This is a genomic window from Gordonia sp. AC31 (assembly GCF_031844505.1).
GTDB classification, from domain to species: Bacteria; Actinomycetota; Actinomycetes; order Mycobacteriales; family Mycobacteriaceae; genus Gordonia; species Gordonia hongkongensis.
Genome location: NZ_JAUZVK010000005.1, coordinates 229,505 through 310,312 on the forward strand (window position 1 = coordinate 229,505; position 80,808 = coordinate 310,312).

Annotated in this window: 72 protein-coding genes and 1 pseudogene (1 of these 73 running past the window's edge); 34 read left to right on the forward strand and 39 right to left on the reverse strand. The window is 68.2% G+C overall.

From position 1 onward, the window contains the following. The 4 genes in view from Q9R39_RS08600 to Q9R39_RS08615 are tightly spaced (at most 11 nt apart) and all read left to right on the forward strand, a layout consistent with a single transcriptional unit that may run on beyond the window. Positions 1–413, forward strand: partial view of an SDR family oxidoreductase gene (locus Q9R39_RS08600; protein WP_058249689.1) — the 3' portion only. The gene continues 415 nt to the left of window position 1, outside the view; only the last 413 of its 828 coding nucleotides appear in the window; its start codon lies beyond the left edge, outside the window; its stop codon occupies positions 411–413. Between the two features lie 11 nt (positions 414–424). Continuing rightward, positions 425–1,903, forward strand: coding sequence for a pyruvate, phosphate dikinase (locus Q9R39_RS08605; protein ID WP_058249688.1), 1,479 nt, complete (start codon positions 425–427; stop codon positions 1,901–1,903). Further along, a complete protein-coding gene (locus Q9R39_RS08610) occupies positions 1,903–2,616 on the forward strand; it encodes a TetR/AcrR family transcriptional regulator (RefSeq protein WP_058249687.1) in 714 nt (237 codons plus the stop codon). The genes Q9R39_RS08605 and Q9R39_RS08610 overlap by 1 nt, the downstream gene beginning before the upstream one ends. Further along, complete coding sequence (locus Q9R39_RS08615) at positions 2,613–3,647, forward strand: ferredoxin--NADP reductase (RefSeq protein ID WP_058249686.1); 1,035 nt, start codon at positions 2,613–2,615, stop codon at positions 3,645–3,647. The genes Q9R39_RS08610 and Q9R39_RS08615 overlap by 4 nt, the downstream gene beginning before the upstream one ends. Here Q9R39_RS08615 and Q9R39_RS08620 read toward each other — a convergent pair whose 3' ends face one another. Next, the gene (locus Q9R39_RS08620) at positions 3,648–4,061 is read right to left on the reverse strand and encodes a cupin domain-containing protein (protein ID WP_058249941.1); all 414 of its coding nucleotides are present in this window, start codon (positions 4,059–4,061) and stop codon (positions 3,648–3,650) included. It abuts the gene before it with no gap. 38 nt (positions 4,062–4,099) lie between these two features. Continuing rightward, the gene (locus Q9R39_RS08625) at positions 4,100–5,119 is read right to left on the reverse strand and encodes a zinc-dependent alcohol dehydrogenase family protein (protein ID WP_311277336.1); all 1,020 of its coding nucleotides are present in this window, start codon (positions 5,117–5,119) and stop codon (positions 4,100–4,102) included. A 171-nt stretch (positions 5,120–5,290) separates the two neighbouring features. Here Q9R39_RS08625 and Q9R39_RS08630 point away from each other — a divergent pair, with 171 nt between their 5' ends. The 7 genes from Q9R39_RS08630 (at position 5,291) to Q9R39_RS08660 (ending at position 10,617) form a co-directional block, all read left to right on the forward strand. After that, entirely contained in the window at positions 5,291–6,157 is an 867-nt protein-coding gene (locus tag Q9R39_RS08630; RefSeq protein WP_159371534.1) for a helix-turn-helix transcriptional regulator, read from the forward strand. Between the two features lie 130 nt (positions 6,158–6,287). Then, positions 6,288–6,698 carry a globin domain-containing protein gene (locus tag Q9R39_RS08635; RefSeq protein WP_083229368.1) on the forward strand — a complete coding sequence of 137 codons (411 nt, stop codon included), beginning with the start codon at positions 6,288–6,290 and terminating at the stop codon, positions 6,696–6,698. A 109-nt stretch (positions 6,699–6,807) separates the two neighbouring features. Continuing rightward, complete coding sequence (locus Q9R39_RS08640; RefSeq protein WP_068970802.1) at positions 6,808–7,977, forward strand: LLM class flavin-dependent oxidoreductase; 1,170 nt, start codon at positions 6,808–6,810, stop codon at positions 7,975–7,977. Between the two features lies 1 nt (position 7,978). Further along, complete coding sequence (locus Q9R39_RS08645; RefSeq protein ID WP_058249682.1) at positions 7,979–8,392, forward strand: SRPBCC family protein; 414 nt, start codon at positions 7,979–7,981, stop codon at positions 8,390–8,392. 69 nt (positions 8,393–8,461) lie between these two features. Further along, positions 8,462–8,998 carry a flavin reductase family protein gene (locus tag Q9R39_RS08650; RefSeq protein ID WP_083229367.1) on the forward strand — a complete coding sequence of 179 codons (537 nt, stop codon included), beginning with the start codon at positions 8,462–8,464 and terminating at the stop codon, positions 8,996–8,998. Then, on the forward strand, positions 8,995–10,251 hold the full coding sequence (ribB, locus tag Q9R39_RS08655) for a 3,4-dihydroxy-2-butanone-4-phosphate synthase (RefSeq protein WP_068970801.1): 1,257 nt from the start codon (positions 8,995–8,997) through the stop codon (positions 10,249–10,251). The genes Q9R39_RS08650 and ribB overlap by 4 nt, the downstream gene beginning before the upstream one ends. Further along, positions 10,252–10,617 carry a hypothetical protein gene (locus Q9R39_RS08660; protein ID WP_068970800.1) on the forward strand — a complete coding sequence of 122 codons (366 nt, stop codon included), beginning with the start codon at positions 10,252–10,254 and terminating at the stop codon, positions 10,615–10,617. A 32-nt stretch (positions 10,618–10,649) separates the two neighbouring features. Here Q9R39_RS08660 and Q9R39_RS08665 read toward each other — a convergent pair whose 3' ends face one another. Next, on the reverse strand, positions 10,650–11,468 hold the full coding sequence (locus Q9R39_RS08665) for a LuxR C-terminal-related transcriptional regulator (protein ID WP_223258898.1): 819 nt from the start codon (positions 11,466–11,468) through the stop codon (positions 10,650–10,652). 77 nt (positions 11,469–11,545) lie between these two features. Here Q9R39_RS08665 and Q9R39_RS08670 point away from each other — a divergent pair, with 77 nt between their 5' ends. Further along, on the forward strand, positions 11,546–13,147 hold the full coding sequence (locus tag Q9R39_RS08670; RefSeq protein WP_068970799.1) for a fatty acyl-CoA synthetase: 1,602 nt from the start codon (positions 11,546–11,548) through the stop codon (positions 13,145–13,147). A 21-nt stretch (positions 13,148–13,168) separates the two neighbouring features. Here the strand turns inward: Q9R39_RS08670 and Q9R39_RS08675 are convergent, their stop codons facing one another. Genes Q9R39_RS08675 through Q9R39_RS08685 form a run of 3 tightly spaced genes read right to left on the reverse strand, consistent with a single transcriptional unit; the run spans position 13,169 to position 17,661 of the window. Next, the gene (locus tag Q9R39_RS08675; protein WP_311277337.1) at positions 13,169–15,541 is read right to left on the reverse strand and encodes a PEP/pyruvate-binding domain-containing protein; all 2,373 of its coding nucleotides are present in this window, start codon (positions 15,539–15,541) and stop codon (positions 13,169–13,171) included. Continuing rightward, on the reverse strand, positions 15,538–16,536 hold the full coding sequence (locus tag Q9R39_RS08680; RefSeq protein WP_311277338.1) for a TIGR03617 family F420-dependent LLM class oxidoreductase: 999 nt from the start codon (positions 16,534–16,536) through the stop codon (positions 15,538–15,540). Before Q9R39_RS08680 ends, Q9R39_RS08675 begins: the two co-directional genes overlap by 4 nt. 9 nt (positions 16,537–16,545) lie before the next feature. Continuing rightward, positions 16,546–17,661: a hypothetical protein gene (locus Q9R39_RS08685; RefSeq protein WP_311277339.1), complete on the reverse strand. Its 1,116-nt coding sequence runs from the start codon at positions 17,659–17,661 to the stop codon at positions 16,546–16,548. Positions 17,662–17,712: 51 nt separating this feature from the next. Here Q9R39_RS08685 and Q9R39_RS08690 point away from each other — a divergent pair, with 51 nt between their 5' ends. Then, positions 17,713–18,312, forward strand: a complete 600-nt coding sequence (locus Q9R39_RS08690) for a TetR-like C-terminal domain-containing protein (RefSeq protein WP_311277340.1) — start codon at positions 17,713–17,715, stop codon at positions 18,310–18,312. Here Q9R39_RS08690 and Q9R39_RS08695 read toward each other — a convergent pair. Then, on the reverse strand, positions 18,287–19,240 hold the full coding sequence (locus tag Q9R39_RS08695) for a proline dehydrogenase family protein (protein ID WP_083229366.1): 954 nt from the start codon (positions 19,238–19,240) through the stop codon (positions 18,287–18,289). The two genes, Q9R39_RS08690 and Q9R39_RS08695, sit on opposite strands and share 26 nt — an antisense overlap. An 81-nt stretch (positions 19,241–19,321) precedes the next feature. Here Q9R39_RS08695 and Q9R39_RS08700 point away from each other — a divergent pair, with 81 nt between their 5' ends. Continuing rightward, a complete protein-coding gene (locus tag Q9R39_RS08700; protein ID WP_223258897.1) occupies positions 19,322–20,113 on the forward strand; it encodes a glycoside hydrolase family 16 protein in 792 nt (263 codons plus the stop codon). Between the two features lie 17 nt (positions 20,114–20,130). Here the strand turns inward: Q9R39_RS08700 and Q9R39_RS08705 are convergent, their stop codons facing one another. Both Q9R39_RS08705 and Q9R39_RS08710 read right to left on the reverse strand, forming a co-directional pair. Then, on the reverse strand, positions 20,131–21,042 hold the full coding sequence (locus Q9R39_RS08705) for a LysR family transcriptional regulator (protein ID WP_065632460.1): 912 nt from the start codon (positions 21,040–21,042) through the stop codon (positions 20,131–20,133). Between the two features lie 353 nt (positions 21,043–21,395). Beyond that, complete coding sequence (locus tag Q9R39_RS08710; protein ID WP_223258896.1) at positions 21,396–21,578, reverse strand: hypothetical protein; 183 nt, start codon at positions 21,576–21,578, stop codon at positions 21,396–21,398. On the opposite strand from Q9R39_RS08710, the gene Q9R39_RS08715 reads away from it, so the two are divergent. Continuing rightward, positions 21,564–22,700, forward strand: a complete 1,137-nt coding sequence (locus tag Q9R39_RS08715; protein WP_223258895.1) for a diguanylate cyclase — start codon at positions 21,564–21,566, stop codon at positions 22,698–22,700. The two genes, Q9R39_RS08710 and Q9R39_RS08715, sit on opposite strands and share 15 nt — an antisense overlap. Here Q9R39_RS08715 and Q9R39_RS08720 read toward each other — a convergent pair. Next, positions 22,648–24,012, reverse strand: a complete 1,365-nt coding sequence (locus tag Q9R39_RS08720) for an FAD-binding oxidoreductase (protein ID WP_068970794.1) — start codon at positions 24,010–24,012, stop codon at positions 22,648–22,650. The two genes, Q9R39_RS08715 and Q9R39_RS08720, sit on opposite strands and share 53 nt — an antisense overlap. Before the next feature lie 85 nt (positions 24,013–24,097). Between Q9R39_RS08720 and Q9R39_RS08725 the strand changes: the two genes are divergently transcribed. Together Q9R39_RS08725 and Q9R39_RS08730 are read left to right on the forward strand one after the other, a co-directional pair. Continuing rightward, a complete protein-coding gene (locus Q9R39_RS08725) occupies positions 24,098–24,523 on the forward strand; it encodes a nitroreductase/quinone reductase family protein (protein WP_068970840.1) in 426 nt (141 codons plus the stop codon). Positions 24,524–24,570: 47 nt separating this feature from the next. Further along, positions 24,571–25,521, forward strand: a complete 951-nt coding sequence (locus tag Q9R39_RS08730; RefSeq protein ID WP_068970793.1) for a serine/threonine-protein kinase — start codon at positions 24,571–24,573, stop codon at positions 25,519–25,521. 4 nt (positions 25,522–25,525) lie between these two features. Here Q9R39_RS08730 and Q9R39_RS08735 read toward each other — a convergent pair whose 3' ends face one another. Then, on the reverse strand, positions 25,526–26,659 hold the full coding sequence (locus Q9R39_RS08735; RefSeq protein WP_068970792.1) for an amidohydrolase: 1,134 nt from the start codon (positions 26,657–26,659) through the stop codon (positions 25,526–25,528). Between the two features lie 123 nt (positions 26,660–26,782). On the opposite strand from Q9R39_RS08735, the pseudogene Q9R39_RS08740 reads away from it, so the two are divergent. Further along, positions 26,783–27,946 (forward strand): annotated as a pseudogene (locus Q9R39_RS08740) (FAD-binding oxidoreductase); the annotation flags it as partial. A gap of 38 nt (positions 27,947–27,984) precedes the next feature. Here the strand turns inward: Q9R39_RS08740 and Q9R39_RS08745 are convergent. The 7 genes from Q9R39_RS08745 to dnaK form a co-directional block, all read right to left on the reverse strand. Further along, positions 27,985–29,061 carry a hypothetical protein gene (locus Q9R39_RS08745; protein WP_068970791.1) on the reverse strand — a complete coding sequence of 359 codons (1,077 nt, stop codon included), beginning with the start codon at positions 29,059–29,061 and terminating at the stop codon, positions 27,985–27,987. A 99-nt stretch (positions 29,062–29,160) separates the two neighbouring features. Next, complete coding sequence (locus Q9R39_RS08750) at positions 29,161–30,267, reverse strand: hypothetical protein (RefSeq protein ID WP_159371535.1); 1,107 nt, start codon at positions 30,265–30,267, stop codon at positions 29,161–29,163. Positions 30,268–30,285: 18 nt separating this feature from the next. Beyond that, positions 30,286–30,753 (reverse strand): SRPBCC family protein, encoded by a 468-nt coding sequence (locus Q9R39_RS08755; RefSeq protein WP_058249667.1) that lies wholly within the window; start codon positions 30,751–30,753, stop codon positions 30,286–30,288. Between the two features lie 44 nt (positions 30,754–30,797). Further along, on the reverse strand, positions 30,798–31,196 hold the full coding sequence (locus Q9R39_RS08760) for a heat shock protein transcriptional repressor HspR (RefSeq protein WP_058249934.1): 399 nt from the start codon (positions 31,194–31,196) through the stop codon (positions 30,798–30,800). 3 nt (positions 31,197–31,199) lie between these two features. Further along, positions 31,200–32,402, reverse strand: a complete 1,203-nt coding sequence (gene dnaJ / locus Q9R39_RS08765; RefSeq protein ID WP_058249666.1) for a molecular chaperone DnaJ — start codon at positions 32,400–32,402, stop codon at positions 31,200–31,202. A 210-nt stretch (positions 32,403–32,612) separates the two neighbouring features. Then, complete coding sequence (gene grpE / locus Q9R39_RS08770; protein WP_137809514.1) at positions 32,613–33,245, reverse strand: nucleotide exchange factor GrpE; 633 nt, start codon at positions 33,243–33,245, stop codon at positions 32,613–32,615. Continuing rightward, positions 33,242–35,086 carry a molecular chaperone DnaK gene (dnaK, locus tag Q9R39_RS08775; protein ID WP_137809515.1) on the reverse strand — a complete coding sequence of 615 codons (1,845 nt, stop codon included), beginning with the start codon at positions 35,084–35,086 and terminating at the stop codon, positions 33,242–33,244. Before dnaK ends, grpE begins: the two co-directional genes overlap by 4 nt. Before the next feature lie 469 nt (positions 35,087–35,555). Here dnaK and Q9R39_RS08780 point away from each other — a divergent pair, with 469 nt between their 5' ends. Together Q9R39_RS08780 and Q9R39_RS08785 are read left to right on the forward strand one after the other, a co-directional pair. Then, a complete protein-coding gene (locus tag Q9R39_RS08780; RefSeq protein ID WP_058249663.1) occupies positions 35,556–36,374 on the forward strand; it encodes a DUF1353 domain-containing protein in 819 nt (272 codons plus the stop codon). Between the two features lie 101 nt (positions 36,375–36,475). Further along, positions 36,476–38,266 carry an HNH endonuclease signature motif containing protein gene (locus Q9R39_RS08785; protein ID WP_165629526.1) on the forward strand — a complete coding sequence of 597 codons (1,791 nt, stop codon included), beginning with the start codon at positions 36,476–36,478 and terminating at the stop codon, positions 38,264–38,266. Positions 38,267–38,347: 81 nt separating this feature from the next. Here the strand turns inward: Q9R39_RS08785 and lon are convergent, their stop codons facing one another. Together lon and Q9R39_RS08795 are read right to left on the reverse strand one after the other, a co-directional pair. Next, complete coding sequence (lon, locus tag Q9R39_RS08790; RefSeq protein ID WP_165629525.1) at positions 38,348–40,690, reverse strand: endopeptidase La; 2,343 nt, start codon at positions 40,688–40,690, stop codon at positions 38,348–38,350. A 148-nt stretch (positions 40,691–40,838) separates the two neighbouring features. Then, positions 40,839–41,021, reverse strand: coding sequence for a hypothetical protein (locus Q9R39_RS08795; RefSeq protein WP_058249659.1), 183 nt, complete (start codon positions 41,019–41,021; stop codon positions 40,839–40,841). A gap of 196 nt (positions 41,022–41,217) precedes the next feature. Between Q9R39_RS08795 and Q9R39_RS08800 the strand changes: the two genes are divergently transcribed. Further along, positions 41,218–41,637, forward strand: coding sequence for a MauE/DoxX family redox-associated membrane protein (locus Q9R39_RS08800; RefSeq protein ID WP_058249658.1), 420 nt, complete (start codon positions 41,218–41,220; stop codon positions 41,635–41,637). Here Q9R39_RS08800 and Q9R39_RS08805 read toward each other — a convergent pair. Genes Q9R39_RS08805 through Q9R39_RS08815 form a run of 3 tightly spaced genes read right to left on the reverse strand, consistent with a single transcriptional unit; the run spans position 41,634 to position 44,205 of the window. Next, positions 41,634–43,106, reverse strand: coding sequence for a DHA2 family efflux MFS transporter permease subunit (locus tag Q9R39_RS08805; RefSeq protein ID WP_068971025.1), 1,473 nt, complete (start codon positions 43,104–43,106; stop codon positions 41,634–41,636). The two genes, Q9R39_RS08800 and Q9R39_RS08805, sit on opposite strands and share 4 nt — an antisense overlap. Next, positions 43,103–43,621 carry an alpha/beta fold hydrolase gene (locus Q9R39_RS08810; protein ID WP_068971026.1) on the reverse strand — a complete coding sequence of 173 codons (519 nt, stop codon included), beginning with the start codon at positions 43,619–43,621 and terminating at the stop codon, positions 43,103–43,105. Before Q9R39_RS08810 ends, Q9R39_RS08805 begins: the two co-directional genes overlap by 4 nt. Then, a complete protein-coding gene (locus Q9R39_RS08815) occupies positions 43,618–44,205 on the reverse strand; it encodes a TetR/AcrR family transcriptional regulator (protein WP_238994950.1) in 588 nt (195 codons plus the stop codon). The genes Q9R39_RS08810 and Q9R39_RS08815 overlap by 4 nt, the downstream gene beginning before the upstream one ends. A gap of 98 nt (positions 44,206–44,303) precedes the next feature. Here Q9R39_RS08815 and Q9R39_RS08820 point away from each other — a divergent pair, with 98 nt between their 5' ends. Then, complete coding sequence (locus tag Q9R39_RS08820) at positions 44,304–45,209, forward strand: chlorophyllase (RefSeq protein ID WP_159371538.1); 906 nt, start codon at positions 44,304–44,306, stop codon at positions 45,207–45,209. 27 nt (positions 45,210–45,236) lie between these two features. On the opposite strand, the gene Q9R39_RS08825 is transcribed toward Q9R39_RS08820, so the two are convergent. Further along, positions 45,237–45,638: an SRPBCC family protein gene (locus Q9R39_RS08825; RefSeq protein ID WP_159371539.1), complete on the reverse strand. Its 402-nt coding sequence runs from the start codon at positions 45,636–45,638 to the stop codon at positions 45,237–45,239. A gap of 61 nt (positions 45,639–45,699) precedes the next feature. Then, positions 45,700–46,425 (reverse strand): GAF and ANTAR domain-containing protein, encoded by a 726-nt coding sequence (locus tag Q9R39_RS08830; RefSeq protein ID WP_159371540.1) that lies wholly within the window; start codon positions 46,423–46,425, stop codon positions 45,700–45,702. A gap of 161 nt (positions 46,426–46,586) precedes the next feature. Here Q9R39_RS08830 and Q9R39_RS08835 point away from each other — a divergent pair, with 161 nt between their 5' ends. Beyond that, positions 46,587–47,321, forward strand: a complete 735-nt coding sequence (locus Q9R39_RS08835; protein ID WP_238994951.1) for a cutinase family protein — start codon at positions 46,587–46,589, stop codon at positions 47,319–47,321. Between the two features lie 7 nt (positions 47,322–47,328). Here the strand turns inward: Q9R39_RS08835 and Q9R39_RS08840 are convergent, their stop codons facing one another. Both Q9R39_RS08840 and Q9R39_RS08845 read right to left on the reverse strand, forming a co-directional pair. After that, the gene (locus Q9R39_RS08840) at positions 47,329–47,610 is read right to left on the reverse strand and encodes a hypothetical protein (RefSeq protein ID WP_065632445.1); all 282 of its coding nucleotides are present in this window, start codon (positions 47,608–47,610) and stop codon (positions 47,329–47,331) included. A 416-nt stretch (positions 47,611–48,026) separates the two neighbouring features. Continuing rightward, positions 48,027–48,701, reverse strand: coding sequence for a TetR/AcrR family transcriptional regulator (locus tag Q9R39_RS08845; RefSeq protein WP_311277341.1), 675 nt, complete (start codon positions 48,699–48,701; stop codon positions 48,027–48,029). Positions 48,702–48,978: 277 nt separating this feature from the next. Here Q9R39_RS08845 and Q9R39_RS08850 point away from each other — a divergent pair, with 277 nt between their 5' ends. The 3 genes from Q9R39_RS08850 (at position 48,979) to Q9R39_RS08860 (ending at position 52,279) form a co-directional block, all read left to right on the forward strand. Next, positions 48,979–50,004 (forward strand): alpha/beta hydrolase, encoded by a 1,026-nt coding sequence (locus Q9R39_RS08850; RefSeq protein ID WP_311277342.1) that lies wholly within the window; start codon positions 48,979–48,981, stop codon positions 50,002–50,004. Between the two features lie 64 nt (positions 50,005–50,068). Next, positions 50,069–51,166: a Rieske 2Fe-2S domain-containing protein gene (locus tag Q9R39_RS08855; protein WP_211539798.1), complete on the forward strand. Its 1,098-nt coding sequence runs from the start codon at positions 50,069–50,071 to the stop codon at positions 51,164–51,166. A gap of 27 nt (positions 51,167–51,193) precedes the next feature. Further along, entirely contained in the window at positions 51,194–52,279 is a 1,086-nt protein-coding gene (locus Q9R39_RS08860) for a dihydrodipicolinate reductase (protein WP_311277343.1), read from the forward strand. Between the two features lie 7 nt (positions 52,280–52,286). Here the strand turns inward: Q9R39_RS08860 and Q9R39_RS08865 are convergent, their stop codons facing one another. The 3 genes from Q9R39_RS08865 to Q9R39_RS08875 all read right to left on the reverse strand — a co-directional run bounded on the left by Q9R39_RS08865 (position 52,287) and on the right by Q9R39_RS08875 (position 55,336). Continuing rightward, complete coding sequence (locus Q9R39_RS08865; RefSeq protein WP_211539795.1) at positions 52,287–53,219, reverse strand: oxidoreductase; 933 nt, start codon at positions 53,217–53,219, stop codon at positions 52,287–52,289. A gap of 70 nt (positions 53,220–53,289) precedes the next feature. Continuing rightward, complete coding sequence (locus Q9R39_RS08870) at positions 53,290–54,648, reverse strand: styrene monooxygenase/indole monooxygenase family protein (RefSeq protein ID WP_211539793.1); 1,359 nt, start codon at positions 54,646–54,648, stop codon at positions 53,290–53,292. Positions 54,649–54,775: 127 nt separating this feature from the next. After that, positions 54,776–55,336, reverse strand: coding sequence for a dihydrofolate reductase family protein (locus Q9R39_RS08875; RefSeq protein WP_078114005.1), 561 nt, complete (start codon positions 55,334–55,336; stop codon positions 54,776–54,778). A 138-nt stretch (positions 55,337–55,474) separates the two neighbouring features. Here Q9R39_RS08875 and Q9R39_RS08880 point away from each other — a divergent pair, with 138 nt between their 5' ends. After that, positions 55,475–57,706: an acyltransferase family protein gene (locus Q9R39_RS08880; RefSeq protein ID WP_159371545.1), complete on the forward strand. Its 2,232-nt coding sequence runs from the start codon at positions 55,475–55,477 to the stop codon at positions 57,704–57,706. A 17-nt stretch (positions 57,707–57,723) separates the two neighbouring features. On the opposite strand, the gene Q9R39_RS08885 is transcribed toward Q9R39_RS08880, so the two are convergent. From Q9R39_RS08885 to Q9R39_RS08900, 4 genes are all read right to left on the reverse strand, one after another. Then, positions 57,724–58,800 carry an ABC transporter ATP-binding protein gene (locus Q9R39_RS08885; RefSeq protein WP_159371546.1) on the reverse strand — a complete coding sequence of 359 codons (1,077 nt, stop codon included), beginning with the start codon at positions 58,798–58,800 and terminating at the stop codon, positions 57,724–57,726. Further along, positions 58,797–60,395 carry an iron ABC transporter permease gene (locus Q9R39_RS08890; protein ID WP_226514175.1) on the reverse strand — a complete coding sequence of 533 codons (1,599 nt, stop codon included), beginning with the start codon at positions 60,393–60,395 and terminating at the stop codon, positions 58,797–58,799. Before Q9R39_RS08890 ends, Q9R39_RS08885 begins: the two co-directional genes overlap by 4 nt. Then, a complete protein-coding gene (locus Q9R39_RS08895) occupies positions 60,349–61,320 on the reverse strand; it encodes an extracellular solute-binding protein (protein ID WP_058249930.1) in 972 nt (323 codons plus the stop codon). Before Q9R39_RS08895 ends, Q9R39_RS08890 begins: the two co-directional genes overlap by 47 nt. A gap of 189 nt (positions 61,321–61,509) precedes the next feature. Continuing rightward, the gene (locus Q9R39_RS08900; protein WP_058249929.1) at positions 61,510–62,025 is read right to left on the reverse strand and encodes a vancomycin high temperature exclusion protein; all 516 of its coding nucleotides are present in this window, start codon (positions 62,023–62,025) and stop codon (positions 61,510–61,512) included. A 214-nt stretch (positions 62,026–62,239) separates the two neighbouring features. Here Q9R39_RS08900 and Q9R39_RS08905 point away from each other — a divergent pair, with 214 nt between their 5' ends. From Q9R39_RS08905 to Q9R39_RS08930, 6 genes are all read left to right on the forward strand, one after another. Further along, positions 62,240–63,613 carry a wax ester/triacylglycerol synthase family O-acyltransferase gene (locus tag Q9R39_RS08905; protein WP_058249642.1) on the forward strand — a complete coding sequence of 458 codons (1,374 nt, stop codon included), beginning with the start codon at positions 62,240–62,242 and terminating at the stop codon, positions 63,611–63,613. Positions 63,614–63,842: 229 nt separating this feature from the next. Then, entirely contained in the window at positions 63,843–67,520 is a 3,678-nt protein-coding gene (locus Q9R39_RS08910; RefSeq protein WP_058249641.1) for a (Fe-S)-binding protein, read from the forward strand. A gap of 134 nt (positions 67,521–67,654) precedes the next feature. After that, positions 67,655–68,908, forward strand: coding sequence for a pyridoxal phosphate-dependent aminotransferase (locus tag Q9R39_RS08915; protein ID WP_004022424.1), 1,254 nt, complete (start codon positions 67,655–67,657; stop codon positions 68,906–68,908). Positions 68,909–69,049: 141 nt separating this feature from the next. Beyond that, complete coding sequence (locus tag Q9R39_RS08920) at positions 69,050–70,831, forward strand: SDR family oxidoreductase (RefSeq protein ID WP_078114009.1); 1,782 nt, start codon at positions 69,050–69,052, stop codon at positions 70,829–70,831. 5 nt (positions 70,832–70,836) lie between these two features. Next, entirely contained in the window at positions 70,837–71,739 is a 903-nt protein-coding gene (locus tag Q9R39_RS08925; protein WP_058249928.1) for a metal-dependent hydrolase, read from the forward strand. A gap of 22 nt (positions 71,740–71,761) precedes the next feature. Beyond that, positions 71,762–72,886 carry a PDR/VanB family oxidoreductase gene (locus tag Q9R39_RS08930; RefSeq protein WP_311277344.1) on the forward strand — a complete coding sequence of 375 codons (1,125 nt, stop codon included), beginning with the start codon at positions 71,762–71,764 and terminating at the stop codon, positions 72,884–72,886. Here the strand turns inward: Q9R39_RS08930 and Q9R39_RS08935 are convergent. After that, positions 72,848–74,488, reverse strand: a complete 1,641-nt coding sequence (locus tag Q9R39_RS08935) for a DHA2 family efflux MFS transporter permease subunit (RefSeq protein ID WP_311277345.1) — start codon at positions 74,486–74,488, stop codon at positions 72,848–72,850. The two genes, Q9R39_RS08930 and Q9R39_RS08935, sit on opposite strands and share 39 nt — an antisense overlap. A 115-nt stretch (positions 74,489–74,603) precedes the next feature. On the opposite strand from Q9R39_RS08935, the gene Q9R39_RS08940 reads away from it, so the two are divergent. Continuing rightward, positions 74,604–75,194 carry a TetR/AcrR family transcriptional regulator gene (locus Q9R39_RS08940; RefSeq protein WP_311277346.1) on the forward strand — a complete coding sequence of 197 codons (591 nt, stop codon included), beginning with the start codon at positions 74,604–74,606 and terminating at the stop codon, positions 75,192–75,194. Between the two features lie 34 nt (positions 75,195–75,228). On the opposite strand, the gene Q9R39_RS08945 is transcribed toward Q9R39_RS08940, so the two are convergent. The 4 genes from Q9R39_RS08945 to Q9R39_RS08960 form a co-directional block, all read right to left on the reverse strand. After that, on the reverse strand, positions 75,229–76,773 hold the full coding sequence (locus Q9R39_RS08945; RefSeq protein WP_311277347.1) for a hypothetical protein: 1,545 nt from the start codon (positions 76,771–76,773) through the stop codon (positions 75,229–75,231). A gap of 94 nt (positions 76,774–76,867) precedes the next feature. Further along, complete coding sequence (locus tag Q9R39_RS08950) at positions 76,868–78,304, reverse strand: UDP-glucose/GDP-mannose dehydrogenase family protein (protein WP_311277348.1); 1,437 nt, start codon at positions 78,302–78,304, stop codon at positions 76,868–76,870. A 132-nt stretch (positions 78,305–78,436) separates the two neighbouring features. Beyond that, positions 78,437–79,009 (reverse strand): dCTP deaminase, encoded by a 573-nt coding sequence (gene dcd, locus Q9R39_RS08955; RefSeq protein WP_058249633.1) that lies wholly within the window; start codon positions 79,007–79,009, stop codon positions 78,437–78,439. Between the two features lie 21 nt (positions 79,010–79,030). Then, positions 79,031–80,530: a DUF222 domain-containing protein gene (locus tag Q9R39_RS08960; RefSeq protein ID WP_311277349.1), complete on the reverse strand. Its 1,500-nt coding sequence runs from the start codon at positions 80,528–80,530 to the stop codon at positions 79,031–79,033. Positions 80,531–80,808: the final 278 nt, after the last annotated feature.

Consider the following 80,808-nt stretch of genomic DNA (forward strand, 5'->3'; position numbering starts at 1 on the left):
TACGGGATCGAGAAGAACTGCGCGCCTGGCTGTCCCGGGTGCAGATCGACGGCCCCGCGGCCTACGACACCTCCAAGCGCGCGGTCGTCGACTGGACGGTCGCACTGTCGGCGTCGTTGCAGTCCCGAGGGATTCGGGCACTGTCGGTCAGTCCCGGCCCGACCGACACCCCAATCCTGTCGGATTTCGAACAGTCGATGGGCGCGGAGGCCATCGCGCGATCGGCGTCGATGGTCGGCCGTCACGGCACGGCGGCCGAGTCGGCGTCGGTGATTGACTTCCTGCTCAGCCCGGATGCCGCCTGGGTCAACGGCATCGACGTGCCCGTCGAGGGCGGTCTCACCGCACTGCGCGCCGCAGCCATCCCCCTTCCCCTCTCTCGACCCCGCGCCCGGGTCGACATCGCCGAGTGAAAGGCCCACTGATGACCACACCCGCTGTCCTCGCACTGGACGGAACCGCGCCGGCCGATCGAGAGCTGCTCGGCGGCAAGGCCTACAGCGTGAACCGCATGCGGTCGCTGGGATTGCCGGTCCCGCCGGCCTTCGCCATCACCACGCCCGTCTGCGCCCAGTTCACCGAAGGAGGCGGTCAGCTTCCCATTCACGTCTGGGAGGGGGTACTCGGCCAGCTCCGCGTCTTGGAGCAGCAGACCGGAAAGCTATTCGGCGCCGGTCCGTTTCCGTTGCTCGTATCGGTGCGCTCGGGCGCTGCCCAGAGCATGCCCGGCATGATGGACACCGTGCTCAACCTCGGTCTCACCCGCGAGCTGACCGCCCAGCTCGCCGAGGCGACCGGCGACCCCGACTGGGCGCTCGACACCTGGGAGCGGTTCTGCGCCGGGTACGGCGAGATCGTGCTCGGCGACGCCACCGCGGCACCACCCGCCGATCCGTATGACCAGCTGCGCGAGGCGATCGGTGCCGTGTTCGGTTCGTGGAGCAACGAACGCGTCGCCGCCTACCGGCGTCACCACGGACTGGGTGAGGGTGGCGGCACCGCGGTGACCGTCCAGGCCATGGTGTTCGGCAACCGTGACGATCAGTCCGGGACCGGCGTGGTGTTCAGCCGCGACCCGGCCACCGGCGCACCCGAGCTGTTCGGCGAATGGCTCGCCCGGGCACAGGGCGAGGACGTCGTCTCCGGCGAGCGGACACCCGAGAGCATCGACTCCTTCCGGACCCACTCGCCCCACCTGCACGCCGAACTCGCCACCATCGCGAAAACGCTCGAGAACGAACACCGCGATCTCGTCGACATCGAGTTCACGGTCGAGAGCGGCACGTTGTACATGCTGCAGTGCCGCTCGGGAAAGCGCTCCGCGCGTGCCGCGGTCCGCATCGCCGTCGACCTCGTCCGCGAGGGACTCATCAGCCGGGACGACGCCATCGGGCGTATCAGCGCCGAGCAGGCGAAGTCGTTGTCGCAGAACAACTCGGCGGACATCTCCGCCGACGTGCTCGCCACCGGCACGGGCGCCGGGCCCGGCGCCGCGGTCGGTGTCGTGTACACCGACACCGACGACGCGTGTGCCGCCGCGACCCGCGGCGAGCGCGTCGTCCTCGTCCGTCCCTCCACGTCGCCGGCCGATGTGCCCGCGATGTTCGACTCCGTGGCGGTAGTCACCGAGGTCGGCGGCACCACGTCGCACGCAGCCCTGGTCTGCCGCGAGATCGGAGTGCCGTGCGTGGTCGGGTGCGGCACCGGGCTGACCGGCACCCTCGCCGGGCAGACTGTCACCGTCGACGGGTCGACCGGAAAGATCTACGCCGGTAACGCTCTCGGTGCCGAGCAGTCCGTCGACGAGCACGTCGAGGAGCTGCTGTCGTATCTGCCCGAGGCGCTCCCGGCCGAGCATCCACTGGCCCAGCTGATGACCGCACGATCTCTGCAGGGGGCCTGATGAGCACCGACACCGGACCGGACGCACACACGCACGACGGGATCGACGCGGCCTACTCGGCGGCCGGTTTGCTCGACCACACCGCGGCCCCGGCCAAACGGGCGAACAAGCGCGGTGAGCAGACGCGCGACAAACTGGTCAAGGCAGCCACCGAGTGCTTCACCGAGTACGGATACACCCGCACCCGGATCTCCGACATCACGCACCGCGCCGAGATCTCCCAGGGCAACTTCTATCGTCATTTCGTCAGCCTCGACGACATCTTCCTCGCCGCGCTCCGACCGTCCCTGCTGGAACTGGCGAACGCACGACTGCGTCCCGATCGCGCCCAGGGCGAATTGCAGTCGCTGATCGAGGTCAACACCACCTATCTGCAGGCCTATGCCCGCAGCCGACACATGCTGCGACTGCTCCGTGAGGCGGCGGCGGCCAGCGAGAACCGGGGATTCCAGCAGCTCTGGCTCAATCTGCGGGGCGACTTCGTGCGGCGCACCGAACGCTGGCTCGACCGGCTCGTCGCCAACGGCACCATCGAGGCCTGCGACACCGAGCTGCTCGCCGAGACCCTGGGTTGCGCCACCGAACAGATGGCCTACATCCACGTCGGCCTGCCGGCCAGCACACCGCGACGCGAACGCCTCGAGGCACTCGGCACCGCGCTCGGCGAACTCTGGTACCGCGTTCTCCCGCTCACCTCCAGGACCACGGCATGACCCGCTCCGTCACCTCGACCGTCGAGCGCACCCTCGGGGTCGACGTGACCGTCACCGCGGTGCGCGACGAGACGTCGGAGGCACGCACGATCGTGCTGGACTTCCCCGCGGGCACCGACTATCGGCCCGGACAGTTCGTCACCGTGCGCATCCCGAGCGAGCGCACCGGCTCCGTTGCGCGCAGCTATTCGCTGTCGACCGCGCCGGGGGTGGACGCCGCCCCGGCGATCACCGTCAAGCGAACCCGAGACGGCTATGGATCGAACTGGTTGTGCGACAACGCCGAACCCGGCCTGACCCTGCACGTCATCCCGCCATCGGGGGTTTTCACGCCGCACTCCTGGGCGCACCCGTTGTACCTGTTCGCGGCCGGCAGCGGCGTGACGCCGGTGATGTCGATCCTGCGCTCGGCCCTCGAATCCCACGACACGACGGTGACCCTGTTCTACGCCAACCGCGACCGCGAGTCGACGATCTTCGCCGAGGCGATCGACGGGCTGGCCGAGCGTCATCCCGGGCGGTTGAGGGTGCATCACTGGCTGGAGGCCGACCGGGGGTTACCCACCACGGACGCGATCGGCGACGTGGTCGCCGGCGTCGGTGACTGCGAGGCCTTCATCTGCGGTCCGGCGCCGTTCATGGACCTCGTCGAGCACACCCTCGGCGAGCGTGGACTGCAGCACGAGGCGATTCATGTCGAGAGGTACGTGTCGTTGACCGGCGACCCGTTCACCCTCACGACACACGACGACGAGCCCGACGCCCACGAGGTCACCGTGCACATCGACGGTGACGTCCGCGCGGTCCGCTGCGGTTCGGACACCGTGCTGCTCGACGCACTGCTCGCCGCCGACGTCGACGCGCCGTACTCCTGCCGGGAAGGTGACTGCGGGTCGTGTGTGGCCCGCCTGACCGCAGGCGACGTCGACCACGGCAACGGCATCGCGTTGGAACCCGAGGACATCGACGAGGGCTACCTGCTGACGTGTCAGGCGACCCCGAAGGGCCCGGTCGTCATCGAGTTCGACTGATCAGATCCCGAGATCCGGCGCCTGCGAGCACTCCTCGTCGGTGACCGGTTGCAGCCACTGCACGACATCGTGGTCGTCGTCGCCCTCGTTGATCGCGAGGTGGACCATCAGGCGGGTGGGGGCGGCTCCGTGCCAGTGCTCCTCGTCGGCTTCGAAGAGGACGCGATCGCCGGGGCGGATGACCTCGATGGGGCCACCGCGCCGCTGGCACAGGCCGATTCCCTCGGTGACGAAGACCGTCTGGCTGAGCGGGTGCCGGTGCCAGTGCGTCCGCGCCCCCGGCATGAAATGGACGAGGCTTGCCGACACCCGGGACGGCGGTGGCGAGGCGGCCGCCGCATCGATGTAGACGTCGCCGGTGAACCAGTCTGCGGGTCCTTTGACGGTGCCGATGGAACTGCGAGTGATCTTCATGCTGAACACCTTTCGTTTGCCGTGGGTACCGACCGAGGTCAGACGGTGAGCAGTACCTTGGTCGCGCGGCGCTCGTCCATGGCGCGGTATCCCTCGGCGGCGTCGTCGAGCGGGAGGGTGAGGTCGAAGACCTTGCCGGGATCGATCTCTCGTTTCCAGATCAGGTCGATCAGGTCGGGGAGGAAGCGTCGGACCGGGGCGGGCCCGCCGTGCAGGTGGACGCCGGAGAAGAACAGCTCCAGGCCGGGGAGTTCGACGTCGTGCGAGACACCGACGTAGCCCACATGGCCACCGGGCCGGGTCGACCGGATGGCCTGCATCATCGACTCCTGCGTGCCGACGGCTTCGATGACCGAATGCGCGCCGAGACCGTCGGTGAGTTCCTTGATCCGCGCCACGCCCTCGTCGCCACGTTCGGCCACGATGTCGGTCGCCCCGAAGTCGCGCGCGAGCGCCTGGCGGTCCGCGTGGCGACTCATCGCGATGATGCGGTCCGCGCCCAACTGCTTCGCGGCCAGCACACCGAGCAGCCCGACCGCGCCGTCGCCGACGACGGCCACGGTCTTACCCGGACCCACCTCAGCCGCCACGGCACCGAACCAACCGGTTCCCAGGACGTCGGACGCGGCCAGCAGCGACGGGATGAGGTCGGCATCCGGCTGGCCGGGAGTCGCGACGAGCGTGCCGTCGGCGTGCGGAATCCGGGCGTATTCGGCCTGCGTACCGAGGGCGCCCATCGGCTCGGCGTGCACACACCGGGACTGGTAGCCGGCACGGCAGATCTCGCACGTGTTGTCCGAGGCGAAGAACGAACCCACCACGAAGTCGCCCACCCTGATCGACGACACCTGGTCGCCGACCTCGGTGACGGTGCCGACGTACTCGTGGCCCATCGGCGCGTGATCGACGTCTTCGATGCCGCGGTACGGCCACAGATCCGACCCGCAGACGCAGGTCGCGGCGACCTTGATGATCGCGTCGGTCGGTTCCTGGATGGTCGGGTTCTCGCGATCGTCCACCCGGATGGTGCCGGGGGCATCCATGATCACTCCGCGCATGTGTTCTCCTCGTCAGTCGGTTCCGCCACCTGCTCGCCTCACGAGGCGAGCACGACGGCAGATGCGGTCACCCATCAAGGCAACCGCATATATCGCATACGCGACAGTTCCTACCGGGAGGTGTACTGACAGGGCACCCCTGGAGGCCGCCGCCCGTCCTACGCTGGGCGTATGGACAACCGTGCCGAGGTTCGCGAGTTCCTCATGTCGCGCCGCGCGAAGATCACGCCCGAGACCGCAGGGCTCCCGGCCGGCGGTAATCGCCGCGTGCCCGGTCTCCGACGCAGCGAGGTCGCGACCCTCGCCGGGGTGAGCGTCGAGTATTACTCCCGCCTGGAACGGGGCACGATCGCCGGCGCGTCGTCGTCGGTCCTCGAATCGCTCGCCAGGGCATTGCAACTCGACGACACCGAGCGCGCCCACCTTCTCGACCTCGCCCGGGCCGCCGACGGGATACCCGCCTCCGGACGCACGAGGCGTCGTTCGGGGAAGGCCACGGCCTCGCGCCACAGCCTGACCTGGGCACTCGACGCCATCACCGACGCCGTCGCCTTCGTGCGCGACTCACATCAGGACCTGCTGGCCACCAACGCCCTCGGTCGCGCCTTCTACTCGCCGGTCATCGGCGACGGCGGGCGCACGCCGAATCTGGCCCGTTTCCAGTTCCTCGACCCGGCCAGTCGTGACTTCTACCCGGACTGGGACCTGTTCGCCGAGATGTGCGTCGCCATCATGCGGGCCGAGGCGGGACGCGATCCGCACGACAAGGCGCTCCAGGATCTTGTGGGTGAATTGTCCACGCGCAGCGACACTTTCCGCACCCTCTGGGCCGCGCACAACGTCCGGACACACGGCACCGGGACGAAACGCTTCCACCACCCGGTGGTCGGCGAACTGACCCTGGCCTACGAGGAACTCGCCGTCACCGCCGATCCCGGGACGATCCTGATGATCTACGCCGCCGAGCCCGGCTCCCCCAGCGCGGAACGCCTTCGATTGCTCGCTTCCTACGCGGCCAGCGAGGTCGCCGGCCTCTGAGTCACGTCAGCCTGATCTGTGCCGGTCCGGCCATTCCGCTGTGCGAGGGCCTACGTCGTGCTAGATGTGACAGAGATACAAGAAATGTTTCATTGCTACATCGCACGATTCCGACGAGGTGCAGCCCCCCGTGTTGAACCCAGAGGTATTGCAGGACAGCCTTTCCCTGGTCATTGACGACGAACAGAAGTTGATGCGCGACTTCTACGACCGATTGTTCGCCGAACATCCGGAGGTCCGGCTGATGTTCGGCGCCGACCTCCGACCACAGGCCACGATGCTGCAGCAGGCCATAGCCGCGGTCCTCGACCACCTCGACGACGCCGAGTGGCTCGGCCGCACACTCGGCGCGCTGGGACGCCGGCACAACGACCTCGGCGTGACGCCCGAGATGTACGACTGGGTGGCCGGTGCGCTCATCGCGACGATGGCCGAGCGCGGCGGCGCGGAGTGGACCGACGAGATGACCGCCGCCTGGACCGACGCTCTCGGTGCGGTCGCCGGCCTGATGCTCGACGCGTATCCGGCCGTCGCCGACTGAACCGGGGCGGCCGGTCGCCGCCACCGAATGTCTACTTTTGCGGACTTATCTCGCTGTGTCCTGAGTCATAGCTTCTGATGTGTACCTCCCACGTCACACAGGAGTTCCGATGACCAGACTGAAGTTCGGCACGTTCCTCGCCCCGATCCACGAACCGGGACAGAACCCGACGCTGCTGCTGCAGCGGGATCTCGAATTCGTCCAGTACCTCGAGCAATTGGGATACGACGAGGCGTGGTTCGGCGAGCATCATTCCGCGGGCGCCGAGATCTACGCGTCGCCCGAGATCATGATCGCGGCCGCAGGAGAACGCACCAGCCGCATCAAACTCGGCACGGGCGTCACCTCGGTCTCGTACCACAACCCGCTTTGGGCGGCCGAGCGCATGATCATGCTCGATCACCTGACCCGCGGCCGCGCCCTGTTCGGCCTCGGGCCCGGATCGCTCCCGACCGACGCCGCGATGCTCGGCCTCTCCCAGATCGACACCCGGGAGTTGCTCGCGGAGAACACCGACATCATCATGCGCCTCCTCCGCGGCGAGACGGTGACGGCCAAGACCCGCACCCACGAACTGTTCGACGCGAAGATCCAGATGGCCCCCTATTCGGATCCGCTGTTCGACGTCGTGGTCGCCGCGATCGCGTCGCCGACCGGTGCGCGACTCGCCGGCAAGTACGGCATCGGCCTGCTGTCGATCGCGGCCACGCTGACCGCCGACGGTTTCAGTGCACTGCAACATCATTGGGGCCTGCTCGAGGAGTTCGCCGCCCAGTCAGGACGCAGCGACGAGGTGGACCGATCGACCTGGCGTCTGGTCGGGCCCTTCCACATCGCGGAGACCAAGGAGCAGGCCTACCAGGACGTCGAGCACGGCATCGAGTACTGGTTCAACTACCTCCAGCACGTGGCGGCCTTCCCGCAGATGGACGTCCGCGGCACCAACAAGCACGAGATGATCGACTTCATCAACACCTCCGGCATCGGCGTCATCGGCACCGCCGACGAGGCACGTGCACAGGTCCAGCGCCTGATCGACCAGTCCGGCGGTTTCGGCACGCTGCTGATCCAGGGTCACGACTGGGCGAACCCGCAGGCCACCCGACGTTCCTACGAATTGTTCGCCCAGGACGTCATGCCGTATTTCCAGGGGCAGGCGCAACCGATGATCGACGCCGCGGCGCGCGCCCAGGCGGTCCGCGAAGGACAAGCGGCCGAACACGTCAAGGCCGTCGAGCACATGACCAAGAAGTACGAAGCCGAACTGGGACGGGTGTGACATGGCGAGCATCGAAGTGACCAAGGACTTCCCGCTGTCCGCCGGGGACGTGTGGTCGTGGATCGGTGACACCGGCGGTGTGGCGGCGTGGATTCCGGCCATCGACGCATCACGGATGGACGGCGACGTCCGTCACGTGGTCTTCACCGACGGCGCACCGGCGCGCGAGCGCATCGTCGCCTTCGACGAGGAGGCGCGCACGTACTCCTACGAGTACATCGACGGCCCGCTCCCGCTCGAGCACTACCGCTCGACCATCTCGGTCACGGCAGTCGGCGACGACACCTGCTCGGTTCACTGGTCAGCGAAGTTCGGCGCCGAATCCGCAACGGTGGAAACCGAACTCGCCACCGCGATCGAAGGTATCTACGCGGCCGCCCTCGACGAGTTGGCCACCAAGGCCGTCCCGGCCTGATCCCGGTTGCCCGGCGGGTGCGTGCGTCCTTGACCCCGCACCCGCCGCGGCCGCATCGGAAGGACTTCCATGAACACCAGTCACATCGCCGACGACGTCGCGTCCGTGCACGCCGATGACCACGCGTCGGTCCGCGACCGATTTCGTGAAGTGCTCGCGCACTTCGGTTCCGGCGTCGTGGTCATCACGTCGGCCGGCCCGGACGGTTCGCCCGTGGGCATGACCGTCGGCTCCTTCACCTCGATCTCGATGGAGCCGCCGCTGGTCGGCTTCTTCGCCGGCATCACCTCGACGACGCTGCCGTCGGTCGTGGCGAACGGCTCCTTCTGCGCCAACGTGCTGTCCGAGGATCAGCATGTCCTGGCGCGCACCTTCGCCCGGAGCGGCGCCGACAAGTTCGCGGGCGTGGAATGGACCCCGTCCGGCAACGGCTCCCCCCGGCTGGCGGGTGCGCATGCGTGGATCGAGTGCACCATCGACGAGCACCGCCCGATCGGCGATCACGAGCTCGTCGTGGGACGGGTCGACGCCCTCGGCGTTCCCGCCGCCAGCGAACCGTTGATCTTCCATCGCTCGCTGTTCCACGGGTTGCGGGCACACCGATGAGCCACGAGGACCGGGTGCCCACGGACAGCACCGCCGCCGTCGAACGGTGTCTCGACCAGCTCCGCCTCGGGCGTCCGGTCATCGTCGTCGACGACGCCGACCGCGAGAACGAGGCCGATCTCGTGATGCCGGCACAATTCGCCGACGTCGACGACATCGCCTTCTTCCTCGAGTGCACCTCAAGCTTCCTGTGCGTCGCGATGACCGCGGATCGTGTTGCCGCATTGGAACTGCCCCCGATGGTCGACGACCCGACCGACCCCCTCGGCACCGCGTTCACCGTCAGCGTCGATGCCGCGGTCGGTGTCACGACCGGGATCAGCGCGGCCGACCGGGCCCGGACCATCCGCGCCCTTGCCGACCGCGAGGTCGGTCCGGCAGACCTCACCCGGCCGGGCCACGTGATGCCACTGCGTGCCAGGCCGGGCGGGGTCCTGGAGCGTCGCGGACACACCGAGGCAGCCGTGGACCTCTGCGCCGCAGCCGGTCTCGAACCTGCCGGTCTCATCTGCGAACTCGTCAGCCCCGACCGGCGCGCGATGCTCGGCGGGGCAGACGTCCGGGATTTCGCCGCGCGTCACGGACTCGAGGTGGTCTCCATCGCCGATCTGGTGGCCCACCGCCGCGCAGGCCGCTCGGTGGAACGGGGCGCGACCTGCGCGCTGCCGACCGATCACGGCGTCTTCGAGGCCACCGTGTACCGATCATCGAGTGGCGCGGAACATCTCGCACTCGTGTACGGCGATCCCGCGCAGGGCGAACCGCTCGTCCGGGTCCACAGCGAATGCCTCACCGGAGACACGCTCGGCTCGCGCCGATGCGACTGTGGCGCGCAGCTGCGAGCCGCACTCCAGCACGTCGCGGACGCTGGAGCCGGGGTCGTGGTGTACGTCGGCGGACACGAGGGACGCGGGATCGGTCTGGCGGCCAAGATCGCCGCCTACCGACTCCAGGACCTCGACGGCGTCGACACCGTCGACGCGAACCTGCGTCTCGGTCAACCCGTCGACAACCGGGACTACCGGGACGCGGCGGTGGTGCTGGCAGATCTCGGCATCCGACGAGTCCGGTTGCTGACCAATAACCCGGCCAAGGTCGACGGGCTGGCCTCCCACGGCATCGAGGTCGTCGAGACCGTCGGACTCGAGATCGAGGCCACCGCGGACAACGCCGGATACCTCGCCTCCAAGCGTGATCGGCTCGGCCACCGGTTGACGCCGTCCGTGGCAGCGACATCGACGGCGGTGGTCTGAATGTCCGACGACAAGAGCACGGAGAGAGCCGGATTCGGCTCACTGTTCGAGCGGGTGACGGTGATGCACGCGACCGACCGGTGGGCCGGCGTCGCCGGTGACGTCGAAGCCGTGCTGGGAGCACCCAGGTTCTCCGACGGGTCCGCCTGGGCGGCCTGGGATGCGCTGAGCGTCTCCGACGAGACGGACGGGCCGGTCTGGTCACTCCTCGCGCGGACCGCCGATCTGGCAGCCACGATCGACGTCGCGCGGTCGCTGGGCTGGCATGTCGGCGAGAAGTCGGTGGGAGGTCACGAGACGCGCGTGCCCCTGCGTTCACCGAACGGGCTGACCGTCATCGCGTACACCCCGACGCCTGCGTCGTGACCGCTCCGGGCCTCACCGCAGCGCCGGGCCGCTCAGCGAGCCCGCCGGCGCGAACGCAGCACCGCGGTCGCGAGCTCGGCCCGGTTGCGCAACCCAGCGGCGTCGAAGATGCGGCTCACGTACTTCTTCACAGACAGCTCCGACAGCGACAGGCGCTGGGCGATCTCGGCGTTGCTCAGGCCGTCGCTGACGAGTTCGGCGACCTCGAGCTGTCGCGGCGTGAGTGCTGCCAGCGGATCGACGGGCTCGTGCGCCGCGGACACCGTCGTGGATCGAGCCCGCAGCTGCCGCGCGAGGATGCGCATCGCGAGCAGGTCCGATTCGTCCCACTTCCGGACGCGGTCGAACATGCCGACGAGGGCCTCACCGTCGGAGAGCGGCAGGTGCAGGGCCGACGCGGTCTCCATGTCATTGGGGTGCAGATAGTCCACGACATAGGAGCGCTGCGGGACCGGCAGGCGCGACAGTTCTTCGAGGGTCGCGAATCCCTCGGCCGTGAGGACCCGCCGAGCGCGCGGCAGCGCGAAGATGTCCTTGTCGCGCCATCGTTCGCGGTAGTCCCGCAACAGCGGGGCCGCGGCGCCGGTCAGCAGCGGTGCCGGGTCGTCGAAGATCTCGCTGTAGGTGCGGCCGTGGAAGAACGTCACGTCACGAACCCCGAAGTACGTGGAGATGGCCTCGACCAGGCCCTCTTTGAAGTCCTGACCGCCGGCCGCGTGTTCGCACTGCTCGAGCACCGCCAGGACCCCGAGCATCTGCCGACGCGACAGCAGGTCCTGCCATCCCCCGCGAGGCGACACCGGATCGGCGCCGGGCCTGCGTCGGGCGCCCGGCTCAGAACTACCGCGCATAGCTACGAACAGTACCCATCGACCCGTGACCAGCGGTCCGGGTCGCCCAATCCCACCGGATCGAGAGGCACCCGCCCATGACGACGACTCCTCCCCTCGGCAACGACCTGATCGGCCCGGCGCGGTCGCACTCGCTCGGCGACATCCCGCGCAGGTCGGCCGCTCGGACGCCCGACAAGCCGGCCGTCATCCACCGTGACACCCGCCTGACCTTCCGGGAGTTCGACGACGCGGTCGACCGGGTCGCCGCCGCGTTGCACGCCGCCGGCCTGCGGCAGGGGCAGACCCTCGGCATCCTGTCGCACAACTGCTGGCAATTTCCCGTGGTCATCTTCGCCGCCGCGCGAATCGGGGTCATCTCGGTCCCGATCAACTTCATGCTCACCGCGGCGGAGATCGCGTACATCCTCGACGATTGCGGCGCGTCCGGCCTGGTCGTCGAAGACGCGCTCGTGCCCACCGCCGACGAGGCGATTGCCGCATCGACCGCACCGGTGACCGTGCGTCGGTCGATCCCGCTCGGTCCCGACAGTTTCGGTTCCCGATGGCCGTCCGTCGACGACTGGGTACGCGAACCGGCCGGGCCGCTGCCCGCTGTCCGCGTCGCCGACGACGACGTCATCCGCATCATGTACACCTCCGGCACCGAATCCCGACCGAAGGGCGCGATGCACACGAGCCGGACGCTCATGTGGCAGTACATGAGTTGCGTTGTCGCGGGCGGGATGAGCGACGACGACATCGAGGTGCACTCGCTTCCGCTCTACCACTGCGCGCAACTGGACAACTTCCTCATCACCGACATCATGCTGGGCGCGACCAGCATCATCCTCGATCGCCCGGACACCGCGACGCTTCTCCGCACTGTGGCGCAGGAGGGTGCGACCAAACTCTTCTGCCCGCCGACGGTGTGGATCTCGTTGCTGAGTTCCCCCGACTTCGACCCGGATGCGCTGTCGTCGCTGCGGAAGGGCTACTACGGGGCCTCCGCGCTCCCCGTCGAGGTGCTGGGCGAACTGACCGCAGCCCTCCCCGGCCTTCGTCTCCGGAACTTCTACGGCCAGACCGAGATGGGCTCGCTCGCCACGGTTCTGGCGCCCGACGATCAGGCCACGCGCGGCGGGTCCGCCGGCCGCCCCGCACTGAACGTCGAGACCCGGATCGTCGACTCCGACGGCCGGACCGTCCCTGCGGGCACCGTCGGCGAGATCGTGCATCGCAGCCCGCAGGTGACCGTCGGCTACCTCAACCTGCCCGAGAAGACGGCCGAGTCGTTCCGCGGGGGCTGGTTCCACAGCGGCGATCTCGGCTACTTCGACGGCGACGGATACCTGTGGGTGGTCGATCGGCAGAAGGACATGATCAAGACCGGCGGCGAGAACGTGTCGAGCCGCGAGGTCGAGGAAGTGTTGTTCGAACACCCTGCCGTGCAGGAAGCGGCGGTCATCGGCGTTCCGCATCCCTACTGGGTGGAAGCCGTTGCGGCGGTGGTGGTACCGGCCCCCGGGTACACGATCGACACGGGGTCGATCACACAGCATTGCCGAGACCGGCTCGCGCCGTACAAGATCCCGAAGATCGTGATCGCGAGCGAGTCCCTGCCCAAGAACCCCAGCGGCAAGATCCTCAAGCGCGACCTCCGTGACCACTACGCCGACATCGCCTCGGGTGAGGGCTGAACCCGCTGGTTCTCAACCGGTTCAGCTCGCCTCGAGTCGTTCGACGATCCCGCGATCTCCATCGACCCGCACGCGGTCTCCCGTCCGCAACACCTGGGTGCCCACCAGGGTGTTCACGACGCACGGCAGTCCGTACTCGCGGGCGACCACCGCGCCGTGCGAGACCGAACTGCCGATGTCGGTGACCAGCGCACCGATGACGGTGAAGTACGGCGTCCAGCCGACGTCGGTGACGGGTGCCACGAGGATCTCGCCGCGCTGGACATCACGCGCCTCCACGATCGACTTCGCCACGCGCACCACGCCTTCCACGGTTCCCCGGCCCGCCGGTCGACCCACGATCCGGCCATCACCGACATTCCGCTCGGGAGCCACGACGCGCGGGGACGGGCGTCCGACCCACACATCGTCGAACTCGAGCCGATCCTGATACGACAACGCTTCTCGACGCTTCGTCGCGCTCTCGACGAGGTCGGTGATGTCGCCGGCGCCGACGACCCGGTGCAGCTCCGCACGGTCGAAGAAGAAGACGAGATCGGCGTCGGGAAGCCGTCCGGTCTCGGCCAGCACCTCGCCGAGGTGCCGGTACCCTCGCTTGAGCCGATGGGCCATCAGCGCCATCCGCGACTTCGTCTCCTCGCGTCCTCGCGCACCCCCCTGCGCCAGTCGGGCCAGGACTCGGATCGACCGAGCGGGGTGCAGGTCGGCGGGCGCAGGGTCGGGTCGCGCGACGGTCCGGGTCCCGACCGACCGCAGCATCACCTGCATCATCGCCCCCAGACCACCGGGGTCGTCGGCCCAGGACGGGTCGCGCATACACAGTTCGCGGTACCCGCGGTGACCGTGCCGCTCGAGGAATCTCCGCAGGGCCGAGCCGGCACTTCCGTCGGACGACTGCAACGTCGTGACCGCATCGTCGGGCGGTGCATCGAGGAACGCGTCGGCGACCGCGGAATCGGCGGCGATCGTCCGTACGACGGCATCGAGTTCGGCGAGCATCAGTGCGCTCTCCACCTCCGAGGCGCCGGCCATGAGCCGGGCGGCCTCGGCCTTGCCGTCGTCCTCGGTGCGGCCGTCCTTCTCCGCGCGCCGGACCAGCACGCTCTCGAGCACATTCGCCGCGACGGCAGCGCGTGAGGACGACCGCACATGGATGAGGGTGACGTCGCAGTACTGGGCGACCCCGGCTTCCAGCTCCTGCCATACGATCCGGGGGTCGCGGCTCGTCGGCACCGCGAACCCGGCGATCTCACCGGGCAGTCGACGGATGGCGGGACCGACCGACAGCGCATGCGAGGTCAGCCGGACGGTGTTCCCGAGCTTGCGCCGGAACGGTTGTGGCGGCCTGGGTTCGAGTTCGTCGATGACCCGCCCGCAGATCGAGGTCGAGAACTGTTCCAGCGAGTTCCCGAAGATGCCGGAACTCAGTGCCGTGCCCTCGGTCAGGTTCAGGAACATGTGCCCGTAGAAGTAACCCACCTGCAGCCAGGGTTTCTCGTATCTCTCCTGTGCCCGGGCGACCACCTGCACCATCTGCATCGCGTAGTCGATCGCGAACCCGGAGACCGATGCGGTCAGCGGGCAGAACGCGCCCGGCATCATCTCGCCGACGTTGCATCGTGTGTACACATGGTCGGCGCCGGCCACCGGCGAGTCCATCTCGTTCAGGTCACCGGGCAGCGTGGTGATCGGCCGAGCCTGCAACCACCAGATTCCACCGGATTTGTCGATGGCCCATTCGAGGTCCATCGGCCGGCCCCACTCCTGCTCGGCCCGGCGGGCGCCGGACTGGATCGCCGCGATCTCGACTGGCGACAGAACCGGCGCCGCGACAGTTTCGTTGACCACCGCGGTTCCGTCGGCATCGAGCACGACGTGATCGGGAGCAACCGTCCCGTCAACGAGCGCCTCGCCGAGTCCGGAAACGACGTCGATCACCGTCAGGTCCCGCCGACCTGAGACCGGGTCCGCGGTGAACACAACTCCCGCGGCGCGCGCATCGACCATCCGCTGGACCACCACATTCATGGTGGCCGAGGCATTCCCGCTGTACGACGACGCGCGGAGCGAGTGCACCGAGTCGGCACAGGCGCGCACCGCGTCGACGAAGCGGTCGACGGTGTCGACCCCCAGCACGGTGTCGTACTGACCGGCGAAGGACTGGTCGTCCCCGTCCTCCCCCACGGCCGAGGACCGGACCGCGACCGGTGTCCATCCGGCGGCGGCCATCTCGTCGAATCGTGCTGTCGCAGCGTCGGACACCCCCGACACGCCGGCGATGACGTACCCGGGCGGCACCGGGAGACCCAGGCGCCGCAGACGTGCGAGTCCGGCCGCCTTGCCGCCGTACCGGTCGTCAGCGATCTCCTCGAATTCGACCGTTTGCGAACTCATCTCGCATCACCACTCAGGGAGTGGACGATCTCGGCCAGCGGTTCCACACCGATGGGTCCCGGTTGATAGAGGCAGATGCGGTCCGACACACCGTCGACGCGGTCGCGGATGTGTGCGGCGATCTCGGCCGGAGTGCCGCAGGCGGCGATGGTGTGGAGGATCTCGTCGTCGATGAGTCCGGCCATCTCCTGCCAGCGTCCCTGTTTGGACATCGTGTTGAGTTCCGGCTGCAGGTCGCCCCATCCGTGCGCGTCGAGCACGGGCCGGTATGCGGGAGTGGAACCGTAGAACGCCAACAGCATTCGCGTCGAGGCATGGTCGTCGTCGCCCGTGCCGACCGAGACGATGATCTCGGGCACCACCTCGAAGTCGTCCTCGCTCCGACCGGCCGCCGCGAGACCGGCGCGGACCGCGGGCAGGGTCGTGCCGTGCAGGAACCGCTTCGACCCGAACGGCATCACCAGCAGACCGTCGGCGACCTCGGCGGTGGCACGGGTGAGCCGAGGGCCCAACGCGCCCAGGTAGATCGGCGGCGGCCCGTACGGATTCGGGCCGGGTACGAAGGTCGGCGTCATCAGGGTGTGCCGGTGATACTCGCCCCGGAAGTCCAGACGTTCACCGTCGTTCCACGTCGCGAAGATGGCCCGCAGGGCGCCGACCATCTCCTTCATCCGCTCGACGGGACGGTCGAACTCGGCGCCGTACCGCTTCTCGATCTGGGCGCGCACCTGGGTACCCAGTCCGAGAATGAACCGTCCCTCGCTGAGCAGCTGCAGGTCGTTAGCCTGATGAGCCAGTTGAATCGGGTTGCGCGGGAGCGCGATCGCCACATTCGACATGATGTCGAGCCCGTCGACCGCTGTCGCGAGCGCGAGCGGCGTGCACACGTCGTGCGGACCTTCGAAGGTGAACACCCCCGACGCGCCGGCCTCCTGCAACGCCCGCGCGCGATCGACCGCTCCGACCGGATCGAACAACGCCGTCATGATCTTCATGTCGATGTCCTAGCCGATCACATCGGTCCAGTCGGAGAATCCCGACGGGTGATGAGGACCGATGACGCCGTGTTCGAACAGACCGGCACCATGCCGGACGGTGCCGTCCGGTTCGGTACAGACGGCCGACCCGACGTGGTCGATCAGACTGAAGGGCGCCCGCGCCATCACCTCCGGGTCGGTGAGGTCGAAGCTGACGCGTTCGGCGAACGGTCCGTCTTTCCATGTGCCGTGTCCCCACGACGAGTCGCCGCCGTACCCCGATCCGAACGCGATGGGAGCGAACAGTTTCGACTCGACATCGAGGACCACCCGGTCACCGGCACGGGTCAGGAACTCGACGTGCGCGCCCCGGGGGATCCGTGTGTCCGGCGTGTAGTCGATGGCGACGCGCACACCGTCGAGTTGCTCGACGCGACCGTCCCGCCAGCGCCGCGTGCAGTCGTAGAGACTGCGATGACCGTCGGGATCCTCTTGCAGGATCAGGAACAACTGGAAGTCGTCGAAGGCCAACGGCAGGTACAGCCACCACATACCGCGGAAGGCGGTGTCGGGCCGGCCCGCGGGTTCGGGCTCACCGACGGGGCGGATGCCCCACGACCGGTCCCGGCTCGCCACGCTGGTGTCGTGCTCGACCGTCAACCGCTCCCCGTCGACATCGATCCATCCCTGCCAGCTGCCCACTTGCGCAAACCGACACGCCTGCAGGGTGACCCGCCGTTCGGTGAGCATGTCGTGCGGCTTCTCCAGCGCCGCGGGGAAGAGACCGCGCCAGGTCAGGTCGGCGGAGATCCCCTCGGTCTCGGCCAGCGTCAGATGTAGTTCCTGCAACGGCTCCAGCACATCCAGGCGGTAGCCGTTGACGTTCTGCCGCAGGCGGTCGTCGTCGATGGCGTCGCTGAGGTGCACCGCGGTCTGGGTGTCACCGCGGCGGACGACGAAGTAGGCGTCCTTCACCCCGAGCCGGGGGTAGTAGCCGATGCCGGTCAGCGCCATGAACCGGCCCTCGCGGTCGAGGACGTTGAAGTACGAACGGTCGTAGAAGTTCCGATCGGAGGTCGCCGGCCAGGTGATCGGCGCCGGTGCCTGATGGATCGGATATTCGTCGAGTGGACTGAGTTCCACGGACCCTCCCATAAATACGATGCAGACCGTATTGCAACTATGCTGGGACTCATGACAGCAGATGGCCGGAGGGAACACAAGAGGTCGAACCCTGCGTCGCCCGGACGGCCCCGCGACGGGCGGATCGATGCCGCGATCATCGCGGCCACCCGCGAACTCATCCTCGAGACGGGCTACCCGGCGCTGTCCCTCTCGGCGATCGCGGCCCGCGCGGGCACCACCACCGCGGCCATCTACCGGCGCTGGTCCGGCAAGGCCCAACTCGTCCACGAAGCGGTGCTGGCGGCCGAAACCCTGGAACCGCCAACGGGTTCGGGTGACGCCCGACAGGACATCCGGACCCTTGTCGAGATCGTGCGTGCCATGTTCAACCGACCCGAGGTGCGCGTGGCGCTTCCGGGTCTCATCGCCGACACCGTGGCCTCACCCGAGCTGCACAGTCAGATGATCGCCCGGCTCGCCGGCGACCTCACCGCCTTCGAATCCCGCTTCGGCCAGGAACGCCGTGACGACGACCGGCTGCCGATGCTCGCGGAGGTCGTCGCGGGCACCGCGATCTTCCGCATCCTCATCCGCAGCGACGCCGCGCTCGACGATGCCTGGGTCGAGGAGATGGTCGAGCTGATCACCGAGCGGTGGCCGGCGGGCTGACCGTCCCCCGCCCCAGGTCGACGATGGCCTGGAACACCCGGGTCGGGTCTTCGGCGATGCGGTTGAGCACGTACAACCACCATTCCGAGCCGAAGATGCAGTATTCGCGCGTGGCCACCCCGTTCGCCGCCAACCGATCGAGGAGGTCGGTTCCGAGACCCATCAGCATCTCGACCTCGAGGGCGTCGGCGGCGCCGACCGAGTCGAGGACGCGCGTCAGCAGCACCTCGTCGTGGGTCGCGAGTGTGAGGGAGCCGCCGCCGTCGACGATGCGCCGCGCAAGCCGTCCGTAGCGCTCCGCCAATTCCGGGTCCTCTCGCGACAGCGCGGTCGAATCCGATTCGTAGAACGCGCCTTTGACGAGCCGGATGCGGCCACCGATCGCGAGGAGGCGTTCGACGTCGCCCTCCGAGCGATGGAGCCGTGCTTGAAGTGTGATGCCCACATTGTCGAATCGCTGTGACAGCCAGTCGTAGACCTCGAGAACCTGGTCGGCCCGGTCCGATCCCTCGGCCGAGATCATGAAAACCGAGTCCACCGCGGCACACGCTTGCGCCAGGCGGGAAGCGTTGTCGCGCACCAGTTCCTCCGAGACGAGGAGGCCGATGTGCGACAGATCGCCGGAGACCGTCGACGGCAGCCCGGTCCGGCCGATGTGTTCGGCGACGGACACGAACACGTCCGTGGCCGCGGCCGCTTCGGCGGCATCGCGAACGCTCTCGCCCGTGTACTCGATGCTCACCCGGTGCCCGCGTTCCACGGCGCGCGCGCCGGCGCGGATCGCGGACTCGACATCTTCTCCCGCGGTGTAGCGGTCGGCGACTCGCCGCGCACAGTCGGCGAGCGCGGGGTCGGCCATGACCCGGGACTTCAGCTCTTCGTCGAGCGCCCATCGCCGGAGAGTGTCGGCCGCAGTTGTCGTCTCCAAGTCATCCCACCTCTGATCACGCCCGTACTGACCAGCACACACTACGCGTGTGGCCCTCGAAAGTCGTTGTACCGTAATCCCATGGACCGACACGCCGCGGATCTGATGGGCCTGACGACGACCCTGCACGACGACTTCACCGGCGACGGTTTCGACCCCCGGACGTGGATCGCCGCGTATCTGCCGCACTGGTCGACACCCGAGAACTCCGCCGCCCGGTGGAGCACATCGGAGGGACGCTCACGGCTGTGCATCGACGACGACCAGCCCGCCTGGCGGCCGTCCGAGTCGGGGATGCGGGTCTCGAGCCTGCAGACCGGGCATCGCGCCGGTCCGATCGGCAGCCCGGTCGGTCAGCACGCCCACCGCGACGGATTGACCGTCACCACCGATCGCGCCTCGGAGATCCGCTTCGCCCAAGCCCACGGCCGGTTCGAGGTGACCATGCGCGCGATCCGCGATCCGGCGTCGATGGTGGCGTTCTGGCTTCTCGGCACCGAGGAGCGACCCGACGAGTCCGGCGAGATCTGCGTCGCCGAGATCTTCGGCCCGCGGCCCGGCGAGCCCTGGACGGTCGGGGTGGGCGTCCATCCGCACCGTGACCCTCGGATTGTCGACGATTTCTCGGTCATCGAGATCCCGCACGATCTCGCCGACCTGCACGAGTACGCCGTCGACTGGGAACCGGGACGGCTCGTGTTCAGCGTCGACGGGCACCCGGTCAAGACGGTCGACCAGTCGATCGACTACCCGGTGCAGTTGATGCTGAGCGTCTTCGACTTCCCGGACCGCGCCGTCCCCGACTCGACGATCGGGTACCCGCGGATCTTCGACGTGGCCGCGGTGCAGGTCAGCAGACGAGACGGCGCCTGAGGCCTGCGGCCGGAACCTCAGAGCGAGTTCTCGGCCGCGGCGAGTATCTGTCGCCGAAGGGTCGACGAGGTGTTGGGCAACCACATCGCGCGGACGGGTGCGAACGGCGGATCGGTGAACTCGACGATCCGGATGCGGTTGACGTAGATCCAGCCGGGTTCATTGGTGACGAATGCGCACGCGTCGGGGTGTGCGATCACCGCCGTGTGCGGGGGCGTCCCCAGCAGCGTCGACAGGATGATCTTCGGTTCGAACCCGGCACGCCGACACATGCCGACGAGGATGTCGGTGTACTCGTACTCGTGCTCGGGACCCCAGACGACGATCTCGTAGCCGGCGAGGTCGGCCATGTCGACCCGGTCGTGCGCGGCCAGCGGGTGATCGGCACGCACCGCCAGACGCAGTTCGTGTTGTGTCGCGATCGTGGTGGCCATGTCCGGCGGGGCCGCCACGCCTCGTCCGAGAGCCATGTCGATGGCTCCCGACAGCAACTCGTCGCGAATGAGTTCGGCGAAGACCGGCCGTACCGTGATCGGCACCGACGAATCGGCGAGCACCACCGGCTCGATGATCCGGAAGACCTCGGAGGAGGCGAGGTCCGGGGCGTGACCGATCACGAACGGCGCAGGCGAGCCGGCGTCCACCCGTCGTACCTGCGTCGCGAGCTGCTCGCCGCCGGCCAGCAACGGCACCGCACCACGGTAGAGCGCCTCACCGGCGGGCGTCGGCGTGAGGCTTCGGCGCGACCGCGAGAAGAGCTCCACCCCCAGGTGTCGCTCGAGTTCGCGGATCGCCGAGGAGAGCGCTTGCTGGCTGATGAACAGGTCATCCGCGGCGACACGAAGGCTGGGCGCCTCCATCACGACGACGAACATCCGCAGTCGTCGGAGGTCGATATCACGTAGTCCGGGCTCCCCGGGACCATTCATCAACCATCTCCTGTCAGTTATCCCGATTGATGTGATTGTAGGTTGACCATCGAGCCAATATGCTGAATTCCGCGAGGCCAGGTTCGCGCCGGCCACATCGCATTCGGACTACCTGCTGGGGTCCCTCCCGCGGAGGGGACGGGAGGACCCCAGCAGGAGGCGGCTGATCGGGCCCGATCGGCACGACCGTCTCAGCGCGCATCAGATCGACGGCAATTCTGCCGATTCTTCCATCTTTCGCTCCGTTGGGTCATATCGCGGATTTCGAGAAGAAACGATCTTTAATCGTCCTCTAAACTCCGTAACGTGTGTTCGACGATTCGTCGTCGCGACATGCATGCGCGTCACGCGCATCACGAGTGAAAGAGGATGCGGCCATCGAGCACCGACAACGCGGAGACCAGGATGAACGGCCCGCCGCTCGTTTCCGGGCTCTTCGCCACGGACCGGCCACCGGTGAGATATCCGGCCATCATCACCTTTTCTACGACAACGCCGATCACGTCCTCAAACAGGTCCGGATGCGCGAATGGCATGTCCGCGTCACCATCGCCGTACTGGTCGCGGTGTGCGGGGCGCTCGGCACGATCGCCCTCTTCACGCCGAGTGGCACACAGGGATCCGTCCCGCGCTCGATCGCCCTCGGCATCGTCGTCGCCACCACGATCCCGATGGCTCTCGTGGTCAGCCGGGTCCACCTCGGCGTGATCTGGTGGACCAAACAGTCGTCGATCAGGGGGTTCAACACCCTGTTCGTCCTGTGGGCCGACGCTGTGCTGACCGTCGCGATCCTGGCGATCTCCGACATCATCCTGGCCCAGTTCTGCGCCGTGATCTTCGCCGTCATCGGGTCATATGTGGCGCATTTCGTCCGGTCCCCGGTCGCGTACGCCCACATGATCTACTCGAGCATCGCGGTCTGCGCGATGGGCCTCGTGTCATGGGCAGATGGCACTCCGGTGTTGAACGTCCTGTTCACCACACTCGCATTGTTGGTCGTCACCAATGGCACCACGGCCCTTCATCGCAGTTACACATCTGATTTCCAGCGATCGCTGAAACATCAGCTCATCATGGCGAATACCGATTCGCTCACCGGATTGCTGAATCGTCGCGGCTTCATCTACGCGACGACGACAATGCTCCGTCGCAGCCCCGCCCACCCGTTCGCCTTGGTCACCGCGGATGTCGACCGGTTCAAGGCCATCAACGACGAACACGGTCACGCGATGGGTGATGACGTCCTGGAGCGGGTCGCGGCGATTCTGCAAGGGGCCACGGACGAGAAGGCCATCGCCGCGCGACTCGGCGGTGACGAGTTCGCGATCGCGACGCTCGCCGACGAGACCTCGGTGCGCGCGCTCGCCGAACGCATCCGCGCGCGGCCCATCACGATCCCCGGTGGTGCGACCGCGACGATGAGCCTGGGCATCGCCGTGGGTGTCACACCGGGCGGCCACATGTCCGCCGACGACGCCGACGCCTTCGTCCGGCACGAGTTCGACGTCGCCGACGACGCGCTTTTCGCCGCCAAGGCCGCAGGCCGCAACACCTACGTGGTGGCGGGGCGCATCGCCGCCCCCCGGCCCACCGGAGGACGCCCGGCTACAACAGCACGCCCGGGTTCAGCAGACCGTCGGGGTCGAGAGCCTGCTTGATCCGAGCCGTCAGTTCCATGACGTCGGGCCCCACCTGGTCGGGCAGCCAGCCCTTCTTCAGCCGTCCCACCCCGTGCTCGCCGGTGATGGTGCCGCCCAACTCGATCGCGAGGTCCATGATCTGACCGAAGGCGACCTGGGCGCGTTTCGCCTCGTCCACGTCGGCGGGGTCGAAGACGATCAGCGGGTGCGTGTTGCCGTCGCCGGCGTGGGCGATCACCGAGATCATCACCCGGTTCCCGGCCGCGATCTCGGCGACACCGTCGATGAGGTCGGGCAACGAGGGCAGCGGTACGCCGACGTCCTCGAGCAGCAACGATCCGAGCTTCTCCACCGCCGGGATCGCCGCGCGGCGGGCCGCGGTGAACGCCTCGCCCTCGACGGGGTCGTCGGTCGCGAAGACCTCGCCGGCGCCGTTCGTCTCGAACGCCTTCCGGATGAACTCGACCTCGGCCGCGCCGGCCGCACCCGGGGCGTCGGACTGGGCGACGAGGAGCGCCCCGGCCTCCCGGTCGAGGCCCATCCGCAACAGGTCCTCGACGGCGTTGATCGCGACCGAGTCCATGAACTCGAGCATCGCGGGACGCATGTCCCCGGTGACCGCCAGCACCGCCCGGCTGGCGTCGTGCACCGAACCGAACACACCGACGACGGTGCTCGCGGGGCCCTGGGGTGGCAACAGCCGCAGGGTGACCTCGGTGATGATCCCGAGCAGCCCCTCGCTGCCCACGAACAGCTTGGTCAGCGGCAGGCCCGCGGAGTCCTTGAGCTGTTTGCCGCCGACGCGTACCGCCCGGCCGTCGGCGAGCACGACCTCGAGGCCCAGGACGTAGTCCGTGGTGACGCCGTACTTGACGCAGCACAGTCCACCCGCGTTGGTGGCGACATTCCCGCCGATCGAGCAGATCTCGAACGACGACGGGTCCGGCGGATACCACAGCCCCGACGCGGCGGCCGCGGCCTTCACCTCCGAGTTGAACAGTCCGGGTTGGACGACGGCGGTGCGCGTCGCCGGGTCGACGTCGATGTCCCGCATCTTCTCGGTGGACAGCATGATCGCGCCGTCGACCGCCGTCGACCCGCCCGACAGACTGGTACCTGCACCCCGCGTGATGACCGGGACACCGTTGGCGGCACACCAGCGAACGGTGTCCTGCACTTCGGCGGTGGTGGTCGGCCGAACCAGTGCGAGCGGGGTGCCGGCCGTCGGATCGGCGGCACGGTCCTGCCGGTAGCCGGCCAGGATGTCGGCGTCGGTGACCACCATGCCGTCGGGGAGGGAAGCGGCCAGCGAACTCGGGTCGACACTCATCTGTTCAGAGTATTCGCAGACCGAACGACCACGGTTTCAGATTGATACATGGCCGGAAACGCCGGGCACCGCGACAATGAGCGACGTGAACGATTTCAACGCGACCGTCATCAACGAGTTCCGCTCCAACAACGGGCATGTGGACACCGCCGGCTTCGGCAAGAACCTCGTGCTCCTGCACACGCTGGGCGCCAAGTCCGGCGAGCCGCGGATCAGTCCCCTGTTCGCCCTGCCCGACGCCGACAGCTGGCTGGTCATCGGCTCGTACGCCGGTTCGCCGAAGGCCCCGGCGTGGGTGCACAACCTACGGGCCCATCCCGAATCGGTCGCCGTGGAGGCGCCGGCGGAGAACGGCGTCGAACGGCTCGACACCGCGGTGACCGAAGTCGAGGGTGACGACTGGGAACCCGCGTGGCAGAAGTTCATCTCGGCATCCGAGCAGTTCCTGAAGTACACCGAGACCGCGCAGGGCCGGCGGTTCCCGATCTTCCGGCTGACACCGGCTCGCTGACCCGGCGGTTACCGCCGTCGGCCCTCGAACGCCACTACCCTGGCAGGGTGTTCGAGGTTGGCGAGAGCGTGGCCGGCTTCACCATCGACGACTTCCTCGGTGGCGGGGCGAGCGCAGATGTGTTCCGGGTCCATCGCGCCGGCGATGACGGGGGCCCGTCGTGCGATGAGCCGCTGGCCCTGAAGGTCCTGCACCCGAACGCGTCCGACCACGCGCGGGTCCGGGAGCGCTTCGAGCGGGAATTCGGGATCGCGTCGCTGCTCGATCATCCGCACATCGTGCGCATGATCGAGCACGGCGAGATCGCCTCACCGCGCGGGTCGCTCGGGCCGCGGCACCTGCCGTCGATGTGGCTGACCATGCAGTACATCGGCGGCCCCGCGGCGACCGCACTCGTCCCCGAGCGCGGCGACGAGCCGGACATGGACACCATCCTGCGGGTGGCGATGCAGATCGCCGATGCGCTGGATCATGCGCATTCGCAGGACATCCTGCATCGCGACGTCAAACCCGCGAACATCCTCCTCTCCCGCACCCCGCGATCTGTGGGTACACCCCTCGACGCCTACCTCTCGGACTTCGGGATCGCCCAGTTCCTCGACGACACCCGTCCACTCGCGCGCAACGGTCGTGTGCAGGGTTCCATCGGCTACGCCTCGCCCGAACTACTGCAGGCCCAGAAGCTCACCCCCGCAACCGATTTCTACGCATTCGCGTGCACGCTCGTCGAACTCATCACGGGCACACCACCGTATCCGCGGAACACCGCTTTCGCGATCACCTATGCCCACCTCAACGACGACCCGCCGAAACTCACCCGACGCCGCCCCTGGCTGCCATCGGCGATGAACTCGATCTTCGCCAAGGCGCTGGCGAAGTCACCGGAGGACCGGTATCCCTCGTGCACCGCCCTCGTCGAGATCCTGACCAGGCTCATGCGGGACGTGCCCGTGCCGGAGTCGCCGCAACGTTCGACGTGGTGGCCCCGCGGCCGGTGAGCGGTCAACCCGCCGCGTCATCGATCGCATAGACACGAACAGCGGTGTCGCGGAAGATCTTCCGCAGAGCCTCCGAACCCCACTGGGACACACAGTCGACGAGCGCGCCGACCAGCACGTCGACCGCGGCGTTGGGCCGATCGATCGGATAGTTGGACCCGAACATGATGCGGTCCGACCCGAAATGGGTGACGATGTGCTCGACGAAGGGACCGATCATCTCGGCGAGCGTGGCCTGACCGCCGATGTTGCCCCACCGTTCGTGACCGTAACCCAGTATCGGCATCGCCAGACCCGACAGTTTGACGACGACGTTGCGGTGGTTCGCCAGGGTCGTCATCCGTTCTCGCCACAATCGCCAGATGTCCGCGCGCGCTGCGGCTGTCGCGCCGGTGCGGACACCGACGGGACCGAAGACCCCTGCCGGGATGCCGAAGTGGTCGAGGACGATCGTCGTGTCGGGGTACTCCCGGGCCAGCAGGATCACGTCGTAGAGCTGATGGGAGTACACCGACGCCTCGAAGACCAGATCGCGGCTCGCGAGTTCGGCGAACCCCTCGAGGAACGCCGTCGAGGACAGCAGGTTGTCGGTGTCCCCGCCATCGCGGACGCGCGGATCGGGATGTCGGGACGCGACGATGCGGATGCCGCGGAACCGCGGCGAGGCCGCGAACTGTTCGTCGAGCATGGTCGCGAACGTGCGGGTCCGCGGATCGCCGTGCGAGATGACGGCGCCGAGGCGGGGGGTACCGGCCTGGCCGAACGGCAGGCTCTCGAGATATCGGGTCTCCTCGACGGCGGTGCTGTCCACCGGTGGCTCCGCGGCGTCGGCGACCTCGCGGCGCCAATGCGACTCGACGTGCACCACCGTGTCGATCGGTACCCCCACCACGGTCGGCACCAGCGCCGCATCGGTGGCGTACTGACGCGGCTCGTAGGCCCGGGCCACGGTGCGCGGGGTCAGGATGTACTCGCGGTCGGCGCGCGAGACCACGAGCGGAAACACCCGGTCGCCCAAGGTGGGGACGAACCCGTACAGCCGCGACGCCCGCGTGGCCGCCCACGGGGTACGCCGCGGGTTCCAGTGCTGCACATGGGCATCAACGATGCCCGTGAGGACCCCTTCGAGGGACGTCATCCCCGTACCTTGCCATACCTCATCACTGTCCGACATGGGATGCCGGATCCTGAATTGTGACGTGTTGAAGGACTAGTGTGGGTCTCTTGAACCGGGTGGGGAGACGAGCCGCGACGGAGGTGTGATCTTTTCGAGATGGCGACACATACGCGCCACGCGCTGCATCAGCTGCGGACGGCTGTCAATCGACAGCCCGACCGGTTCGTCACCAACGTCTACACCCGGATGTTTGCGATCGATCCCGACCTGCGTGACCTGTTCGGGGTGTCGATGGCGGCCCAGCGAGTGGCCTTCCATCGGGTCATCGACCATGTGCTGGAAGCGATCCCGGCCGAGTCGGGTCACGCCGAACTCGTGGAGTTCCTCGCGCAGCTCGGACGCGACCATCGCAAGTTCGGAGTCGAGCCCGAGCATTACCACGTGATGTACGCCGCCCTGATGGGCGAGTTCGGCAGCCTCATGGCCGGTTACTGGGACGCCGAGACCGAACAGACCGTCTCGCAGGCGATGATGCTGGTCACCGGGGTCATGCGGGGCGCGGCCGAGAGCGCGACCCATCCTGCGCGCTGGACCGCCGAGGTCGTCGAGAAGTACCGGATCACCCGGGACCTCGCGGTCGTCCGGCTTCTCGCCCACTCGCCGCTGACGTTCAACACGGGCCAATACCTCGAGGTGCACACCCCGCAATGGCCCAAGCAGTGGCGCAATCTCTCCCCCGCCATCCCGCCCAACCCGGCCGGTGAACTGGAGTTCCACGTGCGTGCGATCCCCCGTGGAACGGTCAGCACCGCGATCGTGAGCGAGACCAGCATCGGCGATGTGTGGACCCTCGCCCAGGGGCACGGGACGCTGCACGTCGACCGCGACAGCAAGGTCCTCATGGTGGCGGGCGGGACCGGGCTCGCACCGCTGCGGGCGTTGTTGATCGAGATGTCCATGCGCGCGGATTCGCCGGAGACGCACATCTTCTACGGCATGCGCTACCCGGGCGAGCTGTACGACCTGACCGTCCTGCGCCGCATCGCGTCGACCAATCCCTGGCTGCGGGTCACCGCCGTGTCCCAGGAGGAGAGCGATCCGTGGTGGATCAACGCGGTGGCGACACCCGCCGAGCTCGGCATCGACCACGAGATCGGCACCCTCGCCGACGTCGTGGCCCGGTCCGGTGACTGGCAGGACCGCCAGGTGCTCATCGCCGGCTCACCGCAGATGATCGAGAACACCCGACGCACGCTGATCATCGCGGGCGTCCGGGCCAGCCGCATCCAGCACGACCCGGTGTTCTGACCCGGTACCGGAGTTGGCTCCCCCGAACCGGTTGCGCCTCAGGGGACTTCGAGGCTCGGCTCGCCGCCGGCCGGAGCCGTGACCGTTTCGGTCTCGGTCACGGTGTACGTCTCGGGAGCCGACTCGGTCACCGTCTCCGTTCGAGTGACGGGACGCGGGGTGCTGGTGACCGTCGTCGTGCGGACGGAGGTCTCCGTCTCGGTCTCGGTGACCGTCGCCTCCTGGGTCGAGGTGACCGCTGCCGGTGTCTCGGTCACGGTGACGGGCGCGGGTTCGGCGACCGTCGACTCGGCGGTGAGGATCAGCGTCATCCCGACGGCGGCCAGGAACACGGCCGCGCCGATGGCGGCGCCGACGAACCACCAGCGACGTCCCGTGGACGTCCGCGGGGCGACGGGGGGTGCTGCCGCGGCGACCACCGCGGCATCGGCCGCACCGAGGGCCGAGGCCAGCGCCGGGTTGTCCGCGACGGTGACCGGGCGTTGCGCCGCGTACTCGAAGGCCGGCGCGATGCCGGGGAGTTGCGCGCCGGGGCCGACCACGATGACCGACGTGATGTCACGCCCGCGCGGCAGGCGGGTGACCGCCGTCGCGAGCCGGGTCGCCGCGTCGGGGTCGGTGACCGAGGCGATGTCGCCCGGCGCGAAGTCGGTCGTGCCGAGGACGGCGCCGGAGGACGTGTCGACGGTGGCGAGGGTCGTGCCGGCGGCCGGCGCGGCATCGCGATCCAGGTCGACGACGGCCACCACCCCACCGCGCGTCGCATGCGTGCACGCGATCTCGGCGAGTGCGGCGGCATAGCCGGTGACGACGACCTTCTCCGTCCACGACGGCCCGGTGCCGGCGCCCGGCGCGAAGGCCCGAGCCAGGTGGTCGCGGACGTCTGCGCGGGACGCCGAGATCCCGATGCGGTCGACCTCCACGGGGACGGAATCGACGAGTTCGAGGATCGCGGCCTCGGCACCGGCCGCCGACGCGTCCGGAAGGTCGACGAGATTGCTCGCCAGGACGTGGCCGTCGGCGTCGCGGACCACCGAGCTGATCTGGTCGTCGACGACGGAGATACCCAGGACCACGAACCCTGGCATCGGACCGTTTGCCGGTACCTCGGACATGGTTCACCTCCCGTCGCCGACCTTGCTGTGGCGTTCTGACCCGCAAGCCTAGCGGCTCGCCTGCGGTCCTCGTACACCCGGCTGTGCAGGTACACCGACTCAGATGGGCTCCGCGGGATGCTGCGTGTAGGCGGCGTCGCGCACCGCCTCGTCGGTTTCCAGGCCGGCGCCCAGGGCACCGCCGACGGTCGCGAGGGAGCACGTCAGCCAGGCGACCTCCAGATAGTCGGTGAAACCGGCCGGGTGGCCGAGCGTCGCACCGAAGACCTGCGGCACCACCAGGCACAGTGCGCCGAGGGCGGACAATACGAACAGCGCCGCGTAGAAGGCGCCGACGCCGAGGACCACCGTGATCACGGTGACGATGTTGAACAGCGCCACCTGTTCGCGCGTCTGACGGGAGGTGCCACGTTCCCACAGGTCGGCGCCGATGATCAGCGTCGCGGTGATCGCGATGATCGAGCCGAGCGCCACCCCGGTCAGGCGAATCCCACCGAAAGTGTCTGCGAGAAGCCAGATGTCGGCGGTGACGAGTGCGAAGACCCCGGCCGCGATCGCCCCGGTGAGGGCGCGGGTGAGGCCGAGTGCCAGCCGCCACGGGCGGTTGGCGCGCACCATGCCGGTGAGCAGACGCAGGTTCCCGGTCAGGACACGCGCGGTGAACGCGGTGCCCGCCTCGTCGACGTCGGTCCCGAGTTGGCGCACGCGATGGCGCAGCGCCGACCGCGCCGGCGACTTCTGGTGACCGCGGAGGTCGTCGGCGTCGGCACCGAGGAGTTGACCGACGAGTCCGGTGATGATGCCGCGGGCCCGCTGCCGCACTCCGGTGGCGCCGAGCGCCGGCACCGAGAGGACCGCGACGCCGTGCACTGCGTTGGCATGCGCGACGACCGGACGTTTGCCGACGTGTAGCGGCAGGTCGGTCAGGCAGAGCACCAGATCCCACTCGTGTTCGAGCAGAAGATCTCTTGTGGCGTCGACGATCTCGGCGTCGCCGGCCGGCGGCTGTACGACGCCGGCCTCGAGGAGATCCAGCTGCCAGCGCGCGCCAGGGAAGGTCGTCTGGATGTGGTCGGTGAGGTCGGCTTCGATGAGCTTGCGGGCGAGGTCGATCGCCTGGCCCGGCGCGGCGACGATGCCGAGGACGACGACGGGTTCATCCGAGGTGCCGGGCTCGGGGAACGACTCGGGGGAAGAGGAGTCCATCAAGGGTAACGGTCCGGCTCAGGCGAACCGGGCCGCGAGGGCCCGCAGGGTGCCCTCGATCCCCTTGCCGTTCTTCTTGTCGTAGCCGATGAGTTCCATGATCTTCGGTACCCGGAGCGTCGAGTAGTCGAAGGTCTCGGTGACCGCGGTCGTGGTCGGTGACGTCGACTCGAGTTCCCACCGCCAGCGGTGCCCCATCGGGTGCTGCCATTCGACGACCCGACCGGGTTCGAAGTCGGTGACGGTCGAGGTGATCTTGTACGGCACGCCGTACTGCTTCATCCCGACGCTGAAACGCGCCCCACGGGTCAGCGTCTCGGGCCCGTCCACAGGGGTGTCGCGGACCGTGCCGGAACCGTCGAGCTCCGGATGCCGATGCGGATTCGACACGAGCGCGAACACATCGGCGGCCGGGGCGTTCACGACGACCCGGCGCGAGACCTTGTGCGGGCCGGAGTCGACGGTGGTGACGGGTTCAGAAGCCATACGCTCAACGTTACGCACGTCCGTGGGCTCGCGTCGAAACCAGGTCAGTCGGTGGTGCGTTTGCGTCGCGGCTGCCAGACGACCAGGGCGTTGGTGCGCGGCACCGGGACGAGTTCGCCGCCGCGGCGGGTCCGCGACGCTTGCACCTCGTCGGTCAGCTCGCGCACGCGGTGCTGGAGTGCCTCGACCTGATTGCTCAGGTCGATGATGCGTTTGATGCCCGCGAGGTTGACGCCTTCCTCCTGCGAGAGACGCTGGATCTCGCGCAGGAGTTCGACGTCGCGGGACGAGTAGCGGCGACCACCGCCACTCGTCCGTTGCGGGGTGACCAGGCCCAGGCGGTCATACGTCCGCAGGGTCTGGGCGTGCATGCCGGCGAGTTCGGCGGCCACCGAGATCAGGAAGGTCGCGCCGTCGCCGTCGAAGTTGCTCGCACCGGCCATGACTCATCGCCCCCAGTCCGCCCGCGGGTCGAAACCGCTTGCCCGCTCGGCCTGGTCGTAGGCGCGCATCGCCTCGACCGCGGCCTCGTCGAGCTTGTTCGGAACCGCGACCTTCACGGTGACGAGCAGGTCGCCCGCCCCGCCGGAGCGCTTGGGCACTCCACGACCGCGCACGCGCAGCGTGCGGCCGTCGGTGGTGTTCGGCGGGATCTTCACCCCGACCGAACCCTCCAGGGTCGGAACCGAGACCGTCGCTCCGAGAACGAGTTCGGAGATCCGCACCGGCAGCTGCACCCGAAGGTCGTTGCCGCTGCGGGTGAACTGCTTGTGCGGGGTCACGTGCACGACGACGTAGAGGTCACCCGACGGGGCGCCACGACGACCGGCCTCGCCCTGCCCGGCGAGCCGGATGCGTTGACCGTCCTCGACGCCGGCGGGGATCCGGACGTTGATGGTGCGCGCGCGGACCTTCACGCCGCTGCCGTCGCAATCGGTGCACGGGTCGTCGATCCGCGACCCGGTGCCCTGGCAGTCCTGGCAGGGCTCGCTGAATCCGAACGCGCCCTGGTTGCGGCTCACGAACCCGGAACCGTTGCAGTTCGCGCACACCCGCGGACTGGTCCCGGGCTTGGCGCCCGAGCCGTGGCAGGTGGTGCAGGGTGACGGACTCGTCACCCGCAGGGGGACGGTCGTGCCGAGCGCGGCGTCAGAGAACGAGAGCGTCGTCTCGGTCTCGAGGTCCTTGCCACGACGCGGCCGGCTCGCCGTCGAAGTACGTTGCGTTCCGCCGCCGCGGTTGAACAGGCCGTCGAAGATGTCGCCGAAACCGCCACCGCCGCCCCCGGTCTGCGCCCCGCCGAACAGATCGCCGAGGTCGAAGTCGCCACCGCCGCCGGTGGTGTAGGTGGTTCCGCCGCCGGGGAAGCCACCCGGGAAGCCGTTGCCGCCGCCGCGGAATCGTCCGCCGGCGAACATGGCGCGTGTCTCGTCGTATTCCTTGCGCTTTTCGGCATCGCCGAGGACGCTGTGGGCTTCGGACACGCGCTTGAAGCGCTCTTCGGCCGCGCTGTCACCCGGATTCGCATCAGGATGCAGCTCGCGCGCGAGCTTGCGGTAGGCCTTCTTGATCTCTTCAGCCGAAGCGTCAGAAGCAACGCCCAGGTCCTTGTAGAAGTCGTGTTCTAACCACTCACGTTGTGGTGCCACCAGACGTCACCTCCTTGAGTTCTGTTGTCTGGATTGAAGTTTCAGTTGGGGCCACCTGCTCCCTGAGGTGCGAGCAGACCACCTGCTCCCTGAGGTGCGAGCGAAGCGAGCCACGAAGGGTTCGTCGCCCTTCGTGGCTCGTCGCTTGCGCTCCTCGCACCTCAGGGATCAGTGGTGAGTTCGCCCACCCAGGATCGAGCGACGGTCGTTCTATTGTGCACCGGGCGCGTCGCCCGCGGGAGCGGGATCGGTGACCGTCACCATCGCGGTGCGGATCACCTTCTCGCCCAGGCGGTAGCCGCATCGGTACACCGATCCGATCACCGGATGTGCCCCGGTACCGTCGTGCTGCACGGCTTCGTGGAGTTCGGGATCGAACTCGTCACCCGCCGCACCGAAGGCCACGAGACCTTCGGCGGCCAGCACACCGGTCAGCTTGTCGGCGACCGCACGCAGCGGACCGCTGTCGAGGTCGCCGTGCTCGCGTGCACGGTCGAGGTCGTCGATGATCGGCAGCAGCTTGTCGATCAGGATCTGCTTGCCGTAGGCGACCGACCCCTGCTTCTCCTCGGCGGCACGCCGCCGGAAGTTGGCGAACTGGGCGCGTTCGCGCTGCAGGTCGGCCGTCAGCTCGGCGACGCGGGCATCCGGCTCGTCGGCTGCGGTGTCGGCCTGCGACTCGTCCGTCTGGGACTCGTCGACAACCGGTCCGGCGTCGGCCGGGCCGGGGCCGGCGGCCGGCTCGTCGCGCACCTCACCCGTCTCCGGGTCGATACGACGACGGTCGGTCACCGTCACCGGCTCCTCGCCGGACCCATTCGACGAATGGGCTCCTGCGGTCACTTGTTCTCCTTCGAGTCGGCATCGTCGACGACCTCGGCGTCGACGACGTCGGGATCGCTGTCGGCCGCGGCGGACTCACCGTTGGGGGCCTCGGCAGCGGCGTTGGCGTAGATCGCCTGGCCGAGGGCCTGCGACTCCTCCGACAGCTTCTCGATCGCGGACTTGATCGCCGCGGTGTCGTTGCCCTTGAGCGCTTCCTGCGCCCCGGCGACAGCCGCCTCGACCTTCTCCTTCAGCTCCGCCGGGACCTTGTCCTCGTTCTCCTTGAGGAACTTCTCGGTCTGGTGGACCAGCGACTCCGCCTGGTTGCGGGTCTCGGCCTCCTCGCGACGCTTGCGGTCCTCGTCGGCGTGCGCCTCGGCGTCCTTGATCATGCGGTCGATCTCGTCCTTGCTCAGGCCGGAACCGTCCTGGATGCGGATCGAGTTCTCCTTGCCGGTGCCCTTGTCCTTCGCGGTGACGTGCACGATGCCGTTGGCGTCGATGTCGAAGGTCACCTCGATCTGCGGGACACCCTGCGGCGCCGGGGCGATGCCGCCGAGCTCGAAGCTGCCGAGCAGCTTGTTGTGCGAGGCGATCTCGCGCTCACCCTGATAGACCTGGATCTGCACCGACGGCTGGTTGTCCTCGGCGGTCGTGTAGGTCTCCGACCGCTTGGTCGGGATGGTGGTGTTGCGCTCGATCAGCTTGTGCATCACACCGCCCTTGGTCTCGATACCGAGGGAGAGCGGGGTGACGTCGAGCAGCAGCACGTCCTTGACCTCACCGCGGAGCACACCGGCCTGCAGTGCGGCGCCGACGGCGACGACCTCGTCCGGGTTGACGCCCTTGTTGGGCTCGCGGCCACCGGTCAGTTCCTTCACCAGGTCGGTGACGGCCGGCATACGGGTCGAACCACCGACGAGCACGACGTGGTCGATGTCGCCGACAGAGATGCCCGCATCCTTGATGACGGCCTGGAACGGTGCGCGGGTGCGCTCCAGGAGATCAGAGGTGATCTTCTGGAACTCGCTGCGTGAGAGCTGCTCGTCGAGGAACAGCGGGTTCTTGTCGGCGTCGACGGTGATGTAGGGCAGGTTGATCGAGGTGCTCTGGGAGCTCGAGAGTTCGATCTTGGCCTTCTCGGCAGCCTCGCGGAGACGCTGCAGGGCCATCTTGTCCTTGGTCAGGTCGATGCCGTTCTGGCTCTTGAACTTCTCGACGAGCCAGTCGACGACGCGCTGATCCCAGTCGTCACCACCGAGGTGGTTGTCGCCGGAGGTCGCACGGACCTCGACCACGCCGTCGCCGATCTCGAGCAGCGAGACGTCGAAGGTGCCGCCACCGAGGTCGAAGACCAGGATGGTCTGTTCCTTCTCACCCTTGTCGAGTCCGTAGGCCAGGGCGGCCGCGGTCGGCTCGTTGACGATGCGGAGCACGTTGAGGCCGGCGATCTGGCCGGCTTCCTTGGTGGCCTGACGCTGCGCGTCGTTGAAGTAGGCCGGGACGGTGATGACCGCGTCGGTCACGTCCTCACCCAGGTACGACTCGGCGTCGCGCTTGAGCTTCATGAGCGTGCGCGCGCTGATCTCCTGCGGGGTGTACTTCTTGTCGTCGATCTCGACGGTCCAGTCGCCTTCGCCCATGTGGCGCTTGACGGAGCGGATGGTGCGGTCGACGTTGGTGACCGCCTGGTTCTTGGCGGGCTGACCGACCAGCACCTCGCCGTTACGCGCGAACGCGACCACCGACGGGGTGGTCCGTGCGCCTTCGGCGTTGGCGATGACGGCGGCTTCGCCGCCTTCGAGCACGGCCACCACCGAGTTGGTGGTACCGAGGTCGATTCCAACAGCACGAGACATGTTTGGCTTCCTCCTAGTTTGCGGGTGTGCACCCGAGTCCTTGTCCCGGGGTCTCGCGACCGCGGGGATGTCGTGGCGAAACTCTGCGGGACCGGACTTCAGTGCGTCCGACTCATGTCCTACTGAAAAAGTAGATCCGAGTCAAACCGACTTGAGTCTTCGTCGCTCAGGTTTCTCGAAGTGTGTAACGGGGGTGGCCGACGGATTGTTCCCGGATCGTCGAAAAAATTGAGCGGAGTTCGCTCAATTTGGGCCGGGGCCTCAAACGCAAATGACGTTGCGCCCGGTTTCCGGGCACAACGTCATACGGATGCGTGGCTTCTTCGACCTCGCCATCGCCGGGGCCCCGGGCCCGCAACTTCCACGGTGGTCAGTACGCCACCACCCCAACACGCTGCGCCTCCGTTACCCATCGGTCCCGGTCGCGTGGGGGCTACGGTCGATACATCCCCTCGACGCGGAGGCGGCGATGAACGAGACCACACCGAACGATCCGCGATGGGTGCCGTGGCGGGTCGCGCCGACGTCGGGCTTCGAGGTCGACGACCCGACCGGGCGTGGCGAGGTCGAGATCGCGCAGATCGACGAGCGACAGTTTCTCGTGCGCAACGCCTTCCGGTTCTCCGATCCCGCGGTCGAGGAGTACCTGGTAACACAACTGGTCGAGCGAGGACAGACGGAAGCCGATGCGCGGGGCGCCGTCGACGCGGCCCGCGCGTTTGTGCCCGGCGACGACAACCCCACCGACCTCGCCTCGATCCCCCGGTTCCTGCGCTGGTTCGAGAACCCTTACGGCAGACACTCACTCGCGGCGCTCATCCACGACGAGCTCATCACGGGCACCGTCAACTCCGGCGCGCTCGGGAGTGACACCCTGTCCGACCGGTTCTTCCGCGAGATGATGCGGGCGTCCGGCGTCCCCTGGCTCAAGCGGTGGATCATGTGGTCGGCCGTGGCACTTCGCACGCGATGGGTCGCCGGCGGATGGCGACGTCTCAGTGTGGTCGGGTGGCTGGTGCTGAGCCTCGTCGGCATCTGCGCGGCGGTCGGTTCGAGCGGGGCGCTGCTGTTCGATTGGTCGTGGCCGACATCATCGCCGGCGGTCTCTCTCCTGCTCTCCCTGCTGATGATCTTCGTCGCCGCGCCGCTGTGGGGGCGCCAGTGGGCGGCGAGTCTCGTTGCGGCCGTGGCCGCCTTGTGGGTCCTGCCCGCCGCGATCGTGGCCTACTTCGCCTATGCGCTGTATCTGTTGTCGGAGAGGATCGCTCGCACCGTCGGGCTCACGTAGCGGCTCGGCCGAGCATTCTTGTCGGTGGTCGGGTCTACCTTGGATGTATAAGTTGAACCGGTCAACCAGGCCGGTTGGCAACGACTTCGGGGGGAGTCACTGTGGGGGCATGGACGAATCTGCCGGGCGAGTTCCTCGCCGGGGTCGATCCTGCTTGTCCGGCCGATGCCGACACCGCCACCCATATGCAGCGCCTGGGGTCGATCCGCGCGGGCGAGTCGTATCTGGCGTGGTGCCGCTATCAGACGATCCTGGTGTTGTGTGATCGGCTGTTGACCACGGTCGGCAACAGTTACGTCTCGGACGGTTTCGGTGACATCGTCGCCCGGGTCTCGCGCGAGGCCGGGATCACCCGCTACCGGGCGGGGATGCTGGTCGACGAGGCGCTGTGTCTGCGTGACCGACTGCCGCGGGTGTTGGAGACGTTGCGCGACGGCATCATCGGGCCGCACCAGATCCGCGAGATCATCGGCCGCACCCACTTGGTGTCCGATGATCACCTTCTCGACCCCGACGACCCCGACAGCCGCCGGATCATCGAGGTGCTCGACGAATCGATCGCCGACCTGCTGCGCTCCCGGTCCGGGTCGTGGTCGACGTCAGGTTTGCGCGACATGATCGACCGCCTGGTCTTCGGCCACGACGCCGACGCCGTCCGCGAACGGCGCCGCGAAGCGCTCGACAAACGCGGGGTGTGGACCGAGAACCACGGTGACGGCACCGGTGAGATCACCGCGGTCATGGCCGCCGAGAACATCCGAGCTTCCAACGCCTCGGTACGGGAGCTCGCCGCATCCGTCTGCGACCGCGATGGCCGCACCCTCGGGGAACGCAAGTCCGACGCCATGTACGCGTTGCTCACCCGAACAGCGTTCACCTGTGCGTGCGGACAATCCGACTGCACCGCAACACCTGTCGATCCTGGAGGTTCGGCGGCGAGTACCGACATCGTGATCCACGTCGTCACCGACGCCGACACCCTGGCCGGCGGGTCCGGACCCGGCTGGATCGACGGGCACGGAGTCATCTCCGACGAGCATGTGCGCGACCTCGCCGCCCGGCCCGACGCGACCATCAGACCGGTCACCCCCATCCGCACACCACCCACGCAGGTCGTCGCCGGCGAGGGCGGATACGACGACGAGCCCACGCGGACGGCGAACATCGCTGCGCCACAGCAGGCTACAGATGACACCGACGGCGCGGGTGACGCGTCGGCACCCCCGACTTCGGCCACACCGTCGTCGGAGCCACCGTCGACGGAGCCGCCGTCGTCGGAGATGGTGGTGGTCTACCCGGCTGCCCTGCCTGGTGACCCGTATCGTCCGACGAGTGCATGTGCGGAGTTCGTGCGGGTGCGCGACGGCTACTGCACCGAGCCGGGTTGCACGCGTTCGGCATTCACCGCCGATGTCGATCACGTCGCCGAGTACGACCACGCCCGGCCGGCACGCGGGGGTGCGACCTCGAGTGAGAACCTCAACGCCAAATGCCGTCCCGGTCATCTGCACAAGACCCACGGTGACTGGACCGATGTGCAGTACCGCGACGACGAGGGCCGCCTGGTCACCGAATACGTGACGCCCGAGGGCTTTGTGATCCCCGGCGAGGCCGAAACCCTCGAAGACCTCTTCCCCAACCTGCGTCGCATCCGGTTCGAACAAGCAGCGAAAGCGCCGCCCAGTCCGCGGATCATCGTGCCCGAACGGCAAGGCAGACAACAACAAGGCCGACAACCGCGCACGATCACCGAACGCACCGCCGCCAAACACGCGAAGCGGCGAGAAGAACGTGCCCGCAACAAGAAACAGCGCGGAACGAACCGCCGCGCCCGGAGCGAGGCAACCCACCATCAAGCGACAACCCACGACGACGAGCCCCCGCCATTCTGACGAACGCCGACACCCCGGCGGAACGTGATCGTCCACGAACCACCGGGGTGTTGGGCTGGGCCTGGGCTACAGCGCGCGGGATCAGGCCGCGGTCACCTGCGCGTCGACGGCGACTTCCAGCGCCTGCGCGAAGATCTCGGCGACATCGGTCATCGGCCGGACGTCGAGGGCGTCGAGCACCTCGGCCGGCACGTCGTCGAGGTCGGGCTCGTTGCGCTGCGGGATGAAGATGGTCTTCAGCCCGTTGCGTTGTGCGGCAAGCAGTTTCTGCTTGACCCCACCGATCGGCAGGACCCGCCCGTTGAGCGTGACCTCGCCGGTCATCCCGACATCGCTGCGCACCTGACGTCCCGTCGCCATCGACACCAGCGCGGTGACCATGGTGACGCCGGCGCTCGGACCGTCCTTCGGCACGGCCCCGGCCGGAACGTGCACGTGGATGGTCTTGTCGAGCGCTTTCGGGTCGACGCCGAGCTGCTCGGCGTGCGCCCGCACGTACGACAGTGCGATCTGCGCCGACTCCTTCATCACGTCGCCGAGCTGGCCGGTCAACTTCAGACCCGGCTCACCCTCGGTGGCGTTCACCTCGATGAACAGGACGTCGCCGCCCATGCCCGTGACCGCGAGACCGGTTGCGACACCGGGGACCGCCGTCCGCTCCGCCGATTCCGGCGTGAAGCGCGGACGCCCCAGGTAGTCGCGCAGATCGGGCTCGTCGATGGTGACGGGCGCCGTCGCGGTTCCCCCTTCGCCCGATTCGACCGCGAGGTTGGTCGCGGCCTTGCGCAGCGCCTTCGCCAGCAGCCGTTCGAACTGCCGCACACCGGGTTCGCGGGTGTAGTTGGCCGCGATCTCCCGCAGCGCCGCATCGGTGACGGTCACCTCGTCGGGTGTCAGCGCCGCCCGCTCGGCCTGTCGGGGCAGCAGGTAGTCGCGGGCGATGGCGACCTTGTCATCCTCGGTGTACCCGTCGAGGGTCACGAGCTCCATACGGTCGAGCAGGGCCGACGGGATGTTCTCGATGACGTTGGCGGTCGCGAGGAACAGCACATCGGACAGGTCGAGATCGAGATCGAGGTAGTGATCGCGGAAGGTGTGGTTCTGCGCGGGGTCGAGGACCTCGAGCAGCGCGGCGGCCGGGTCGCCCCGGTAGTCCGAGCCCACCTTGTCGATCTCGTCCAGCAGCACAACGGGATTCATCGATCCCGCCTCACCGATGGCCCGCACGATTCGGCCGGGCAGCGCACCGACGTAGGTACGCCGGTGGCCGCGGATCTCCGACTCGTCGCGCACACCGCCGAGGGCGACGCGCACGAACTTGCGGCCCAGCGCCCGGGCGACGCTCTCACCGAGCGATGTCTTGCCGACCCCGGGAGGACCGGCGAGCACCATCACGGCGCCCGACCCGCGTCCGCCGACGACCTGCAGGCCGCGTTCGGCGCGACGGGCACGCACCGCGAGGTACTCGACGATGCGGTCCTTCACGTCGTCGAGGCCGTGGTGGTCGGCGTCGAGGATTTCGCGCGCGCCCTTGACGTCGGTCGAGTCCTCGGTCCGGGTGTTCCACGGCAGGTCGAGGACGGTGTCGAGCCAGGTGCGGATCCATCCGGTCTCCGGCGACTGGTCGCTGGCGCGTTCGAGCTTGCCCACCTCGCGGAGCGCGGCCTCGCGCACCTTCTCGGGCAGGTCGGCTTCCTCGACGCGGCCGCGGTAGTCGTCGGCGCCCTCGGGTTCGTCCTCGCCGAGCTCCTTGCGGATGGCGGCGAGCTGCTGGCGAAGCAGGAATTCCTTCTGCTGCTTGTCCATGCCCGCGCGGACGTCCTCGGCGATCTTCTCGGTCACCTCGGACTCGGCCAGATGATCGCCGGTCCACTCGATGAGCAGCCGCAACCGCGCCGCGGTCACCGGCGTCTCGAGCAGCTCACGCTTCTGTTCGTCGGACAGCCACGACGCATAGCCCGAGGTGTCGGCGAGATCCGCCGGATCGGACATCTTGTTGACGGCGTCGATGAGCTGCCATGCCTCGCGGCGCTGCAGCATCGCCAGCACGAGCTTCTTGTACTCGCCGGCGAGTTCACGGTCCTCGTCGGTGGCCTCGACGGCGTCGACCTCGGTCACCTCGACCCACAGCGCCGCACCGTGACCGGGTGTCCCGGTTCCGATCTGCGCGCGCTGCTCACCCTTGACGACGGCTGCCATGCCGCCGCCCGGGATGCGGCCGACCTGCACGATCGACGCGATGACACCGTAGGTGGGATACCGATCGTCCAGACGTGGGGCGACCAGCAGTTTCCCGGTCTCGCTCGCCCGGGCGGCGTCGACCGTGGCCTGTGCGGCATCGTCGAGCGGGATGGGCACGACCATGCCGGGCAGGACGACGACGTCAGGAACGAAGAGAACCGGCAGTGAATATGTCTGCGACATGAAACCTCCAGAGTTAAGTCTGACCGACTCAACCCAGGTGGCAGGAATCTTGTTCCCGGGCGATTTATGCCAGGAGCGAACGGGGTGCGGCCGCCCAGGTGAAGCCGTCCGGTCGGGACAGTGGGCGTGAGCGTCAGCCGGGCGAACCTCAGGTGAGGTCGACCGCGGCGCGGGTGGCGAGGACGACGATCTGGGCGATCACCAGAACCGCGACCGCGACGAAGAACGCCGCGGTGGTCACGACGACACCGGCCGCCCCGCGCAGCGCACTCGGCACCGCATGCAGCCAGGACACGGAGAGTCGGTGTGCGGGTGCGACATCGGGGGTCATGGGCGGTCCTCTGCATACAACGAGCGACCACACCGTTGTGGTCGCAATCACAACACTCAATCACAAGTAAGTACTTCTGTGCCACAAATCGACATCAAGACTCATCCCGACCCGAACCCTCCGGCGCTGACCGTCCGAAACCCCGCCCGCCACGAAGTGCGGTAGAACCGAACCGACACCCACCCGAGGAGCCCACATGTCGATCGTCACGCCGACCACCACTCGTCAGCCGCTGGGCCGGGCCATCGCCCGGATCGCCCTGGGAGCGGTGCTGGTGATCGCCGGCGTCGGCCACCTCACCGCCCAGCGCGAGGAGTTCCAGGCACAGGTCCCCGACTGGGTGCCGTTCAGCAAGGACTTCGTGGTGCTGGCCTCCGGCGGCGTCGAGATCGCCCTGGGCGCCGCGTTGATCGCGCTGCCCCGCCACCGCAAGGTGGTGTCGTGGATCGTGGCCGCGTTCTTCGTGGTCATCTTCCCCGGCAACATCAACCAGTACGTCGAGCACATCGACGCCTTCGGACTCGACACCGACGAGAAGCGCCTGACGCGACTGTTCTTCCAGCCCGTCCTGGTGCTCTGGGCCATCGCGGCCGGCACGGGCGAACGCCGGGCCTAACCTGCCCGGGTAGCCGCATCCTGGCAGGCGGTGTCCACACCCGCACGGACCTGCGGCCGCACATCCGTGCTCGAGCGGATCGTGCACGCCGCCACCAGCCCGCCGACCGCGCAGCACGCCGCGCAGATGTACATGGCCGTCCGGAAGCCGGCGCCGAGCGGATCGCCGGGGCCCGCATCGATCCCCGCCACGGCGGGCAGCACCGCCACCGCGAGCAACCCCGCGAGCCGCGCCACCGCGTTGTTCACGCCCGACGCGGTACCGGCGAGCGCGTCGTCGACGGCGGCGAGCGCCGCTGAGGTGAGCGGCGCGACCGTCACCGTCATGCCGAGGCCGAACAGCAGCACCCCGGGCAGCACGGAGTCGACGTAGCCCGAGCCCGGCTCGACCCGGGACATCAGCGCGAAACCACCGGCCGCGATGAGCGGGCCGACCGTCATCGGCAGCCGTGGCCCGGTCCGCTGCGCCAGCTTGCCGACCAAGGGCGACCCGAACAGCATGATGAACGTGCTCGGGAACATCGCCGCGCCGGCCTCGAACGCCGAGTAACCGAGGCTCTGCTGCAACTGCAGGGCCAGCAGGAACAGCGCACCGCCCAGCGCCGCATAGACCAGCAGCGTCGTCAGATTGGCGCCGGTGAACTGCGACGACCGGAACAACCCCAGCGGCAGCAGCGGCGCCGACACCCGCGACTCGATCACCACGAAACCCGCGAGCGACACCACACCGACGATCCCGGCGGCGACCGTCTCGCCGCTCCACCCGTTCGACGGCCCCTCGATGAGTGCGTAGATCACGCCCGCGAGCCCGACGGTCATCGCCAGCGCACCCGCCACGTCCAGACGGGCGTTCGACGGCGCGCCTCGCGATTCGGGGACATGCCGGATCGCGATCCACAAAGCGCCCAGCGCGAGCGGCACACTGAGCAGGAATGTCCACCGCCACGACGCCGCGTCGACGAGCCAGCCACCGAGGAACGGGCCCAGAGCCGTGGTCGCGCCGGACATCCCGGCCCACAGACCGACCGCCGCACCGCGGTCCGACGGACGGATCTCGGCGTTGATCAACGCCAGACTGCCCGGCACCACCGCGGCCGCGGCGATCCCCTGCACGATCCGTGCGGCGACGAGGAGTTCGACGGTCGGCGCCAGCCCGCACGCGACCGTCGCCACCGCGAACACAGCGAGACCTCCGGCGAAGACAAGCCGACGCCCATACCGGTCGCCGGCGACACCACCGAGCAACAACAACGCGCTCAGCGTGAGCAGATACCCGTCGAGTACCCACTGCTGACCGCGTAGACCGGTATCGAGGTCGCGCGCGATGGCCGGCAGTGCGACGTTGACGACGGTGCCGTCGATGAAGGCGACACCCGAACCGAGGACCGCGGCGACGATCAGCCACCGCCCCGCCGCCGACGCGGCCGGCACTCCTCGGGCGTCGGCGTCGACCGCGCTGTTCTCGCTCATCGGTTCTCGGCGGTGTTGAGCTCGGCGGCGAGGACGTCGGCGAGCCCGTCGAACTGGTGACCGCCCACCGGATGACGATGCACCGGCGCCGACGGAAGGAACGCCGCGTTCAGGTCCAGATGCTCGACGGGCACCACGTCGTCGTCGACGCAGTGGTGGACCGAGGGGAGCAGAGAGCCGGTACCGGGGAACACATACTGCGGAATATCCCAACCATCCGGTCCCCAGTTCGGCATCGCAAGCAGCACAGCACTTCTCGGGGCGAGGCGGGCCTCGGCGAAGACATGCATCAGCACCGTCGCCCCGAACGAGTGCGCGACGACGTGATCGTCGGCGTCCAGCCCCTCGAGACGCTCCCGGATCGGACGGGCCCACGCCTCGATCGACATGTCGTCGTCGGAGAACCGCGGCATGTCCAGCGTCGCGTCGAGTGCCGCGGCCAGCGCCTCGGCGAGCGGGCCGTCGTCGGCATATCCGCCCGCGCCGTGGATGAAGAACAGCCGACGCTGCGTCATGCGTACTCACTCCCTACCGACGATGCACCGGAGCCGATCAGCAGCAGACCGACCATCGCCCTGGCGTCGGCGTCGGTGTACCCGGGTCCGATGATGCACAGGTTGCCGATCGCCCGTAGGAAGGTCAGCGCGCAGATGTCCCGGCTGACCTCTCCCGTGGCCTGCGCCGGTTCGAGTAGCGAGGCGAACGCCGGCACGAGGGTGTCGAAGATGAGCGCGTGCAGATCGACGAGGCTCGGGTCGTCCGAGCTGAGCGCGTCACTCAAGCCGTGTTTGGTGACGAGGAAGTCGGTGAACGCCGACGTCCACCGGCACAGCGCGGCACGCGGCGGGACCTGTTCGGCCAGAAGCTGTTCCGCCAGTGCCGCACATTCGTCGACCTGGTGCCGGTACACCGCGGTGACCAGTTCCGCCCGGGTCGGGAAATGCCGGTACACCGTGCCGACGCCGACACCGGCACGCGTGGCGATGTCCCGCACCGGGGCCTGCACGCCCGCATCGACGAAGGCCGCGGCCGCCGCCTCGAGAAGTGCCGTACGGCTCCGTTCGGCCTGCATCTGACGTGCTGTTTTTCCTGCGGACACCCTCCACCCCTTGCTCGCGGAACACTGTTCCGCTAGTTTGGCGGAACATCGTTCCGTCCAGGTTATCGCGCACCGGCCCCGTCCCGAAGGGAACTCCCATGTCCACGGAAGTGCTCGCTCGTCAGATCGTCTCCGTCAAGCCCATCGTCGTCCCCACCTCGGACCGTCCGTTCCCGTTGATGGTGAGGGTCACCGCACCGGCCACCGGGGATCGGCTCCCGGTCCTCGTGTTCTCCCACGGCAACGCCTGGTCGATGGACGGTTACGCACCACTCGTCGATCGTTGGGCTGCATCAGGTTTCGCCGTCATACAGCCGACGCATCTCGATTCCCGGCGCCACGGGATCGGATTCGACGACCCGCGATTCTCGTCCATCTGGCGCACGCGGGTGCAGGACGCGCACGCGGTGATCGACCATCTCGACGAGATCCTGATCGCGGCCGGCGGGGACCTGCGCCCACGCGTCGACCTCGAGCTGCTCGCCGCGGCCGGCCACTCATGGGGAGGTCAGACCGTCGGCACCCTCCTCGGCGCGCGTGTGATCGGGCCGGACGGTGTCGTCGGCCCGGATCTCGCACACCCCGCCGTGCGAGCGGGCGCACTGATCGCGACGGCCGGGACCGGCGACAGCCTGAGCGAGTACGCGCGCGAACACCTGCCGTTCATGCGGCCGGACTTCTCGACGATGTCCACCCCGGCGCTCGTCGTCGCCGGCGGCAAGGACGACTCGGCCCTGTCGACGCGTGGCCCGGAATGGCTGACCGACGCCTTCCACCTCTCCCCCGGCGCGACGGACTTGCTGTGGATTCCGGACGGCGAACACACTCTCGGCGGTATCGCCGGTGAGGCGGTCCGGGAGACCACCGATGAGAACCCGGCCCGGGTCGCGCTGGTGGCCGACGCAGTCGCGGCCTTTCTACTCGACGCGCTCGGCGTCAGTTCGGCCGCGTGGGAAGCTCTGCGGCAGTCGGACTCCGTCGACTTCACGGTGCACCGGAAGTGACGCCGGCCGGTTCGACCCGGTTCGACACTAGGCCGGGCCGGCCGTCTCCAGCAGCGATTTCAGTTGTGCGAGATCCTTTTCCACCATCTGGGTGTCGCGGTCGAACTCGTCGTCGGACATGGCCAGCTGCCGGATCGTGAAGACGACTTCGGCACCTTCTGGATGTGCCAGCACCCGAAGCGGATTGAGCACGGTGTCCCCGGCGGGAAGCACCACCTCGTGGTCGACGACGCCGAGTCCGTTCCGCGGGACGAACCGGACGGTCACGGTGCCCATCGGCGACTCCACGAGCAACTCGTCACCCCGCCGGACCACCTCCGACTTCGCCAGCCCTGCGGCCCACCGCGGCAGGTTGTCGGGTTCGGCCGCGAAGTCGTAGACCCTCGCGGGTTCGGCGTTGATGACCACACTCACGTGCCGGCTGCGCATGTGGCCAACGTAGTCGTGACAGCATGCTGCCGCCTACCGATCCCGACGCCGATCTGCCCGGTCAGGAGAGCGACCCTGCGTCCCCCTCGGTGGGCTCGGCCAGTTCCCTCTCGATGAGCTGTTCGGCGACCTTGGCCAGCGGCGTGTTGGTGTCCTGGGACAGGCGTCGGAGCAGAGCGAAGGCGGCGACCGCATCGATGCGGAAGCGGTACATGATCATGCCCTTGGCCTGACCGATGATGTCCCGGCTGGCCAACGCACTGCGGAAGTGTTGTTGCTGCCGCGCGGCACGCAATGCCAGGGCGGCGTGGGTCGCGAACAACAGGCCGACTTCCAGGGACTCGTCGCCGAAGGCGTCGGGCGTATCGGCGAACATGTTGAGCGCGCCGATGGTCCCCTTGTCGGTGAACAGCTTGAACGACAGGCTGGACCGCAGCGGACTCTCGTCGAGGATGCGAGCGGAGAAGGCGGGGAATCGCTCGTCGCGGGCGATGTCGTTCACGAGCACGGTGTGGTGATCCCAGGCCGCTTGCAGGCACGGACCCTCACCCGTTTCCTTCTGGATTCGGTCGGCCAGGTTCATCAGCGGGTCGGTGGGCGCCAGCGTGTCGAAGTTGTTCTTCTGATCGACCACGAGAACGCCGGCGTACTGCGCACCGGGGACGTACTCGACGGCACCGGCGGTGACCGAGGGCAGCACCTCGGCCGACGTGTCCTCCGTGGACTCGGGAACGGCATGCATCTGCCGCGCCAGCTCGGCGATCTTGAAATGGACGTCTGTTGCCACCGGCACTCAACCTCGATTCGATGCGCCGGATCAGCCCGGCGAACCCCGTGATTCTACAAACCTCTCATACGTTCAACCCGGTTGTTCGTGCCGAACCGACTCTCGGATGGCCCTGGATCGGCTCAATCTTTGGGACGATCAGGCCCTTATCCCCGCGCGAGATGATCTCTACCATTGGCCTGGTGATCAAACGGTTCAGTGTCTCCGTCCTCTGTGTCATCGCGGCGATCACGGGGGCGGTGGCCGTCGGCACGCCCACGGCGCAGGCCGCACCATCGTGCTCCGACGTCGAGGTCGTGTTCGCACGCGGAACCGTGGAGACCTCTCCGCCGCTGGGCCTCACCGGGATCTCCTTCGTCGAGGCCGTTCGCTCGCAGCTGCCGGGCAAGTCCGTCAGCGCCTACGGCGTCAAGTACCCGGCCAGCGACCAGTTCAACAACCGGCTGAAGTTCGCGCGCACGGTGGCCGACGGCGTCCGCACCACCCAGAACCGCATCAAGTACCTGGCCGCGAAGTGCCCGGACACCAAGGTCGTCCTCGGCGGCTACTCCCAGGGCGCCGTCGTCGCCGGCTACGCCGTCCACGCCGGGCTGGACCTGCCCGCCCGGTACGCCGCCTACGACCGGTTCGTGCCGCCGCCGCTGCCGGCGAACATGGCGCGCAACGTCGCCGCGATCGTGCTCTACGGCGCACCGTCGGATCGCTTCATCGACGACATCGGCGCTCCCCCGGTCAAGGTGGCCGCACCGTACCGCAGCCGCACCGTTCGCTACTGCATCCCCGGCGACACCATCTGCGACGGCGCGCCGGTCGGCGGGCCGAATGCCCTGCACGTGCTCTACTCGGTCAACGGCATGACGCTCGAGGGCGCCCGGTACGCGGCCCGGCGGGTCTGAGCTCGGTTCAGAAGTCCGGCGCAGGCACGACTTTCGCGAAGGTCCTGCTGGCGTCGGACTTCTCCGCTTCGTAGACGAGAGCCAGTTCGGCGCGCTCGAAGTTCTGGAACCACTCGTCCCAGGTGATGTGCTCGAGGTCGCCGTCGACCGCACCGTCGAAGTCGATGCGGAGCATTCCTGTTCCGCCGACGCTCCGGATGTCGCGAACGCGGGCGGGCACACCCCGGTGGGTGGTCGCCCACTCTCGGATCTCGTCGTGATCGCGCGTCGTCCTGCAGTGAGACCCCATCGGTCGTCTCCTATCGTGCCGCACCGAAACCCACCATTGGGCATCGCGGTCCGTGGACCGCCCTGTCCTTGTCTCGGCGTCCGGGCGTCCGACGTCAACCGCTGATCGGTGCGCTGTTCATACCCAGGACAGGCTCTCGTCAACCCTGCGTGACCCGGGATGTCAGGGCGCGGCTCGGAGCGAGACGGTGAGATCGAAATGGTCGAAGGCGCGTGGCATCTCGACGTCGCCGCCGCGCACACGTGGCGCGAGCACGTTGTCGTCGGTAGCGTCGGCCTCTCGACGGCCGCCCGCGTCCGCCAGGCCGCCTCGTGGAATAGCCCGCGGGACAGCGAGCGAAACCGGCACCGGTCATGCGCAATCCACTGGTCGGCGATGCCCCCCGAGCGCGGAGTTTGACCCGTCGGGGCGGTTCCTCAGCCCGCGAGCAGCGCGACGATGGCCTTCGCCAGGCCACGTCGGGCCAGCTGCTGGTCCTGGAAGGTGCCGAGTTGCTTCTCCGACACCAGGCCTCGCATGGCCCCGGGCAGGAACGCCGCGACCTCGCGCACCCGCTCCGGATCGACGTCGAGGTCGGCGAATGCACGCTGGCACGAATCGATCCACGACGGCCCCCACGACGCGAACTCGGCGGCGGTCTTGGGAAACATCCGACGCAACTCGTCCGGATCGCGCGGCAGGGCCGCCCGCAGGGTCTCGATCGCGCGGGATTCGGGCGCGGTCAGTCCGTCGTACATGAGGTCGACGATGGCCGCAACCCGCTCTGCCAGTGGCGCATCGGGTTTCACACTCATCGGGAGGTCGCCACGATGTTCCGCGGTCCGATGAAGCACCGCCGCCCACAGGCCGTCGATGTCGTCGAACTGGTACTTGACCGCGCCCCACGTCGCGCCGATGTCCTTGGCGATCCGGTTGCCCGACACGGAGGCGGGGTCGCCGGTGGCCAACGAGGCGAGCGCGGCGTCGAGCATCGCCTCGCGCGTCGCCTGGCCGCGCCTGTTCGCCCGCCTCGGGACGCCGGCAGTACCGCTGTCGGGGATACCGGCGTCCGCGGACCGTGTGTCGGAGAAGCGGGAGTCACCGGAGACCATGGCTGCCGATCGTAGTCGGACCGTTCACGGCCACGACGCTCCACCGACGCCCTGACCGGCGAGATGTTTGGCGATCGTTCGCTCGGCTACCCGTCCGATCACCCGATGGCGACGAACTGCGGACGACCGATGGATGGGCCGGCGCTCGGCCGGTTCGACACAACCCGACATATGGCACAAACCGTGATTCCGAAACACTCGGAACACATCGCGTGGATTTGTATCATCAAGGCCTCCTGTGACACTTGTCACAGGAGGCGGGGGCGAGGAGGACGACATGATTTCCACCGGTGTACTGGGTTCGGCCCGACACACCCTGGCCGGTTTCTCGCCGGCCGAGGCGCGTCGGCGACTGCGCAACCGTGAGTACGTGGACGCCCTCTTCAACAGCCGCGAACCCGAACGAACCTCATGGGCGGTCACCGACGACGGCGCACGGCTGCGTGTGGTTCACCACGGCCCCGCAGACGCACCCGTCCTGGTCCTCGTGCACGGCTGGTCATGTTGCGTGGAGTACTGGAATCCGCAGGTCAACGCCCTTGCCGAGCGCTACCACGTAATCGCCTACGATCAGCGCGGACACGGCGAGAGCACCTGGGGCAAACGGAAATTCGACGCCGACGTGCTGGCGGACGATCTGTCCACCGTGGTGTCCCAGACGATCCCCGACACTTCCAAGGCGGTCTTCGTCGGCCACAGCATGGGCGGCATCACCCTGCAGGCGTGGGCGCACCGACATCGCGGCCAGGCCGAGGCTCGAGCGGCGGCAATGATCCTCGCCAACACCACCTGGGGCGGCATCGCCACGGAGAGCCGCATACTGCCGCTCGTGAACGGCCCGATCAAGGCGCCGCTGTGGCTGCTCCAGATGGCGCTGTCCATACCGGTTCCGTTCCCGGGAGATCGGTTCACGCGGAGCGTCATCCGGCATCGCATCCTGAACGGCCGATCGGCGACCGTCGATCACGCCGCTTTCGTTCTCGCGATGACCCGCTCGTGCTCGCCCAGCTCCCGCGCGAAGTCCGCCGTGGCCCTTCTCCAGTTGGCGATGGGACCCGCCGGCGCCGACGCCATCACCGTGCCGACCACGGTCATCGGCGGTCGGCACGACCTCCTTCTCCCGCACGCGATGACCCAGCGCATCGCGCATGCCCTGTCGATTCGCGGCTACCTCGATCGCCTGGTCGTCCTCGACACCGGTCACGCGTCGAACATCGAGGCCGCCGAGGACTTCACGGCCGAGATCCATCGGGTCATGCAATCCGCGTCACCGAGTCCGGAGCTCGCCGAAACCGCCAGCTGACCAGGCACGGCCTTTTTCATAGACCCCTCTTGCATTCTCGTCGCGCGGGACCTACGGTTGCCGCATGGCGAGAACGCCGCTGTCGATGACACCCACCGGTTGGTTCCAGGTCGCCTGGTGCTCGGAGATCCCGGTCGGGGCGGTCCACACGATGAAGTACTTCGGGCGCGAGATGGTCGCCTGGCGGTCGCGGTCGGGCCGGGTCTCGGTGTTCGACGCCTATTGCGAACATCTCGGCGCCCACCTCGGCCACGGCGGCCATGTCGAGGGCGAGAACTTGGTCTGCCCGTTCCACGGCTGGGAGTGGAATCGCGAGGGGCGCAACGTCTGCATCCCGTACGAGAAACATCCCAATCGTGGGCGACGAATCCGCAGCTATCCGGTCGTCGAGCGCAACGAGGCCATCTGGATCTGGCACGACATCGAGGGTCGTCCACCGCATTTCGACGTTCCCGACATCTTCGGCGACTTCGACGACGATCGCACCGCCGCCGACTACTACCCGCCGGTGCCCGCGGCCACCCTCTTCCGGCCGGGACTCGAGATCCACCCGCAGTACATCATGGAGAACGGCGTCGACTTCGCCCACTTCAAGTTCGTCCACAAGACCCCGTTCATGCCGGAATTCACCCGGCACGACTTCGCCGGTCCGGTGTCCCACGTCGACTTCACCATCGCATTCGAGGACGGCGCGACACTCGAGAACGCCACCAGTGGAGTCGAATCCATCAACGCCGGGCTCGGGTGTTCGGTGACCAAGAGCTGGGGCATGGTCGACAATCGCACCATGCCGGCGGTCACCCCGGTCGACGAGCACACCTCCGACGTCCGGTTCACCGTGTGGATCGGCCGCAAACCGGGCGAGGAGACCGGCGAGATCACCCGCTACGGCACCGTCATGGCCGACCTCGTCATCGAGCAGTTCGCCGCCGACATCGACATCTGGGCGCACCAGCGCTACTCCGACCCGCCCGCGTTGTCCCGCAGGGAGTTCGAGGGCTTCACCGCACTTCGCAAGTGGGCGCGGCAGTTCTACCCCGACGGCGGCCCCGACGATGCCGATCCGTCGTCGTCGAGCGGAGCGGTGCTGCCACAAGGCGATGACTTCGTCCGCATCCGCCGTTCCGAGCTCGAGGCGCTACGCGCCGCCACGCAGTCCTGACATACGTTCAGCCCGAGAGGATCTGTCATGACCACCACCGAACGAATCCGGGTCTTCCAGGTCGCCACCGGCAATCTGGGCACCGAGATGATCGGGCGCATCCAGTCGCATCCCGACCTCGAACTGGTTGGGCTGCATTGTTATACGCCAGACAAGATCGGCCGCGACGCCGGTGAGATCGTCGGGCTCGACCCGATCGGGGTGACGGCCACCGGCACGGTCGAGGAGATCATCGCCGCCCGTCCGGATGTCCTCACCTTCCACGGCGTCTTCCCCGACGAGGACCTCTACGTCCAGGTTCTCGAGGCCGGGATCAACGTCGTGACCACGGCGGACTGGATCACCGGATTCCATCGCGATACCAATCACCCGCACCACTCCGGACGCAAGGTCAGCGAGGTGATCGCCGAGGCCTGCGAGCGCGGCGGCGCGACCTTCTACGGCACCGGCATGAACCCCGGTCTGGCGCAGATCCTCGGCATCGTGCACACCGCCGATGTGGCCGACATCGAGAACGTGAAGGTCATCGAGTCCGTCGACGTCTCCTGCCACCACTCCGTGGACACCTGGAAGGCGGTGGGTTACCGCTTGCCCGTGGACGATCCGAGCATCCCCGACTCGCTGTACAAGTACACCGCGGTGTTCGCGGACTCCGTCTACCTGATGGCCGACGCCTTCGACCTCGAACTCGACGAGGTGGCGTTCTCCTACGAACTGGGCGCCTGCACCAAGGACGTCGACCTCGGCTGGTATCAGCTCCCGGAGGGTTCGCTGGGCGGCAGCTACATCAAGTACCAGGGCATGGTCGACGGTGTGGCGCGCGTCGAATCCCACCTCGAATGGCAGATGACACCGCACACCGATCCGTCGTGGAACATCCAGGCCTGCTACATCACCCAGGTGACCGGCGACCCGAACATCTACTCCAAGCACATGATCTTCCCGCGTAAGGGCTTCGACCTCAGCAAGCCGGAGAACTTCGCATCCATCGGCATGACCGTCACCGGACTCCCGGCCCTCAACTCGATCACGTCGGTCGTCGCGGCCGCGCCGGGCATCGTGACGAGCGCCGACCTCCCGCTGCGGTCGTTCGCCGGGCGGTTCGCGATCTGACGAGAGGTCAGCCGAGGTCGATCGTCACCCCGGTGAGTTCGGCACCGATGTCCCACAACCGCGCCGCGACGTCGCGGTCCTTCGCCTTCGCCGACGGCTCAACCAGCACCGGAGGGCCGGCGAGCCCGAAACCGCCCACCGGACCGTAGTATTCGCCGCCCTGCGCCTTCGGGTCGGTGCCGGCGCGGAGGACCGACAACGCCCCGTCGGGCGGGTCCATGATGAAACGGTCGGTGAGCCATCGCAGCGAGGACGCGTGATAGGCCCACTGCAGGAACCGGCTCTGCTCGCGCATCACGCCGGTGCGGGTTCCGCCCGGGTGCGCGGCGAGCGAGATCGCCGGCGCCTCCGCGCTTCTCATCCGACGATCGAGTTCGAGGGCGAACAGCATCTGGGCGAGCTTCGCCCGCGAGTAGGCACCGGCGCTGGTGAACGCACGGTCCATCGGGAGGTCCGTGAAGTCGATGTTCCCGGCTCGGTGCGCGTGACTGCCGACGGTGACCACCCGCCCGGCGTCGGCTGCCAGGATCAGATCCATCAGCCGGCCGGTGAGTGCGTAATGACCGAGATAGTTGGTCCCGAAGTCCATCTCGAACCCGTCCGGGGTGAGTTCGTGCCGCGCCCGCATGACGCCGGCATTGTTCACCAGCAGATCGACGGTCGCGTGCCGGCGTCGGATCTCCTCGGCCGCGGATCGCACGGAATCCAGACTCGCCAGATCGAGATCGACGATCTCCACCTCGGCGCCCGGGACCTTCGTGACGATGTCGTCGCGGGCCTCCGCAGACGTTTGAGGATTGCGGCACGCCAGCACGACGCGAGCGCCCAGAGTCGCCAGCCCGAGCGCGATCTCGCGCCCGATCCCCGAGTTCGCCCCGGTCACCACCGCGACCCGTCCGGTTTGCGGAGGCGCGTCGGCCAACGTCCACCCCGACTTCACATCTGCCCCCTCCGGCACCGGCTCGAACGACGATGTTGTTCGTATCACATGGCGCCGGAGGGAGCGAGAGTCAGGCGCTCACGGCCTCCGGGGTGGCGCTGCTGAATTGTCCGGCGGGCGCGAAGCGGGCGAGGACCTCGTCGTGCGGCTCTCCGGCCACCGCGGCGATGAAGCCCTCCACGTCCTCGCGGGTCCGCAGACCGAGCAGTGGATTCGGTTCGGAGAGGAGACCGAACAGGGCCGACGCGATGGCGGGACTGACGGCGGCAGCCGGAAACGACAACTCCAGGTGGGTCGCGTAGTCGGGGTCGCCCAGGTAGAGCCGGGTGACCTCGACCGCGGCCCGTCCGCGTCGCTCCCAGTGCTTCTCGAATTCCGCCGACAGCCATTCGGCGGTGAACTCACCCTCGTGGTCCCGTGCGGCCTTGACGAGTTCGGCGACCTGGAACAGCGTGTTGGCTGCCCCCTGGCCCGCGACCGGGTCGACGGCGATCGCGGTGTCACCGATCGCCGCGACCGGATGTCCACCCGCGGTGGTCGCGACAGCCTGCCGGACAGTCGGGGTGACCGCGCCCTTGAGCCACGAGACCGGATCGGACTCGATGACCTCGAGCTGGTCGATGACCGGTGCGTCCTCCGGGAAGTACTCCGCGAAGATGCCGGAGATCGTCTGCCGGGCGGACACCGCGTCGTGGACGTCGTCGAGCCGGGCCGCCCACGCTCCGTCGGGCTTGGCGAAGACGATGAACGACCACGTCGGCCCGGCATCTTTGTGCAGGAACGGTCCGACGAAGATCTCCCCGTTCTGGGCATCGAGGTTGAACAGCGAGTGCTCGCCGCCCGCGCTGCTGCGGTAGGCGAAGGACTCCGGGCCGTGGTCGACGCCGGTCAGGGTGACCTGCAGCAGACGACGCTGCGGTTCCCGGTAATGCGTGCGTGACTCGTCGACCGGGAACAGCGTCGACAGTCCGCCCTTGCCGGTGGCGACGAGGGTGATGTCGGCGTCGGCGGCGATCGCGTCGAGACGGTCGAGGCCGATCTGCCCCACCTCGAATCGTCCACCGCGGTCCAGGAACCGGGCCAGGCGGTCGTCGGCACGCAGGCGCAGGTCGACAGCCTGTGCGACGTAGCCGTAGTCCGGGTTGAACTCGAGAACCGCGGCGCGCTCGTCGCCGCTGCCGGAGTACAACCGGGCGCTGATGCCGGTGGTGTTGCTGACCTCGTACAGGTCCTCGATGATCTCGGCATCCCACTCGCGGGACTTGCCGAACAGGACACCGACACCGGTCGGCGGCACCTTGTCGCGCAACGACTCGCGGTCCCGGTCGCTGTATAGCGTGACGTCGAACCCGGCGTCGAGGAAGCCGAGGGCGGCGCTGGTCCCGGCCAGCCCGGCCCCGATGATCGCGACCGATCGTCGTGCTGTCATGAATGGATCTCCCCTGGTTGTCGGCGTGGAATGACTGCTCGACAGCGTGCCGGGGCGATCGGTGTGGCTGAAGGGTTAGACGCACCGAGAACGAATCGGCGCGTCGGCGCCGGCTCGGGTGGGGACGCTACGCGTCGTCGCGAACCCGGCGGTACCGCTCGTAGATCACCTGTCCGCCGTAGGTCCGGGTCTCGGCGAGCGACAGCCGGATCGTGTCGGCGACCGGCGGCAGCAACGGGGTACCGCCACCGACGATGACCGGGTAGCGGAAGATGCGGAACTCGTCGACGAATCCGAGTTCGATTGCCTGCCGGGCCAAGTCGGCGCCGCCGATCTCCACGTCACCGTCGGTCGAGTCCAGCACCGCGGTGAGCTCGTCGGCCAGCGATCCCTGCGCCAACCGCGCGTTGCCCTCGACCGACGTGAGGGTGCGGCTGAAGACCACCTTGGGCAGCGCCGACCAGATGTCGGCGAACGCGGCATCCGCGTCGTTCTCACGCATCCGCGGGTCGGTCTCCCAGACCAGCATCGTCTCGTAGAGCCGTCGCCCGCACACGAAGGCACCGAGTTCGCCGACCCGTTCGGTGTGGAAGGCGAACAGATCGTCAGAGGGGACCGACCAGTTGAAGTTGCCGTCGCGGTCGGAGATGAAGCCGTCCACCGAGACGCCCATCGACAAGAGCAGCATGCGGGGATGTTACGACGCCTCGCCGACACAGTCGCGGACTCCGACGCAGCAGGTGAATCCACGAGTCTGCTGTGAGGTCCGACGACACCCCGCTCGTGCCAGGCTTCCCTCAGGTGCGGGCAAGTACCATCGCCCTCTGTGCGTACGCCCCTGACCGATGCGACACCCGTCGCAACCCCGAACGAGGACGCCGCGACCGGCAACACGTCCGGGTACCGGCTGGACCTCGACGGGCTGCGCGGCATCGCGATCGCGCTGGTCGCGATCTTCCATGTCTGGTTCGGCCGGGTGTCCGGCGGCGTCGACGTCTTCCTGACCCTGTCCGGTTACTTCTTCGTCGCGTCTCTGCTCAAGCACGTCCTGGCGACCCAGCCCACGACGAGTTCCTGGGGCGCGGCGATCAATCCGTGGCCGCGATTCTCCCGGCTCCTGCGCCGGTTGCTGCCCGCTCTGCTGCTGGTCCTCGCGGTCACCGCCGGACTGATCGCGCTGATCATGCCGACGACGCGTTGGGGACCGCTCGGGGCCGAACTGCAGGCCAGTGCCCTGTACTACCAGAACTGGCACCTCGCGTTCGAGTCGCAGGACTACGCGGCCGCCGACTCCGCGAACAGCCCGATGCAGCATCTCTGGTCCATGTCGATGCAGGGCCAGTTCTTCGTCCTCACCCTCGTCTGCGCGCTGGCACTGGGCGCGGTGCTGCGTGCCCTCGGCCGGCGATCCGCATTCTTCGCCGACCCCAAGGTGGTCCGTGGAGTCGTCGGGATCGCGCTCGGCGTCGTCGCACTGGGCTCCTTCGCGTGGGCCAACTACCGCCACGGGATCAACCAGCCCTTCACCTACTACGACACCGTGGCCCGTCTGTGGGAACCGCTCGTGGGCGGACTCCTCGCGGTGTGGATGCCGCGGATCGCGCTGTCGCAGCGGGTGCGTGACCTACTGGGACTCGTGGCCCTGGGCCTTATCGTGACGTGTGGCTGGTGGATCGCCGGCGTCCAGGAATACCCCGCGGCGTGGGCGCTCGTCCCCGTGGGAGCGACGCTGATCCTCATCTGGGTCGGCTCGTCCCAGACCGCCCCCATCGATCAGGCCCCCGTCGATCAGAAGACGGCGTCCGGCCAGACCTCGATCCGATCCGGGGTGAGCCGCGGTCTCGCCCATCCCCGGCTGGTGTGGCTGGGCTCGATCGCCTACGCGCTGTATCTGTGGCACTGGCCGCTGCTCATCTTCTACCTGGCGTGGCGCTATCAGGACGATGTCTCGTGGTTCGAGGGCACCGCCATCCTGGCCGTGTCCGTGCTGCTCGCCTGGCTGACCACGAAGTACGTCGAGGCGCCGCTGCGTGCCGGGTCGGCGAAGCGGAAGCAGTCCCCGGTGCCGCCCGATGCCGATGGCGTGGTCGCGCGGCCGCCGTTCGAGAAGACCAGAGGCTACCGGCGCGCCCTCGTCGCGGTACTGGTCGTCATCAGCGTCGCAGCCGGCGCCGCCGCGGTGACCTGGCAGCGCGACGCCGCCAACGCCACCCTCGACACCCAGAACCTCGACCCACGGCTGTACCCGGGTGCGCGGGCATTCCTCGACGGCGCTCCGGTACCGAACGTGACCGCACAACCGAGTCCCCAAGTCGTCGACATGGACTGGCCGATCACCTCCTACGACTCGATCATCAGCGGCTGGAAGGACCCGTCCATCAAGGTCGGGTACTACGGCAACGTGAACGCCACCCGAACCATCGCGCTGGTCGGCGGTTCGCATGCGGAACAGTGGATCACCGCGCTCGACGCCATCGGCAAGCGCCACGACTTCCGCGTGACCACCTACCTCAAGGTCGGGTGCGCCCTCACGACCGAGCACGTGTTCACGTGGTTCGGCCAGAAGTACTACCAGTGCAACGACTGGTCGCGTCGCGTCATGGAGCGGCTCGCCGTCGACAAGCCGGATGTCGTGTTCACCAACAGCACCCGGCCCGTCGAGTCGGGCGACGGCGACTACGTCCCCAAGGACTACGAAGAGATCTTCGCCGAGTTCCGCGACCGCGGGCAGCGGGTCGTCGCGGTCCGCGACAACCCCTGGGCGACCGGACAACTCAAGCCGCCGGAGTGTCTCGCCAGCGGACGCAAACCCGAGGTGTGCGGCGTGCCCCGAGCACAGGCGATGGCGCCGGCCGACCCCGCCGCCGCGCTCGCCGGCGAGTTCCCCAACATGAGCTTCCTCGACTACACCGACGCCATGTGCGACGACGAGTACTGCCCCGCGGTCGTCGGGAACATCCTGGTGTGGCACGACTTCCACCACTTGTCGGCGACCTTCGTCCGCAGCCTCATCCCTGCCGTCGAAGCCGATCTACAGCGGTCGCTGGGTTGGTGGTGAGCGGACGGCACGCCACCTCAGTGCCGCTCGCGAAAGTGCACCGGCCGTCGTTGCCGGTACTCGACGACGGTGCCGGCCGGACGATGCCATCCCGGCTCGGCCCGAACGGTCAACTCGACCGCGGGGCAGCCGGATTCGACCGGAGGCACCGATACTCGGACGTCCACGTGGTCACCGCGAGGTCGTACCGCGAGCACCTCTGCGCAACCGACATTCGCGACGCCGGATACGATCTCCAGGTCCCCGGGCCGCAGCATCACCACTCCTGCCCCGTGGCCCGGCCGGCGAATGCGTAACCGTCCTGCCGCGCACGAGACCTCGCCGTCGTCGGCTTCGCCCGGCAGATCCGTCATCTCCCCGAACATGCGCGCGACCTCCGCGTCGACGGGCTCGAGGTAGATCTCCTCGGGTGTCCCGACCTGGCGCACGCAACCCGCCATCAACACCACGACGTGGTCGGCCATCGCCATCGCCTCCTCACGGTCGTGAGTGACCAACAGCCCACTCGAACCCTCCGCCAGGATCGTGGCCCGGACATGCTCGCGCAGCTGCGTCCTCAGCTGGGCATCAAGTGCCGAAAACGGTTCGTCCAGCCCGATGACAGCTGGTCGGGGTGCGAGCGCGCGGGCCAGTGCCACCCGTTGGCGCTGACCGCCGGACAGCGAATCGGGCCGTCGATCGCCGAACTCCTCCAGCCCGACCACGTCGAGCAACTCAGCAATCCGGGCCGCCCGGCCGGGCATACGTCTCCACCAGGGACCGAGTCCGAACCCGACGTTGCCCGCGACGGTCAGATTGTCGAACAGCGCCCCCTCTTGTGGCACCAACCCGAACCTCCGACGTTCGGGTCGAACCCCCACCGGGCGGGTTCGGGCAGAGCCGGCCGAGGCGACCTCGACACCGTCGATCTCGATGCGACCCGCTCGGATCGGCTCGAGACCCGCGATCGCGCGCAACAGGGTCGTCTTACCGCAGCCCGATGGACCGATGACCGCCGTGATCGACCCGGCGGGAACGTGAAAGGACACGCCGTCGAGAACGGTCGTGCTGCCGTACACGACCGAGACGTCGTCTACACGAACCGCGTTCCTCATGCGTGGCGTGCCCTTCCGAACAGTGCGGACAGCGCCGCGGTGGGTAGCGACGAGACGACGATCAGAACCAACCCGAGGACGGCTGCGCGACCGTAACTCAAGTCGTTGTTCAGACTCCACATATCCGTTGCGAGAGTTCGTGTTCCGATCGGGGCAAGCATCAAGGTGGCGGGTAGTTCCTTGGCAACCGACAAGAACGCGAGAGCGGAGCCGGCCATGATCGCCGGCATCACCAACGGGAGTTGCACACGCACCGCGGTCGTCAGCGGTCCCGCACCGAGAGTGCGCGAGACCTCGGACACCGCACACGGGATGGAGTCGACACCGGATCGGATCGGACCCAGACAGACCGGCAGGAACAGGACCGCATAGGTGGCGATGAGCATCGTGGCGGTGAGGTAGAGGTCCGGGACGACGCGGGTGCCCAAGAAGACCATCGAGAGCGCAACGGTCACACCCGGCAACGTATAACCGAGGTAGGACACGGCCTCGACAGTGTCCCCGGTCCTGCTACGCGGACGAGATATGAAGAATGCCAACGGCAATGCGAGAAGGGCGATGACGATGGCCGCCTGTACCGAGAGCAACGTCGTGGTCCGGGCGTACGGACCCACCCAGGCCAGCAGTTCGCCGACGCTGTCGAATCCGAGCCGGCGGGACTCGCTGATCTCGCGTAACAGCCCGACGATCGGAAGGCAGACGCCCACCGCGACGGTGGCTGTGACGAGACCCCAGGCCACCGGCCGGTTCTTCGAGACCCTCGACCGCGACGGGGTGGCACTTGGATCGACGTGGCGTCGTGCTCGCCGTTCGACGACGGCGAGCGCCACCGCGACGAGTGCGAGAACCACACCGTAGAGTGCGGCGACCGAACGGTCCAGGGTTCCGTTGTAGGCGTTGTAGATCCCCACGGTGAACGGCTCGAAGCGGACGATCGCGGGTCCACCGAAATCGCTGATCGCGTACAGCGCAACCAGCAGTCCACCCGCAACGACCCCCGTGCGAACACGCGGGAGAGTCACGCGCACAAAGGCTTCGAGCGGACCACAGCCCAGAGTGCGGGCGGCATCCTCATCAGTGCGGCCGGTACCGGAAAGCAGCGCCACCGTCGGCAGCATGACCAGGGGATAACAGGCCAGGGTCAAGACGAGTGCAGCCGCCCCCAGGCCCTCGAATCCCGGGAACAGACGGGTCCACACAAAGCCCGATACGTACGAGGGGATCGCGAGCGGCGCCGCGAGTAACGCGATGACGAATGCGCGCCCGCGCCCCACCCCGCGGGACACACACCACGCCAGCACGACCCCGATGATGATCGACGCGCACGTGACGATCGCTGCGAGCTGAACCGTGCGCCAGAGAAGTTGACCGGTGCGCGGGCGGAACAGAAGCGCGGTCGCCTGATCGATCCCGATGTCGGCGACCCGAACGACGAGATAGACCGCGGGCGTGATCAACAACAGGGCGATGCAGACGCTGATCGTGCACAACAGCATTCGCCCCGGCCGGAGATGACGGCCGGGACGAATCCTGGTGTTGACCAACAGGTCAGACAGCGCCGACCTCGCGCAGCAACTCATCTGTGCCGACGACATCGGCCAGTTCGTCGAGGGCGATCTGCGGCGGTGACAGCTGCTCCAGCGTCGGCAGTCCCTCGACCGGGAGCGGCTCGTTCCCGACCACCGGGTACTCGCCCACCTCGGTGGCGAAGTAGGTCTGGGTCTCCGGCGTCAGCAACTGTCGGACGAATTCGAAGGCCTGCTCCTTGTCGGACGCGGTCTTGAGGACACCGATCGCACCCACGTTCACGAGCGCGCCCGGATCGCCGTCGGAGAAGAAGTGCAGTCGCCCGGGAACGTTCTCGATTCCCTTCTCCTGCACCTCCTGGACCCAGTAGTAGTGGTTGGTGAGTCCCGCTGCGAGTTGTCCGGTGTTCACGCCCTCCACGATGGGCCCGTTGCCCTCGAACGACTTGGGGTCGTTGGCAAGGAAGGCGGTGAGCCAAGCGCGAGCGCCATCGTCGCCGCGAGTGAGTCGGAGCGCAGTCACGAAGGACTTGAACGAGGCATTCGTGGGGGCGTAACCGACCTTGCCACGCATCTCGGGCGCGAGAAGTCCGTCGATGCCCGCCGGGAGGGTGGCCGGATCCACCTGCGCCGGATCGAAGATCAACACACGAGAGCGCGCCGACGTGGACACCCAGGTGCCGGTCTCAGACCGGTAGGCCTCGGGGACGTTCTCGGCGATGTCTGCGGGGAGGGGTTCGAGGAGTCCGGCCTCGGCAAGAGCGCCGAGCTCGCCGGCATCTTGCGCGAAGAAGAGGTCGGCCGGGCTACCGTCGCCCTCCTCCAGGATCTGCGCGGCCTTCTTGTCGTACGCCGCCGTCACCGGAACCGTCGCGTGGATTCGTTCCACCAGCGGACCCACCAGAGACTCCGAACGTCCCGAGTAGAGCACGAGCGCCTCGTCGTCGTTCGACGAATCGCTTCCTGTGCAGGCCGCGAGCAACCCGGCGGCCATGATCGCCGCCCCAGCGGTGGCGACCACTCGTCGAACCCATCGTCTTGTGTGCACTTGCCGATACTCCTCTGTTCTCGGGACACCAATGAACCTTCACCCCCGACCAAGCCAGGTAAGCCTAACCGATACTGGCGCAAGGTCGGACAAAACGGTCGTAGTCCGGTGACCGCCTGGGCGGCCGGCTTGCCCTCAGCCCACCGCGGTCAGCAGAGCACGCGGCCCGGCGAAGACCGTCTCGCGAATGTGGTTGCGGACGAGAGTCCAAGCGGGGCAGTCACATCGAGCAGCGACACCGCGCGCGTCGACGCCCTGGTCCCGGCACAACGCGATGGCCCGGCGCAGGTGGAAACCCTGCGTCACGATGACCACCTCGTCGACGCCGAACACCTCCCGGGCGCGCCGGCAGCTCGCCGCGGTGTCGAGGCCGGCCGGGTCGTCGGCGATCACCCGCGGGTTGACACCGCGTTCCTCGAGATAGCGTCGCATCACCGCTGGTTCGTTCCCAGCCTCGTCGGAACCGTTGCCCGAGTTGATGATCCGGGCGACTCCCCCGGTCCGGTACAGCTCCCGCGCCGTGTCGAGCCGCCCTCGCACGTAGTCGCCGGGCGACCCGTCGTCGTGGACGAGGGAACCCAGCACCAGCAGCGTGGACGGGCGAGCGGGTGCCGTCGCGTCGTCGATCCTGCCCACCGACGAGAAGTACATCCACGTGGCGGCCAGGGTGATCCACAGTTCGACCAGCACCAGCAGCACCGGTACGACGAGACGAGCACCTGACCTCACCCCTACAACGTAGGGGACCGACCACCAACATGCCCGTTCGAGCCCGGACCCGGCGGTCGCCCCGTGATACTGAGAGGACCTCGGTCGCGCTCAGCCTGTGCGCGCATCCATTTCGTGGTGTGAAAGTGATGGTGCGATGCCGTACATGCCGGTCACCTCGTCGATGTTCCTCCTCGCCGAGACGCGGGAGCAGCCCATGCACGTGGGCGGACTCCAACTGTTCGTACCGCGCGAGGGCCAGTCGTCGAGCGAACTCGCCGAAGAGATCATCGAAGCGTTCTGCGGCTGCACCGAAGTCCATCCGACCTTCCGCAAACGGCCGGCAGTACCGGTGACCCTGCTGGGCAACGTGGCGTGGTCCTTCGACGACGAGATCGACTTCGACTACCACGTCCGGCGGACCGTGCTCCCCCGCCCCGGCCGCGTCCGCGAGCTGCTGCGATACGTCTCCCTCAACCACGGGGCCCTGATGGACCGGTTCCGACCGATGTGGGAGATCCACGTCATCGAGGGTCTCGACGACGGCCGGGTGGCGCTCTACAGCAAGATCCACCACTCCGTCGTCGACGGCGTCTCCGCGTTGCGCCTGCTCCAGCGGACCTTGTCCGACGACCCCGACGACCGGTCGGGTACTGCACCCTGGGACCCGGCGCTGGTCGAGCGTCGACCCCCGCGCCCCTCGCCGAGTCTGCGCAGCCGGGTGTCCGGCCTGGCGAACGTGGCAGGCCAGGTCGCCGGCCTCGGGCCCGCGGCCGCGAAGGTCGCGGTGGCCGGCCTCCGCGACCCGGAGTTCGTCGCCCCACTGGGACGGGCCCCGCGCACGATTCTCGACGTCGCGATCGGGAGCGCCCGCCGATTCGCCTCGCAGCAGTGGGAGATCGACCGTCTGCGCGCAGTGGCCGATGCCCGGAACATCACCCTCAACGACGTGATCGTCGCCATGTGTTCGGGGGCCCTGCGGTCGTACCTCATCGACCAGGACGCGTTGCCCGACGCCCCGCTCATCGCGGCGGTGCCGGTGTCGATGCACACCGACGGCGATGACGACGGCAACGCGGTGACCGCCATCCTGGTGAGTCTCGCGACCGATGAGCCGGATCCCGAACGCCGCCTGGACAAACTCGTCGAGTCGGCGCGCCACAGCAAGTCGGTGGTCCGGGGCCTTCGTCCGCTGCAGGCGCTCGCGCTGGGAGCGGCGAATTTCGCGCCGCTCGCCTTCGCGACCGTGCCCGGCTTCGTCCAGTACGTCCCCCCGCAGTTCAACATCATCATCAGCAACGTCCCCGGGCCGTCGAAGCACCTGTACTGGAACGGCGCCCGCCTCGACGGGGTGTACCCGGTCTCCATCCCGACGCAGGGTCTCGCGCTCAACATCACGGTGACCAGCACCGCCGAGCACATCAACTTCGGGCTGATCGGCGCCCGGGCCCAGCTCCCGAGCCTGCAACGCCTGCTCACGCACCTCGATACGGCGCTCGAGGAACTCGAGAAGGTCGCGCGAACCCGGTGACGTCTCCGGGCACCCGCGGCCCGGACGTGGCCTCGGACACCCTGACTCGACAGTAAGTTACTCGCGAGTATCATCTGATATGAGGTAGACCAGCGTAATTAGGCCAGCCTTGGCAGCGCGCCGGTGGCGCAACGAATTACGGTTACCTGTAGTACACCGCCCCGTGGTACCCAGCCTCGCGTTCCGCGACCGGGGGCGGACGACCTAGACGAAAGGCCGGTACGCGCCCGTGACTACCACGACGATTGCCATCGGCACGACAGCCGCGGTGATCAGCCTCCTCTGCTGGTACCTGTTCCTCGGTGGCATGGTGCGGATCTTCCGCACCATCAAGCTCGGGCACAAGGTCGACAGCTCCCGCTTCTGGCCCATCCTCCCGCGCTTCCTGACGATGATGAAGGAATTCATCGTCCACACGCGGATGGTCAAGTTCCGCACCGTCGGCTGGGCGCACTGGCTCGTGATGGTCGGCTTCCTCGGTGGATTCCTGCTGTGGTTCGAGGCCTACGGACAGTCCATCAACCCGGAGTTCCAGTGGCCCGTCTTCGGTGACACCTTCGCGTGGCACCTCTGGGACGAGCTGCTCGGCATCGCCACCGTCGTCGGCATCATCGTGCTGATCGTGATCCGCCAGCTCAACCACCCGCGCGTCCCCGAGCGGCTGTCGCGCTTCGGTGGTTCGCGCTTCGGACCGGCCTACTTCGTCGAGGCCATCGTGCTGCTCGAAGGCCTCGGCATGATCCTGGTCAAGGCGTCGAAGATCGCGACCTACGGTCACGCGAACGCCTACTCCGATTTCTTCACCATGCAGGTCGCGAAGATTCTCCCGGCCTCGCCGACGCTGGTGTCGATCTTCGCCGTGATCAAGCTGATGAGCGGCATGGTCTGGCTGGCCATGGTCGGCATGAACATCAGCTGGGGCGTTGCCTGGCACCGTTTCTCGGCCTTCTTCAACATCTACTTCAAGCGCGAGCAGGACGGCGGCGTCGCCCTCGGTGCCGCGAAGCCGATGATGAGCCAGGGCAAGGTCCTCGACATGGAGACCGCCGATCCCGATGTCGACGCGTTCGGCGCCGGCAAGATCGAGGACTTCTCGTGGAAGGGATGGCTCGACTTCACCACGTGTACCGAGTGTGGCCGCTGCCAGTCGCAGTGTCCGGCGTGGAACACCGGCAAGCCGCTGAGCCCGAAGCTGCTCATCATGTCGCTGCGCGACCACGGCAACGCCAAGGCCCCGTACCTGCTCGCCGGTGGCCGCAAGGACATGGGCGGCGACGAGGTCGGCCTCGTCGATGCCGACGGCAACGTCCTCGAGGACAAACTCAACGCGATCCCGGAATCGGCGCGTGCCGAGGCGGCCCGCAAGCTCGTCGGCGAGTCCAAGGGCGATCTCGGCGGCGGTCAGGTCGTCGAAGCCGTGGAGGGTGAGTTCGATCCCGAGGCGCTCGGTGCCGTCATCGACACCGAGACCCTGTGGAGCTGCACCACCTGCGGTGCCTGCGTCGAGCAGTGCCCGGTCGACATCGAGCACGTCGACCACATCCTCGACATGCGCCGCTACCAGGTCCTGATCGAGTCGGACTTCCCGACCGAGCTGGCCGGCATGTTCAAGAACCTCGAGAACAAGGGCAACCCGTGGGGCCAGAACGCCTCCGCGCGCACCGCCTGGATCGACGAGATGGACATCGAGATCCCGGTCTTCGGCAAGGACGTCGAGTCGTTCGAGGGCTTCGAGTATCTGTTCTGGGTCGGCTGTGCCGGTGCCTACGAGGACCGCGCGAAGAAGACCACCAAAGCCGTCGCCGAGCTCCTCGACATGGCCGCGGTGAACTTCATGGTCCTCGGCGAGGGCGAGACCTGTACCGGTGACTCCGCACGACGTGCCGGCAACGAGTTCCTCTTCCAGATGCTCGCGCAGCAGAACATCGAGATGCTCGGCGAGGTCTTCGCGACCGCGCCCGAGCAGCGCAAGAAGGTCGTCGTCACCTGTGCGCACTGCTTCAACGCACTGGGCAACGAGTACCCGCAGCTGGGCGCGAAGTACGAGGTCGTCCACCACACGCAGCTGCTGAATCGTCTCGTGCGCGAGAAGCGACTCGTTCCGGTCGCACCGCTCGGCGAGGGTGTCACCTACCACGACCCGTGCTACCTGGGCCGCCACAACAAGGTCTACGACGCCCCGCGTGAGTTGATGGGTGCGGCCGGTTCGACGCTCACCGAGATGCCGCGACACGGCGAACGGTCCATGTGCTGTGGTGCCGGCGGTGCCCGCATGTGGATGGAAGAGCAGATCGGCAAGCGGATCAACATCGACCGGGTCGACGAGGCGCTGGACACCCTCGGCGACACCACCGGCGATCAGGTCAAGAAGGTCGCGACCGGCTGTCCGTTCTGCCGCGTCATGCTCACCGACGGTGTGACCGCCCGGACGAGCGGTACCGAGTCCGAGGGCAAGGTCGAGGTCGTCGACGTCGCGCAGTTGTTGCTCGAGTCGGTGAAGCGCGACCGGACCGAGGTCAAGCTCGGCGGCCGGTTCCTCGGACCGCGTCCCACCCTCGCCGAGCCGGAGCCGGAACCCGAGCCCGAGAAGGTGCCCGCGGCGGCGACTGCGTCGGCCGCGACCACCGAGGCCGCGCCGAAGCCGAAGGTCGGCCTGGGCATGAAGGGCGGCAAGAAGCCGGGCGCGGCGGCCAAGACCGCGGCACCGGAAGCACCCGCCGAGAAGGCACCCGCCGAGAAGAAGCCGGCATCGAAGGGCTTCGGCATGAAGGGCGGCAAGAAGCCCGGTGCCGCAGCGGCGTCGGCCGCCCCGGAGCCGGCAACCGCCGAGACCGCAGCCGAGGCACCCGCCGAGAAGAAGCCCGCAGCCAAGGGCTTCGGCATGAAGGGCGGCGCCAAGCGTCCCGGTGCCGCGAGCAAGCCCGCCGGTGGTACCGCCGAGCCGGTGCCGGCCGAGGCCGAGTCGTCCGAGGCGGTCAAGGAGGAGGTCGCCGAGGCCACCACCGAGACGCCGCAGGCCGAGAAGAAGCCCGCATCCAAGGGCTTCGGCATGGGCAAGGCCAAGCGCCCGGGTCAGAAGACCACCAACGCGGCGGCCCCCGCCGCCGGGGTGACCGCGCCCGCCGAGAGCAAGGTCGACGAAAGCGAATCGGCCCCGGACGCCGCCCCCACCGTGGACACGGAATCGGCTTCGGCGACAGCGGGAACGACGACAGCGGAGTCGGCTACCGCGGGATCGGCGACGGAATCACCTGTCGCTGCGGCAACGGAAGAGAAGCCTGGCAAGGCCAAGGGCTTCGGGATGTCCGCGGGCAAGAAGCGGCCCGGCGGTATCGGCAAGGCCGCGGCCAAGCCGGCTGCGGCACCTGCCGAGGCTGCGGACGCCCCCGCCCCCGCTCCCGAGACGGACGTCGCACCTGCCGAGACCGCCGAGGCACCCGCTGCCGAGGCTCCGGCTGCTGAGACTCCAGCCGCCGAGGCGCCGCAGGGCGGCTCGGCCGCCGTGCTGACCGAGGAGAAGCCGGCCAAGGCCAAGGGCTTCGGCATGGCCGCGGGCAAGAAGCGACCGGGCGGCGCGAGCAAGGCCGCACCGGCAGCTGCTCCGACTCCGGAATCGGCTGAGCCAGAACCCGAGGCCCCGCAGGCCGAGGAGGCACCAGCCGAGGCCGCAGCGACCGAAGCGGCTGTGAACGAGGCCCCGGCCGCCGAGGCTCCGGTAACAGAGGCCGACGACGCGGAGACGGCCGAGGTCGAGAGCCCGGGCGACGCAGACGACGCCGACACAGAGGCGGCGCCTGCGGCGTCGAGCAACGGTTCGTCCGCTGCTCGCACGGTCGCCGAGACCGGGGCGTCGAAGGCCAAGGGCTTCGGCATCGCGGCCGGCAAGAAGCGGCCCGGCCACAAGTAGAACTCTCAGCAAGGCAGACAGATGTCGTCTTTCGTGGCGCCCATCGCCACGAAAGACGACATCTCTCGTTTCGGGTGACCTCAGCTTCGGCACGCGCCAGAAACGCATTTGCCACCGGCTGCGACAATGTACCCGTGAGTAGGCCCCATGTTTCGCACCTCAACCAGAACCTCAAGCCGCTCGAGCAGTCGCTCAAGCTGCAGAACGTGTGCTACGAGATCCGCGGTCCCGTCCACGCGCACGCGCAGCGGCTCGAGGCGGAGGGCCATCGAATCCTCAAGCTGAACATCGGCAACCCGGCGCTGTTCGGTTTCGAGGCCCCCGACGTGATCATGCGCGACATGATCCACGCCCTCCCCTACGCGCAGGGCTACTCCGAGTCGGCCGGTGTCCTGTCCGCGCGTCGTGCCGTGGTGACCCGCTACGAGCTCATCCCCGACTTCCCGTACTTCGACGTCGACGACGTCATCCTGGGCAACGGCGTCTCCGAGCTCATCACGATGACGATGCAGGCCCTCCTGAACGACGGCGACGAGGTCCTGATCCCGGCGCCCGACTACCCGCTGTGGACCGCGATGACCTCGCTGTCCGGCGGGCAGCCCGTGCACTACCGCTGCGACGAGGAGAACGGGTGGAACCCCGACGTTGCCGACATCGCCGCGAAGATCACCGACCGCACCAAGGCGATCGTCATCATCAACCCGAACAACCCGACGGGTGCGGTGTACTCACGGGAGGTCCTCGAGCAGCTCGTCGAACTCGCTCGCGAGCATTCGCTGCTGATCCTCGCCGACGAGATCTACGACAAGATCATCTACGACGACGCCGAGCACGTGAACGTCGCATCGCTCGCGCCGGATCTGTTGTGCCTCACTTTCAACGGTCTGTCGAAGGCGTACCGCGTCTGCGGCTACCGCGCCGGGTGGGTCGTGATGACCGGACCGAAGGACCACGCGCGCGGGTTCATCGAGGGCATGGGCATCCTGGCGTCGACGCGCCTGTGCGCCAACGTGCCGGGCCAGCACGCGATCCAGGTGGCCCTCGGCGGTTACCAGTCCATCGAGGCCCTCGTCTCCCCCGGTGGCCGGTTGTACGAACAGCGGAACGTGACCTGGGAGAAGCTGAACGAGATCCCCGGGGTCAGCTGCGTCAAGCCCAAGGGCGCGCTGTACGCCTTCCCCCGCCTCGATCCCGAGATCTACGAGATCCACAACGACGAACTGTTCGTCCAGGACCTGCTGCTGCAGGAGAAGATCCTCGTCGTCCAGGGGACGGGGTTCAACCTCGACGACCACAACCACTTCCGCATCGTCACGCTGCCGTGGTCCCGGGATCTGACCGAGGCCGTGGAGCGGATCGGCAACTTCCTGTCGTCGTATCGACAGTGATCCCGCGGAGTTCCGCGAGAAGTCCCTGGTGAGGGCCCGGTCATCCGACCGGGCCCTCACTGCTCTTCCGGGGTCTGGACATTTGTGTAACCGTTGGTAACGTGTACCTCCATCGGCGGGGCACACACAACGAGGTGACAGATGGCTCAACAGGCGATTCGACGACCCGAGTGGCGTCCGGGGACCGTCAGCAACAACGGGATCCGGCTGGCCACCTACGAGCTGGGCGATCCGTCGAAACCGACGGTGCTGCTGGTGCACGGCTGGCCGGACACCCACCACCTGTGGACCCACATCGCGCCGCGGCTGGCGGAGCAGTATCACGTGGTCGCCTATGACTGCCGCGGCTTCGGCGAGAGCGACCGCCCCCGGCGGGTCGCCGCCTATCGCCTCGACGAGCTCGCCGACGACCTGTACGCGGTCGCGGAGTCGGTGAGTCCCGACGACGCCGTACACGTGGTGGCACACGACTGGGGATCGGTGCAGACATGGGAGGCCGTCAGCCGCCCGCGCGCCAACGCCCGCATCGCCTCGTTCGTCTCGGTGTCCGGCCCCAACCTCGACCACCTCGGTCAGTTCGTCCGCGATCAGGTCGCCAGCCCCACCCCTCGACACCTGCGCAATGTGCTCGCGCAGTCGATGTCGTCGGCCTACACAGGGCTGTTCCAGCTTCCGGTGCTCCCCAACGTGTTGTTGCGCGCGATGGGCAATCCGGCGGTGTGGAAACAGTTCCTGCGCGCGGTCGAGGGCACGCCACCGGAGAACGTCGACGTCGCCGACTCGTTGCGCCGCGACATGGTGAGCGGCCTCGCCCTGTACCGCGCGAACATCCGCGCCAAACTCCTGCGGCCCGATCCGCGGACCACCACGGTGCCGGTGCTCCAGGTGGTCAACGAACGCGACATCGCGCTGCGGCCGGCCATCTACGACATCACGCCGACGTACGTCGCGAAACTCTGGCGCCGCGACACCCCGACCGGACATTGGCTGCCCTACACCCACCCCGACTATCTGACCGATCTCGTCCTGGATTTCCTTGCGGTGCAGACCAACAGTGGGGCCCCGGCCCCGGTCATCGAGCGGGCCCGGCTTTTCACCGAACCGAAACCTCTGGCGGGCAAACTCGTCGTGATCACCGGTGCGGGCAGCGGCATCGGACGCGAGACGGCCCTGGCACTGGCCGAACGCGGGTGCGAGCTCGTCCTGGCCGACCTCGACCTCGCGTCCGCCGACGAGACCGCCCGCGCCTGCAAGGCCGCGGGGTCGGCCGCGCACGCCTACCTCCTCGACGTCTCGGACACCGCCGAGTTCGCCACCTTCGCCGCTCGCGTCCGAGAGGCCCACGGCATCCCCGACATCGTGGTCAACAACGCCGGAATCGGTTTGGCCGGTGGGGTGTTGGCGGCCACCGACGAGCAGGTCGACCGGCTCCTCGACGTCAACCTGCGCGGCGTCGTCACCGGCAGCCGGGAGTTCGGCCGGCAGATGGTCGAGCGCGGGGTCGGCGGGCACATCGTCAACATCGCGTCGGCCGCGGCGTTCACGCCGTCACGCAGCCTCGGCCTGTACTCGGCGTCGAAAGCGGGGGTACTCCTTTTCTCCGAGTCGCTCCGCGCCGAGCTCGCCGAACACCGCATCGGCGTCAGCGCGATCTGTCCCGGACTCGTCGACACCAACATCGTCTCCTCGACGCCGATCGCCGGCCTCGACGCCGAGACCGAACAAGCACGCCGCGATCGGCTCGACCGGTTCTACCAGCGCCGGGGGTTCACGCCGGACCGGGTCGCAAGTGAGATCGTCGCGGCCATCGAGCACAACAAGGCGGTGGTGCCGGTGACCGTGGAGGCGAAGGTGGGATACCGGATCTACCGCTTCGCGCCGTGGCTGTCGCGCATCGGCGCCCGTCAGAACGTCACGGGGTGAACCACATGACGCACACCGAGGATCACGCACACGACGACGCTTCGGCCGATCCCGGCCCCGTCGAACTGCACGCCCGCAACGTGGCATTCGACTGGGACGATGTCCCGCTCCATTGGATACCCGGCCACCCGGTCGCGTCGAACTTCATCAGCGTGCTCAATCTCCTGCTCCCGGAGGGCGAGCGGTGGTTCGTGCAGACCTACAACGAGGCCCTGCCGCTGGTCGACGACGAGGAACTCGCCTCTCGCATGCGAGGATTCATCGGCCAGGAGGCGATGCACGCCGAGGCCCACGATCACGTCCTGTGGGAGTTCCTCGATCACCACGGCATCGACCCGCGGCCCTACCAGCTCCAGATGGAGTGGATCTTCCGCAAGGTGCTCGGCCCGCTGGAGGGTGGCACCCAGGCGGCCCGCGACAAACACCTCGTCGAACGCCTCTGGCTCATCGCGGCTTTGGAGCACTACACCGCCATCCTCGGCGACTTCGCGTTGAACAACACCTGGACCCGGGTCGGGGCGCACCCCACGATGACCGACCTGTTCATGTGGCATGGCGCCGAGGAGGTGGAGCACCGGGCCGTCGCACACGATGTCGCCGCGTACTTCGGCGACGGATATCTGCGTCGCGGCCGGGCGATGTTCGTGGTGCTGCCGATCCTGTTGATCCTCATCCAGCGGGGTTACCGATTCATCATGGGCCAGGACAGGTCGTTGTCGTACAACTACTTCCAGAAGACCTGGCATTACCACCGTGGGGTGCGGGCCGGCGTGCTCCCGAAGATGCGGACGATCGTCTTCGCCACCTTCAGCTACTTCCGGCCCGGGTTCCGGCCGGAGGACATCGGCAGCACCGCACAGGCGGTCGCCTATCTCGCGAGCTCGCCGGCCGCGCGCAACGCGGCGTGAGTGCGGACGGGAGAGCAGGGTCATGAACCAACGCGCGCATCCGCATTCGACAACGCTCACGCAACCACCGCCCCACCTGCACGGCCGATGGCGGCACGACCCGCTGCTCACCGTCGGCACCATGATGTTCCGGGCGTGGTGGCCGGTCTGGCGGCCGCTGTCACCGCTGCGCCGAGGTGCGGTGAGCGACGGGACCACCCGGGTCCGGATCGTCGGACGCGAGGTGGTCGCGCATGACGAGAACGTCATCGCGCTCACCCTCGCCGCCGCGGACGGTGGCGCGCTGCCGAACTGGCACGCCGGGGCGCACATCGATCTGCTGTTGCCGTCGGGACGCATGCGGGAGTACTCGCTGTGCGGTGACACCGCGGATCGGGAGCACTACCGGATCGCGGTGCGCCGGATTCCCGACGGCGGTGGCGGTTCGGTCGAGGTCCACGACTCGTTGCGTATCGGCGACGTCTTCTCGATCAAGGGTCCCCGCAACGCCTTTCCGTTCGCGGTCCCCGGCCACGGATCACCTGCGCGCCGAATCCGCTTCGTCGCGGCCGGCATCGGCATCACCCCGATCCTGCCGATGCTCGCCACGGCCGAACGCTTCGGGCTGGACTGGTCGATGATCTACACCGGCCGCACCGCCGAGTCGATCCCGTTCCTCGACGAGGTGGCAGCGTTCGGCGACCGCGTCACCATCCGGACCGACGACGTCCACGGACTGCCGAGCATGGCCGATCTGGTCGGTCCCGTCGACGCCCCCGCCGACCTCGCCGTCTACTGTTGCGGCCCGGTTCCCATGCTGGAGGGGCTTCGCCGTCATCTCGCGACACGCGCCGACATCGAGCTGCACTACGAGCGGTTCAGCCCGCCACCGGTGGAGAACGGCTCCGAGTTCACGGTGACGCTGGCGTCGACCGGTCAGGAGATCCCGGTCGCCGCCGACGAATCGGCGCTCGCCGCGATCCGCCGGGTGGTGCCGTCGGTGCCGTACTCGTGCCGGCAGGGATTCTGCGGCACCTGCAAGGTCAGGACGCTGTCCGGCGAGGTCGACCACCGCGACAACATCCTGACCGAACCCGAGCGCGAGGCCGGGACCATGCTGACCTGCGTCTCACGCAGTCCCGGCGGGAACCTCACCCTCGACCTCTGAGGCTTCCGCCCCTTGAGCTGAGGTGTGAGGAGCGCTGGCGACAACCCCTCCGCTCCCTGAGGTGCGAGGAGCGTTAGCGACGAGCCACGAAGGGTTCCCGCTCCCCCGCAACAAGAATGCCGCCGCGACGCCCGCGACCGCCGTGACGGCGACCGCGGCCCAGACCGCGTCGTGCAACCCGACCATGAAGGCGTCCTGCACCGCGATCCGGACCGCATCACCGATCGCGCCCGGCGCCTGGTCAGCCACCCCGACCCCGGCCATCACCGATTGCTTCGCCGCGTCGACCGCCTCGGCCGGCAACCCGCTGCCAGACAGCCTGTCCCCGACCCCGGCGACATACGCCGATGTCAGGATCGACCCGAGGACCGCGACACCGAGCGTCCCGCCGATCTCGCGTGTCGTGTCGTTGACCGCACTGCCCGCGCCGGCCTGTTCCGGACGCAGCGCGTCCATGATGAGCTGGGTGCACGGGCCGGAGATGAAGGCGAGACCCGCCGCCATCAGCGACATCGCCCAGATGATGAGTTCCCAATACCCGGAGTCCCGCGCGGAGAGCTCGACGAGCGCGAACCCGCCGGACATCAGGAAGGCACCGGTCACCGAGACCACCCGAGGCCCGAAACGGTGCGACAGTGCCATCGCAACCGGCGACAGCGCCGCCATCACGATCGCGAACGGAAGGGTACGGACACCGGCCGCCAGCGGACCGTATCCCTTCACCGCCTGGAAGAACTGCGTGATAAGGAAGATGAAGCCGAAGAGCGCGAAGAACGCCACGCTGATCATCCCGGCCGCGGTCGCAAAGCGCCGGTTGGCGAAGAGCCGGACGTCGAGGATGGGGTGCGCGATCCGCAGCTGTGTGGCCACGACCACCGCCAGGATGGCCACTGCAACAACGACACCCACTACCGTGCGCGCCGTGGCCCAACCGACGTGGGGCGCCTCGATCAGGGTGAAGGTCAGCAGGCCCAGGCCGGCGATCGAGAGCACGACCCCGAGCGCGTCGAACCGGGGCACCGACACCGGTCGCGTGCCGGGTACGACCGCCAGGATCATCGCGAGGGCCACCACACCGAACGGGACGTTGACCCAGAACACCGATGTCCACGAGAAGTGTTCGAGGAGCCAGCCGCCGAGAACCGGTCCGATGGCCACTGCCACTCCGGAGACCGCCGCCCAGATCCCGACAGCCATCGCGCGTTCCCGGGCATCGACGAAGATGGTCGTGATGATCGCGAGCGTGGCGGGGAAGACCAGCGCCGCGAAGACCCCGAGCCCCGCACGGCCGGCGACGAGCTGCCCGAGGTTCTGGGATGACGCCGCCAGCACCGACACCAGCATGAAACCTCCGATGCCGGTGAGGAGCACGCGACGGTGCCCGAACCGGTCACCGAGGTAGCCGCCGGTCAACAGCAGGCCGGCGAAGACGAGCGTGTAGGCGTCGACGATCCATTGCAGGCCCGAGATCCCGGCGCCGAGGTCGCGGGCGAGCGTCGGGAGGGCCACGTTGACGATCGTGTTGTCGATCATCACGAGTAGTTCGGCGAAGCTGAGGGCGCCCAGCGCCCACCAGCGAGCATGCGTGCGTTCCATTGGCATCGATCTTCTCCTGGTCGGGTGGCGCAAGCGATTTCTGCGATTCGCTAGAACAACGTTCCAGAGTTGTAGAACACTGTTCTATTCAAGAAGAACACCGTTCCAGTAGGTTGTCAACATGTCTCCCGCGAAGCCGCGCACGCGTACAGCAGGCGCCGACGTCCGATCCGCGCTGCTCCGGGCAGGTCGCACGATCCTCGAGCGCGCTGGCACGGCCGGTCTGACGGTTCGGGCCGTGGCCGGTGAGGCGAAGGTCGCCCCGATGGGCGTCTACAACCACTTCGACGGCCGGGACGGCCTGCTGGACGCCCTGGTCACCGACGGGTACGCGGAGTTCGGACGGGCGATTGCGACGAGGGATGACGATCCGGCGACTCGTCTGCGCAACGCCGGTGTGGCGTACCGGAAGTTCGCACTCGCCAATCCGGTGCTCTACGGGCTGATGTTCTCAGCGCAGTGCACGCCCGAGATCGACGTGGCCGCAAACGCATTCGAGGTCCTCGTCGACACCATCCGGTACGGCCAGGTGGCCGGGGTCATCTTGTCCGCCGACCCCGTCGAACAAGCCATGCAGACCTGGTCCGCCGTTCACGGCGCCGTGAGTCTCGAACTCGCCCACGCCTATCACCCCGACGTCGATGCATCGGCGAACTACGAGAACGTCCTCGACTTCGTGGCGCGCGCACTGGCGCCCCGGCCCGGCGACTGAGACCCGGCTCGGACACCGTCATCGGGCTCGTGCGTCAGGGCAGGACGATCGGCGGCAGACCGGGAAGCGGGATCGTCACGCCACCCGGCGGACGAGGAGTCCGCGGCCGGGGACGAGGCCGGGGCGCGGGCTCCTCCGCGGAGGGCGTCGTCGTCTCCGGCGGAGGCGGAGTCGTGTACCGGCGCGCCGGTTGCCGGGCCTCGGCATAGATTGCGGGATCGGCGAATTCGGGTTCCGGGGTGGCGGTGGTGCGCTGGGGAAGCGGCGCGGCCACGGTCGGCGACGCCTCATCGTGTCCGACGGCCAACGCCGTGGCCACCGCGACGACGGCCACCGCGCACAGCAGCGCCACCGCGGCGAGAACGCGCTTGCCTCCGTGCCGCCGTCGGCTCGCGTCGGCCGCCTGCGGCCCTGCTACGGACACGTCGGAGTGCGGTGGAGCCCCGATGGCCGACCCTGTGTCCGCCGAATACCCGGCCATCGGATCGACGTTCACCTCCCCATCGCCGGACCGGACGGGCGGCGTGGACGTGTGCGCCGACGCCCACCGTGGCTCAGACTCGCCCGACGGCGGCTCGGCAACCGGATTCATCGGCGTGCGCAGATCGTGACCGACCGGAGAGAGCTCGGAGAACTGCTCGTCGTCCCGAAGCGGCTGGGCGCGAGGGACATCCGGGGCAGCAACATACGGAGCGAGCGCTCCGAACGCCGTGGCCACCACCGGTGGCGACTGAGTGACGGACTCGAAGATGGGGGTGTCGTGCGTGTCGTGCGTATGGTCGTCGCCACTCGGAGCCATCTCGGCCATCTCGGTGGCGGCCGAGAAACCGTCATCCGACCGGGTCGGGACCGCATCCTGTTCGGCGGGCGGGGTCGCCACTTCCACGTCTGGTTCGATCACATCGCCGGACCCCGCGATCGGGTGCGGTACCTCCGGCTCCGCCGCGTGTCCGCCGTGCGCCGGGGGCCGAGTGATGCTCCCCGACGGATCGACGTCGACGACCGGCACGGGTACGGCTCGCGCGATCGCGTCTCGGAGGCCGGGCCATGCGCTCACGCGATCGGTGACCACGACCGCGGGGGCGGAGGCTCCGGACACCGCCGCGCGAGCGAGGTCCTCGGCGCGTGCGGTCAGCGGGGCTCCGGCTTCGGCGACGTCGCGGCGCGCCATGCGGAACAGCCGGATGTGGTCGCGGCCCATCAGGAAGGTGCCGTCGGACTCGCGGAGCCGCTCGCGGCCGCGGGTGACGAGGTCGAGGACCTCCTCGTGCCAGTCGCGCGAGGTCGGTGCCGCGACCCGCCCGACCCGAACGAGATGGTCGGCGATCACCTCATCCAGGACGGCGAGGGTGAGACCGGAATCGGAGTAGGAGTCCGCGACGGTCCCTCGAGCCGGGTCCAGGCGTCCCACCGAGACGCCCGCCCGCGGATCGAGATCGAACAGCACGACCTCGGCGTTCTGCGCGATCCCCCGCCCGGCGAGTTCGGCGCGTACGGCGTCGACGACGGCAGCACTGACCGTGACCTCTGCCTGCGCAGACGTCGATGTCACGGCCGGATCGGCCACCGTGTCGGTCATCTGGTTGATTCCTGCACCTCACGTGCACCTCGCCTCATGTCCCCCACGGCGAGAAGGTGCCCCCTGGACAGTCGCGAGCTCAACCTAGCACGACTCAGCGGACGGTGGCCCCCGGCGCATATCCGTTCACCTGCTCGGACGGGTGGTTTCGCGGCGCAGGGCGGGTGGGAGCGGGGCCGCCCAGAGCGCGGTAGTCCCAACCCGCGTCGCGCCACATCTGCGGGTCGAGGCAGCGCCGACCGTCGACGATGCGCTTGGCGCGGACGACGCCCTCGAGTTCTTCGGGCGCCATGTGCACGAACTCGGCCCACTCGGTGGCGATGACGACGACGTCGGCCCGGTCGCACGCGTCGCGCGCCGAGGTGGCGTACCCGAGGCTCGGGTGGACGCGTCGTGAGTTGTCCATCGCCTTCGGGTCGAAGACGGTCACCGATGCCCCTTCGAGCGCCAGCCTGCTGGCCACCGTCAGCGCGGGTGAGTCACGGACGTCGTCGCTCTCCGGTTTGAAGGCGGCGCCCAGGACGGCGACGTTGCGCCCGAGGACCTCGCCGCCGAGGGCCTCGAAGACCAGTTCCACCGCCGCACCCCGGCGACGCATGTTGATGGCGTCGACCTCCCGCAGGAAGCCGACGGCCCGCGGGGCGCCCATGTCGTCGGCGCGCGCGGTCAGGGCGCGGATGTCCTTGGGCAGGCAACCGCCGCCGAAACCGAGACCGGCGTTGAGGAATCGGCGTCCGATCCGCGGGTCGTGCCCGATCGCGTCGGCGAGGGTGTTGATGTCGGCGCCGGCGATCTCGCACAGTTCACTGATCGCGTTGATGAACGAGATCTTGGTGGCCAGAAAGGCGTTCGCCGAGACCTTCACGAGTTCCGCAGTGGCCCAGTCGGTCTCGATCAACGGCACGCCGGTCTCGAGGATCTCGCGGTAGATCTCGCGGGTGACCTCCCCGGCCGACGACCCGGCGTCGGGGTCGTCGGCGGCCGTGTTGAGGCCGCTCGGGTCGAGCGAACCGGTACCGAGGACGAGCCGATCCGGCCGGAGCGTGTCCTCGACGGCGAATCCCTCGCGCAGGAACTCCGGACTCCACGACAGTTCGACATCCGCCCCGGCGTGCGACAGTACCGAGATCCGTTGTGCAAGTTCGGCGCAGGTGCCGACCGGTACGGTCGACTTGCCGATGATGAGGTGGGCGCCCCGCAGCGTCGGCACGAGCGCGTCGACCGCCGAGTACACGTGCGAGAGGTCGGCCCGGTGCCCGCGGGGTTCCTGCGGGGTCCCGACGCCGAGGAAGTGCACCGAGGCGTGGTCGGCGGCCGCGAGGTGGTCGGTCGTGAAGCGGAGTCGTCCGGCGTCGATGTTGCGGCGCAGGATGTCGGCGAGCCCCGGCTCGAAGAACGGGACCTCGCCGGCCTGCAGGCGTTCGATCTTGTACGGGTCGACGTCGATGCCGACGACGTCGTGCCCGAGTTCGGCCATGCAGGCCGCGTGAGTGGCACCGAGGTAGCCGCATCCGATCACCGTGAGCTTCATGAGGGCAACGGTTACCCAGGCGGAACCACCGGTAACCATCCTCGTCGTGGCGGGTTGTCATCGGCTGGGTGAACTTCCGGAGCCGCGCCCACCCGGTCCGCCCACCCGCCGGTTGAGCCGAGTCGAAACCCCTCAGTCGTGCTTCTGGAAATTCAGGTACGCCTTCGACGGGGTGGGGCCACGTTGTCCCTGGTATTTCGATCCGACCGACGCGCTGCCGTACGGTTCCTCGGCCGGGCTGCTGAGGCGGATGAGGCACAGCTGCCCGATCTTCATGCCGGGCCAGAGGGTGATCGGAAGGTTCGCGACGTTCGACAACTCGAGGGTGATGTGGCCGGAGAAACCTGGGTCGATGAAGCCCGCCGTCGAATGCGTGAGCAGGCCGAGCCGACCGAGTGACGACTTGCCTTCGAGGCGGCCGGCGAGGTCGTCGGGCAGCGAGCACACCTCGAGGGTGGACCCCAGCACGAACTCGCCCGGGTGCAGCACGAAGGGCTCGCCGTCGGCGGGTTCGACCAGCGAGGTGAGTTCGTCTTGGCGTTGCGCGGGGTCGATGTGGGTGTAGCGGGTGTTGTTGAACACCCGGAACAGGCCGTCGAGCCGGACGTCGACGCTGGAGGGCTGGACGAGGGCGGGATCGAACGGATCGATGGCGAGGCGCCCGTCAGCGATCTCGGCGCGGATGTCGCGGTCGGAGAGCAGCACGGTGTCGAGGTTATCGAATGGTCAGGGAGGATCTGCGCCGGTGTCGGTCGGCGCCGACCCTCCGCTCTCCGGTGCCGCTGTACTGCGCCGCCGCCGGACATCAGCGCGCATCCGGTCGAGGATCGCGTCGGTGCGATGGGCATGGTTGATCCGCGGCGTCGACGACGGGTGCGAGCGGGGCGGGTGCCAGACGGCGCGGCCGGCGTCGACCCCATCGGTGGCGATGGTGGTGGCCCACTGATCCACGCCGGTGCCGACCACCCGGTTGTGTGGTGGGCAGGCGGTCGCGAGGGTGTCGAGGTCGGTGGAGCCGTGGTGGGCGTCCCACTCGACGACATGGTGGATCTCGCAGTCGAACGACGGCCGCGTGCATCCCGGGAAGGTGCAGCCGCCGTCGCGGGCGACCGCGGCGATTCGTTGTGCGCGCGAGGCCAATCGCCGGGACCGTCCGAGATAGAGGACCTCACTGGAGTGGTCCCGGAACACCGCGAGATGGTGCTGCGCGTCGGCGGCAAGGTCGATGGCGTCCTTGATGGGTAGGAGGGTTCCCGTCGCGGTCCGTGCCGGGTCGCCGGCCGCGTCGCGCAGCGCCGATTCGGTGATGGAGACGACGAGGTGTGGCGGCAGCCCGTGGTGCGAACCCCCGAGCGCGCCGGCGTCGAGCACGAAGCGCAGCATGGCGCGCAACGCGTCGTGGTTCCGCTTCTCGGCCGTGCGCTCGTCGCGTCCGGCAGCGGCGACCAGCGCGTCGGGGTCCGCGGCGGCGGGGTTGCCGGTGGGCGACTCGGGATCGGCGGGATTGTTCATCCCAGGAGCGGCCCACACCGACAGGACGACGTCGAACATGGCGCGCGTCACGGGGTCGAGCGTTGCGGTCAGCCGGGACATCAGTTGGGCGTCTTGCGGCCCGAGTTTGAGTCCGCGGTTGCGGGCGCGGTCGCGATCGTCGGTGATGGTTCCGTCGGGGTCGAGGTGGGCCAGGATGCGGGCGCCGAGATCACGGAGTGACGACGGGTCGTACTCGCGTGCGTAGTGCGCGAGCGTCGCCTCGGCGGCTTCCCGGTCGGCAGGGTCCACGTCGGCGGGGATCTTGCGCATCACCTCGATGACGACGTCGACGTGGCGTCCCGAGATCTCGCCGTCGGCAACACCTTTGGCGGTCTCGGGGAAGCGCGGTTCGAGCGGCACCCCCTGCATGTCCGGGAACCTGCCCAAGGCCCAGACGCGATTCATCAGGCGGGTCGCCTCGCCACGCCGGTGCAGACCGTGGCAGACGAAGTTGGAGACGGTCTGGCACCCCATCTTCCGGTACGCCGACCGCTCGTCGATGTCGACGATGTGATCGGTGAACAGCGACAGCATCCGTCGTTCGGCACGCTCGTGCTCGATCGCGACCTGTAGGAGGTCGGTGTCGGAGCAATCCGTGGACTGCGTCTCGGCAATCTCGTCCATAAGTGCATGCAGGCGCTTGTACTGGTCGAGAAGAAGTGGTGGTGGTGCAGATGGCTCGGTAGAAGCCATGATTTCATCCCCCGTCATCATGGCTTTACTCGAAACTACGTTCGAGGCTACCGGCCGGTCGTCCAGCGCGCAACCCCTTCCGGCGAATTATTCTGCGTCGCAACCGAATCACGTCGGCCCGCCGAGACCTGGTCCCGCCCAGATGTCGCGGTTCGTTGCGCCTGGCGCCACGATCCACGACATCTGCGCGTGCCGACGACCGGCGCGGCTCCGGGTTTGCTAGGCTGTCGTTCGCGAGTCCAGCACTCGCACGCCGATGTAGTTCAATGGCAGAACAT

Bases quoted from the DNA above. Each gene is read 5' to 3' on its own strand.
- Q9R39_RS08605 (WP_058249688.1), top strand. From the start codon at position 425: ATGACCACACCCGCTGTCCTCGCACTGGACGGAACCGCGCCGGCCGAT.
- Q9R39_RS08610 (WP_058249687.1), top strand. From the start codon at position 1,903: ATGAGCACCGACACCGGACCGGACGCACACACGCACGACGGGATCGAC.
- Q9R39_RS08615 (WP_058249686.1), top strand. From the start codon at position 2,613: ATGACCCGCTCCGTCACCTCGACCGTCGAGCGCACCCTCGGGGTCGAC.
- Q9R39_RS08620 (WP_058249941.1), bottom strand. From the start codon at position 4,061: ATGAAGATCACTCGCAGTTCCATCGGCACCGTCAAAGGACCCGCAGAC.
- Q9R39_RS08625 (WP_311277336.1), bottom strand. From the start codon at position 5,119: ATGCGCGGAGTGATCATGGATGCCCCCGGCACCATCCGGGTGGACGAT.
- Q9R39_RS08630 (WP_159371534.1), top strand. From the start codon at position 5,291: ATGGACAACCGTGCCGAGGTTCGCGAGTTCCTCATGTCGCGCCGCGCG.
- Q9R39_RS08640 (WP_068970802.1), top strand. From the start codon at position 6,808: ATGACCAGACTGAAGTTCGGCACGTTCCTCGCCCCGATCCACGAACCG.
- Q9R39_RS08645 (WP_058249682.1), top strand. From the start codon at position 7,979: ATGGCGAGCATCGAAGTGACCAAGGACTTCCCGCTGTCCGCCGGGGAC.
- Q9R39_RS08650 (WP_083229367.1), top strand. From the start codon at position 8,462: ATGAACACCAGTCACATCGCCGACGACGTCGCGTCCGTGCACGCCGAT.
- ribB (WP_068970801.1), top strand. From the start codon at position 8,995: ATGAGCCACGAGGACCGGGTGCCCACGGACAGCACCGCCGCCGTCGAA.
- Q9R39_RS08660 (WP_068970800.1), top strand. From the start codon at position 10,252: ATGTCCGACGACAAGAGCACGGAGAGAGCCGGATTCGGCTCACTGTTC.
- Q9R39_RS08665 (WP_223258898.1), bottom strand. From the start codon at position 11,468: ATGCGCGGTAGTTCTGAGCCGGGCGCCCGACGCAGGCCCGGCGCCGAT.
- Q9R39_RS08670 (WP_068970799.1), top strand. From the start codon at position 11,546: ATGACGACGACTCCTCCCCTCGGCAACGACCTGATCGGCCCGGCGCGG.
- Q9R39_RS08675 (WP_311277337.1), bottom strand. From the start codon at position 15,541: ATGAGTTCGCAAACGGTCGAATTCGAGGAGATCGCTGACGACCGGTAC.
- Q9R39_RS08680 (WP_311277338.1), bottom strand. From the start codon at position 16,536: ATGAAGATCATGACGGCGTTGTTCGATCCGGTCGGAGCGGTCGATCGC.
- Q9R39_RS08690 (WP_311277340.1), top strand. From the start codon at position 17,713: ATGACAGCAGATGGCCGGAGGGAACACAAGAGGTCGAACCCTGCGTCG.
- Q9R39_RS08700 (WP_223258897.1), top strand. From the start codon at position 19,322: ATGGACCGACACGCCGCGGATCTGATGGGCCTGACGACGACCCTGCAC.
- Q9R39_RS08705 (WP_065632460.1), bottom strand. From the start codon at position 21,042: ATGAATGGTCCCGGGGAGCCCGGACTACGTGATATCGACCTCCGACGA.
- Q9R39_RS08715 (WP_223258895.1), top strand. From the start codon at position 21,564: ATGCGCGAATGGCATGTCCGCGTCACCATCGCCGTACTGGTCGCGGTG.
- Q9R39_RS08710 (WP_223258896.1), bottom strand. From the start codon at position 21,578: ATGCCATTCGCGCATCCGGACCTGTTTGAGGACGTGATCGGCGTTGTC.
- Q9R39_RS08720 (WP_068970794.1), bottom strand. From the start codon at position 24,012: ATGAGTGTCGACCCGAGTTCGCTGGCCGCTTCCCTCCCCGACGGCATG.
- Q9R39_RS08735 (WP_068970792.1), bottom strand. From the start codon at position 26,659: ATGACGTCCCTCGAAGGGGTCCTCACGGGCATCGTTGATGCCCATGTG.
- Q9R39_RS08745 (WP_068970791.1), bottom strand. From the start codon at position 29,061: ATGTCCGAGGTACCGGCAAACGGTCCGATGCCAGGGTTCGTGGTCCTG.
- Q9R39_RS08750 (WP_159371535.1), bottom strand. From the start codon at position 30,267: ATGGACTCCTCTTCCCCCGAGTCGTTCCCCGAGCCCGGCACCTCGGAT.
- Q9R39_RS08755 (WP_058249667.1), bottom strand. From the start codon at position 30,753: ATGGCTTCTGAACCCGTCACCACCGTCGACTCCGGCCCGCACAAGGTC.
- Q9R39_RS08760 (WP_058249934.1), bottom strand. From the start codon at position 31,196: ATGGCCGGTGCGAGCAACTTCGACGGCGACGGCGCGACCTTCCTGATC.
- dnaK (WP_137809515.1), bottom strand. From the start codon at position 35,086: ATGTCTCGTGCTGTTGGAATCGACCTCGGTACCACCAACTCGGTGGTG.
- Q9R39_RS08780 (WP_058249663.1), top strand. From the start codon at position 35,556: ATGAACGAGACCACACCGAACGATCCGCGATGGGTGCCGTGGCGGGTC.
- lon (WP_165629525.1), bottom strand. From the start codon at position 40,690: ATGTCGCAGACATATTCACTGCCGGTTCTCTTCGTTCCTGACGTCGTC.
- Q9R39_RS08795 (WP_058249659.1), bottom strand. From the start codon at position 41,021: ATGACCCCCGATGTCGCACCCGCACACCGACTCTCCGTGTCCTGGCTG.
- Q9R39_RS08800 (WP_058249658.1), top strand. From the start codon at position 41,218: ATGTCGATCGTCACGCCGACCACCACTCGTCAGCCGCTGGGCCGGGCC.
- Q9R39_RS08805 (WP_068971025.1), bottom strand. From the start codon at position 43,106: ATGAGCGAGAACAGCGCGGTCGACGCCGACGCCCGAGGAGTGCCGGCC.
- Q9R39_RS08810 (WP_068971026.1), bottom strand. From the start codon at position 43,621: ATGACGCAGCGTCGGCTGTTCTTCATCCACGGCGCGGGCGGATATGCC.
- Q9R39_RS08820 (WP_159371538.1), top strand. From the start codon at position 44,304: ATGTCCACGGAAGTGCTCGCTCGTCAGATCGTCTCCGTCAAGCCCATC.
- Q9R39_RS08825 (WP_159371539.1), bottom strand. From the start codon at position 45,638: ATGCGCAGCCGGCACGTGAGTGTGGTCATCAACGCCGAACCCGCGAGG.
- Q9R39_RS08835 (WP_238994951.1), top strand. From the start codon at position 46,587: ATGATCTCTACCATTGGCCTGGTGATCAAACGGTTCAGTGTCTCCGTC.
- Q9R39_RS08840 (WP_065632445.1), bottom strand. From the start codon at position 47,610: ATGGGGTCTCACTGCAGGACGACGCGCGATCACGACGAGATCCGAGAG.
- Q9R39_RS08845 (WP_311277341.1), bottom strand. From the start codon at position 48,701: ATGGTCTCCGGTGACTCCCGCTTCTCCGACACACGGTCCGCGGACGCC.
- Q9R39_RS08850 (WP_311277342.1), top strand. From the start codon at position 48,979: ATGATTTCCACCGGTGTACTGGGTTCGGCCCGACACACCCTGGCCGGT.
- Q9R39_RS08855 (WP_211539798.1), top strand. From the start codon at position 50,069: ATGGCGAGAACGCCGCTGTCGATGACACCCACCGGTTGGTTCCAGGTC.
- Q9R39_RS08860 (WP_311277343.1), top strand. From the start codon at position 51,194: ATGACCACCACCGAACGAATCCGGGTCTTCCAGGTCGCCACCGGCAAT.
- Q9R39_RS08870 (WP_211539793.1), bottom strand. From the start codon at position 54,648: ATGACAGCACGACGATCGGTCGCGATCATCGGGGCCGGGCTGGCCGGG.
- Q9R39_RS08875 (WP_078114005.1), bottom strand. From the start codon at position 55,336: ATGCTGCTCTTGTCGATGGGCGTCTCGGTGGACGGCTTCATCTCCGAC.
- Q9R39_RS08885 (WP_159371546.1), bottom strand. From the start codon at position 58,800: ATGAGGAACGCGGTTCGTGTAGACGACGTCTCGGTCGTGTACGGCAGC.
- Q9R39_RS08890 (WP_226514175.1), bottom strand. From the start codon at position 60,395: ATGTCGTCGGCACAGATGAGTTGCTGCGCGAGGTCGGCGCTGTCTGAC.
- Q9R39_RS08895 (WP_058249930.1), bottom strand. From the start codon at position 61,320: ATGGCCGCCGGGTTGCTCGCGGCCTGCACAGGAAGCGATTCGTCGAAC.
- Q9R39_RS08900 (WP_058249929.1), bottom strand. From the start codon at position 62,025: ATGTACTTCTCGTCGGTGGGCAGGATCGACGACGCGACGGCACCCGCT.
- Q9R39_RS08905 (WP_058249642.1), top strand. From the start codon at position 62,240: ATGCCGTACATGCCGGTCACCTCGTCGATGTTCCTCCTCGCCGAGACG.
- Q9R39_RS08920 (WP_078114009.1), top strand. From the start codon at position 69,050: ATGGCTCAACAGGCGATTCGACGACCCGAGTGGCGTCCGGGGACCGTC.
- Q9R39_RS08925 (WP_058249928.1), top strand. From the start codon at position 70,837: ATGACGCACACCGAGGATCACGCACACGACGACGCTTCGGCCGATCCC.
- Q9R39_RS08930 (WP_311277344.1), top strand. From the start codon at position 71,762: ATGAACCAACGCGCGCATCCGCATTCGACAACGCTCACGCAACCACCG.
- Q9R39_RS08935 (WP_311277345.1), bottom strand. From the start codon at position 74,488: ATGCCAATGGAACGCACGCATGCTCGCTGGTGGGCGCTGGGCGCCCTC.
- Q9R39_RS08940 (WP_311277346.1), top strand. From the start codon at position 74,604: ATGTCTCCCGCGAAGCCGCGCACGCGTACAGCAGGCGCCGACGTCCGA.
- Q9R39_RS08945 (WP_311277347.1), bottom strand. From the start codon at position 76,773: ATGACCGACACGGTGGCCGATCCGGCCGTGACATCGACGTCTGCGCAG.
- Q9R39_RS08950 (WP_311277348.1), bottom strand. From the start codon at position 78,304: ATGAAGCTCACGGTGATCGGATGCGGCTACCTCGGTGCCACTCACGCG.
- Q9R39_RS08960 (WP_311277349.1), bottom strand. From the start codon at position 80,530: ATGGCTTCTACCGAGCCATCTGCACCACCACCACTTCTTCTCGACCAG.